Source organism: Marinomonas aquimarina (assembly GCF_900089755.1).
In the GTDB taxonomy this organism is placed as follows: Bacteria; Pseudomonadota; Gammaproteobacteria; order Pseudomonadales; family Marinomonadaceae; genus Marinomonas; species Marinomonas aquimarina.
Genome location: NZ_FLOC01000002.1, coordinates 230,687 through 346,029 on the forward strand (window position 1 = coordinate 230,687; position 115,343 = coordinate 346,029).

Sequence of the window (115,343 nt, forward strand, 5' to 3'; positions counted from 1 at the left end):
TCGATCGTACCTATGTTGAATGGCGGTGGCATGTACGAAACAGGTGCGGGTGGTTCTGCACCGAAGCACGTACAGCAGCTACAAGAAGAAAACTACCTACGCTGGGATTCTCTAGGTGAGTTCCTAGCAACCGCGGTATCTTTCGAAGAACTTGGCATCAAGCAAGGTAACGAGAAAGCCAAAGTCTTAGCAACTTGCCTAGACAAAGCCACTGGTCACCTATTGGATAACAACAAGTCTCCTTCTCGTAAGATCGGCGACCTCGATAACCGTGGCAGCCACTTCTACCTAGCGATGTACTGGGCGCAAGAGTTGGCAGCACAGACAGAAGATGCAGAATTGGCGGCAAAATTCGCACCACTAGCAAAAACTCTGACTGAAAACGAAGCGACAATCGTTGCCGAGCTAAACGCTGTTCAAGGTTCTAGCGCTAACCTAGAAGGTTACTACCACATGAACCTAGAAGAAGTTGCCAAAGTAATGCGCCCAAGCGCAACATTCAATACAGCACTTGAGTCACTATAATCTAGCCTCTTTAAGCTGAATAAAAGCAATCAAAAGCCACTCGATGAAAGTCGAGTGGCTTTTTTATTTCAGCCTTTGCTATGACAAATAAACATTATCTAGCGCACAAAAAAAGGGAGCCAAAATGATGGCTCCCTTTTCGTTGATAATCGACAACGGTTATCGGATATTACATCGCAATCGAACCAAAGCTCGGCTCTGAATGTGCATTGTTCAATGCATGCGTAGAGTGCGGCATGTAAACCAAGTTACCCACTCCTTGCTCAGCCGGCGTAATGTTCCCCATCCAAGCAACTTTACGCTCGTCACGAGGGGAAATACCCAAGTGCTTACGGTAACAGCGGCTAAAGTGTGGCGTAGAAATAAAGCCGCAAGCAGCTGAAATCTCTACAATCGACATACTAGACTGCTTCAACAGCTGACGCGCACGATCCAAACGCAAGCGTAGGTAGTAGCGCGATGGCGAGCAGTCTAAGTATTTGTGGAACATACGTTCAAGTTGACGACGTGATACATCCACAAATGCCGCCAATTCATCCAGATCAATTGGTTCTTCTAAGTTGTTTTCCATCAATTCAATGACATCGACAAGCTTAGGTTTGCAACCACCTTTGTTTAGCTGGCGAAGAGGTACACGCTGCTGATCGAATTCACTACGAATACGATCACAAATAAACATATCAGACACAGCCCCAGACAGTTTCGCACCATGCTCTCGAGCAATGATGGTTAAGAACATATCCAGTGGCGCGCTTCCGCCTGTAGCAGTAAAGCGTCCTTCGTCCATAGAGAACAGACGGTTATTACAGCGCACTTTCGGGAAACTTTCCTGCAAAGCAGTCATACATTCCCAGTGAACGCTACAATTGTAACCATCCAACAAACCTGCATGTGCAAGTACGTACGCTCCTGTACAGATACTTCCTAGCGTAATTCCTTTACGCGCTCTTTGCTGAAGCCAGCTCACTTGCTTTGATGAAAACGCACGTGTGATATCTAAACCACCCGCGACAATAATCATATCAAGCTCTGGGCACTCAGCGATTGACGTATCAGCTGACAAACTCAAACCGTCACTGGCCACCACAGGGTCGCCCGATTCAGAAATCATATGCCAGTTGTACAGCTCTTCTCCGTATAGCTGGTTGGCCATACGTAGGGGTTCTAGAGCGGACGCCAACGCAATCATTGTAAAATTATCTAACAGAAGGAAACCCACACGTGTGATTTTCTTTTTGCTAGTCGCTGTAGTAGGGGAAGATGAGACCATGAAAGTGCCCTCTTATACGTGATATATAGCGCAAAGCAATTAACAGGCCAATTAAGCTATACACACCATTTTTATTATGACGGACCGACAGTAGCTGTTGGGTGAACGCCTCTTCGCTTTTGTTTTGTCCCGGGGATCAAAATTGCCCCAAAACGAAACCCGTATATTAATTGACCTTCACGTTATAAATATCACAGCAACGACAACATTAAAACCTTTTATGACAAAAAACGACAGAGCAATTCTTGACCAAAACGACAAAAAAAGTCGTATTTAGTACCACTAGATCGAGCAAATGTTCTATTTGCGCCATCATCGCCTTGTTTTGGTGCTGTTTTTAATCAGTTATGCACCAGAAAAGACCAATCGTGGCATTTTCCACTAAGACTATTGCCATAATTCTGAAACAGGTGTCGTTTCTGGAAAACGATGGCGAACCTGTGCTTGCAGCAGCTCTGCGGTGGCAATCGCATCCGTCATAGCACTGTGCATATGGTATCGAGGAAGGCCATAACGCAGTCGACTGTCGACCAAGCGTATGGAAGGAAGCTTACCGCCAAACAGGCGTTTTAATTTACTGCGCCAACCACAGCGGTGCTGCTGTGCTTCAATCTGCATGGTATCCACCATGGGAAACCACATTTCTTCCCCCAGCTCTTTAACGACCACACTGTTTAGGAATTCACTTTCAATATAACGATAATGCACCACGACCACTTTACCACTCAGCTCTTGAATGACTTTTTCCAGCACTTCGGAAATCAGCGGTGCATTTAGGATTTCAGAATGGGTAATACCATGAATCACAATGGAGTCGTCTGTGAGCTGGCATTTAGGTCGCACTATCCAGTGCTTTGCCTTAGCTACCTTGATACGTTGCATGGTAAACGGCACTAGACCAATGCTGACAATCTCATCATTCTCAGGATCAAGGCCTGTGGTCTCAAAATCCAGCGCGACAAACTCAGTTTGATCAAGGCTCAAATCCTCAGGAAAGTCCTGAGAAACAAAGAAATCTTTTAGGAGGGGATGTTGGCTATCCTTTGCCTGCTGACGCAGATACTCATGCCAAGAAAACGAATCAACAACACGAGCCATGTGGTGTTCTCACGAAAATGGGTAACGGTATTTAAGAAAGCGCTGACTATTGTTGAGCACATTGAACGCCTCTTTTAAGTTGCGACGCTCAATATCAGACAAGGTATCAGGCTCGATATTATTATCAGGTTCTCGACTTTCTTCGACATCTTCTACTTGGTGTCGAATACGCACCATCGCCAAATACTCCATCGCATACTTTAACTCTTGTCCACGCTTGTCAGGTAATATGCCGGCCTTAATGACATCATCAAGACGATCAATTGAATTACGTGAAGTCGAGCCAACCGCCAACGCATGCACACGAATCAAGTCTGCTAACGGCGCTGTACCACGACGTTTTAAGTTAATGGTGCGACGGTGCTCACCATCCTGCTCCATCACAAATTCTTTGAAGAATCCAAGTGGTGGCGTGCGCAACAAAGCATTGCGCGCAAGACTGGCTAAGAACTTCGGACTATTTTTGGCACGATTGACGACAAAACGGTACAAATCTTCTGCCCACTCAGTCTTGCCATACACACCCTCAAGGTCAAAGAAAACTGAGCTATGCAATAGCGCATCTGGATTAGGATGATCAATCCAGTCGGCAAAGCATTCACGCCATTCGGTGATGGTTTTACGCCAACGAGGATTGGTGGCCATAATGCGACCGGTACATAACGGATAGCCGCATTTGTCTAAGCCTTCCGAGACAAACTCTGATAAAGCTTCAAAATACGCGCTATGCTTAGCCGCATCGTATTCATTCGACAGGATCAAGGCATTATCCTGATCAGTGATCAGCAACTGCTCATCTCGGGCCATGGAGCCCAATGCCAAGAAACAATAGGGCACCGGTGGCGGACCAAGCTTCTCTTCCGCTAACTCTAATAAACGTTGTTTGAAGCTACGCCCAATCACCGACATGGCACTGCCAATCATATGCGCATTAGACTCTTGGTGAACCATGCGCACAAAACACGACTGCACATCTTTCGACACCGCAACCAGCTCTTCGGTAGAGTGCTGACGATGTATCAAACCAACAATAAACAGGCTGTTTTTTGATTCATAGCGGACAATGTCCGAGATGGCGATGACCCCTAACGGCTCACCATGATCAACCACAGGAAGATGATGCAAATTGAAACGCAGCATAGTGAGCATGGCTTCAAAGACATAGGTATCTTTATCGAGAGTCTTAGGCGAATGTGTCATCACATTCGCCACTGACTGGTCTAAATCGATGCCCTGTGAGACAACACGGGTACGTAAGTCACGATCCGTAAGAATGCCTACCAAGGTGTTTCGACAAACACCGTTATCTTCTAACGGGGCTTCTTCATCAACAATTAAGAGTGACGAGACCGACTCATTGGTCATTTTTAAGGCCGCTTGCCGTATGCTCGCGTCCATTGAAATCATCACAGGCTGTCGCACGATCAGCGACGAGACTTTCACACTAGAAAGAGCACTTTCTTCACGCTGCTGCTGAACCGCTTTGTTCATTTTGCGCTTGTCGTCAATTTCGACGTAATAGGCAAATTCTTCAAAGTTATCACACAGTTCGTTAAAGACTGCTTCTGGAATAAAATAAATCAGCGAGTCTTCTAGCGCGCGCGATGGTAGACGAATGCGGTTTTTCATCAGCAAACCTAACTGACCAAAAACATCGCCCACACTCAGACGGTTGTAAAGGTTGCCGTTACGGCGGTAGATCTCAATCGAACCACTGCGAATAAAGCATAGATCATGTATTTCATCACCAAAGCGGTACACATCAGCACCTTGGCGAAAATAAGTGATCTCAACCGATGAAGCCACACGGTGAAGTGTTTTTTCTGGTAGAAAAGAAAAAGGAGGATAGCGCCCTAAGAATTCAGCTATCTCAATTTGTTCTGCTTCCATTAGGGCGCCCTTTAAAATGACTAGTATTCGAATACTACGTCAGATTTAGCCACAGTACAGCATGATAGAACGTAACCATCTGCTACGTCTTCATCAGTGATACCACCGTTGGCTTCCATGTGAGTTTCACCTTCTTTGATGTGAACCTTACAAGTACCACAGATACCCATACCACATGCTTTAGGAATGTGTAGGTTCAGCTTCGCTGCCGCATTGTGTAGCGTTTCACCTGGAGCAACTTGTACACTCATCGTCATACCAGAGCTGATCACTTCAACACGGTGCATGTCTTCAGAGTTCAATGCATCGGCTGCTTCTTGAGCCACTTCTGCATTTTCGATCGCTTCTTCTTCTACATCAGAAGGTGTCGCGCCGAATGCTTCTTCGTGGTAACGAGACATGTCGAAGCCTTTTTCTTGAAGAAGCTTCTTCACCGCACTCATGTAAGGCGTAGGACCACAACAGAAGATTTCACGATCCATGAAGTCAGGTGCGATCATTTCAAGCTTGATAGCATCTAGGTAACCACGGTAACCGTGCCAAGCTTGACCGTTTTCAACGCGCTCAACAATCAGGTTAAGGTTGAAGTTATCAACACGAGATGCCATGTGATCCAATTCACGAGCGTAAATCAGGTCACGTGGTGTACGCGCACTGTGGATAAACACCATGTCTACTTCAGCGTTTGAGTCAAACCACCAGCGTGCCATAGACATTACCGGCGTGATACCAACACCACCAGAAAGTAGCAGTACTTTATCCGCAGGGAAATCGATACAGTTAAAGTTACCTACCGGACCGTGAACCGCAAGCTCGTCACCAACCTTCATGTTGTCATGTAACCAGTTCGACACCAAGCCACCTGGAGCACGCTTCACAGTGATAGAAAAACTGTAAGGTACAGACGGTGAACTTGAAATGGTGTAAGAACGCATTACTTGCTTACCGTCGATCTCTAATTCCAACGTCACGAACTGACCTGGTTTAAAGAAGAACATTACTGGCTGATTAGCCATAAAACAAAATGTGCGCACATCCCATGCTTCTTGGATAACCTTTACACAACGTACGCTGTGACGGCCATTTACCCAAGTCTGAGTGTTTACAGGTGCTAAGTAGTCTGCACCTGGTGCGACAGTTGATGGAGTAGTCATGGTTATTCTCTCTTAGATGGCGTTGACGTTTCACCGATTTGAGCAATTGTCGTTCGACTGCTACTATTTAAGTTGACTTTTTACGACACCAAGTTGCTCATAGAAACCATGAAAATAGCGCTAACTGTCTGATGTAGCAAGAAGAGTCGATTTATGTATGTGATAATGTCGTAATTGGTCATTTCGATAAGTCAAACTTGGGTGAGGATAGCGTCATTATTACAACGACAACGGGAAAGCTAAGACTTACCCAATTATGTTGCTCCGACGAGGGAAACAACATCAACTCGGCTTTTGTTATTGAGGATCACTCAAAATGAATCAAAATGATCTACTAAACATGCGTTACTCTACAGTCCAAGAAGCGCGCACAGAAATGTCTAAGCTACTAGAAGCACGTCCAGCGAACTACTCGCTAGACGCTCCTCTGTACAATGACCCTCTAATGTTCCGCGTGGACGTAGAAGAAGTGTTCCAAAAAGAGTGGTTGTTCGTTGGTATGACCAGCGAAATCCCTAACCGTGGTGACTATTTCACAGTTGAAATCGCACAGAACCCTATTCTAGTTATCCGTGATGCTGACGGTTCTGTTAACGCATTCCATAACACTTGTCGTCACCGTGGTTCACGCGTATGTCTTGAGCACCGCGGCAAAGTAGCTAACCTAGTATGTCCTTACCACCAGTGGACTTACGACCTTAAAGGTAACCTGCTATTCGCTGGTACTGAAATGGGCGATAGCTTCGATAAGTCTCAGCACGGCCTGAAGAAAGCACACTGTAAAACTGCAGGCGGCTTCATCTTTATCTCTCTAGGTAAAGAAGAACCACAAGGCGACTTCGACGAGTTCCTAGCAACTCTAGAAGAGTACATGGCTCCATACGACGTAGAAAACACTAAGTTGGCTGCTGAGTCTAACATGTACGAAAAAGCGAACTGGAAACTTGTTCTTGAGAACAACCGTGAATGTTACCACTGTGCCGGTAGCCACCCAGAGCTACTTAACACTATCCTAGAATGGGATGACACTAACGACCCACGTGCACCACAAGACTTCCTAGATCACTACGCTGATCAAGCAGCTAAATGGGACGCTGAAGGCATTCCACACGAGCACAAGAGCTTCGGCCCAGGTAAGCGTAACCGTATCGTTCGTATGCCACTGAAGAAAGGCACGAAAGTAATGACGATCGACGGTGAAGCGGGTTGTAAGAAAATGCTAGGCAACATCAAGAACCCTGAACTAGGTTCTATGCGTATCCTTCACCTTCCAAACTCTTGGAACCACATGCAGTCTGATCACTTCATCGTGTTCCGTGTACTACCAATCTCTGCTCAAGAGTCTATGGTGACTACTAAGTGGTTCGTACACAAAGACGCTGTTGAAGGTGAGGATTACAACCCAGATCGCCTACGCCAAGTTTGGGATGCTACTAACGACCAAGACCGTGTTCTTGGTGAGCAAAACCAACTAGGTATTAATTCTGTTGGCTACCAGCCAGGTCCATACTCTGAAACTTTCGAGTTCGGTGTTATGAACTTCCTAGAGTGGTACTCTGACACAATTCAGAAAAACCTTAAAAAATAAGGTTTGACCATCTGAGTTAATCACTCATATGAAACACAAAAAGCCAGATTAATGCTGGCTTTTTTTATGGGGTCAAACTGATATTAGAAGTAGTAGTTAAGCGACCCTTTTACGTCACTCCACTCACCACCCGAAACCTTCGTATGACCCGCTTCAAGACGCCACTGCCAATCTTCTGCAAATGCTCGAGCAACACCAAATTGTACTTCTTGGCGCTCACCGTCATGGCGATTCACATCTTCCAAGTACTGGTAACTTAAAGATAGATTGGTTTGCTCAAAAGACGATAGCCACTTTATCTCAGGACCTGTGGCAAGCTGGTAGCCGCCTTTATACTCATCCTTCAAGGATACTCGGCCATTCCAAAACGCCGCTAACAAGCTATTTTCGCCAATGCGCTTAGTCACCCCTGCCCCACCGTGCAAACGAAACACTAAGGCATCCTCCAAAGCAATATCACGCAACAAGCTGGCATTGATGTGCCATGACTTAGGCAGCATCAAGGCGTTGGCTGGCGCCATTGAGTGAATATTCAGGAAGTTAATCTGATCAACCTCTAGCCCATCTTGCTCAGACCAACGCAACGCACCACTGAACATAGAGAGTTCGGCACCCTCTAAATACCCACCTTTAGGGTCCAACACATCATGATAAGAAGGCCGATAATCAAGCACCGTAAAGTTTTCACCTAAACGACGCTCAGCCCCGACACTAACACGTGAAGTACGATGCCCTTGATCATCACGCATACTCGGCGCAACGACCGGATCAAATACATCACTCACATCAAGCTTACTGCGTAGCGACAGCAACTTAATCGAGCGCCCACTCAAGTGCGCCAGGGTAGATTTTTTTCGTGCCGATAAATAACGGCTGTACTCATAGGCAACATCCAATACACGCGCCCGTTCGACAGGCGTTAAAGACTCTACCGGCTTTAGATCAAGCTCTGGCTTCTCCACCAACTCACGGGCAATAGCAATGTGTTCTGAAGAGACCTGAGCCAGCATATTTTCGATTTTATTTAGCGTCGATGGTCGATAGGAAGCCTCCTGCAACACACCTTGACGCTTAATCTCACGGACAGTATCGGCAGGGATGGCCCAAACATCGAATTGCGACGCAAGGTCCAGTCTTGGGCTCGCCGCATCCAACATGGTCAATAACTGGTAAGAACAGTTTTGCGAAAAGAAGTAGTACGGCATCGAGGTACGCTTCATCTCCCAAATATGTCGCACAAACTGATCCACTTCCGCTTGCGTCAGATCCAGCTCATACTCCCAAATGTCTCGATTTTCCAGGAAGTTATATTCTTTTACTTTCTGATAGAAAGGCATAACCGAGACGACCCCAGGGTAACCACCAGAAAGCCCTTTATAACTAAACACCAGCTGATTATCTGCAGGATCAGTATTGGCTGCATAATTCACCGCAAAGTCGAGCAGCGGGGTATCATTGCCTTTTTTCTTTAGCCGAAATAAGGTATGGCCATACATAGAGGATGGACTATTTAAATAGGCCGCAGGAAACACAAGAAACACCTTCTCGGCGTTCAGCTGTGCACGCCACGCCTCAAACTCAGTACAGCTCACTGGCTCAAAATACGTATCAGGCAGCTGCGCCTGCAACCATGCCATGCGCGCCGGATATCGACATTGGGCTGACTCGTTAGGGTCGCCAACCGGCTTACGAGCCATCGCCGCAACGGTCGCCTTAAGCTCACTCACAGCGGAGTACTGACCATCGGGCGCTAAGAAAAAGTTAGAGTCTTCGATTTGACTGCCGGTTTGGCGCATCAAACCAATTTGATCGTAGTGCAGTAGGCTGCGCCACTGTCGTTGCTGCGCAACCTCTTCTAAGACTGGGGAAGCAGTGGCCGATACTGAAATAGATAAGGCCGTGAAGGAAGCACAAGAAAACAAAGCTAGATTACGCATATAAATCCGTTTAAACAAAAAGAGCGGACAAGTCCGCTCTTTATCGGTCACAGTGCAAGCACTTATTAACCTAGGTACTTAGACAGCTCCGGAGACTTCGCCATCACACCTACGATGTCTTCGTAAGCTGTTTGAGAAGTAACTTGAGAAGATGCAAAGATCACATCGAAGTTCGCTTGCATTTCTTGCTTGAAGTAAGCTTTGTCTTGTGATTCAACACCGATAAGATCTGCTAGCGCATTCAATGTCTCGCCTTCACCTTTCGCAGAATCTACTGCTAGCGGCTCAAGGTTATCATTGATGAACAGTGCCACACCGCCAGCTAGAGGCGCATCAGGCACATCACAACCTAGTGTACCAGACGTCATACCAAACGTTTGGTTACCAGAAGTACCATTAGTCGTCGCTGCTAGTACGTGCTCATGCCATTCATTGGCATTTTGAAATACGACCTCAGTACCCAAACCACAACCCGCTGGGCCGTAGGCTGCAAATGAAGAAACAGATGCCGTAGCAAGCATGGCAGACAAGATAATTTTTTTCATAATCTATTCCTAGAATTCCTTTCAATAAAAACGTTAATTAGCATCCAGGCCACTCCATTAGAGCTCACCAAAAGTGCTGCTTAATTATATCGAGTGATTCATATTACTGAAACATGACCAATTGAATTAATTTGGCGCTAATACATTAATCTACAATAAAAAAAGCCGTGTTAACTAAAGTTAACACGGCTTCCTTGTAACGATTACTAATTAAGCTTGGTGCTTAGCTTAGTAAAGCTCAGAACGTAGACCTTTGTAGATGCTTACACACATCAACAGTAGGATCACAGTGAACGGTAGACCTGTTGTTACCGCACCCGCTTGTAGTGAGCTTAGTGCTTCAGAACCACCACCGAACAATAGTACACCTGCAATTAGACCTACCATAGTTGCCCAGAAGATACGCTGTGGCACAGGCGTCTCAACTTTACCACCAGCCGTGATAGAGTCGATTACAAGCGAACCAGAGTCAGAAGATGTGATGAAGAACACCAATACTAGAGTGATCGCAATTAGTGATGTGATAGTCGCCAAAGGAAGGTTCTCTAGCATTTGGAACATAGCGCTAGATACATCACCTAGACCACCAGCCAATTGACCGATCTCACCTTGTACTTGATCTAGTGCGTTACCACCGAATGCAGACATCCAGATGATAGACACGATAGTTGGTACTACAAGTACTGCAGTCATGAACTCACGTACTGTACGACCTTTCGATACACGTGCGATGAACATACCTACGAATGGTGACCAGCTAATCCACCAAGCCCAGTAGAACACAGTCCAGCCTTCGTAGAATTTAGTGTCATCACGACCAATCCAGTTACTTAGAGGAATCAGGTATTCGCCGTAAGCAACCGTAGTCTCAACTAAGTTACCGAAGAAACCGATCAAAGAGCCGAAGATGGCAACAAACAGTACCAATAGGCCAGCCATGATCATGTTGATGTTAGATAGGACTTTTACACCACCATCAAGACCACGCATTACAGATAGTACTGCAATACTGGTTACAACAATGATAATACCGATTTGCGTCGTGATGTTGTTTTCGATGCCAAACAGAACATTAAGACCACCAGCTGCTTGAGAAGCACCTAGACCTAGAGATGTCGCAAGACCGAAGATTGTCGCGATTACCGCAATGATATCGATCACGTGACCAATAGGACCCCAGCAGCGCTCACCCAATAGAGGGTAGAAAGCTGAACGGATTGTCAGTGGCAAACCTTTGTTGAAAGAGAAGAACGCAAGAGCAAGTGCAACGACGCCGTAAATCGCCCATGGGTGTAGACCCCAGTGGAACATTACCGCACCCATTGCCGCGTCACGCGCTTCAGCAGTGTTCGGCTCAACGTTTAGCGGTGTGCCCCACCAATCTGTGTAGTATGCAACTGGCTCAGCGACAGACCAGAACATCAGACCGATACCCATACCTGCAGCGAACAGCATAGAGAACCAAGAGATTGTTGAGAATTCTGGGCGTGAATCCGCACCACCCAAACGAACCTTACCCACAGGTAAAAGAATCAACGCTAGACAGAACAGTACGAAAATGTTGCCGCCCATCATGAATAACCAATCAAATGACTCGATTGACCAACCACGGGCTCCAACCATCCATTCCTTCGCTTGCCCAGGGAAAATCAATGCAAACGCAATAAATGCAATGATTGCCACCGCACTGGTTGTAAACACTGGGTTGTTGACGTCCATCCCAAGGATTTGGACGTTATCCTGTCCTGCCTTGTAGTCGGACGTATAATCCGTCGACTTAGGACGTTTTTTAGTTTTTTGGTCCATACTGTTACTCCACCTAGTTTAAGTCACAACCGCTCACCTAGACTCGCCAGAACCCAGCCTAGGTGAACAGTCATTCTTTCGATCTAAAAATTAAATCAATTGATAGAACTTTGCCCTATCATTTTTCCGGGCGCACATTTCTTGCACCGTCTGATGATAGTACGACGACTATTTGCGCATTTGATGCCCAATAGCGACAGCTATCGAGCATATTCTAACCACATACGACAAATATTGATTTTAAGCATAGCAGAAAAACTAATGCAAAGAGCAAGTTTTATTTTTGTGTTAATTTTTGGCGCACGAACACCAAATTGAGGCAGGAAAAAAGTGTCTTTTGCGCCAAATTAATGCACTAAAAACAATGACTTATATAATGACAGTATATTATTAAAGGCATATTCAAATAAAACTGATATGCCCCTAACAAATATAAGAAAAAGCTTATTCAAATAAATTTTGACGTATTATTTTTGCAATAGCTGCTTAATTACGTCATGCACATCGGGCAAAATGGTCGCTCCTGTCGCTTCCAGTTCTTCACAGGCCGTCTTAACGTTCGCCAAACTCTCTGGATTCTCATCCAACCACGTCAACAGAGCCTCTGAGATGTCAGCTAAGGTTTGACAATCTTTAAGCGGTGCACCGATGCCCAGCATTTTCTCTTTGAAGTCCACTTCATCGATTAGATCGACGATCATCATAAGGAGGTTAACCTCTATTATTCCAACAATTAACACAAAACTCGTTAAGAAATGTAACGCAAAAAAGGGGGAATTAACAATCGCTAATTCCCCCTTTTCTTATTCTAAAGAAGTGTACTTCTTAACGAATAATTTTTTCTTCGATCAGCAAGTCGAAAATTGCCTGCGCTTGTTCTTGCGCAGATTCGTTCTTCATTACCTTACCAGAACCGCCTTGAGGCTTAGCTGTGGCCGCCTTGAAACGATCCGCAGCAGTCTTCGCTTTGACAACTTTTAGACGCTTCGGACGAGCTTTCGCTGGTGCCTCGCTCCAGTTCACACGAACAGAATCTTCTTCCGTTGAGCCAGACTGTGCTTCCATTTTGGCACGTAAGCCTGGACCAAAAGCACTCTGACGAGCCGCTTCTGCTGCGTTATCAATCGATGCAATGAAAGGCAACTTCACCGTCACTTGGCGACGTTGACCACGAGGAAGTGCAAGTAACACCTGCGCTTCACCATCTTTCACTTCAACAATATCAGCAACACGCGCAACAATTGGCCAGCCTAGCTGCTCTGCAAGAAGGTAAGGGGTCATACCAGATGACTCACCACTTTCAGAACGCACACCCGTCAATACGATGTCTGCTTGTTGTGTTTTTAGGTAGCTTGAAATCGCAGGCAATGCATCGGCACTTTCCGCTTGTTCCAAAACAGTCACTTTAGGCAGACCCATACCAGCGTACTGACGCAAGACAGGCTCTTCTGAACTACCAGCGTGAACGACATCTAGATCCGTACCCGCAAGCTTTAAGCCAAGTTCCACAGCACGGCTGTCCTGGTCTGCACGACGAGAACGGCCTGATTGTGGGTGACGACCGACAGAGATTAAAGAAATGACTTTATGCGGCATTGCTATTCTCCTCCGCTTGATCGCTTAGGCTTGTTTGCTTGTGCTCAGCTGCCAGCTTCATCAATTCTGCTAGAATTTCTTCACTGTCACCGATAACACTTAGCGCAGCACGTTTGACCATGTCACAGCCAGCGTCTGTATTGATTGCAATCACTTTGTCCACTTGTCCGATACCCTGCATGTGCTGGATCGCACCAGAGATACCTACGGCAATGTAGACACGAGCAGTAACCCAAGTACCGGTTGCACCAACCTGACGAGAACGTGGCATGAAACCATCATCCACCGCCACACGGCTGGCACCTTCTGTGGCACCTAGTACTTTCGCTGCTTCGTGGAACTGATCCCAGTTATGGATACCGTTACCTGCAGACAAGATAAATTCCGCTTCGGCCATTGGGATCGCATTTGGATCCACAGCCATTAGACCTTTATCTTTGATCGTTGCCGCTGAAACCGCAACATCATCAAGAGTGATTGGTGTCGCTTCATGACGAGTTTCGTCAATCGCGTCAGCACACTCTTCTAGCAGCATCAAGATCTTCGGCGTTTGACGCGTAATGTCTAAGCTTGCAGAAGCACCGCGGCTTACTGTTTGCTCAGCATTGACTTGCCATGCTTGAGTCGCTGGACGCTCACCTAGACGAGCAGACAGACGAGACGCTAGATCACAACCACCGTGGATGCTGTCTGGGAACAACCAGTGCTTCACAGTGTACTGTGCTTCCACTTTAGCCAGTGCTTGAACACGAGCCTCAGGAGCGTAGCCTTCGAAAGCTTCACCTTCGATATGCAGCACGCGGTCAACGCCTGCTGTATCGAAGTTTTCTTCTTTCACTTCACCGAAGCACACAGCAACAACGGCACCGTTGCCACCTTGCTCAGCGATCAGCTTGTGCGCTAGACCTAGGATATCTTTATCGTGGCCAGTCAGACGACCACCGACCATATCCGCAACCACCATGATGTAGTAATCAGGGCTGTCCACTTTATGCAGAGGTAATTGAACCTCTTGCGCCGCAGCTGAACGCTTACCTTTCGGTGCAGAAGAGTTACCTTTAAGACGGTCGATACGTTTAATACCGTTTGGACCGATAAAGCCAACTTTGTGCGGGAACTTACGAATCAAGCCAGATGGGCCGCGCACTTCGCCGCCCTCTTCTTGACTCATGTACTGATCATGCAGTGGGTGCAGACGGTTACGCATAATCCATTCTGCACGTGGGTCACGACGAATGATGTCACTCATTAGTGAACCTCCTCAACCAATTGATCCACTAGGATTTCTGAGATGTCTTTCACTTCTGGACGAGGCTCAACAACACCTTCAAGCATGGCTGTACATTGTTGACAGCCTACTGCAACAAGCTCAGCACCGGTTGCGCTCGCATCTTCCATACGCATGTCTGCGATACGGCGTTCACCTGGGATATCCGTGATTGGTGCGCCACCACCACCGCCACAACAACGTGAGCGGAAGCCAGAGCGTTCCATTTCAGAGATTTCAATACCCAATGAACGTAGTAGATCGCGTGGTGCTTCGTACTCACCATTGTAACGACCAAGGTAACATGGATCGTGGTAAGTCACTTTGCCGCCTTTGAATGCGTCAAGTTTAAGCGCGCCAGACTGAACTAGTTGGTTCAAGAATGTAGTGTGGTGCAAAACTTCAACACCCGCCAATGCACCGTCTTTATCAAAGTCAGCGTATTCATTACGTAGACAGTGATAAGCGTGTGGATCGGTGGTTACGATCTTGTTGAACTTGTACTGACCAAGCGTTGCCAAGTTGCGTTTCGCAAGGCTTTGGAAGGTTGCATCATCACCTAGACGACGTGCAACGTCGCCGCTATCGCGTTCTTCATCACCAAGGATAGCAACATCAACGTCCGCCGCTTTCATTAGTTTCACGAAGGCACGTAGGATACGCTGACTACGCATATCAAAAGCACCGTCAGACACCCAGAATAGAACGTCGACTTCTTTCTTGTCTTTCATGACCGCAAGGTTTTGGTCAGCAGCCCAGTTGGTACGGCTACCAGGAGCGTAACCATTCGGGTTGTCTGTTGCGATAATGTTTTCAAGAACTTCAGAACCTTTGTTTGGCGTTTCGCCTTTTTCCATAGTTAGGAAACGACGCATGTCAACGATGGCATCAACGTGCTCGATCATCATTGGACACTCTTCCACACAGGCACGACACGTAGTACATGACCAAAGTGTTTCTTGGCTTACAAGACCTGCTGTAATGATCTCGTTTGGACCACCTTTGGCGTTACCAACTTCTTTACCTGGGTATGGGCTACCCGCGTAATTGGCATCAGTACCGCCAGCAAGACCTACCACCATGTCTTGGATAAGTTTTTTCGGGTTCAATGGCTGACCAGCGGCAAAGGCAGGACACATTGCCTGACACTTACCACACTGAACACAGGCATCAAAACCTAGTAGCTGGTTCCATTTGAAGTCGCTTGGTTTCGCTACACCTAGCACATCACCTTCTAGGTCAACTGGTTTTAGGCCAGTTGAACGACCTCCACCAAAGCGCTCTGGGCGACGGTGGAAAGCCAAGTGAAGTGTACCGGCGAAGGCGTGCTTCATAGGACCGCCCCAACCCATGCCAAATAGCAATTCACCAAGACCGATGATCACACCAATGCTCAACACAGCGATCAAGGCAACACCGCCAGTACCTTCAGGTAGAACACCTGCAGCAGGCAGCGTCAAAACGATGAACGTTAGAGCAAAAATGATCAGGCTTTTTGGCAAACGCATCCAAGGGCCTTTTGATAGGCGCTCAGGCGGATTAAGACGACGTTTGAATACAAAGAAGGCACCCACAAGCATTAGTAGAAGCGCGGCTAGCAAAGCCCAAGCAACAATTTGTTGCTCCACTTTAAACACGTGCACTACTAAAACCAGCACCATAGATAGGACGAAACCACCACCGGTTGCAACGTGTGTATTCGCCATATACTTATCGCGTTCTACAACATGGTGCAAATCTTTGAAGTAGCGTCCGGGCATCGCTAGTAGACCAGCGATGATATTGACTTTTTCTGGTCGTCCTGCGCGCCATAGACTACTGCGGCGCAACATGCCGACAACACCTATTAGCAGCAGAGCAACAATTAGAATTGAAGGTAACCAGTCGATAACCATCATTCACCCTCGTATTACATGAAAGAGGCGGCGTAGAGCCGCCTCTTGGGTTCGTTTTTTTGGTTTAGTTTTGAATGGCTAAACGATTATAGGTCTTTACATAGACGTAGGGCATCATACATCGCAGCGTGAGTGTTACGCTGAGATACACAGTCACCTAGACGCCACAAGATCATGCCGTCGCCACTTTCAGAAAGAATTGGCTGTGGTTTGATGTCAAATAGTGCTTCAACATCAAGCTGACCTTTGTTACGAGACTCTTCTTTAAGAGCGTAGTATAGCTCTTCATTTGGACGAATGCCGTTTTCAACAACTACTTGGTCGACAACGCGCTCTTCGTGCTGACCTGTGTACTCGTTTTCAAGTACTGCTACTAGGTTGTCACCTTCACGGTAAACTTTCTCTAGTAGGAAGTCAGACGTCATTACTACTTCTTTCTCGTATAGAGAACGGTAGTAAGTTGGGAACGTTGTACCACCGATACCAACACCAGCTTTAATGTCGTCAGTTACGATTTCAACTAGTGAACCTTTAGATGCTAGGTAGTCAGCAGCAGACAAACCTGAGAATTCACAGATTGTGTCGTAGATAAGAACGTTCTTACCTGGCTCAACTTTACCGTTTAGGATGTCCCAGCTAGATACTACTAGGCCTTCCTCTGCACCCCATGCTGGGCTTTGGTCAATGTATGGACGACCACCGGTAGCCATCACACATACATCAGGCTTAAGGTCACGGATCATTTGCGCATCAGCATTTACGCCAGTACGAACTTCTACGCCTAGACGATCAAGTTCCATCACCAACCAACGAGTGATACCCGCGATTTGGTCACGCTGTGGTGCTTTCGCAGCGATTGTGATTTGACCACCAAGCTCGTCGTTACGCTCAAGCAATGTCACTTTGTGGCCACGCTCAGCTGCAACACGTGCCGCTTCCAGACCACCAGGGCCACCACCAACAACAACTACGTTGCGGATAGGTCCTTCAGTCTTCTCGATGATGTGAGGAAGACCCATGTATTCACGAGATGTTGCCGCGTTTTGGATACATAGAACGTCAAGACCTTGGTACTGACGGTCGATACAGTAGTTTGCACCAACACACTGACGGATTTGGTCAACTTGGTCGTTTTTGATTTTCGTGATCAAGTGTGGGTCAGCGATGTGTGCACGCGTCATACCAACAAAATCAACGTAACCAGCTTCGATGATACGCTTAGCTTGGTTAGGATCTTTGATGTTCTGAGCGTGGATAACTGGAACACTTACTACTTCTTTGATGCCTGCAGCCAAGTGTAGGAATGGCTCAGGTGGGTAGCTCATGTTTGGAATTACGTTTGCTAGAGTGTTGTGCGTGTCACAACCAGAACCTACTACACCAAAGTAGTCGATTAGGCCAGTGTCATCGTAGTACTTAGCAATTTGTTTCATGTCGTCGTGGTTTAGACCGTCTGGGTGGAACTCGTCACCCGTGATACGCATACCAACAACGAAGTCTGGACCTACTTCTGCACGAACGGCTTTAGCAACTTCTAGACCGAACTTCATACGACCTTCGAATGAACCACCCCATTCGTCAGTACGTTTGTTTACACGTGGAGACCAGAATTGGTCAATCATGTGTTGGTGTACTGCAGACAGCTCAACACCGTCTAGACCACCTTCTTTGGCACGACGCGCTGCTTGAGCGAAGTCGCCGATTACACGCCAGATTTCTTCCACTTCGATTGTTTTACAAGTCGCGCGGTGAACAGGCTCACGGATACCAGATGGAGACATTAGGTTAGGCCAGTTTTCACCGTCCCAACGTGAACGACGACCCATGTGAGAAATCTGGATCATGATCTTGCCGCCGTGCTTGTGCACTGCGTCAGCAAGATTTTGGAAGTGAGGAATAATGCGATCTGTCGATAGGTTGACAGAGCTCCACCAGCTTTGTGGACTGTCGATGGATACAACACTCGAACCACCACAGATACATAAACCACAACCGCCTTTCGCTTTCTCTTCGTAGTACTTAACATAGCGATCGGTAGTCATACCACCGTCGGTTGCGTAAACCTCTGCGTGAGCCGTACTTACGACACGGTTACGAATGGTTAATTTATTGATATTCAGTGGCTGAAACAGCACATCAAACTGGGACATAGTGGAACCCCGCCTTTTTTAAACGATAGACTGACAAATTTTAATAATAATTAAAGCGGTGTTACTTCGAAGTAACCCACATCACAACCTTCTTCGGCTGCACACTGCGTTTGTTCTGCTTTAGTACGAACAGATAGACCTTGCGCTTCCGCGATTTGATCCATTGCACCAGCAAACCAACCAGTAAACATGTAATCGATTTTACGATTTACTTTTTTACCGTGAATCTTTTCGTAGTGGTAAACGAACGCAGAATTTTCAAGACGTACTTTAGCAGTACCTTTCTCGATATCTAGCTCTTCAGTGATGAAGAAACCCCAACCACGTTGAGATAGACGTTTTAGGTAGTGGTGCCAAACATCAGCGCCAGAGATACCGTGACAAGCTGCCTCTTGCTCACACCAGAAGTAAGCAGATTTGTAGCCTGCTTTGTAAAGAATCTCTGCATAACGCTCTGCGCCGATCTCATCTTCGATACCCATATGGTTGTTTACGAAGAAGTGACGTGGAACGTAAAGCATTGGCAACGCATCCGTTGTCCATACGCCTGTTTCATCATCAACTACGATTGGCATTTCTGGAGCATGTGTACCCATTATTACACCTCAAATCTGTGAAAGCTTGGAACGCTTCGCGTTTCCTAAAAACCCTATTAAAACAAAGTTGAAGCCGATAGACTTTGCAGTTATCGACTTCAACTTCTCGCTATAAGCCGTTTTTCGGCATAAACGTAAAAAATTACTCGCCCCAAACCTCAGCAAGTAGGTTAACCCAGTTCTCACCCATGATCTTAAGAACTTGACGTTCTGTGAAACCATGGCGAAGAAGTGCTTCCGTCAAGTTAGGGAATTCACCTACTGTACGGATACCTTTCGGGTTAATAATCTCACCGAAGCGAGTTAGACGACGTGCATAACCTTTGTCGTGAGTCAAGTATTCGAAGAAATCTTCACCATGACCTTGAGTGAAGTCAGTACCGATACCGATCGCATCTTCACCTACGATGTTGTAAACATATTGGATTGCTTCAACATAGTCATCGACAGTAGCGTTAACGCCTGCACGTAGGAATGGAGTAAACATTGTCACACCAACGAAACCACCGTTATCTGCAATGAACTTTAACTCTTCATCAGAACGGTTACGTGGGTGTTCTTTCAGACCAGATGGCAGACAGTGTGAGTAAGCCACAGGCTTGCTTGATTCGATGATAACTTCTTTCGCTGTATTAGCACCTACATGAGATAGGTCACATAGCACACCAACGCGGTTCATTTCAGCAACGATCTCACGACCGAAACCAGACAGACCACCATCACGCTCGTAACAGCCAGTACCAACTAAGTTCTGCGTGTTGTAACACATCTGTGTAATACCAACACCTAGATCTTTTAAGATTTGTACGTAACCAATTTGATCTTCGTAAGGGTGAGCGTTTTGAAAGCCCATCATGACACCCGTTTTGCCTTCTGCTTTGGCACGGTGAATGTCTTTTGTGGTACGAACTTTAAGAAGTAGATCGCTGTTCTCATCGATCATCTTGTTCATATCAGCAATGTTTTGAACGGCACCTTCAAAATTTTCCCAGAACGACATTGTACAGTTCGCTGCAGTCAGCTTACCTTTAGCCATGTCTTCAAATAACTCGCGATTCCAGTTCGCACAAATCAAGCCATCAATCACAATAGCCTTATCATGTAATTCCGCTGCATTCATCGTTCTTTTTTCCTTTATATCAAATATAGGATTACGTGGAAGAAACACCTTCCGATGAGGTCAGTTTATGACTATGCATAAAACTATTAGTGGCTGGAAACGACTTTAGCCATACCAAAACCGACGTCAATTACGACACCACCCCCATCAGAATGGTATAAATAAGGGGTGCCGATAGGCCCCCTATGAAAGGATAGTCTAAATACCACTAAACACGGTATGAAGACACTATTTTTCTCAATTCAGATGCCTGCTTTTGCACCGTCACACTGGCCTGATTGGTCTGGTTTGCATCGTTACTAGTGGTCATCGCTTCATCACGAATAAAACGAATGCGCCCATCGATGGCCTCAGCCGTCGCCGCTTGCTGCTCCATTGCCGCCGCTATTTCTGTTGCTTTAGCAGACATACTACTGATCGATACCGTGATTTTACTTAACGCTGCACTGGCTTCGTTGGATTGCTCGACGGTTTGCTCCGCCTGCTGTTTACTCGCACTCATCACCACAACGGCTTCGTGGGCCCCTGCTTGCAGCTTGCTAATCATCTGCTGAATTTGTTCGGTCGATTCCTGTGTTCTTTGCGCCAAGGTACGAACTTCGTCCGCCACCACTGCAAAACCACGCCCCTGCTCACCCGCACGAGCCGCTTCAATCGCAGCATTTAAAGCCAGCAAATTTGTCTGATCAGCGATATCACGAATCACATCCAAGATACTCCCTACGTCTCCTGTTTGTGTTTCAAGCGATTGCAATGCATCCGCCGTTTTATCAACGCCCTGTGCCAAACGCGTTATAGATGCGGCATTATCAGCAACAATCGTTGAGACTTCCTGAGCATACTGATCCGACTCTTTGGCAGCACTTGCAGTTTCATCTGCCCCTTCTGCCACATAACGGATGGTACCTTGCATTTCTTCAATCGCACCAGCGATACCAAGCGTTTCATTTTGCAACGCCTCCATACCAGAGCGCGTTCGCTCTGAGGCCGCCAACATTTGCTCGCCAACACTTGCCAACTCCTGCGATTGCCCTTGAACCGTGCCCACCAGGGTATTTAAGCTGGCAATAAAGCGGTTAAAACTTTTCGCAACATCCGCCAATTCATCATCGCCCGTTTCATCCAAACGGAAGGTTAAGTCGCGAGCCCCTTGCGCGATATCATGCAATGAATGCTCAAGCTTACGAATATCCGGCAGCGTTTTTTGACGCAAACCAATCAGCAAACTGACCACTAAGATAGCGGATGCTAGCGCACTCCACATCACCACCGCTTCGGTTTCGTCTATGTTAGCAATGCTATTCGCCGAGTTGTTTTTTAAACGTTGCTCCAACACAACGGACACTTCATCCATGGTACCAGCCAATGCCATCGACGCCTCATCCAAGCCGCCAGCCCCCTTCATTAGCCGATTACCCGCTTCCGTTCCCTCATTAATGTAGGCAAGTGCCATGGTGTACCCGGATTGATACAGCTGATCGAGACTGCGTTGCAGCACGTCTACTTGATTACGGTATTCCGGCAGGTAAACAACCAACTGATCCAGACTTGCCTTGGCACCTTTAAGGCTTGCTTGCGCCTCAGGCAGCGCATCAGAGCCTCGCGTCGCCCCCATATCCGTCAAGAACTGCTGCACTTGAACCGTGTAGTAACGAGCATCTTTCATCACTCCCACAGCATTCGCCAACTTTACTTCTTCGTGTATGGCTTGCTTATTGATGGTCAGGCCATATTCGGTAATGGCATATAAAGCCACCAAGATAAATAAAATAGCGCCGATTACTAACCCGTATAAACGATTAATCGTCATCTTGATTCCTTACTATTTTTTTATATTCAATTCATTCCTCCATGTTATTAAAACCACTACGCAACATAAAAATTTATAATGTAATAATTTGTCCGCTCTATTCGCTGCATTTACAAAGCGTTAACGTAGCACCAGCGTCGGCTTTCGCCTATAATAGCGGCTCCCTGAAAAACCATGTTCGAGGCGTTTACTCAATGCAATTAACCAGCTTAAATGCGATTTCCCCGATCGACGGTCGTTACGGCTCTAAAACGAACGCGCTACGCCGCTCTGTTAGTGAGTACGGCCTACTACGTATGCGTGTTATCGTAGAAGTACGTTGGCTTCAAGCGCTCGCTGCGCACCCGCAAATTTCTGAAGTACCGGCACTAAGTGCTGAAGCAAATGCGATTCTTGATGATTTGGCCGCCAACTTCTCTGAAGCCGACGCGCAATCTATCAAAGACATCGAAAAAACCACCAACCACGACGTAAAAGCGGTTGAGTACTTCATCAAAGGCAAAATTGCAGACAACGCTGAGCTGGCAGCGGTCTCTGAATTCGTACACTTCGCTTGTACGTCTGAAGACATCAACAACCTTTCTCATGCATTGATGCTAAACGAAGCACTGGCTGAAGCCATTCTTCCTGAAATGAAAGCCGTTCTGACTGCGATTGAAGAATTGGCGATCGAACATGCAGACCAATCCATCCTATCTCGTACACACGGCCAAACTGCGTCGCCAAGTACGGTAGGTAAAGAAATGGCCAACGTAGCGGCTCGTCTTGCGCGTCAGATCAAGCAAGTGGAAGCCATTGAGTTCCTAGGCAAAATCAACGGTGCCGTAGGCAACTACAACGCTCACCTTTCTGCTTACCCACAAGTTGACTGGCAAGCTCACGCGGAGAAGTTTGTCACTTCTCTAGGTCTAACGTGGAACCCTTACACCACTCAGATCGAACCACACGACTACATCGCTGAACTTTACGATGCGATTTGCCGTTTCAACACGATCCTAATCGACTTTGACCGTGACGTTTGGGGCTACATCTCTCTAGGTTACTTCAAGCAGAAGACCATCGCTGGCGAAATCGGCTCTTCTACTATGCCCCATAAAGTTAACCCAATTGACTTCGAAAACTCAGAAGGTAACTTGGGCATCGCCAATGCGATCATGGGCCACCTGAGCGCGAAACTGCCAATCTCTCGCTGGCAGCGCGACCTAACTGACTCGACGGTTCTTCGTAACCTAGGTGTGGGTCTTGCACACAGCTTGATTGCTTACCAAGCGTCTTTAAAAGGCATCAGCAAACTAGAAATTAACGCTGTACGTCTAAACGAAGACCTAAATAGCTCTTGGGAAGTATTGGCTGAGCCAATCCAAACCGTGATGCGTCGCTACGGTATCGAAGCACCATACGAGAAGCTAAAAGAGCTAACTCGTGGCCGTACGATCAACCAAGAAATCATGCAAGAGTTTGTTGATAAGCTTGAGCTTCCTGAGCAAGCGAAAGAAGAGCTTAAAGCGCTTACTCCTTCAAACTACATTGGTAACGCCGTAGCCCAAGCGAAAGCTATTCGCGGCTAAGTTAGCAACCAATGCTATTTCTTATACACAAAGAGCCGTTTTATAACGGCTCTTTTTTTTGATGAGAATTTATTATGAATATCGATACGCCCCTAACCATTCTCGCTGGTATGAGTGCAAAAACGTTTTACCAAGAATACTGGCAGAAAAAACCTTTGCTGATTCGCGGTGGCGCAAAAGACATCGAACTGCCAATTAGTGCCGATGAGTTGGCCGGACTTGCCATGGAAGAAGAAGTCGAATCCCGTATCGTTATTGAACAAGGTGAAACACCTTGGCAATTACTACAGGGCCCGTTCGACGAAGCGACGTTTGCTGAGCTTCCAGAACAGGAATGGACACTACTGGTGCAAGCCGTGGATCATTGGGTACCTGAAGTACAAGCCCTGAAAGAACGTTTTAACTTCCTCCCTAGCTGGCGCGTTGATGATGTTATGGTGAGCTACGCAACTGAAGGCGGCAGCGTTGGCCCACATTATGACCAATACGATGTGTTTCTAGTGCAAATGGCCGGCAAACGCCGCTGGCAAGTATTGGCGCCAGAGCAATACCAAGATACTAACCTCGCCGACAGCAAGCTTCATATCCTCGATAACTTTGAAGTCGATCCAGAGCAGGATTACGAACTGGAAGCCGGAGATATTTTGTATTTGCCACCTAATTTTGCACACAATGGCCGTGCTCTGGATAACGAATGCATGACCTTCTCGGTTGGTTTTCGCGCACCATCCGTACAAGCTGCCCTACAAGGCCTGACCGACAAAGCTTGTGAAGAAATCAATGAAAAAAATCGCTTTGCCGCACCTGAGCCACTGGAGCGTGATCACCACGCGCAGATTCAAGCCAGCGACATTGATCACCTTAAGCAAAAGCTTCTTGAACTCATCGACTCTCCGACTTTGCTCGCCAACTGGCTAGGCGAAACCATGAGCGAAACGAAATACCCTGAATACAGTGTCCAGCTAAACGCGCAAGAGCTGGAAGAAACCTTTGCTCAAGCTCAGCACGGCGACACCTTTATTCGCCCCGGCGATGCGCGCCTTTGTTACTACCTAAATGAGGCTGAATCGAGCTGTACACTATACTGTAATGGCAACGCGCTTGAGCTGGATGCGGAATTGGTCGACTTTATTCAAGCCATCTGTGACCAAGAAGAGTTTGATTTCAGCGGTCTAGAAATCAATCAGCACCCACAATTGGCAGAAGCCCTACGCTTTCTTCTACAGCATCAAGCATTAGTCGCACTGCCCCACGAGGACGAATAACGGCATGAAAGTACTGACCTCTGATTGGAACAGCAGTAAAGCGCAACTGAGTTTTGTTCGACGCCAAGTGTTTATTCTGGAACTAGGTATTGATGAACAAGACGAGTGGGACGATAAAGATGAAGACGCGATTCATTTTGTCGCCTTTGGCACGACCGCGGTTCCAGTTGGCGTTTGCCGCTTAACTGAGGATGGCCAAATTAGCCGTTTAGCGGTCTTACCCAATTACCGCCAGCAAGGTAACGGCACTTTGCTATTGCGTAAAGCCATTCAAGTGGCGCGTGAGATGCAGATAAGGCAGGTGTACTTACATGCTATGGTCGATGTGCAGATCTTTTACCAAGCCCATGGTTTTAGCACAGATGGCAGAATCTTTATGCAAGCGGGCAAACCGCATGTAAAGATGGTGCGAGAGATCTAGCTAAGCCGCTAAATAAAGGCAAAAAAATAGGAGCCATTGGCTCCTATTTTTCTTTGTACTAACGATTAAACGATGGCGATTAGCTCAACGTCGAATACTAATACAGAGTGTGGCTTGATCAATGCACCAGCGCCTTGTGCGCCGTAAGCAAGCTCAGAAGGAATTGCGAAACGGTATTTCGCACCTTCTTTCATCAACTGAAGACCTTCAGTCCAACCGGCAATAACGCCAGCTAGAGGGAATTCGATTGGCTCGCCACGAGCGATTGAGCTGTCAAATACTTGACCGTCCACTAGACGACCTTCGTAGTGTACACGAACGTTTGAAGACGCTACTGGCTGGTTACCAGTACCTTCTTCGATTACTTCGTATTGCAGACCAGAAGCCGTTACCTGAACACCTTCACGTGCTTGGTTTTCAGCTAGGAAGGCTTCACCTGCCGCAACCGCTTCTGCTGCTGCCGCTTTAGATTTCGCTTCCATCTTTTCTTGAAGCTCAGCAAATGCCGCTTCAAGTTCTTCACCAGGAACTGCCATTGGCTGTTCGTTCAATGCATCTTTGATTGCTGCGAATAGGTGGTCTAGGGAAAGCTCACCTAGGTCGCTTCCACGAAGTTGATCACCGATCTGGCGACCGATTCCGTAAGCGATTTTCGCTTCGTTTGTGTCAAAAGACAGTTCAGACATGATGTAATCTCTTTAGTGTCGTGTAAATTCGGCGATTAGGATATCACAACCAAACCCCATTGCCGACCTTGGCAATTCAATCTTAATATAGACACCATAAATAGAAACAATTATCATTTAATAAAAATGAGAGGTGACTGTATGAGCCGATTGATCCAAACTTTAATCCTCCCAACCGAGCGCCAAAAGAAATGGCATAGCATCGCTTTTGTGAGCGCCATTTTAGCCATCACTGCACTGGGTTTTCTGGTCGATGGCTACGAAGACAGTATAAATTCCACTAATATACTCTAAGCCATCTGGAAAATTGATTTGCGTCACATCGTCGTAGTATGGAAGGATTAGACTAAGTAATCATCCTGATGAGGAGAATAGCGATGTTACCGAAAATCCGTACTATCTTGTACGCTTGCGATTTAGAGCCTAGAACTAATCAAACCATGGAAATGGTTTTAAACTTGGCCATTACAAACCAAGCCAATATTGTCTTGTTACACGTTCTAGAGCCAATCAGCGCTCAAGCAGCCAACATGATCAATAACTATATTTCTGATACTACGATCAAAGAAATGCGTGAAGAGTCCGATCGTTCAACATTGGAACGCATGCAAACCTACTTGGGCCAGTTTATGGAAGCCCATGCCGACGAAATCAGCCAACTACCGGTCTCACCTAAACTCGAACTAGCGCACGGCATTCCGTCAGAAATGATTGAAAAAGTTGCGGAGAAAACCGGTGCGGACATGATCGTTATGAACAGCCGTACACACAGCAAAATTGGCCAGATGGTGATCGGCTCTACGGCGAACAAAGTGGTTCACCACAGCCGTGTACCTGTGATGGTGGTACCCATTCTTAAGTAAATAGTACTGCCAATAGACTTGGATGCACAAAATACTGTATAAATAACCATATACATAGTTTTCCCTTTGTGCATCCATGATTCTTTATATTGCCGAAAAACCCAGCCTTGCTCGCGCCATTGCCAGCGCACTGCCGACGCCACAGAAAAAACACGATGGCTACATCGAACTCCCCAACGGTGACTGCGTCTCTTGGTGCATTGGTCACCTACTGGAATTGGCTGAACCACAAGACTACAACCCAGCCTTTAAGCAATGGAATTTAGACCACTTACCCATTATTCCAAATGAATGGCAGTGGAACCCTAAAGCCAACACCAAAAAGCAGTTGGGCGTTGTCAAAAAGCTGTTAAAAAATGCCAACCAGATTGTCCACGCAGGCGACCCTGATCGTGAAGGACAACTCTTGGTCGACGAGGTACTGCATTTTGCCAAGGTGCCAAAATACAAACTTGAACAAACCCAGCGCCTACTGATCAGCGACCTCACACCAGCCGCGGTAAAAAAAGCCCTAAATAAGTTACGTTCAAATAAAGAGTTTGCCGCGCTGTCTCGTTCTGCCCTAGCGCGATCAAGAGCGGATTGGCTGTACGGCATCAATCTCACTCGCGCCTACACCGTCAAAGGACGCCAAGCAGGCTATAATGGCGTTCTATCGGTTGGGCGAGTGCAAACCCCAGTCTTAGGCTTGGTCGTCAAACGCGACAAAGAGCGGGAAGAATTTGTGTCGAAAGATTACTTTCAGGTGGTCGCCCATCTAGAAACGGACACTCAGCCCTTCCAAGCCAAATGGCTTCCCAGTGAGGCCTGCGCTCCCTATCAAGATGAGGAAGGGCGTGTTTTAAGCCAAGCTCTGGCAGAAAACGTTGCCCGTCGCATCAGTGACAAACCCGCCACGGTGAAAGAGTTTAACAAGACTCCAAAAAAGCAGAATGCGCCACTGCCCTACAACCTTTCAGCGCTGCAAATCGATGCGGCGAAAGCCTTTGGCATGAATGCGCAAAAGGTATTAGACACCTGCCAAGCACTGTACGAGCGCCATCAGATGATCACCTATCCACGTTCTGATTGCCGCTACTTACCCACCGAGCAATTCTCTCAAGCCAATGGCATTGTCAGTAAACTAAAAGGCCTAGAACTCAACTTTCAAGCCGCTGCACAGCAGGCTGATCCTAGCCTAAAAAGCAAAGCTTGGAACGACAAACAAGTGGGCGCACACCACGCCATCATTCCGACTCAGCAATTAACGGCATTCAACAAGCTCAATAATGACGAAAAGAAAATCTTTGAGCTGGTTGCACGCCAGTACTTGCTGCAATTTATGCCAGCGTATGAGTACCTCGCCACCAAAATACTGGTCGAAATTGAAGGCGGACTGTTCAGTGCCCAGGGTGTCAGTATATTGAAGCAAGGCTGGAAAGCCCTGATGCCGCCCAGCAAGAAAGAAGAGCCCGTGTTGCCACAACTGGTGGTAGGGCAACAGCTTCATTGCCAACGCGGTGAAGTCTTGGCTAAGCAGACCACGCCACCTGACGCCTTTACCGATGCTACCCTGCTAGCGGCCATGACCGGCATTAGCCGTTTTGTCAGCGATAAAGCCATTAAGGCCATTTTGAAAGAAACCGATGGACTGGGTACTGAAGCCACTCGCGCCGGCATTATCGAGCTCCTGTTTAAACGCAGCTTTTTACAACGCGAAGGCAAACAAATCCATGCCACGGCCACTGGCCGTGCCTTGATTGAAGCACTACCGGAAAGTGCCACAGTCCCCGATATGACCGCAAAATGGGAAGCGATGCTCAATGATATTAGCCACAACGCACTCCCTTACCAGCAATTTATGGGGGAGCTTAGTCAAGCCCTTGAACAATTGATCAGCGGCGCACGCCAAGGGTCAATGAGCAACTTCGCCAACCTGCCTAAGGCCCCAGCGAAAACCCACTTTAAACGCAAGCGTCGCAGTAGCCAGAGCAGCTCGCAAACTCGCCCCAAGCGACGTACACCAAGCAAAGGCAAAGCAACCGGCTAGCCCAGCGCTAGCCACACCCCCACCCCCATCATTAAGGTGCCCGCAATACGGTTCATAATGCGCACGTTGCCGCTTTTCATCAGCAAAGAGCGCAAGGTACGGCCACCAGAGGCGTAAATCAGCAAACAACAAAACTCTAGCGTGAGAATGATGGCAATCAAACTCACTAGCTGCTTGGCAAGCGGTAGCTCAGGATGCAAAAAAGGCGGCAATAGCGCGACAAAGAAGGCCCACCCCTTAGGGTTGGCAATCGCCGTAATAAAGCCCTGGGAAATCAGCTCAGCAATGCTCGCTTGGCGTCCCTCAGCTTCAGCTTTGATGGCCATTTTGCCACGTGACAACCACATCTGCACACCAATGTAAGCGAGGTAGGCTCCCCCAACATACTTAAACAGAATAAACACGGTTGGGTAGTTTAACAGCAACGCTGCGACGCCCACCGCCGATAAGGTGGCCACCAGACCCACACCCGTGAGCTCACCGATCATCATCCACAGAGAACGTCGCACACCAATGGTCATCCCCAGCGTCATCGCCAAGGTCATACACATACCAGGTGTAATCGAGACAAAGAAGAAAGTTGGTACAAAAACGGAGAGTAAGCCCAAACTCATAGATGATACCCGCAGATAATGGTCAGAGCTCAAAAGTTGCCAGACATGAAGGCACTAGGCAATGGCAAACTGAGGGAATTAGAAGGAAGCCGTAGCAGAGATTAGAAGTGTTTCTTTTTCTGAAACTCCCCTTGCTCCATAAACTTTTGCCACTCATCGTCAAGCTCACCTTCCGCTTCCGAATCTTCTGCGGATTCTGCTTCAAGCTCAGCTTCACGCTGCTGCAGTTCAAGGTCATCGTTAATTTCTTGAATGGCATCTTGATACTTATTGATCAATTCCGCCGCTTCAGGGTTCTCTTCGATCGGTTTAAGTTGATTGATGGCTTCATTGTATTCGCTAATAGCGTCGTCCATTTTATGGGTCAAAAAGAACTGACGTGCTAAATAGTAATGATGGTCCGCGTTCACCTTATAGCGATACCAATTGATCAGCTCATCGAAATGGGCAAAGGCCTCATCATTAATTTGCTTATTGGATTTAGCGGACAGCAGATAACCATGAAAAGACTCAAATAGGCGCTTAAGCTCCATAATCTGAATTTCGTCTACCACCGGCTTAGCGCGACGTTTTTCATTGCTGCTTTGAAACTGAATCATCTCTTCGTTCAAGAAGCGACGACGACGGGACAAAGGCTCATCTGGCTGCACCGCTAACAGCTCATCACAGATAGCAATCAGGCGTTGGTAAAGCCATAAGCGCATGTCTTTAGGCTGATATTGGGCCGGCATTTCATCTAGGTAACGGCGCACCTGACGCAATTGGTTGTTGAGTAACGCCGCTTTGCGCAGGCGCTCAATCCGAGCTTGCTCTTTCAGTTGTAGGTAAATAGCAAACGCAATAAAGCCACCGATTGCCATCAGCAGTAGCGTTATAATAATTGCCGTCATAGGTTCTTTTCCGAAGCGACTATTCTTTTAATAATAGCTAAGCCATTAATTCCCTTATAGCAGAAGGACTTAGCCTGCTCTAGAACTTTTTCCAAATAATTCGTTTTCAACCCGCTGAATGGTATTGTTCAGTTTATTAATCACCGCTTCAGACTCATTAAAGGAAGCCACCTTCTCCATCTCCGCTAGGGCATGGCGTAGCTTTTCCAATGCGCTCGCCTTCTTATCTAATTCCAGGCTCGCCAGCGCTTCTTTCACCAGCAAATCGTGGTGTGCAAGACTAAAGGAAAAGCGGACCAGGGTCACTTGGTCTTTCGCGGTAGCCTTATCGACAAAGCCATTACTAACCAAGCCTCGCAGCAGTAAAGGGACGCTTTGTAAGCCTTGTTGGACTTGCGACAACTGCACATGAGTCTGCACCTTGTCATTAAGCGAAGCTTGTTGCCCATTCTTGAGCTCGTCTAGCAGCCTAATGTAACCCGGCAGCATATCTTCTAAATCCCTTGCCAATTTATATCGGCCCAACAAGCCAACACTTGAAATTAAATACTCCACTAAGATTTGCTTAGCCATCAATGGCAAGTAGCGATCCGTCAAGCAATTGAGCAAATCAACAATGCGATAACAGCGTCGGCTGAGCTGCTCCAGCTCTTGTCGCTGGCGCTCTTGCCGCTCTTTTTGGAAGCGTAATAACGCCACCAAGGTGACCACAACCACACATGCAATTGTGACCCCAACAATAATTGTCACCAGAAAACCAGTCAAACAAGACGCTCCGCTAATAGAATCAGCAAATTAGATAGCTAAGCATATAAAAAAACCGATCATGATGCATGATCGGTTTTTTAAAAAGCGTCAAACTGAGCTCAATTAAGCGACAGAAAAACCTAAAAGTGTGTAGAAGATGATCGCAGACAAAATCGCTGACGCTGGAACCGTGATGATCCAAGCTGCTGCGATGCGAAGCAGTGCCGAACGTTTAACCAGCTCTTTCTTGGTCGCTTTCTTCAAACTCTTACGCTCCTCCTTAGTGATCGGTGCAGATTGCAATGACTTCACTTCGCGTAGGATCGCACGCTTCTCTTCAACATCAGCCACTTTGAAACGCTCAACGAAGGCATGTGTTTCTTCTGCGCCTAGACCAGAGCTTGTAGAGTGCTTCTCGATTTGTGCCAGTTTCTTCTCGTAAGAAAGCTTCAAGTACTCACGTAGGAAGCCGACACCGAAGATACCACCCACTGCGATGTGAGTAGAACTCACCGGTAGGCCTAGTTGAGAGGCAATAATAACCGTGATCGCTGCCGCCATCGCCACACAGAAAGCACGTGTTTTGTCTAGCTCAGTGATTTCAGAGCCAACCGTACGAATCAGTTTTGGACCAAATAGTGCCAGACCGATCGCAATACCAAGACCACCCACTAGCATTACCCAAAGAGGGATAGAGGCTTTGGCAGAAACACCACCATGTAGCAACGCATCATTGATCGCAGCCAATGGACCAATCGCGTTGGCTACGTCGTTGGCACCGTGAGCAAAACTTAGCAAAGCGGCTGAGACAATCAACGGAATAGTAAACAAGCTGTTTACTGAATCTTTCTCGTTACCTGTCAAGGCATTCGCAGCACGATCAATCAATGGACGAACCACAAAGTAAGCCGTCATCGCCAAACCAAAACCAATGATCAGAGCGGTAATGATGTCTAGCTTCCAAATTTTCTTCAGACCCTTCATGGCCAAGTAGGTTGAGAAAGCCCAAACCATGATGGCAACTAGGATCGGGACAACTTTCTTTGCCGAGCCGATCATGTCGCTCTTATAGGTAATCGACTTCTTAATGTAAATTAAGAAGGTGGCGGCGATAATGCCCCCTAAAGCAGGTGAGATCACCCAACTAGCCACGATCGCGCCCACTTGCCCCCAGTTGGCAATATCCCAGCCACCAGCAGCAATACCAGCGCCCATTACGCCACCCACAATAGAGTGCGTTGTTGATACAGGAGCGCCTAGGTAAGTCGCAAGATTCAACCAAATCGCACCCGCTAACAGTGCCGCCATCATCACCCAGATGAAGGTCTCTACATCGGCAATAGCATTCGGGTTGATAATGCCTTTCTTAATAGTACCGACAACGCTACCACCTGCAATCAAGGCACCGGCTGCCTCAAAGACCGCCGCAATCAAGATCGCACCGACCATAGAAAGTGCTTTTGAGCCCACTGCAGGGCCAACGTTGTTTGCCACATCGTTGGCGCCGATATTCAGCGCCATGTAGGCACCAAAGGCTGCTGCAATGGCCAGAATAGAGACATTTGAAATGCCCTCACCATGGCTGTATGCGTAGTAACCTGCAATCACAACGAATGCGAGCGCAATCAGGATACGAACAATGTCACCACCGCGGGTAGTTTTTGTGTCTGAGCCGTAATTTGCTAGATCCATAAAAAGAGTCTTCTTAGGTAATTAAACAACACTGGTTGGCGACGTGCCTCACCACCCTTTTCCTGGGAGGTGCTTCCAGCGATTCAAATTAATCCATCAAAATTCATCAAATTGAAACGCGCGTCATTCTACACTTAGATCTTTTTTATAAAAACCCAATGCAGCCTGAAACTTGACACAATCTAGTGTTCAATCAGCAAACATTTCATTTGGGTGACATTTATATGACTTTAATGTTTCAACTTTGTTACAGGCACTGTCATATTTCAAAAATATCTTTTAGCACAAAAAAAAGGCTCCCGAAGGAGCCTAAAAAATAGAATTGGGGGGCCAATTCTCAGGGTAAAACTGTACGGCTTAGAAGAAGCCTAGAGGATTGATATCATAGCTCACCAACATGTTCTTAGTTTGTTGATAGTGATCTAGCATCATCTTATGAGTCTCACGACCAACGCCGGATTTCTTGTAGCCACCAAACGCCGCGTGCGCTGGGTACTGGTGATAACAGTTCATCCATACACGACCCGCCTGAATGCCCCGTCCCATGCGATAAGCAAGGTTGGTATCACGGGTCCAGACACCGGCACCTAGACCGAACTCTGTGTCGTTAGCGATCGCCAGCGCTTCCGCCTCATCTTTAAACGTTGTTACAGCGACAACCGGGCCAAAGATTTCCTCTTGGAACACGCGCATGTCGTTGGAGCCTTTCAGTAGCGTCGGCTTGATGTAGTAGCCATCATTAAAGCCGTCAATCACTTCAGAATCACCACCGACCAGCACCTCAGCACCTTCATCACGGCCGATCTGCAGGTAACTCATAATCTTATCGAATTGCTCTTGAGACGCCTGAGCACCGACCATGGTGTCTGTGTCCAGCGGGTTACCACGTTTGATCTGACCGATACGCTCGACCACCAATTTGATGAAGTCATCATAGATGTCTTCTTGAACCAGCAGACGTGATGGACAAGTACACACCTCACCTTGGTTGAAGAACGCTAGCACGGTGCCTTCGACACACTTACTGATGAACTCGTCTTCCGCGTTCATGATGTCTTTGAAGTAGATGTTAGGGGATTTGCCACCTAACTCAACCGTGGATGGAATGATGTTTTCCGCGGCACATTTCATGATGTGTGAGCCAACTGGAGTGGAACCAGTGAAAGCAATTTTTGCAATGCGCGTACTGGTGGCCAACGCTTGACCCGCCTCAGCACCGTAACCGTTAACGATGTTTAACACCCCAGCAGGCAGTAAATCTTTAATGAGGTCTGCCAACACGAGAATAGAAGCTGGCGTTTGTTCCGCTGGCTTTAAGATCACGCAGTTACCGGCGGCCAAGGCTGGCGCCAATTTCCAAGCCGCCATCAGCAACGGGAAGTTCCAAGGAATGATTTGACCAACAACACCTAGCGGCTCATGAAAGTGATAAGCGATGGTATTTTCATCAATTTCACCAATCGACCCTTCTTGAGCACGGACACAGCCAGCAAAGTAACGGAAATGGTCTGCTGCTAGCGGCACGTCTGCGGCGAGCGTTTCACGCACCGCTTTACCGTTGTCCCATGTTTCAGCCACCGCAAGCGCTTCCAGATTGGCCTCGATACGATCGGCAATTTTAAGCAGGATATTTGAACGAGCTTGAACGGATGTTTTCGCCCAAGCGTCTTTTGCTGCGTGAGCAGCGTCTAGGGCAAGATTGATATCTTCTGCGCTAGAACGAGGAATACGACAGAATGGTTTACCATCTACAGGACTTACGTTGTCAAAGTACTGACCTTTTACTGGAGCAACCCATTCGCCACCAATAAAGTTTTCATACTGTTCGTTGAAGCTGACAACACTGCCTTCAGAACCTGGTTTTGCATAGATCATACTGTTCACTCCGTTATTTTTGTTTTTTTAGCAACTTAACTACAGTCCATTCAATGTAGTCTGATGAAAACAACAGTTCTTGCCTGACAGTCTAAAAAAGTTGTCTGCCAGTCCATAAAAGTTGACCATGACCTATAATCTGGGGTAAAGATTAGACAACTCCACTCTGCACCATCATCCAACAAGAATTAAAGAGGTGTGTATGACTCATCACTTAACGAGCTTAGGGGTGCTACGACGCCCAACAGAGCTTGTTGAAAATCGCGTCTGCTTTGCCGGTCCTCAGGCCGAGCTGAGCATCTACGACACCTTCGAGCAAGCGGAGAAAGTCAGCCTAAAATCAGACTCTTTGCTCTACTGTGGCATGGTGACGGGGGCGAAAGTCATGCACACCAAAACCGCGCAAGACATTCCCTTTTTGCCTCATGAGTCCTTTATTCTGGCCCCCAAAGAAGAAGTCTTTATCGACTTCCCTGAGGCACAGTTGGAGCGTCCCACCACTTGCCTAACAGTCGAAATCTCTCAGGAACGTATCGCCCAGATTTGTGACCGTATGAACGACGTCACCAATATGAATGGGTTGGCGCCAATTGACCCGAATAAACCGCTGCACACATTACATACCCAAGGCACCCAACAAGTCATCGATCGCTTAGTCAGCGATTTTGTACAAAACGATCCGGATCGCGATCTACTAGTCGATTTTGGCGTCAGCGAGCTAGTGACACGCATACTGCGTCATCATGGCCGTGAAGCCTTGCTGAAGTTCACACAATTAATGCCCGATGCGAACGGCTTAACCCATGCTTTAAATTACATTGAAGCCAATCTAGCGATGCCATTAGAGATTGATTCGTTAAGCAAGCTGGCCTGCATGAGTCGCAGCCGCTTTTATCAAGAATTCAAGCGCCATCTAGGCTGTACCCCTAATGAATATCAACATCAGCGCCGCATGAATGTGGCACTGGAGTATTTAAAACAACGCCGTTCAGTCACAGAAGTGAGTATGGAACTTGGCTATCAAAGTTTGAGCCACTTTAGCCGTCGCTTTCACCAGCATTTTGGCGTTTCCCCGCGTCAAATCCAAAACCAAGTTAATTAATCCACGCCTCAATCCTAATTAAATGCCGTCCCCTAAGCAGCGGCCTTAGTGTTAGCAAAGGTTAGTTGATAAACTCTACTAACCTTTTCTCATTCTATAAAAGGATTGTCATGACGAGCACCCCTTCCTCATTGTTGCAGCAGCGTAACTTTGTGCATTTCTGGGTGGGCCAAATCGCCTCTTCCTTCGCTTTTCAAATGTTAACCGTCGGCATCGGCTGGCAGGTCTATGATTTAACCGATAGCGCTCTGGCATTGGGTTTAGTGGGCTTATTTCAGTTCATTCCACAACTGCTACTCACCTTGGTGGTCGGCCATGTGGCCGATCGTTACAACCGCCGCCTCATCTGTGTTTGCACACGACTGACGATGGCTTCTACGGTCGCCATTTTGGCCTATGGCAACCTCACAGACACCATTTCGGCGAATATGATCTATGCCTGTGCGGTGATGCTCGGCACAGCTCGTGCATTTGAAATGCCTGCCGGACAGGCGATATTACCCAACCTCATCCCAGCCGATTTATTATCCCGCGCCGTCAGCGCGATCGCCTCTGCCCGTGAAATTTCCGTGATTGCTGGTCCTGCGCTCGGTGGCCTCATCTATTTGCTCGGCGCCCCGACCCTCTACCTAACCAGCATGGCGTTCTTCCTGTTGTCCTGCTGCATTTTGTTTTTTCTGCACTACGATTATGTTGCCAAGGGCAAGCAGCCAGTAGATCTTGATCATCTGCTCGGCGGCTTACGCTTTATCAAAAACAACAAGCTGGTGTTGGGCTCGGTGTCGTTGGACATGTTTGCGGTACTACTAGGGGGCGCCACTGCTCTGCTACCGATTGTCGCTAAGGATATTTTACACACCGGACCTTGGGGGCTTGGCTTGCTACGCTGTGCGCCAGCACTGGGCGCTCTGTTGATGTCGATTTATTTGTCACGCCGGCCGCTGACCCACAGTGTCGGCAAAACCCTCTATGTCGCCGTCGCCGTGTTTGGTATGGCCACCATCGTATTTGGCCTATCTGAGCATTTGATACTCTCGATGGCGGCGCTGTTTGTTCTGGGAGCTTCCGATATGATCAGCGTAGTCATCCGTTCTACCCTAGTGCAGCTGCAAACCCCAGACGACATGCGTGGCCGTGTCAGCGCGGCTAATTCCATTTTTATAGGCAGTTCCAATCAACTGGGGGAATTTGAATCCGGCGCCACTGCAGCACTATTCGGGACGGTACCGGCCATAATATTGGGGGGCTTTGGCACCCTAGCGGTAGTCGGCTTATGGATGGTGCTGTTCCCAAGCTTGCTGCACCGCAACACGTTAGAGAATGAAGAGAAGTAATTAAGAGTTAAGCGGTTGCTTACGTCGCTGGGTGTGTTTCCAGCGTCGAGCGAGCATTTGATAAATTTCAGGCATAAAAAAAGCCGATCTAAATAGATCGGCTTTTTTAAATTTGGTGCGGAAGGAGAGACTCGAACTCTCACGCCGTGAAGCACTGGAACCTAAATCCAGCGTGTCTACCAATTCCACCACTCCCGCAAGGAATGACGCGTATTATAGAGATACGCTGCCTCTGGTCAAGAGGCTTTAGAAAATATTTTTCAGCCAAGCTTCTGAAAGAAACTCTTTGTGAAACAATGATTTATTTCAGGCAATAAAAAAGCCGATCTAAATAGATCGGCTTTTTTAATATGGTGCGGAAGGAGAGACTCGAACTCTCACGCCGTGAAGCACTGGAACCTAAATCCAGCGTGTCTACCAATTCCACCACTCCCGCAAAAGAGTGTTTTACATCCTGTGTAAGATGTCGGTTTAAGCAATTAAACCAATATATTGCTAGCAACCAAAGCCAGAAACGGATAACAATCAACGTCTTGGCAATAAAAAAGCCGATCTCTGATCAGCTTTTTTAAATTTGGTGCGGAAGGAGAGACTCGAACTCTCACGCCGTGAAGCACTGGAACCTAAATCCAGCGTGTCTACCAATTCCACCACTCCCGCAAGGAATGGAGCGTATTATAGAGATCCGCTTTCCATGGTCAAGGGTTTTATTTCAATTTTTTAATGTATCCATGAATATTTTTGCCATCGCCTTTTAGGCACACATTAGTAAACCAGCTAAACCTATCAGGTTTACTGACAAGTCCGATGCCCCGCCTTATAATGCCCGCTCAATTTCTGGAGACCTCTGATATGTGGATTTTATTGGCCATGACTGGCCTGTGGGCATTTTCTTTTAGCTTGATTGGCGTGTATTTAGCCGGGCAAGTGGATTCATGGTTCTCAGTACTGATGCGTATTACCTTAGCCATGCTGGTGTTTCTGCCCTTTATTAAGTTTCGCCAAACACCGAAAGCGCTAGCCCTTAAGCTGATGGCGATTGGCGCCTGCCAACTGGGCATTATGTACGGCTTTTATTACCAATCCTTTTTGCATCTATCGGTCCCTGAGGTACTGCTCTTTACCGTGATGACGCCCATCTATATTGCGTTAATCAATGATATCTTGGAGCGGCGCTTTACCCCAGGCTACATTATCAGTGCCTTAATTGCTGTTGCTGGGGCTGTGGGGATCCGCTATCAAGGCATCGACGAAGGCTTCATTCAAGGCTTCTTATTAGTGCAAGGTGCGAACCTTTGTTTTGGCCTAGGTCAGGTTGCCTATAAACGTTTGATGGCCAATAACCCAACCGATTTACCGCAGTTAACCTTATTTGGCTGGTTCTTTATCGGCGCCTTTATTGTGGTCGTGCCATGTTTCCTAGCCCTTGGCAACATGGACAAATTGCCTACCACAAATCTGCAGTGGGGAATCTTAGTCTATCTAGGGGTGATTGCTTCAGGAGTTGGTTACTTTGCTTGGAACAAGGGCGCCACCATGGTTAATGTTGGTGCGCTAGCCGTTGCCAACAACCTATTAATCCCAGCAGGAATCTTGGTCAATGTAGTGTTTTGGAACCGTGATGCCGACATTATCCGCCTCGCCATTGGCGGCGCGGTGATCCTTTTCGCACTCTACTTAAATGAATGGTTCCTCAAACAAAAAGAGCACACCAATCTGGCAGAAACTCAGGCTTGAGCTTAAAGCCAGTGCAATAAAAATGGGAACCCTTGGGTTCCCATTTTTGTTTTGCATCTGTCAAAGCGGACTTAGTTCGCTAAGAATTCACTGCGAGTCTTATCACTGCGTTTAAATAGACCGCCCAATGCTGTGGTTTGCGTCGAGGAGCTCGCGTCCATCACACCACGTGCTTTCACGCAGTAGTGAGTAGCATTAATGCTCACTGCCACATTGTCCGTCTCAAGCAGAGTTTGCAACGCCACCAAAACCTGCTGGGTTTGACGTTCCTGCACTTGTGGGCGCTGACCAAAGAAGCGCACGATACGGTTGATCTTTGACAAACCGATAATCTTGTTCTTCGGTAGGTAAGCTACTTTCGCCAACCCGTCGATGGTCACGAAATGGTGCTCACAGGTACTGGTGAAAGAAATATCGCTCACCTTAACCATCTCATCCACTTTCATCTTGTTTTCGATGACAGTGATTTTAGGGAATTGACCATAATCCAGACCAGAGAAGATCTCTTTCACATACATTTTTGCAATGCGGTGAGGCGTTTCTGAAAGGCTGTCATCCGTTAGGTCTAAGCCTAAGGTGTACACCACATCCTCAAATGCTGTTTTGATGCGCTGGTACTTTTCCTCAGTCGACAAGCCATTGTCGATCATCGGCGTTTCAAGACCATGCTTAATGAGGGCATCACGAACTCGAGCCGCCTCATCGGAAAGTGCAATATTGCTCACTTTACTGGTTTCTGCCATTGCAGTTGTCATATCAATACCCTGTCTAGCTAATTCGTTCATTCATGATGCCTAGCGCGCCATCGCTTCCGATTAAGCTAAATGACGACCTCCATCCAAAGCCAATGTACGCCCGGTCATGTAACGACTACTGAGGAGGTATTGTACCGCTGCAACCCCTTCCTGTTCACCTGGTTCTAGGCATAATAACGATTTTTTTAATGCTTTCTGCTGATATTCCTTATTATCGCCCTGTTGAAACATCAACAAAGACGGCGCAATCGCATTAACTTTTACCTTTGGTGCCAATTGGCGAGCAAAGGATAAACTCAAATTGGCCAAGCCTGCTTTACTGGCAGCGTACGCAATATGCTTATCACTGCCCTTTTCCGCCACAAAATCGGTCAAGTGAATTATATCGGTCGCTTGACCCAAATCATTAGCAGCACATAATAACAGAGATTGTAACGACATGTTGAGTTGATATGGCGCCGCCACATGAACTTGCCACATTCGTGTCATCAATGCTTGTAAGTCTTCATTATCGGCCTCAGATGACCAGTCCGAGGCATTATGGATAACGCTGCGCAAACCTCGGTATTCCGCTTCAATCGTTTGAATCAGTTTGGTGACAGATTCAGGTTGCGTAAAATCGGCGCGAATACAGTGCACACCTTGTGCCATTAGCTCCTCCACCATGGGGGTAAAACTACGATAGCTGATCACTACGGCTTCGCCTTGGGCCAATAAGTGACGCACCACTGCCAACCCCAAACGGCGACCACCACCCGTAATCAAATGAGGGTATACCCGCGTCTCTTGCATCTAAACCTCCCACCCATCATTAAAAAACCAATACGTTTGCATCCGAAATCATAGAGATTACGTAATCAACACTAGGTTGGTTCATTAAATTAGGCTAACTTTTAATCAGGTCACATTCGCCTATTTATAACTCGATGGAGCGCATAATGAATAAACAACAATTGCCTGTGATCCCACAGGAAGCGTTTGACTGGTATGACGAATACGCCCACGGTGACATCGATCGCCGCACTTTTCTTCGCCGGCTTTCTACGCTTGGCGTTGCTGGAATCACCGCCTCCGCAGTCTCCGCGGCGCTGATGCCCAACTATGCCTTGGCCGAACAAGTATCCTTTAACGACCCCGAAATCAGCGCCCGCTATGTGGAAATTGATGCGCCCAACGGACATGGTAAAGCCCGCGGCTACCTTGTGACGCCAGCAGGCGTCAATCAAGACAACCCTGCTCCAGGGGTCATCGTAGTGCATGAAAACCGTGGCCTGAACCCCTACATCGAGGATGTCGCCAGACGCGTCGCCAAAGATGGCTTCGTGGCCTTCGCGCCAGATGCCCTATTCCCTCTAGGTGGCTACCCTGGCAACGATGACGAAGGGCGTGCAATGCAAAAAAGCTTGGATCGAGACAAGATTCTTGGCGACTTTAGCGATGCTGCCACCTTCCTAAAATCCCATGCCATCACTACGGATAAACTGGGTATTGTCGGCTTCTGTTTTGGCGGCTATGTTTCCAATCAACTCGCCGCGTCTTGGCCAAACATGATCGATGCGGCAGTACCATTTTACGGCACGCCACCCACCCAAGACTTACAAAACCTAAAAGGCCCATTGCTGTTGCACTTTGCCGAACTGGATCAGCGCGTCAACGCCACTTGGCCAGACTACGAAAGTGCCCTAAAAACCATGGGCGTAGACTACCAAGCGCATATGTACGAGCGTGTGAACCACGGTTTTCATAACGACTCCACAGCACGCTATGATGAGCAAAGCGCAGAATTGGCTTGGCAAAGAACCATCGAGTTTTTCAAACAGCACCTTGCTTAAACGACAAAGGCCTTCTATCTAGAAGGCCTTTTTAGTTGAAGGGCACTTACACGGGAGCAGCTACAATATCGTCTTTGCAGAAATAAACGCCATTGCTGGGCAATACATGTTGCCACAGTTGCTGACTTAGCTCTTCAAGCGGTGTTTTAGCCCCTGCAGCGACCCACTCAGCAATGCCCTTGGCGACATTTGGGTAACTCACTCGCACCACTTTAGACCCCTCTAGCCACTCACGAATCACGTCAGAAGATAGCGTTTTGCTGGCTTTGGCAAACCCTAAACTTTCCAAGGCAACGACATTAGAAAGCTGCTCGACTTGCCCATGCAAAGGCTTAACCATAATACGGCGCCCCATATGTAAGGCTTCCGAGTTCAATTCAAAGCCAGCATTACAGAGCACCGATTGGCACTCACGTAAATTCTTTTGGAAGCCCTCACGACTGAAGGGGAAGACTTGTACATTGCCGTATTTTCCAGGCTCAATATCCTTACAGTGCATGCGGAACTGATAGCCTGATACGCCTTCTAAGTATTCCATCACATCTTCACTGTTCTCAAACGGTAGATAGACTAATACTTGATCGTCTTGCGCCACATTTTTATGCTCAGCATGCTGAATGATCGGCGGTAAAATAGGCTCGCCAAAATGGTGCCAATGCACCCCGATCCCCTGGCTCACTGGGGCGAAGCGCGACATGATCCAAGAGCCGATCACATCCCCTTTGTATTTTGGAATATCGTACTGAAAAGCGTATTGATGGCCGACACCAATACAAGGCTTCCCTTGACGCTTTGCCGCCCACGCTGTGACCGGCTCGAAATCCGTTAAGATTAAATCGTATTGCGACACATCAAAGCTGGCGATGTCTTTCAATAGTTGAAACACCTTGGCTTGACGATAGGTGGCCCAAAGACTGATCTGGCCATCTTTGGCAACGAACGACAAACCACTGAAGGTACGATAGTTACCAAAGCACTCCATATCAAAGTAGTCGCTTGCGGCCCGACCGGAGAACACATAATCCACTTCGATCCCTAGACGCGCGAACTCCACACTCATAGCGCGTGCGCGAGTGATGTGGCCATTACCGGTGCCTTGCACCCCATATAAAATCTTCATGCTAACACTCCAAACGACAGCATGGCACAGGTGGTCCCTAACAAGGCTCCCATAGCCGTATCCGTTGGGAAGTGAACACCAAGGAAAATTCGCGACATGGCCACCATGGCAGACCAGCTGTAGAAACTTAAATAAAACTCAGGAAACCATTCACTCAGGCAGTACGCCATAAAAAACGCGCCTGAGGTATGCCCAGAGGGAAAAGAAAACTTATCAGAAGGACGAATAAAGCTGGTGAAGTCATCCAAAATATCGGCTGGCCGATTGCGCTTAAAACTCTTTTTCAGGATCAAATACAGCACACGCTCTAGAGCAAAACCAGCGATGATGATCAAGGCCCAGTTTTGCAAACCGAACGCCCAAAACGCCAATGCCAACAACACATACAAGGGCCCATCTGCCGACATCGAAACAATACGACTGACTCGAGTCATTAACTGGCGATGCTTACGCGCCATCAGCCAGTAAAATGTGCTTACGTCCATGTTGTGAATGCTGTTAAGTATGTTCATAACGCCGCCTCTACACGTCTTCTATTGTTTCAAAATAGAAAATTTGGGTGTCATTTTCGTGGCAGAGGGATGATGCTTTTATGACAAAAAAAGCGCTCCTAAAGAGCGCTTTTTTTAAAGACAGGCAGCGATTACTGCTGGTTCATTTGCTTGAATTTCGCCATTAATTCTACTGGCTTGTTCTTTTTGTTATCGCTGTTTAATGCGTAAACCACAGTCTCGCCATTTGGACCTGCAGCGATATCTGTGTAACGCAGTGGCACTTCGCCTACCACACGTGCTTGATTCATTTCTTCAAGTGATTGGAACACGTAGATACGGCCTTCCATACGTGTTTCACCGTAGAAGCTTTCTGCACCGGCTAAGTTGCCATCGTACATATCAATGCTGGCGATGCCGCTGGTTTTTTTCTTGTCTTCGTTGGTTAGACCAAACACCAGAGTTTCACCTTTTGGACCGTCACCGATACGCACTTTACGGTAAGACGTTTCCCCAATCGCTAGGAAGTCTTCGTAAGTAGCACGATCATCAAATAGATAAATGCGGCCTTCTTCATGCACTTCGTACATATCTTGGTTGTTCAGTTGCGCTTCAGCCGCCGCCATTTCATTATCAGATTTAACTGATGAACCGGCACATGCCGTTAGCAAAACAGTGGACGCAACAAGGCCAGCAATAGATAGTTTTTTCATGGGTTATCTCCTCAATGTAATAACCCAATAACCTAGCAAGCAAAGATTGCAGAAACATTGCAAGAAAAAGACTGCGGCTATAACCAGTTACTTAACATGAAGCCGATGCCAAACGAGCGCGTGTAATTGTCGTAATCTAGTAATGATTGGCCATAGCCTTCAAAGTATTGCGCGTAACCACGCACTTTGCCCCACATAGGGAAACTCACCCCAAGGCGCACCGCACCATGGTTATCGGCAAAATCTAGGTTGTTGCGCAACAGCACATCAAAGGTGACGTCATTGACCACATGCACCACCGTCAGTTCACCATGCCCTAGGTAGTCTTCAATGTCCGCATTGTCATCGTCGGCTTCTGATTCTGGTATGCGATACCAAGGCTTGATCGAGACCACGGTGTTTTGATGCTCAAAAATAAAGTCGGCATAGACGCGATTCCAAGAACGCGACAATGGCTCACCACGACCATTCGATTGGTGCACCACACCATAGTTAATATGGGATAACTTCGCGCCAAAGAAACTCATGTCGAGTTTGGGTTGAGTGGTGATAAAGGCTTCTGGCTCGTAACTGGTATCTCGAAAAGGGGCTGAGATTTTACTGTTATAGGCCTGCCAGTAGGACTCCTGGGTATAAGCAAACCAGAGCTTGGAGTCACGTCCTAACACCCCTTTGGCAACCGGAAATTTAAGGCTCACCTGAAACTTAAATTCAGTATCCTGCAGCTGCTCGGAATCAACATTGTAATAGGAGCCACGATCACCGGATTTGCCTGTGTAATAGATGGGTAAAAAGTAGTTCGGCTTATGGGCGGTCAGCACAAACGGATCACCGGCGCTGCGCTCTTCGTATTGCACACGCTGCTCGATCATGCCATTGGCTTTGCGGGCTCGCTCAGCAATCGGCTCAGGCGCCTCTGGCTCGATGGAGTTCTGCTCTGGTGTTTCAATGTCATCCAATGTGACAGGGGAACTGGCTGCCACCCCAACCTGACTAAAAAGGCCAAGGCCCAACATAAGCACACTTACCTGTTGCCAATTCATGGCCTTCTCCTTCAGCAGTTTAGCCAATAATGGAATAACAAGCGCTACGCTGGAATTACTTTGCGAAGATAGCTTTCGTTTTCCATTTCTACGATCTCCACCGATAGGCTAACTTGTTTCACCGCAAAGCGGCACAAAGCATCAAGGACAGACTGTGAAAGTTCGGATTTCTGTTGCGCACTGCGCCCCCCCAACATGCGCACCGTCACGTGCACAAACGCATCTTGCACCCCATGGGTGATAAAATGCTTACAAGCAAAGGCACGCAGCTTAATGTCTGCGGGTTGGAATAACCCTGATTCAAGGCACGCTTGTTGTACCGCTTCCATCCAGTCCAGTGGGGGCACTTCTTGCTCTAGGTTTTGACTGTATTCGATGATGCAATGGGGCATAGATACTCCCGTTTTAATTCTTGTTAGAGAACAACACCAGATTAATAGCCAAGCAGTGTATCCACCGTGTCGGGCAGCACACTCAAATGACGATAGTTACGAATATTTTGTGCCACGATCTTACTGGCACTTTGCACTGTGGTGGGCGCCGAGATATGTGGCAGCACAGTGATATTAGGATGCGTCCAGAACGGATGCGAACGTGGCAATGGTTCGTATACAAACACATCTAATACCGCATGCTTGATGCGTCCAGTGTTCAGCTCATAAAGCAGCATGTCCTCATCGACAATTTTACCGCGGGCAAAATTAATTAATTGCGCACCCGGCTTGATTTTCGCCAAATTATCGCCTGCTAATAAGCCTTCCGTGGTGGTGGTCAACGGCAACAAACAGACTAAAATATCACTCTGCTTTAGTATTTGCTCAAGACCCTCTTCACCAAACAAGCACTGAACTTGCTCCATGCGCTTCTCGGTCCGACTCCAGCCCTGCACCTTAAAGCCTTGCTCACTGAGTGCTTGCGCAGCCCGCCGACCTAACTCCCCTAGCCCCAAAATGCCCACACTTCGGTCGCTGGCCGCGACATAGGGCAAAGGCTGCCACACAGCCTTGGTTTGCTGACGCGCATAGGCTGGCATGTCGCGATGCAAGAATAAGGTCCAGGCCAGCACAGCTTCGGCCATAACGCGGCTAAGCTCTGGGTCAATCAAGCGTACGATGCTGTAATGTGACGCAACCGGTTGCTGCAGTAACTTCTCTACCCCAGCCCAAACACTGTGTACCCAAACTAGGTTTGGTAATGTTTGTAAATCTGCCGGATCAGGGTTGGCGACAATCGCCACTTCGGAGAGTTTACGCTCGTTCTCAGTTAATTTACGCAGCGGTAAAATGGATTCATCTGGCATGGCTTGAGAAAGCGCTTCGAGCCAAATGAGCTCTTCAGCTTCGTCAAGGGAACTCACAAAGGGAATCGCTGGGGTTAAGATCATCGACTAAATCACCTTAAAAAACATGGTTTGCAGTGCTTCGCAGCACACTCACTCAAAGCAACCTGATCAGGCTCAAACGCTGTGGCTCAGCTGCAGAAATTTCTGCGCAAACTCCGTCGCAGAGCAAGGGCGGCCAAAGTAATAACCTTGATACGAAATGCAACCGAGTGCTTCTAATTGTTCAAAGTGCTCTTGGGTTTCCACCCCCTCGGCTAACACCTTCAGTGACAAGGCATTGGCCATAGCGATCACCGCCATAACGATAGCGTAATCATCTTTATCGTGAATTAAATCACGTACAAACGACTGGTCAATCTTCAGACGATCAATGGGTAGGTCTTTTAAATATTTCAGAGAGGAATAACCCGTACCAAAATCGTCCACCGATAAACTGATGCCTAATTCTCGAATCTGCTCCATGATATCCAAGGCACGATCAAGATCCGACATCAGGGCGGTTTCGGTGATTTCGATGTCCATCATGGTGGCGGGCATACCACTGTTTTGCAGCGCCTGTGAAATGTCTTTTAGCAAGTTCGCATAGGAGAATTGCATCGGGCTGACGTTGATTGAGATACGCCAATCATCTTGCCAAAGGCCCTGTTTTCTCCAGCTCGCCACCTGTTGTGTGGTTTGTTGCAAGACAAAGCGCCCCAGATCATGGATCAAACCTATGTCTTCGGCGATCGGAATAAACTCCATCGGTGGCACAAAGCCGCGCTCACGGTCATTCCAGCGCAATAAGGCTTCCGCACCGATAAGCTCACCATATTGGTTATTCTGTGGTTGGTAGTAAACTTCGAATTCGTTCATTTTCACAGCCCGATAGAGAGACTTCTCCATCTGCAAGCGCGCATCGGACAGGGACTGCATATCTTCTTGGAAAAAGGCAAAGGTATTACGCCCTAGTTCTTTCGCTTTGTATAAGGCGGTATCGGCTTGGCGCATTACCGTTGCGGTGGATTCTTCTGTGCCGTCGAAGAAAGACACGCCCATACTGCCGGTCACATGCAGATCGTGACCCTCGACGTGTTTCACTTCGGCACACTCTTTCAAGATGCGCTGCATAAAGTTTACCACAGCAACATTGTTCTCATTTTTAGAGCCACGCACATTGCTCCATAAGAACACGAACTCATCGCCACCCAAACGAGCGAAGGTAGTATTGGGCGGCACCAGTGGCACCAGTGCATCCACTACTTCAACCAGCAACTGATCCCCCACGTTATGACCGAGGGCATCATTGACTGTTTTAAAGCGGTCCAAATCCAGAATGATCAGTACGCCAAAAGCGTCTTGGCTCATATCGGACATGGCTTTTTGAAGATGATCAGTCATTAAGGCGCGGTTTGGTAAGCGCGTTAACGAATCGTAAAATGACAAGCGATTAATACGCTGCTGCGCTTCTTTACGCTCAGATAAGTCCCGCATCAGGAGCACCACTTCGGACTCCCCTTGCACCATGTATTTACTGATGCGGATTTCAACCGGTACTAAGCCTTGCTTATTCGACAGCGTGGTTTCGGCGCTCATCACGTCATCCACTGCCAGTTCGTGCAATGAGGACTCCAATGACGTCCAAAAGCCAGTGCTTCCTAAGGACGCTAATGGCATATCGGTTAACGACTCAGCACTCATGCTAACCAGCTTTTCTGCCGCTTCGTTAACCACGCGAATCTGATAATTTTGGTCCAACACTATGATGCCATCCGCCGCATGGCTGATCATGGCTTTGGAGTGTTGATGGCTGCGTTCTAAGGCGTCTAAGGCATTGCTCAAGCGCAGCCATAATTCATTAAAGGTGCTTTTTAAGCGTCCTAGTTCATCCTTATGATGGCGTCTATCAAAGGCTGCCGGTACCGAGACAGTCTTATTATTATCCAAGCGTGTTAACGACCAGGTCAGCTGCTTCAATGGTCGTGTCACCATGACATAAAACAGCAATGACAAAATGGATGCTAAGAGGATGTCTTTGATAAGATTCTGGATAAATAGGCGACTGTTGAAGCCGATTACTTGCTCCACTAAATAGCGCCGGTCAAGTTCCAGATCCACCCGCCCCAAAGGCACTTCAATGCCACTAAAGTTCAATTGGCGAGACACTTCAAGGGTGTCTTTCAAGAGGTAATTGGCGAGATCGCTACTCAGTGATGGCGCGATAAAGGGAGCCGTTGCGGAGGCAAATACCTGCCCATTCTCATCACTCACGATGACACTTTGAATGGCCGGGTTGTACAACAAACTCTCTGCTTGTTGTTGTGCGAACACAGTGTCTAAGCGAAATAAAGCTTGCGCTAACGGGCGCTCGACAATGGATAACAGGTCATTGAACTCTTTTTGAATACGGTAAGGTTCTTGCTGAATACTGCGGTAGGCTTGCACGAAGCTGAGCACGACGCTCAAGATCATGGCCAACAACAAGGTGGCAATAGACTGTTTGATGTACAGAGATCGATTAAGCGCTGATACCATTATAATCCTACTGCTCAGTCTCAATGACAACGATAAAGCATCCATCCTATACGAATGCTATGGCAGATCATTGATTGACTATACAGGGTTCAACTACGTATGCAAACTCCTGCAAACATGATCTACCTCAGACCGGCTTACAGAATAAGAAAAACTTATGCAAATTACGCAGAAAGCAGAATAACTCATATTTTTCAGTAAGATATATTGAAAATACATCAGGCCTTGCTACTTTAGTGAGTACCTTAATGGTTAGGGCGCCGTCGCGGCCGCCGTCACCTGCTGCGCATGCCTTTTGCCCAACAGCAAGGTCAACACAAACACCGCCCCTAAGACACACCAAGACCCCATGACCACCGCAGGCCACCCTCCCATCTGCCAAAAAGGATCCAGGTAGAAGCCACCCACACTGGCACCTAAGTAATAAAACACCAAGTACAAAGATGAGGCACTGGCCTTCGCCTGTTGTGCATTTTTACTGACAAAACTGCTGGCCGTGGAGTGACATAAGAAGAAACCAAAGCAATTAATGAATAAACCGAGGACAATCGCCATTAAGGATGACCCTAATGTCACCAATGACCCGAGCATCACGATGCCAGTGCCCAATGACATAATGCGCGGCTGGCTCATATGGCTGGCTAACTTACCCGAGAACGCGGAGCCGACGGTGCCACTTAGATAGGTGAGAAACAGTAAGCTCACAAATTTCGCTGACAAAGAGTAAGGTTCATCCTCCAGCACAAAAGTAATGTAGCTGTATTGGTTGATAAAAATGAAGAAATTAAAGCCGCCAATGAGATAGCACAAAAGGAGCATGGGGTTACGCACATGTAAGGCCACATTGGTAACGATGGTGCGAACTCGAAAGCGTTTCGCTTCAAAGTGCTGTGAATTCGGCAGCAGCACCCAAAACAGTAAGAAGCACAACAGGCTCACCAACGCCATGGTTAAAAACGCTGCGGAGGTTCCCTGCCACTCGCCGACAAAACCACCGATTAAACGTCCACCAATGCCGCCTAGGGTATTGCCGCTAATATATAAGCCCACCGCGATGGCCATTGCATGGGGACGATACTCATCTCCCAAATAAGCCACAGCAATGGCCGGTAACCCCGCTAAGAAAAAGCCTTGCAAAGCCCGCAGAAACAACAAGGAACTGTAGTCCTTAGCAAAACTCAGAGCGAAGGTCGTCAAGGTCACCCCAAGTAAGGTCAGCAGCATGATTTTTTTGCGCCCCAACGCATCCGACAAGGGGCCATAAAACAGCAAGGACAAGCCTAATGTTAAGGTAGTAATGGTAAAGCTACTCGCCGCTTGCAATTCACTGATGGCGAACTCTCGAGCAATCATGGGCAATAAAGGTTGCGTCACATAGACGTTCGCGAACACCATAAATGAGCCAATAATCAACGCTAATGTGCCACGCCAAAAGGCCCAACCACCCATTTCAATCACTTGGAGTCTCCAATCTGAATCTATAATGAGGAGACTATACGCCTAGCCTTTTTATCAATAAAATATATATATCTTATAGATTGGATAAGAAACATTGATTGAAATTAAGCCCCTACGCTACTTTATTGCCGTCGCCAACGCGCTCAGCTTTACCCGCGCCGCCGAGCAACTGCACATCGCCCAACCAGCGATTAGCATGTCGATCAAAAAATTAGAGCAAGAGTTGCAGGTACAACTGTTTCATCGCCATGACCGTAAAATAAGCCTAACCGACGAAGGCCAGGTGCTGTATGAACACGCTAAGCGCTTAATCCAGCAAGCGGACGAGACCGAGTTAGCGATGCAAGAGCTGAGCGGCTTGAGTCGCGGCGAGGTGCGGGTCGGCATCCCAAGCATGTTAGGGTCGTATTATTTCCCGCCCATCTTGATGGCATTCCGTCATCGTTATCCTAACCTCACGCTTCAGGTCATCGAAGGGGGCACTTGGAAACTGCAACAAATGCTCGAAAGCGGTGAAATCGACTTAAGTGTGATCGTCGCGGAAACCCCCAGTGAGCAGCTAGAGACACGCGCCCTGTTAAAGGAGCAAATGTTAGTCACCGTTTCCAAAGAGCACCCTTTTGTCGCCTTAGATAGCATTCCTGTCGAGTTGTTCTTTAACGAAGAACTGGTGATGTTTAAAGAAGGTTATTTTCACCGGCGGGTCATTGACCGCTTGGCGCAGCAGCAAGGCATCAAACCCAACTTCGGTTTTGAAACCAATTTAATCCCGTTAATCAAATCCATCGTCAAGCAGGGGTTTGGCATCTCCACCTTGCTGGGCATGGTGATCGAGGAAGACGATGGTCTGGTGACTCGACCATTTGCGGACCCCGTCTGGCTCGATATTAATATTGCTTGGCGCAAAGACGGCTACTTATCAAAAGCGAATGAAGCCTTTCTTCAGTTTGTGATTAAAGAAACCGAGCGCAACCAGTCTAAATAAGCCGACTTAGCGCTTAGTTGCCTTTGTTGTGGCCATCATCTGGGGTTGAAAAGAGCAGCTCGGATAAGCGGCTGCGAGGCGCCATTTTCTGTTCCAGGCGACGAAAGAAATCCGTACGATGAAAAATCGTTCCGCCAATAAAGCCAAGCACACTGCCTAATACAATATCCACTAAACGATGTTCTAGTAACAGGGTCGCATCCATTCCGCTGGAGGTAATCTCCGCCATGATCACCGTTAACGGTGTGATAAAAATCACTGCAAGGCCGTAATGTTTGACAATTAACATTTCAATAATGATCTGCAAAATACAAATCAAAATAGCCAACACAAGGGCCGGAGGCTGGAAGGAGAAAATCACACTGGCCAACAGCATACCGACCACGGTGCCGACGATACGATGAATATTGCGGTGCCAAACCATACGAAAAGTAGCCCCCTGCAAAATGGCAGCACAGGAAATAGGCACCCAGTAAGGGTTACTGAGCTGTAGCCATAAAGCGAAACCGTAGGACCCAGCGATACAAAGACTTAAAAACAGCGCCTCCAAGACAATCGCGTTGACCCGCTCATCCACTTGCACAGGGGCCGACACGGTTTTATGCGCCCCAGTCAGCAGGCTATAAATGAACGCCATCAATACCGCCCACATACCGCCCATGGCAATTAATCCAACCCGTTCTGGTGTCGCCGCAAGATCAAAGGGCATGGCCATGGCAATACAAGACGCCAAGATAAAGAAAAAGCTCCCAGGCGGGGGTAAACAGTAGTAGCGCGTTATCACTATCACGGCAAAGGCGATGACAAATAAAGCCACTGGGGCCAATCCAGCCACCGAGGCGGACAAGGTCGCCAAGGTCAAACAGGCCATAAAGCCGAAGGTACACAGAATCATGGTCAGCATTCTGGACGCGGTCCGTGTCGGACTCATGTACAAAAATACCATAGAGCCGAGGCTGGCAATCATGGCGTCAGTGAAGGTACCCGTCAGCGCACCTAATACAGCAGGCGCACCAATGGTAATGCCCGCCGCCACCGGCAAGTGCCATGGCCGACTGACATTATTGAGCGTGAACAAGCTTTTTACAGCGGATTTGAAACTCACAATTAAAATGCCTCACCTAGAATAAATTGTCTCGCACCATGCAATCTTCATCACTTTGCCATGATTCCTTGATATCACTGCTTGACCAGTTTGTTAAGTTTTGTACCTTGGAGTTCATTAGCCAGTGTTTATATTATACCACGCTGCTCTTAGGACATGATTAAAAAGGAATAACGCATGAATTTCTCGTTGCAGAGCAAAATCACTTTGCAAAGCATTCTCACGACACTGATCGTCACCATTGCCGTCGCCTGGCTTGCCTTTAGCAAATTTAACAGTGCCACCCAAACCAGCATACAATCGGAATCCGCGTCGCAGGCCGCAGCCATTAATGTCTATCTGAGTAATTGGTACAATGACCGTGAGCAAACAATGTCGACGGTGCGCCGCCATTTGGAAGCTTCGTTAACACAAAACACGGAAAATGAAGCGCAAATCTTGGCGATTCTGCAGCAAGCTCAAGCGAGCTTAGGGTTTGGCATGACCTTCCTAGGTCTGGAAAACGGCCATATGTATCGCCATGACCCAAGCCTCAACAGTGCTGACTATGACCCTCGTGTACGCTCTTGGTACAAGGATGCCAAAGCCACCCGCCAAACCTACGTCACGGCCCCGTATATCTCAGCCTCAACGCAAAAATTGTCCATGACATTTGTCGAACCTGTGATCATTAATGGCCAATTTAAAGGCGCCATTGGCGGCTTGGTTTTCTTAGATGACCTGCTTAGTCGTTTGCTGGAGTTAAAGGTATTGGGCAATGGCGAGTTACTCTTGCTCGGTTCATCCGGTGAAGTCCTAGCGCACCGTAACAAGTCACTGATTCAAACCAACATTACAGAATCGGATTATCCAATCAGTTCCGCCGATGTTCAGCAGGCTTTAAAGGGCACGATTTATAAAGAAATCAGTGTCAACGGTGAGGCCAAATATCTTTATTTACAAGCGCTTGGCAAAACCAATTGGATTGTCGCTCTAGTTATGGATAAAGACACTCTTATGTCACCTATTCATGAGTTTGCCACGTCTGCGTCCCTGTTTGTGCTGGTCTTATTGGCCATTATGGGGTTACTGGTGTTCAAACTTTCTCAATGGCTGTTAAAAGATTTAAGAAACGTCACCTCTCGTCTTCAAGATATTGCCCATGGCGATGGCGACTTAACCGCCCGACTCAGCAACAATAGTAAAGACGAAGTCGCCGAGCTGGTGAATGCGTTCAACCAATTTGTCGAACGCTTGCAGGGTACGATCAATAATATTAAGAGCATTGAAGGCAAGCTTTCGCAACAAGCCAAGTCGATTGATGCCACTTCTAGCCATAGCCATGACCGCCTAATGGCACAGCAAAACAGCATCACCATGGTCGCGACGGCCGTGCATGAGATGGCTCAAGCCACCCAAGAAATCGCCGACAACGCCCTTGAAACCGCACGCAGTGCTGATCATGCTGTTTCCTCTAGCGAATCAGGCCAAGCGCAGATTGATGCCAGTCAGCACAGCATTCAGCAACTGGCGAACGATGTGAGTTCCGTTTCAGAGGTGATTCAGCGAGTCAGCCAGGACGCGGAGAACATCAACTCGATCTTGAACACCATTTCCGATATTGCTGAACAAACCAACTTACTGGCCTTAAATGCTGCCATTGAAGCGGCGCGCGCGGGTGAACAAGGCCGAGGGTTTGCGGTGGTAGCCGATGAAGTACGAGTGCTAAGCCAGCGTACGTACAGTTCAATCGAAGAGATTCAAAAGATGATTGAGACACTACAACACAGCAGTTCCAATGCGGTGACCCACATTCAGCGCAGCCATGCGCAAGCAGAGCAAAGCGTACAGGACATTGATACCGCCCGCAGAAGCTTTGATGAAATTAAACAGTTGATTGGTAGCATTAGCGACCGCGCCACCCAAATTGCCAGCGCCACCGAAGAGCAAACCAGCGTTACCAAAGGCATCAGTGACAATACCACTGAGGTCGATGATGGCGCGCGCGAAATGGTCACCTTTGCCCATGAGAACTCTGACAGTGCCAGCCGACTGACGCAACTCACCAGTGACCTCAAAGAAAATGTACATTACTTTAAAAGCTAATCGGGTCTGATAACACGCAAACAAACATGCCCAGTGAGGTCACTGGGCATGTTAGCAATACGCATCAAACCGTAAAGGGCGCTACGCCAATCAGCAGTTCGTGTAAATAAAACGCCACCAATGCGTACGCGCATAAGCCCACACCGAGCGCGATCACATCGTACTTATAATTAGGGGCCTCAAACTGTTCGCCCTGTGCCTTAAGGCGGCGGCGACTGATCACAAAGTTAAACACCGCCCACACTAGAATTGAACCGAATAACACCACATCCGCACTGGTGCCATTGCTGATTAAATGTGCCAAGGCCCATAGCTTAATCCCCACCACCATCGGTACGCCAACACGCGCTTTGATCTTTGAGTACGGCATGGCCGCCGCGGCAATGTAAATAAAAGCGAACAAAATCAATAAGGCCGCCACATGACGGGTCCACACTGGCGGGAACCATAGCCATTCCGCGCTGTAACGGGCATAACCGTAGCCCATAATAGTGGTTAATAAACCAATAAAAGCCACCGCGGCATGCAGCATTTTCCAGTTGCTTTTTCCGAGCTGTTCCATCATAAATAGACGCCATTCCGGCGCAAATAATCTTACCGAGTGAACCCCGATAAATAACGTTAAACCAACCAATAACAGCGCCATGATTTTCTCCTATCCGAGTTTTGTGAAGGCCGTTAACTTTCTTGCCCAAAAACAGTGCAATGAGACATGAAATGATGCAGTAACCCTCCATATTTCTGAAGCATTTCCTATATTATTCAATCAATTATACAGTCTTTACAATCCATGAATGCGACCGCTGTACATTTCGTTTTCTTTGCAATATCTCGACAGCAAAACCACACACTTGCGGCCATTAATCATTATCATTAATTCCAGTGAAAGAATCTAAAGTAAACCAATTCGGCTTGGTTCATAACCCAATCTCTGTTGCTCAAAGAACTTATTTTTCTATGCTTAAATTTACGACGTTTACATTGCCACTTCTGACGGCTCTGTCTTTGCCACTGCAAGTGAACGCACAAGACACCACTCAGGAGCCAACCAACACCACAGTGGTTGCAGACGCCTCTTCGACTAATGCTGGCTACAGCTTTAGCCGACAAACCGTGATTGATCTAGCTCAGAAACTGTCCCAGTCACCGATGCAGGCCCCCGCCAGAGCACCGGATGCACTGAACAACCTTGACTACGACACGTACCGAAAAATTAACTTTCAACAGAACCAAGCCGTCTGGGGGCAAACACCGACACAGTTCTCTATTCAGTTGTTTGCGCCAGGGTTTCTCTATAAAGATTTGGTCGAAATTGATGCGGTGGAAAATGCGCGCGCCTACCCTATCGAAGCGAACAAAGACTCCTTTGTCACCCCAACCGAAGAAATTGATCAGCTGATTTCCGATCTCGGTAAATTTGCCGGGCTGCGTTTGCACTACCCGATCAACAAAGCGGATTACAAAGATGAGTTCATTGTGTTTCAAGGTGCGAGCTATTTTAGAGCCGTGTCCAAAGGGCAAACCTATGGTGTTTCCGCGCGCGGTCTTGCCATTGATGTAGCACAGCCCACTGGCGAAGAGTTCCCTATGTTCCGCCATTTTTGGATCGAGCGTCCCTCTTCGTCGCAACAGGCCATCGTGGTCCATGCGCTGCTGGATAGCAAAAGCGTCACCGGCGCCTACCGTTTCGGTATTTTCCCAGGCTCGCCAACGCGCATTGATGTGGAAGCTACACTCTTCCCACGCCGTGACATTGCCCACATTGGCTTAGCGCCACTGACCTCCATGTACATGTTTAATGGCAGTTTAGATTACCCAGAAATCGAGGATTATCGCGTAGCGGTACATGATTCCGAAGGCCTACAGATTCAAACCGGCCGCGGGGAAATGTTATGGCGTCCATTGCAAAACCCAGAAACCCTGCAAATCAGTGCCTTTATGGATCAATCGCCACAGGGGTTTGGCTTGATCCAACGCAATCGAGATTTTAGCGACTACCAAGATTTGGAAGCCAATTATCACTCCCGCCCATCGATTTGGGTCAAGCCCCTCAACGACTGGGGTGAAGGCCATGTGGAATTGGTGGAGATTCCGTCCAACTCAGAAGCCAACGATAACATCGTCGCTTACTGGCAACCGACTGAGCCCCTTAAAAAGGATCAGCCCTTTAACTACTCCTATCGCTTAACGATGACCAATGACACCCCCGTTCTATCGGGCAAAGCCCATGTGGTTCGTAGCGCAAAAGGACAAAAGCTGGCCTCCGAGCATGCCCAGGTCGTGATCGACTTTGATAGTATTGAAGTCGAAAACTTAGCCTCGATACAAGTCGATGCCAGCATCAGTCAGGGACAAATTTTAGAAGCCCATGTGACGCCCAATCCCTATGAAAAAGGCGTGCGTGCCTTCGTCACATTTGATCCAGGCAATGCCGATTCTGCGGAGCTACGTGTGCAGTTAAAGCAAGATGAAACGCCGCTCGCAGCAACTTGGTTATACCGATGGTTAGGTGAATAATGAATCAAACAACCCCAAACTCTGGGCGCTACGCTCTGCCTGAGGAAGCTGTGTTGGACATGCCTCGCCATGCCGTCAACGAAGCTCGTCAATCCTCGAAAAAGCAACATCAGCGTTTTTTGCTTAGCACGCTGTTTTCACGCCTATTTGTCCTGCTCGGAACGCTGGGCTTGTCGGCCTATGGCGCTAAGGAAATGTATGAGGTATTGAGCACCAATCATATTACCTGGTTGCAGTGGCTGTTCTTAACCTTGTTCTGTATTAACTTTACTTGGATTTCGTTTGCCTTTACCCAAGCAACGCTAGGCCTGTTGTTTAAGCTGTCGCCATTTAAGCGTAAACGTAAAGAGAGTGAGCCAACCGGCGTCACCGCGATATTATTACCTGTGTACAACGAAGATCCGGCCCGCATCCGCGCCAGTATCGAGGCCATGCATGAAGACTTGTTGCAGAAAGCCCCAGGTAAGTTTGCGTTTTTCATTCTGAGTGACACCAACCGTGCCGAAAACAGTATCAAAGAGAAACACACTTTCTTCCCTATTTTGAATCAAGACAGCGAAGGCTGCCCGATTTACTATCGTCGCCGTTTAAATAACGCAGAGCGCAAAGCCGGTAACGTGGCCGAGTGGGTCACCCGCTTTGGTAACAACTACGAATGTATGATTGTGCTCGACGCCGACAGCTTAATGAGCGCCGAGTGTTTCTTGTCCATGTCCCGTCGTATGGCGGCCGAACCCACGCTTGGCTTGATCCAAACCTTACCGACCATTATTCGCGCCGACACCCTGTACAGCCGCATTCAACAGTTTGCCAACCAGTGTTTTGGTCCAATCTACGCGGCCGGTCTGACCACTTGGCATGGTAACGCTTCCAACTTTTGGGGCCACAATGCCATTATCCGTACTCAAGCATTCGCTGAAGCTTGCGGTCTGCCAATTTTACCCGGCAAAGCCCCTTTTGGTGGTCATGTCATGAGCCATGACTTTATTGAAGCGGCCCTACTGCGCCGCGCAGGCTGGGGGGTACGTTTTGATACCGACTTAGAAGCCTCATACGAAGAGGCGCCGCCATCACTGATCGATGTCATGGTACGTGATCGCCGTTGGTGTCAGGGCAACTTACAGCACAAAGCTTTTGTCAACGCGAAAGGTCTGCACTTCGTCTCACGCATGCATTTGCTGACGGGGATCTTTTCCTACTTTAGCGCAGTGTTTTGGTTTGCCTTGATTGCGGTCGGTTTTGCCCTAGCAGTACAGGCGCATTTTGTCCGCCCAGAATACTTTACCAACTTATCACTGTTTCCTACTTGGCCAGTGTTTGACTTTGAGCGCGCGCGTTCTCTGTTTATCGTCTCCATGGCCTTAGTGTTAGCACCGAAACTTTATGGCTGGTTAAGTGTGTTGCTGCATTGGCGTCAATGCTGGAAGTTCGGCGGCCCCATTATGCTCACATTAGATACTTTGCTGGAAATCTTAGTGTCGGCCTTGTACGCACCGATCCTGATGTTTTCACAGTTCCTAGTGGTGATGGATGTACTCAGGGGCCGCGACAGTGGCTGGAAACCGCAGTCTCGGGACGATGGCGCCAATAAATGGCAAGAAACCACCCGTGCACATATCTACCATACCCTGTTTGGTATCGGCTTGGCACTGAGTGCAAACTACCTTAGTCCGCAGCTGTTCTATTGGTCATTGCCAATTACCTTTGGTCTGGTCTTTTCGATTCCATTATCTTGGTTAAGTGGTGGCGCCAAGCGCGGTAACTTGCTGCGTAAACTGGGCTTTTTAAAGGGGCCTGAAGAGCGCCGACCTTCCGAAATCGTACAGCGCCTTAAGGCAAAAGTGGCGCAATTGGATGCGCAAGCAAACGCAGAGCTTAGTACGCCACTGCACGCCTACATTGATAATGTCGATTTCTACGCTTGGCATCTGGCCCAATTACCGCAACAAGAAAGCCAGCAGTTTGACCGACACAAGGTCTGCGCCGCATGGCAAATTGAGCACAGTGCCTCGATTGAAGAGCTGATGACACATCTAAATGAGCAGGAATATTTGGCCATCATTAAATACCGCTCCCTGTTCCTCAGGTTGAGTAAGTTTTTGCCCCAGTCTGCCAACGACGATCAGGCAAAAGCCTACGCCTAACCCGACTATAAGCCGCTCACAAGAGCGGCTTTTTTTGTGGTTTAAAATGCACTTTAAGGCTTGCAACATGATCCGCCCAGCCAGAAACCATTACGCCGGATTCACGCACTAGTTAATTACTTTACGCTTCTTGCACTCTTCAGCTACTTATTTCATGACATAGATTAATAAAAATAACTTATATAGCGCACACATCTCTCAAAAATTGACCTAGGTTAATTTTTTTTTTGCAAAGAGGCGTATTGTTGCCTCATCTTATTTGCATCCACTAGGAGACATCGATATGAAATCAGTAACTAAAATCGCTCTACTTTCTGCAGCAATCGTAAGTGCACCATTGGCCATGGCTCATGAAGCGGGCGATATGTTTGTTCGTGGTGGTCTAATCAATGTAATGCCAAGTGCTACTGACAACACAGGTGCAGGCCTTAACTTAGATGTAGATGACAATCTGCAAATTGGTCTAACTGCAACTTACATGTACACTGATAACATCGGTATGGAGCTTCTTGCGGCAACTCCTTTTACTCACGACATCACAGCAGGCGGCACTAAAGTTGGTGAAACATCTCATTTGCCACCATCGCTAATGGTGCAGTACTACTTCGGTCAAGCAAACAGCGATGTGCGCCCATACGTGGGTGCGGGTCTAAACTACACAGTTTTCTTTGATGAGAAGCTGTCTACTGACCTTGATGCAAATGGCCAAACAGATAAATTAAGCCTTGATGATTCGTTCGGCCTAGCTGCGCAAGTAGGTGTAGATTTCAATATTACTGACAACCTATTTATCAACGCTTCAGTTTGGTACATGGACATTAATACTGATGTAAATATTGATGGTATCCTGTCTAATGCCGAACTAGAAATCGACCCTGTGTCTGTTATGGCAAGCGTTGGTTACACTTTCTAAGCGAAAGCGTTAACAAACTGTACTCCACTAAGAAGCCCGCTGGATATGGAATGTCCAGCGGGCTTTTTTTGCCCAAAAATAAGCGTCAAGACTCTTTAAACTCCCGCCGGTTTTGCCAACTTTGAGCACACAAACGCAAGCAAGCGCACAGTAAACATGGAGATGCGGCTCTGTGTATTTACTCCAAATCCGTCTCCGACAACACTGAAATGGTTCTCAAGATAACGCTCACAAGGAGTAATACCATGAAAACAGTCATGCCGATTTTAGCCAGCGCAGTTGCCCTAACAGCCTTTGCCTCGGCCGCACAGGCACAAGAGTGGAGCCGTCAAGATAGCGGCTTGTATGTGGGGGCTAACTATGGCTATCTCAAAGTAAATGGTGACGATGGCTTCGATGATAACAACGACGTTTGGCAAGGTTTAGTCGGCTACCGCTTTAACTCATTTCTCGCCGTTGAGGGTGGCTACGCGGACTTTGGTTCCTATGGTGATGGTATCGTCAATGCTGACACTGACGGTTACAGTGCGGCTGTTAAAGGTAGCTTGCCACTCACCGACTCGATTGAGTTCTTTGCTAAAGCTGGTCAGCTTTGGTACGACACCGATTACTCAGTGGCAGGCCTAACCGGCAGCTCTGATAATGAGGCGCTGTTTGCTGGGGCAGGCTTGAACTTTAAGCTGTCCGAACAGCTGCTCTTAAATGCTCAATACACCTGGTACGATGCCGAATTAAGTGTCGATGAAATCGACCAAGACAGCGATTTCGATACCAACTTCAACCAAGCCAGCGTAGGGCTGGAATACCGCTTCTAATGACACCACAAACACCTACTAGCCCACCTTGATATAGTGGGCTATGTGCGGATTAGGCAAGCCCTTCTGAACGATTTAAAGCGCTAATTTGACGATAAAGGTTGGCCCCAGCAATCACACCGATGATCGCAAAAGCTAGCCAAATCCACTCCCTCGGCATTGCTTGCCAAGACAGTAATGCGCCGACCCCGAGGTTGCCTAAGAAGGCCGCAATACCGCCCATGCAAGAATATAAGCCGTAGTAACTACCGAGCTCCGATTTATCACAGAATTTCGGCACATAGGAGCCCAACAACGGCAACACAAGCATTGACCCTAGGCTAAACAGCACGGCATAGATCACGAAATTCAGTCCAGCAAAAGCAGCGAACTCCAGCATAAATAACAGATAAGACGTGCCCATTAGGGCAATGCCCAAGCCCATGGCTTTAGCGCTGCCAATGGTATTCGCCGCCCAACGGCTAATCGGCATTTGCAGCAAGATGCCCATGATCGAAGAGGTCATAAACACCCAGGTGATGACATCGGAGCTGAGCTGTCGAAACGACACCTGATCGGGCAGTGACAAATACAGCTGATGGAAAAATAAGTGGAAGGCGCAGGCACAACAAATAAATTTCACAAACGCACTATTACGTAACATGCTGTGCCATTGCTGCCAGAAACGAGTATCCGAACCAGCTCGCTTATCCTGCTCTAATAATTCTGGCAAATAGCGCCACTGTACTAAGAACAGCAGCATAAAGAGGCTGGCTGCGCCCATGCCCACCCAGAGAAACTCTAGGCTCAATAAGGCAATGCCCAGTAATGGGCCTAAAAACATGCCCGCTTCGCTGGTCCAGTTCTGCATCGCAAAAATCCGGTCCCGTCTCAGCTGGTCAGGCGCTTCATAGGCCAAATAGGCATTGCTTGATGGGGTAAACAAAGCCCCCGCAAAACCGGTCAAAAAGGCCCCCAACAAAAGCAACGGTAGGTTGCCCGCCAGACCTAATAGGGCAAAGCCAGCCACACGCACTAAACAGCCAAGCAGTATCAAGCGCTTATAGCCCAAATAATCACCGAGTGTTCCGCCCACCAGAAACAGGCCCTGCTGACTGAGCACCCGCAGGCCAATCACCAAGCCCACATGCCAGGGGCTGAGTCCTAAGTTACGTTGTAGATGGTCTGCCAGATACGGCAGCAGCATGTAAAAACCGAGATTAAAGGTAAAGCCATTGATGACTAAAACGCGGCTGGCGGCCGACAGCTGGCGCCAGTCGCTCAAGAAGTGGTTTGCATTCATAACAGAGGATTACTTCAGATTATCCAGAATCAAATCGACTCGTTCAGGGTTTAGGGTGATTTTATCGCGTAACTCAGGATAGCGAGTCTCGATCACTTCGCTATTGATCGCCTCACCCACTTGGATCATGCCAACCATTCCCATCATCAAATGTGGCGGACAGTAATACAGATTCACACCTTCGTTATTCAGCGTGATCTGATAGGTCTCATTGAATGTTGACGTCCACGCGTCTTGCCCCTCGGCCGTCACATAAGACTGCACATAATGCCCAGGCTGAGTCGGCACAAACGTCACCGTATCCCCCACTTGCGCCTGAATAAAATCCGGCTCAAATACCATCGGGCCCTTGTCACCAAAACTGAGCATTTGCACCTGCCAATCTTTGGCAGATAGAGACGTCACTGTCGTCAGCGCTAACCACGCCATCACGACCTTATGATACATAGTCTTTTCCTACTACTGACGGGGTCACTGAAGCTTTCATGGTCATAAAAGCATTGGCTCCTCGTCGCTGTGTTCGAATAAAAGGCACACCCAAGCCATCCAATTGCACATCCGCTTTAACGCCGTAGACCTGCTCTACCATCTGCGGCGTAATGACGTCCCGTGGCGCTCCTTGCGCGACCACTTTACCGCCTTTCAAAACCAGCAGATTATCGGCATACTGCGCCGCTAAATTCAGATCGTGCAAGATCATTAAGGATACCCAACCTTTTTGCTTGGTCTGCTGATCCAAATGATCTAGTAAGACCTGCTGGAAGTGTAGATCGAGCGCACTGACCGGTTCATCCAACATCAGGATGTCAGGTTTGCGCATCAAGGCCTGCGCGAACAAAATCATCTGACACTGACCACCGCTCAAGGTTCGCACATCTCGGTTCGCCAGATGCAATAAACCAATTTGCTCTAATGCCTGTAACGCTTCTTCGAGCAAGCTGTCACCGAGCTTGAGAGACAAGGCATTTAGCTGTCCCAGCAACACCACTTCCAACACACTCAGCCCCACATCTAAGCGGATGTCCTGTGGCATGTAACCAAATTGCTTACGCCACTGGGGTAAACTGGCCTTGGTGAGCGTTTGATCATTAAATCGCACCGCACCAGATTGTGGCTGTACATCCCCGAAGAGCATTTTTAAAAGGGTGCTTTTACCGGTGCCGTTGGGGCCAATGATGACATGGGTTTTACCTGCTTCTAAGGAGAAACTCATATCATCCGCCAACACTAGGTCATCGTAGGCCAGTGAGATGTTGTGTGCTTGTAACATAATTAACGCCTCTTACCGATGATCAGCCAAAAGAAGAAAGGAACGCCAATGATAGCGGTCACAATACCGATCGGAAACAAAGCGCCGGGCACGATCACTTTGGATAACACTGACGCACTAGACAGTAAAAAGGCGCCGACAATAAAGGACAACGGCAAGAAGTAACGCTGGTCCTCTCCGACCAGCATGCGTGCAATGTTCGGTGCGACAATACCAATAAAGCCAATGATGCCAACAAAACTGGTCGCGGTAGCGGTCATAATGGCCACCAAAATTAAGGTTTTCAGACGCAAACGAGTGACATTCACCCCCAAGCTTTTGGCTCGCTCCTCACCTAAACGTAAGGCCGTTAGCTTCCAAGCGTCCTTCATTAGAATCAACACACAAACACCTGTCACCAAGGCCGTAATCATGACATTGGTCCAATTCGCCTTGGTTAAGCTACCAAACAACCAGAACAGAATCTGCTGACTCAGTTCAGGAGACGACACAAACTGCACCAACGACAACAGCGATTGGAATAAGAACAGCAAGGCAATACCGGCCAAGATCAATTGCCCAGAGGAGATATGGCGCATCATCGCCAAGCCGAATAACAAGCTGGCCGATAACATACAACAGACAAACGCACCAATGGGCACCGCAATTTGTGAACTGAGTCCTAAAGAACCGACATACAGCATCAAGGCCGCACCAAAGCCCGCCGCAGCCGCCATGCCCAAGGTGTAAGGACTCGCCATCGGATTATTCAGCAGCGTTTGCATCTCCGCACCACCGACGCCAAGGGAGCCCCCCACCACTAACGCCATCAGTGCAATCGGCAAGCGCAGGTTAGTGACAATGACTTCCGTGGTACGCGACACCTCAACGGGGGCCCCAATACTATGCAACAGAGCCTGTATGACATCGTTTAAGCTTAATAGTGACGGTCCTGTCGCGATGTCGAAAATGAATGACAACAGTAGTAGAAAAAGTAGCGTCGCCAAGACTAACCAGCGTCGCTTTTCATGACGTCGTTGGTTTTCTATTGCCTCAGCGATCATAGTAGATGATTGCATGGATGGTCGGGTCTATATCACAAAGAAGCCAAGCTTAACGCGCTGGCAGGAAGTTAATTATTCACTCACACACTTAAAACTAATGAGAATGATTTGCAAAACAATTTTAAATAACTATAGAATGCGTCACAAGGATTTATTGCCCATGATGACGCAACGGAACTGTTTTTTTATCGACTTCACTTAGGAAAACTCTATGCTGCCTAAAATTGCGGCCATTTCGTCTCTTGTTTTTGCTGCTAGCTTCGGCTTCGCTCAAGATATCACCCTGACAGATGTACTGGATCGCCAAGTCACATTTGATGCCCCAGCACAACGTGTCGTGGTCGGCTTCTACCCCGAGGACTATATGGCCATTGGCACCGAGGCCGCTTACGACCGAGTGGTCGGTATGTCCAAATACATCTGGCAAGCTCGCCCTGCCAATTGGCAAATGTACCTAGATCATCGCCCTTCTCTGGATGAGATTCCAGGCATTGGCCGCGTGGATACCAAAACCTTTTCCGTAGAAAAAGTGATCAGTCTTAACCCAGATCTGATCATGCTGGCCGACTGGCAATACAAAGGTCTAGGCGCTGATGTGGAACGTCTCGAGGCGGTAGGAATTCCTGTGGTCGTGGTCGATTACAACGCCCAGACCCTTGAGCGCCATGTCAAAAGTACTGAAATCATCGGCCTAATCACCGGCCAAGAAGAACGCGCAAAAACCATCGCGGATGAGTACACGCACAACCTACAAATGATTCAAACACGTCTTGAGCAAGCCAACTTGCCCAAGCCAACCGTGTATACCGAATACGGTTCTGCGGGCGTCAACGAAGTCGGCTATACCTTCGGTAAGAATATGTGGGGCGCCATTTCCACCATGGCTGGCGGCGATAATATTTCTGCGCCGTATGTGGAGTGGTGGGGCAAACTTAACCCAGAGCAAATTCTGGCCGAAAACCCGGATGTAATTGTGATGACAGGCTATGAAACGAGTGGCAGTGATGACGGTATGGTGATGGGCCAGAACGTCAGCGCCGAGCTTGCACAAGAGCGTTTACAAGGCTTTAAGCAGCGTACCGGTTGGTCCACAATAGATGCTGTACAAAACAACCAAATGTTTGCCGCTTACCACGGCGCGGTGCGTTCTATCCTCGACGGTCCAATGATCCAGTTCTACGCCAAAGCTCTGTACCCAGAGCTATTTAAAGATCTCGACCCAGAAGCCGCCTACCTCGACTTCTACCAAAAATACCTGCCGGTCACCCCGAGCGGTACCTTTGTACTGGGCCATTAAGCTTCAGGGGCTGTGTCATACCTTGGTCAGCCCCTAATCTTCCACCCGCGTCTGGCGCTGTCATCCTTTTGACATCTAAACAGCACGTAATTGAAAACTTCCGACGTTAAGTTATTTCGAAATCTTATAACTTATCGACGGAGATATTCATGTTACGTACGACTTTTCGCCGTACCCTGTTAGCCACTTGCCTCGCTGGCGCCAGCCTAGCCGCACAAGCGGAATCCTTTAACCGTATCGCCAGCTTCCCTGTGGCACAAAACCTTGGTAGCAAGGCGATTGAAACAGAGACCTCTGCTGAAATCATTACTGCCACGGCGGATGGCAACACCTTGATTTACTCTGATAGCCCGCTGGGTGGTATTGGCTTTGTCGACATTAAACAAGCGAATCAACCTAAAGCTCTCGGCTTTCTAGATCTCAATGGTGAACCAACATCTGTGGCTACGGTCGGCAAATGGGTGGTCACTGGGGTGAACACTTCTGAAAGTTACACTCAGCCAAGTGGTTACTTGGCGATTGCCGATATCGCCTCACAAAAAGTGATTAAGCGTTGTGACCTAGGGGGGCAGCCTGATTCGGTAGCGGTCTCAAAAGATGGCCGTTACATTGCGGTAGCGATTGAAAATGAGCGTGACGAAGACTTAAATGATGGCGCTTTACCACAAATGCCAGCAGGCTATGTTGTCATCATTGAGTTTGACCAAGCGACGGGCGCATGTCAGAAAACTCACAATATCTCTCTAGCGGGCCTTGCCGAGATTGCGCCAAGCGATCCAGAGCCAGAGTTCGTCGCTTTTAACGACCACAATGAAGTAGTCATCACACTGCAAGAAAACAACCATATTGTCGTGATCGATGCCGAGCAAGCTAAGGTGATGCATCATTTCTCAGCTGGCACAGTCGACCTCAAGCAGATTGATGTGAAACGAGATGGCGCCTTGACGTTTAACAGCGCTCAAGCAGGCGTCAAACGTGAGCCTGATGCGGTGAAATGGCTAGACAATGAGCGCTTTGTGATTGCCAACGAAGGCGATTACCAAGGCGGTGCCCGTGGCTTTACCATTTTCAATAAACAAGGCGATGTGCTGTTTGAAAGCGGGGCAAGCTTCGAGCACGAAGTGATTCGTGTCGGTCATTACCCAGAAAAACGCTCAGGCAAAAAAGGCGCAGAACCAGAGGGTCTGGAAGTTGGCACATTTAATGGCCAAACCTACATCTTTGTCATGTCAGAACGTGGCTCAGTCGTTGGCGTTTACAAGGACACTGGTGCGGCCCCTGAGTTGCTACAAATGCTACCTTCTGGTATTGCACCAGAATCAGCGATTGCGATTCCAAACCGCAACCTAATTGCTACGGCAAACGAGAAGGACCTACTTGAAGACAAAGCCCCACGCTCTCATGTGATGCTTTATCAATTTGAAGATAAGGCACCTGCATACCCACAAATCCGATCTAACTTGGACGCACAAGACGCACCTATTGGCTGGGGCGCATTGTCTGGTTTGGCTGCAGACCTGAAACAAGCAGATAAACTGTATGCGGTGAGCGATAGCTTCTACTCCAGCCAACCAGCTATTTTCACCATCGACGCCAGCCAAACACCAGCAGAGATCACTGATAAATTGGTGATCACTCGTGACGGCAAGCCTGCTGAAAAACTCGACCTTGAAGGCATCGTGATGGATCCAAACGGTGGTTTCTGGCTCGCTTCGGAAGGCAACGAAAAGAAAGACGTGCCGCACGCGCTTTATCACGTAAAAGCGAACGGTGAAATTGATCAAACCATCGATTTCCCAGCAGAACTACTGAAGAGCCAAGAACGTTTTGGTGCGGAAGGCATCACGCTAGTCGACAATACGCTTTGGGTCGCGATTCAACGCCCTTGGAAAGATGACGCTAAAGATCAAACCAAACTATTGGCTTACGATTTAGCAGCAAACACTTGGAGCGCTACTCACTACCCTCTCGAAAAAGCCGAGTCAGGCTGGATGGGCTTATCTGAAATTACCGCACATGATGGTAGTCTGTATGTGATTGAGCGTGATAACCAACTAGCAGAAGCGGCTAAAGTGAAGCGTCTATACAAGGTAGACTTAGCGAATATCAAAACGGCAGCCCTAGGCGAAAGTCTACCAACCGTTAGCAAGCACTTGGTATACGACTTCCTTCCGGAATTAAAAGCCCAAAACGGTATCGTGGTCGATAAGATCGAAGGCTTTACCATTGATGCCAGCAACACAGGTTATGCGGTAACGGATAACGACGGTGTTGACGACAGTACGGGCGAAACCTTCTTCTTCAAAGTCGGCGAGTTCAAATAAGTCGCATCACTTAAGTGAGCATAAAAAAACGGCGCCATGGGGCGCCGTTTTTGTGTATTGTTAAGCCTATGCTCTAAGCATGACATCGAGTTGATCCACCACTTCTGACCAATCCGCGTCTTCGGCTTTCATTTGCTTCAATGCTGAGGCCTGCGACTCTGTCCAGATCGGCGCGTCCCAGATCTGCACATGGCTCGGAATGGGGGACGAATCAACCACAAATTGTTCGATTCCCCGTTTACTTCCGTCTAACCCCAACTGCTCAAAGAGTGCATTAATTGTATGAATCTGAGTTTCCATAAAAGCCTCCCTAGAGTGTCGATGCGTACAAACCAACTGCCTCTTTAAGCTTAGATGAAAGCTGCCTATTGCGCTATGCCGGCTTCACTCATTACAACTTAAAACGCGATACTACACTCTCTAGTTGATGGGCTTGCTCAGAAATCTCATGACTGGACTGTGAGTTCAAGCGCACTGCTTCACTGGTGTCCATGGTGATTTCGCGAATCGTCACCACGTTACGATTGATTTCATTGGCCGCCGTTGATTGTTGTTCAATCGCTGTAGCCACTGAGCGCGCCATATCAGCAATATCATGCACTTCTTGGGTAATGCGCCCTAGTACTTCCCCAATCACCGCCGACTCTTCACTGCTGCGCAAACCATCTTCAGTACACTCTTTCATAATGCTCACGATGCTTTGGCTACGATTTTGTAACGATTCTATGATCTCAGATATCTCTAGCGTGGCATCTTGAGTACGGCTGGCTAAGGCCCGCACCTCATCTGCTACGACCGCAAAGCCTCGCCCTTGCTCACCAGCACGGGCCGCTTCAATCGCGGCATTAAGGGCCAACAAATTGGTCTGCTCAGCAATGTCTTGTATCACACTTAGCATGCTGCCAATACTCTGACTCTGCTTCGCTAACTCTTCTGCCGAGCCCATCGCGCCCTCCAAGCGAGAAGACAATTTGTGTACGCGACTCACGGCGGAAGACACGCGCGTTTGGCCATCTGTAGCACTTTGTTCGGTCGACTGAGTTTTATCCACCGCCACCGACATGTTGTGCGAAATATCTTCAATGGTGCCCACCAACTGAGCCACAGAGGCGGCCACCATATCAGTTTCGTCACGTTGACGATCCGCATCATTCGCCGTACGTTCTGCGGTTTGCGATAGTTGCAAGGTTTGTTGATTCATCTGCTGAACAGTGTCGTTAACCGAGCCAACCACCGCTTGGAAGCCTTCTAACATCTGATTCATACTACGCGCCACATCGCCAATCTCATCGTTGGCGTTGTACTGAACACGCAAACTCAAATCACGGCTGCTATCGATCTTCAGCATGGCATCTCGTATCAACGCCAGCGGGCGATTGATGGAAGCACTGATACGCCATGCGATCAGGCTGGCAACCAGTGCCACCAGTATAAATACCATTGCCATGGTTATCTCGATCTCACGTAATAGCAGATCGGTTTGACGCGTCATGCTCTGATCCATGGCCTTTAGCATGTCTTCAGTTTGCTGAATCGTACGGCGCATTTCGCCCATTAGGCCTTGATCAGAGCTTAATCCGACAAGTCTTTGCTGGTTGACGTAGGCGCTGAATTTAGTTTGGTAAGTATCGGCTAAGCGGAGCAAGCGAGTCTGCTCTGAGGAAGCAATATTGGCAGACTGAATTTGCTGTTTCAGCTGCTGCAAGGTGCCACGAAAACGCTCAGGGTATTTCGTATCGAGACGTAGCATAAAATCTTTTTCATGACGTCTTAACTGTAACATGGTGACTAAGATGCTTGGCTGATCCAGCTGTTTCAAAGCGCTTTCAATATCATGTACCGCACCCCGTAGCTGTCCCTCTAGACCTTCGTCTTGCGTCAACCCCATGGTTTGCTTAGCTTGCACTAGCTCCTGGAACTTACGGTCATAATCTTGGAACAGCGGTCGTAATCCTGAAAACGTCTGATGATTAATACCGCTATCAATAAACAATTGGTTGAGGGAGTCTTGTTGTTGAGTGATGCGCTGCATGACCTCGTCAAAGCGCTGCACATACTTAATATCTTCACGTGCAAGGAAGTCTTTTTCATGTCGGCGCAATAATAGCATTTCCGACTCTTGGCGCTGAGCCTGTTCCTTGCCTCGAATAAGTTCTTCTAATCTATTTTCAGCAACCAGAAAGGAAACGATGAGTGCAACCATTGCGGCAATGGCAACACAGGTATTGAGCATGAGCTTTTGCTTAATCTGCACGGCGTGACACCTTTACATTAGGAATGACTGTCCCTGCTAACATTTGAAAGTGCTCCTAAGAGCTAAGTGTAGCAAAGACCGTGTATCTCGTTGACGGCACACCATATGAAGCTTTTGTGACAGAAATATTACAAGCATTTTAATCTGTATAACTATAATTTATTGTTACACAATTGCCGGCCTTCGGGGCCACGCTTGGACACTTCTCACTCAGTAATACCCTCAACGTCTCTACACTAGGGTAGACAACTTATCTCGGCATTTCTGCAGCAATAAAGAACCTCTTTCCCCTATTTCCTGCCAGATACATTAAACAAAGAAACTTAATTGAACTAATCACAAGAAGTGTTCAGAACAATCCGCAGTAATTGAAACCTCCATTATTTAGAACTCGATACAATTTAATTAATTTTGTTAAAGACTGATTTTGACTCTAAATGATGAAACAACTGCCCTTATTAGGCGCCACGTTACTCACCCTGTTCAGCGCATCACTGCACGCTGGCAGTGGTATCGCGAGCCTTACGTTAGACAACGACTACTTCATCAATCGGGATGATGGCTACACCAATGGTTTGTACTTTACCCTATATGATCGTAGCGGTATTCCTGCCATGGCGGACGATAGCACCGCACCAGAACACAGCGTTTTAGTCAGCCCTTTGATGTGGAGCATGCCCACTGAGCGACAATATGGCAGCGTGAACGCATTGAAGTTTGGCCAATCAATGTTTACCCCAGCCGACCTGACCTTGACTGAGCCGGATCCCAACGACATTCCCTACTCAGCCATGCTCAGCCTGACCAATTCCTACTTGGTGCTAAACCAAGATCATGCCGATGTGGTGCACAGCACTCTCGGTATCGTGGGACCAGCGGCATTGGGTAAAGAAAGCCAAAAATTGGTACACCAAGTCTTAGGCTCGGACGATCCTCAAGGGTGGGGGTCACAGTTGCATAACGAGCTGGTGTTCCAAGTCGGTCGTGGCCGTATTTGGCGTCATTGGGCCTCAGAGCTGGATAACATGGACCTACTGACGTCCTTGAAAGGCAGTGTCGGCACCATTCGTAGCGCCGCCAGTTCCAGCCTAATTGTACGTTATGGCCGTGACCTAAAGCGTTCCTTTGGCAGCTTCTTACTACTGGATTCGCGTACCACTAACCCAGTGGCGGTCAGCGGCGAGTGGTATGTGTATGCTGGCCTGCAAGCAGAGTATGTGTTTAATGAAATCTTTATGGATGGCAATACCTTCCGTGACAGTGCCTCGGTCAATTACGACCACTCGTTCATCGGCTTGAACTTCGGTGTCGCCTATTCGTGGGGACGCAGTTCATTAACCTTTGCGGTGAATCATTCCGATCTATTACAGCCAAGTAAGGACCGCTACAGCGACGAAACGCGCTACGGCACCTTAACCTACGCTTGGCAGTTTTAATTCAGGCAAAAAAATGGGCTACCTAAGTAGCCCATTTTGTCTTGTAAAAAGATTCAGCATTACAACTCACGCGAGGCAAGGAACTCATCATAGTTACCTTGGAAGTGCTCAACCTTGTGATCTTTAATATGCAAAATCTCTGTTGCCAAAGAGGATACGAACTCACGGTCATGGCTGACGAAAATCAGCGTACCTGGGTACATTTCCAAGGCCATGTTAAGGGATTCGATCGATTCCATATCCAAGTGGTTGGTCGGCTCGTCCATCAATAGCACATTGGTTTCTTCTAGAATCAACTTACCAAAGATCAAGCGGTTCTTCTCACCCCCAGAACACACTTTCGCTTTCTTGTTAAAGTCATCCGCGGAGAACAACATACGACCAAGGGTCGCACGTACGACCTGATCATCGTCGCCGTCTTTACGCCATTGTGTCATCCAGTCAAACAGTGTCATGTCATTGTCGAACATGTCATTGCTGTCTTGTGGGCAGTAACCTAGGGTCGCGTTTTCGGCCCACTTGACGGTACCTTCTTGTGCTTCAAGCTCGCTCATAAGACAACGCAACATGGTGGTTTTACCCACACCATTTTCACCAAGAATCGCTATACGCGCACCCGCTTCAAGCATCAGGTTAGCGCCAGTGAAAAGCTTTTCACCTTCAAAGCCATGACCCAGGTTTTCAAGGATCAATGCCTGACGGTGCAGCTTCTTCTGCTGTGTAAAGCGAATAAATGGGTTTTGACGGCTAGAAGGTTTGATGTCTTCCAGTTTGATTTTTTCCAACTGACGAGCTCGCGAAGTCGCTTGTTTCGCTTTCGATGCATTGGCCGAGAAACGTGCCACGAATTGCTTAAGGTCTGAAATTTGTGCCGATTTCTTCGCGTTGGCCGCCATCATGGTTTCACGGGCCTGAGCCGATGCCAGCATGAAATCATCGTAATTACCAGGGTAAACACGTAGCTCACCGTAATCGATGTCGGCCATGTGCGTACATACAGAGTTTAGGAAGTGACGGTCGTGGGAGATGATCACCATGGTCGACTTGTACTGGTTCAACATGTCTTCCAACCAACGGATCGAGTCGATGTCCAAGTTGTTGGTCGGCTCGTCCAGTAGCAGAATATCTGGCTCAGAAAACAGTGCCTGTGCTAGCAGCACACGCAGTTTCCAACCTGGAGCCACTTCGCTCATTGGGCCGAAGTGTAGGGCTTCATCAATACCGGCACCCAATAGGATTTCACCGGCTTTACTTTCTGCACTGTAGCCATCCATTTCCGCAAAGTCGCCTTCCAGCTCGGCTACTTTAATACCGTCTTCTTCGCTCATTTCTGGCAAGCTGTAAATGCGGTCACGCTCTTGCTTCACTTCCCAAAGCTCTTTGTAACCCATGATTACCGTATCGATAACCGAGTATTCTTCAAACGCGAATTGGTCCTGATTTAGCTTACCCACACGAATGTTTGGGCTTACAGAAACGTTACCTGATGTTGGAATCAAGCTGCCGTCGAGAATCTTCATGAAGGTGGATTTACCACAGCCGTTGGCACCGATTAGGCCGTAACGGTTGCCATCACTGAATTTCACGGAGATGTTTTCAAAAAGAGGTTTGCTACCAAACTGCATGGTAACGTTAGAAGCTACGATCATGGGGTATCCAGAAATTGAGAAAGCCCCAATGAAGGGGCTTAGTGATTGATGGCCGTACTATAAAGCCTGTGTATGAAATGTCTATGGCATTGATGAAAAAGTCATCATTTTTCACCAAGCCAAACCGCCTCACTACTTCAGCGCTTTGTTCACTTTTTCCATCAGAGCCTCAATTTCTTTGTGGCGACCTTGATCGGCTAATGGGCGATCGGCACGTGGTGCGGCCTGCTGCGCCATGACGAGGTATTTTTGCGCTTCACTGTACTGTTTCTCATCGTACAAAAACTCAGCGTAGAAATAGTTACCGTCGATGCCTTGTGGATTTAGCTTGAGCGACTCTTGCAGCAGTTGTTGCGCTTTATCATCGCTGCCAAAGCCAATCGGCCAGCCTGGTACTTTGTGGTACAACACACCAAGACTCGTGTAAGCAGAACCTTGCAAGGCATGCGGATCTTGTTCAAGAGCCTGTTCAAAGCTGGCTTTGGCCGCTTTGGCTAACGACAAAGCACCTAAGCCCCCTTTAGCGCCCGCCGTACTGGATTGAATGATGCCCAGCCAAACACGGTATTCGGTTTTTTCAGGCTGAGCCTGTACCATTTGCTCAGCCTGGCTCAGCAGCTGAGTAAACGCCGCTTCACGCACCTCCTCTGCTACCAAATAATTAATTTCGGCCCATGTTTTTTGTAGCGTATGCAGCCCTTTGTCTGTCTCTTCAGCCCATGCTTGGCTGGCAATTCCAGCACATACTAGTACAGCAGATAGGATCTTTTTCATAGTCGCTTCTCCTGAAAGGTCGGCGCGATAAAGCGCTTAATGATAGGCAGTTTCTTCAGCAAAGCTTTGTCGACTAAGCTTGGGAAAGCACCGTTGATTTTGACAAAAAGACGCTCAGGAAAGCCGATGAAGGCGCGAGATTGTCCCCCTTCAAGCAGCTCAATAAAGTGCTGAGCTACCACACTTGGCATATCCACTTGATTTCCCAGCGCCTCGTTCATGGCATTGGCCAACTCACTGTTGATCGCCGTGGCCGTGGCACGGGGAGCAAGGTAAGACACGCGAATATTGCTGTCTGCTAACTCACGCATTAGTGACTCGGTAAAACCACGCAGACCAAACTTGCTGGCACAGTAAGCACTTTGCCCAGCAAAGCCGATACTGCCAAAGGCCGAACCGATATTCACGATTTGTGTTGGCTTATCTTGTTGTAACAATGGTAACAATGCCTGGGTTAGCAACATTGGCGCGACCAGGTTGGTCTCAATCAGCGACTCGATGGTCGTGCTACTGGTATCCTCTAACATGGACAAATGACTGACCCCGGCATTGTTCACCAGCATGGTTAAGCCCCCAAGTTCCGCCACCTTGGTCACCAACGCCGTGCGCTCTCTGACACAGGATAAATCGGCACAGATAACATCGTGCTCACCCGGTAAACGACCCGCTAACTCATGCAACTTCATGCTATTGCGGCCCACTAAGATCAGGCTAACGCCTTTTTCGGCCAAAGCCGTAGCCAGTGCTTGTCCAATCCCGCCCGAGGCACCGGTCAGCAAGCAACGCTGATTGTCCCAGTTCATAAGCATCTCCTTTATGCCGCTTGCGCTGTCGCATGACTGTCCAGCGAGCGAAAAATATTGGCGTATAAAGTGAAGAACATCTTGGCAGTGTGAATGATCAGATCTTGCTCTTTTGGATCATCAATCTTATTCATCAGGTTCTCGAAGAAGACAATATGCTCTTGGTCCAAGGCACCATGAGAGCGCAGGTAACTAAAGGCGTTATCTGTTAAGCCCAACTTGTCTTGAATATGCTGGGCGGCGTTATCGGCAAGGGCCGTACTGGTACCTTCTAACACAAACACCATGCCGAAGAAGCCCAGTGGATTAACACGATTCACCATATCGTAGGCATAAGACACCATTAATTCCGTCGCGGCGGCTGGTTGGCTGGCGCGGACTGCTTCTTTATCCATGCCACAGGCGGCGATGTCATTTAGAATCCACTCTTGATGGCCCATTTCTTCTTCGATGTATTCACCGACCGCTTCACGTAGCCATTCTTTCGATTCCGGTAAGCGGCTGCCAACGGCCATCAGCAGCGGCACCGTATGTTTCACATGATGGTAGGCCTGTGCTAAGAAAGCGACATAATCCTGTAAGCCTATTTCCCCTTGGAAACAGCGCTGAATGATCGGGGAAGTCACTAAATATTGACGTTCCAATTGGGTTTCATTTTGTAGGCGTTGGTACAATGACATCTTCGATCTCCTAGTAATTTGCGCACTGATTGATTTGATACAGACCCTGAATGCGATCGTCGAAATGCGCCAAAATTTGCTTGCGAATAAGTTTGCCAGTGCTGGTCACCAGCCCTTCAATGTGTTCCAACGGCTCAGATGACAGCAGCCAAGCGCCTATTTGGGCGTAGTCTGGTAACCCGCTATTCACCTTATCAATCACCGCTTGAATGGTGTCATGAGGCATGTCTGGTTGAAGTAACACCAGCAGCGCACCACAAAATGGCTGAGCGTCACCAAACACCATGACCGTTCGAAAACACTGAGTGGCCAAAAGCTCAGCTTCAACCCACTCAGGTGAAATATTGCGACCAAACGAGTTGATCAAGACGTTCTTACGGCGGCCTTCGATAGTGAGAAAGTCATCTTCTAAACGTACCAAATCGCCGCTGGCAAACTCTGTGGGATAAAAGCTCTCCGGCTGATTCATGTAGCCTAGAAACAAGTTGCCAGAAACAATCAACTCGCCGTTTTCTACACGCACTTGGGCGTGTGGCAGCAGCTTGCCAGCACTGCTTGCCTGGTCGGCTTCTGGTGTATTGAGCGATACCACAGAAGCACATTCGGATAAGCCATAGCCTTGGTATACAGGTAGGCCCAATGCTCGCGCTTGCTCAATAAGAGCTGCAGACACTTTACCGCCACCGACCGCAATAAACTGCAGCCATGTCGGTGGTTGCCAACCTTGATTACAGGCTAAGACCATGAAAGACAGCAGCTCAGGAACCAAAATCACACTGTTTGGCTGTTGCTGACTAATCAACGCTAGCATGGCTTGAGGCTCGACTAGACGGCTGCCTTGGAAACCACGCTCAGTTTGGCTAGCAAGATACACGGTACCTCCCACCATTAATGGTGCGTAAATACCAGCAATGTTTTCCAATAAGGTAGCAAGTGGCAGCAGACACAAGTGCTTAACCTGCTCGAGACCAATGCTTGAGGCGAGGGAACGAGCGACTGTTAGCTGCGATTCATTACTTAAACACACGCCTTTCGGGGTACCCGTTGTACCTGAAGTAAAGGTGATTTTATGCGTGCCCAGCGGCAAATGCGGCACAACAGCAGGATCCAAGCGCTGACTGAAGACCTGACTAAATGGTGTTGGATGAGAGGTATCGGCCAAGATCTCAGCCTGAACTTGGCCCACCAGTAACAACTCAATCGCACTGGCTTGCAGTAGATATTGCGTTTGCTGCGCACTAAAGAATACTGGTACCGGCACACAACAAACCTTGGCTTGCTGGCAGGCCAGATCAAACAGCACCCATTCAATACCATTGTCCATAAACAGCGCAACGCGGCTGACATTCTGCTGCTCTAACCAAGCTTGGCGAGCCTGCACCGCTTTCGCCAGCTCAGCGTAAGTCAGCTGATGATGACCATCGTCTAGGGCTATTTGCTGCTGCCATGCAGCGGAAAAGTACCACATTATAGATTCCTCAATGAGGCCAATAACGGATTGGCGCGGTTCTGTACAATCGTCATCAGGCCATGCAACTCTTTACGTTGATAAGCCACCTTGATGGAGGCTTCAATATCCAACACCAGCACTTCTGGCTCGTTGTCGTAGTAATGCCCCCATTCGGCTCGACCTTGCGCAATACAATCAACCGATGCCGGTGCCAGATACCTCATCGGAAAACCCAGTGCCGTCAGTAACTCACGGACTTTCGCAGTACCAGAAAAAACCAAGTGACGGACATCCGTTAAATACAGTCCCATGACCACGGTCATGATCAGCGGCAGCGTAAAACGGGCACTTTGTGAATACAGGTTGCCCATCTCAGCAATTTGATGACGGGAAGCGAAAATACCGATCTTGGCCAACACTTGAGTAATGGAATCGGGTAAGTATTGTTCGATAAATAACGGTACATCGGCACGGCGCACCCCAACGGCAGCGCGCAATTGTTTCGTCTTAATACCGAGCAGTAGCGGGAGAAATGTTTGCAGATTGGCATCATAGCACTTGGCAAAACCAGCTTTGATGAAAGCCTCTAGCTCATCACGTGACGCCGCGTTCTGTGCTGCTGTGACAAATTCAAAGGCTTGTTGCGGCCCTTGAAGTCGGTTGGCCTTAACCGGTTGCTGTACTACCAATGACTCTTGCATCGTCTGTCCCTCCTAATGGATAGAGACAGACTAAGCTTGAAACCTTATGGAAAACTTATGCGTTATTTAACAATGCTTTTATTGCGCAAAGTTTTGTAACTCAATGCCCAGCGTTAGAGTCGTCTTGAGGTGCTTGGATCACCCCATCATGGGACTTTAGTTGGCTAAAAAAGTCACGGTAATGAAGCGGCTTTGAGTAGAAATACCCTTGATACAAGCGACAGCCACGGTCATCTAACAGCTGCTTTTGCACTGAGGTTTCTACACCTTCAGCAATCACTTCAAGGTTAAGCTTTTTCGCCATCAAGAGAATCACATCCACAATCGGGGTTTGGTCCTCTAGCGTTGTGATATTGCTGACAAAGCTGCGATCAATTTTCAGCACATTGATGGGCAGCTGATTGAGGTAGCGTAGAGAAGAGTAGCCGGTGCCAAAATCGTCCACCGAAAATGACACGCCCTGCTCTTGTAAATGCAACATAGTTTCTTTGGCATGCTTAAAGTTATTGATCAGCAGGTTCTCAGTAATCTCAAACTCAATATTAATGCCCTTTAGCTGATAACGCTCAAGGATCGGCAGCACACGCTGAATAAAGTCTGCCTGCATAAAGTGTGCAGGACTGATGTTAATGGACAGGTGGCGGAAGGTTTTTGGCAAGCCCTGTTGCTGCCAATGGCAGAGCAGCCGCAGTGACTCTTCTAGCACCCACTCTTCAATGACACTGATTTGCCCCGACTCTTCGGCCACCGAAATGAATTCCACAGGCGACACCATGCCTCGTTCGGGATGACGCCAGCGCAGTAACACTTCCGCGCCAGAAATTACCCCACCATTGGTCACTTGGGGCTGTAGCCAGAGTTCCAGCTGATTACGTTCAATCGCCTTATGCAGCCCTTCTTCCAATTGCCAGCGACTTTGCGCCTGTCGCTGCATACTGACATCGAAAAAGCGGAAGCCATTGCGACCATCGGCCTTGGTTCGATAGAGCGCTGTATCTGCTCGACGTAAGACTTGGCTACTGGTGTCTTGTGGTTGCGGGAAAGTGGTTAAACCAATACTGGTTGAGCAGTGGATGAGATTTCGGCCAATTTGCACTGGCACCGAGATCATATCGGTGATGCTGGCAGCAATGTCCATTGCCAATTCCGCGGCCGTGTCTTCATCATAATCCAGCTGTGGCAACATAATGACAAATTCATCGCCACCAAAACGCGCAATCGTGGCAGACTCGCTTAAGCCTCCTTTTAAACGCTGTGCCAAGGTCATCAGCAATTGGTCCCCGACTTGATGGCCTAAGGAATCATTAATGGTTTTAAAGCGATCAATATCGAGATACAGCACTGAGCCGAACCCACCGTCCTGATCGACAATCGCAGCATCGAGGCGTTCGATAAACCTGCGCCGGTTAGCGAGTTCCGTGAGTGGGTCGTAATAAGCAAGCAGGGCCACTTGTCGACTGGCATCGTCTTTCTTCTGCCAGATCTGCTCAACACTGTGAACCAGCTCTCCCAGCTCATCTGTCTTACGATAGGGCGTGCTCATGGGCTCTTGATCGGCGGCCTGATCCAGACGCGACACCCACTGTGATATCTGCTGAATTGGCTTCGATAAGGCATTGTAAAACACCACGAACAAAATAATGCTTAACAATAGAGTGTAAATAAGCCCAGATAATGCCAAGGTAATGGCTCGATTCGTTAATCCCGCTGAGACAAAACGCTTATCCAACCAGACAACTAAGCGGCCATTACGACTTTGATTGGATGGAATGATAATCGGCTGTTCGATTTTTTCGCTGAGTCCCAGTACGGCAAAACTTAAATCAAACAAAAGGGACTGCTTTAACGTCTTCGATTTTTCTCTGGATTCAGCGATTTTATCGCCAAAGTCATCGTAAATGCTGGTGGCGGAAAACAGAGAGTCATCCACTAATAAATCTGCAATGGACTGGGTCTGTTCTGTGTCTAAGTTATAGATCGCACTTTCAAGGTTCGGGTTGTAGAGCTGCAGCGAGCGCTCGATGCTTTCTTGCAGGCTATCACGCACATGATTAAGGTCTAGGTAAAATTGGAATAAGGCGGATAAACCACCTAGCAAAAAAGATGTTAATAGAATGATCTTTGCTTGTCGGTAAGCAATCCTCTGCCCTAATTTCAAACCAGTATTCCCTTAACGCTTAATTTGTCTGTAAGTAACGCGAGCGGATCTGATCATATAATCCATTCTCTTTAATCTGCTGTAAGCCATTATTAACGGTCGTCAGTACATGATCCGAGTTGGGGTAATCGCTACTGATACAAACATACAATGATAAACTCAATTCATCATGAAGTGGGGTCACTTTTAAATCTTTCTCGACGCCAAGCTGTTTGACGTAATATTGTGCCGGATAAGACGCCATATAGAGTAAATCGATGTTGCGGTAACGCACTGCCTTAATGGCACCAGACAGGTCTGGGGAAGTTTGATGGGCAATGTTCAAACTCTGTAATTGCTTTTGCATGCCCCAACCATCGACCGTGACGACAGAATAGTCCGACAAGTCCAGTAGCTGAGTAATGTCATCGGTCACCAGTTCTTTACGGCTGACGACCGCTCGACTGACCGCTGAAAGCTCGTCACTAAAGTACATATACTCTTCTCGGCCAGGTCGCTGCGAGCAAGACAAGGTGCCTAAAATCCGACCTTGTTCTATTGACTTAACCACCCGATTCCAGGGCATGGTCTTAAACTCTACAGACACGCCTTGCGACGCAAAGGCAGCACGGGTAACGTCCACATCAATACCACTGATTTGCTGAGTGTCCTCTGACACTATGATATAGGGAGGATAACTCACGACATAGAAAGTGAGCGCTTCTTGCGCGCGTAGGGTTGCAGAGCTAAACAAGCAAAGGCAAGAAGTAACGAGGGGGAACAGCGCTTTTTTCATGAAAGTCATACTAAAGTGGACCGTTTGCAGTAGACATGTAGACGAGCTCAGATTAGTAAAGTTACCACAGCTCATCACTCAAAGGACACGTTTTAGCACATTATTTGAGCAACAAAATGTAAACGCTGACCTCAGGCATTGCTAAGCTCGCCTTCTGCTACCACGCAGTTACGCCCTTGGCGCTTAGCACAATACATACGTTGGTCGGCAATCACGATCAACTCACTGCTACTGGACACTTCCTCATTGATCGCCACCCCAATACTCACTGTAATCGCAATGTCACGCTCATCGAGGCAAAAGGCTTGCTGCGCGACGGTTGCACGAATGCGCTCCGCATGGGCCATCAGCGAAGCCTTATCTCCCGCCAACAAGATACAAAACTCCTCTCCGCCATGACGAAACAACTGATACTGAGGCGACATATTCTGAATGCGCTCGGTTAATTGTCGCAGTAACTCATCCCCCACATCATGGCCATAACTGTCATTCACTTTTTTAAAATGATCAATATCGATCATCATCAAGCCGAATAGAGTATGACTTTTCAAGAAGTTGGCTAAGTATTGTTTAAACGCCAAACGATTTTTCACGCCGGTTAAGGTATCTGTCATCGCAAGATTCACTAGGTCGCCTTCAATGCGACGACGATTGCGCTCATAGACATGAGAGATTCCCATAATACACAGATAGCAAAAGAAGAAATTCAGACGTGTTGAAACCGTATTTTGGTACCCTTCTGCCTCGACTTTGAGGGTTAGAATAATCAGCATTAACACTAAGGTAATCAGGGAAACCGACAGCCCTACTCGGATACCAAGGGTGAGATAACACAAAATCGGCAGGAACATCGGCCAGACAATCAAGGCATTACTGAGCGGGCGGCTCCACACGGCATAGCTAACCAATAAGCAGAACAACAATAAATACACATATTGCTGCCAGGTAATTTTCGGCCATTTTTTTACATGAAAAAAAATATAAATGGAGAAGCCAGTCAGCACGACTTCAGCCACTGCGAGATACAGTGCATTGCTATTAAAAAAGAAATTCCAGATCGCCAGCAAACCAGCCAATATACCAAGGATCAAACATAAGCCTTGCCATACTTTATCGCGTAAGCGCTTGCTTATGGAAATATCTACATCTTGCACATTACCACTCCAAGCAAAGTCTCTCATTGAATGGGCTATCGTTCATTTGCTCCATGTAATAAATCCATAATACTCGCCCTCCCTAATAAAGCAATTTATTAACTAGCGCTTTAGAGACAAGAAAGCCCCAAGTCAAAAACTTGAGGCTTTCTAAATCACGGCTATAAGGAAGCCTTATTGGCTTGATTTAAAACGGCTAACCATGTTTTGCAGTTCATTGGCCAGTTCATTCAGTGAAGCAGCAGTATGGGAAACCTGTGACGCAAGGTCATTGGATTCATTGGCACCGTCATGAATCACCAACACATTGTTGTTGATTTCTTCGGCTACCAGATGCTGTTCCTCTGCCGAGGCACTGATCTGGATCATCATATCCTTGATCGTCAGTACCGAAGCCAAAATCTGCTCAAACACTTGGTAAGTCTGTGCCGCCAGTTCTACCGAGCTGTTTGCTACCGTGACACTGTTTTCCATTTTACCGGCAACGATATTGGTTTGCTGCTGCAAGCGTGTCAGCAATTTATCAATTTCATCGGTGGACTCAGAGGTACGACCCGCCAGTGTACGTACTTCATCCGCCACCACTGCAAATCCACGCCCCTGTTCGCCGGCACGAGCGGCCTCAATGGCGGCGTTCAATGCCAACAGGTTAGTTTGTTCCGCGATGGCTTTGATGGTGTCCAAAATCCCTACGATATTGTTCGACTCTTGCTCGAGGGTCACCATGGATTCATTGGAGCTGTTAATCTCAGATTCCAATTTATGTAAGGAGTCCATGGTTTGCTGAATCAGACGGTTACCTTCTTGAACCTGTTGCTCACTGTGCTCTGCTGATGCGGCTGCGGAGCTGCAGTTAGAAGCCACTTCATTGGCGGTCGCCACCATCTCATTGAACGCTGTCGATAGATGGTCAACCGAATTGGCCTGCTTCATGACAATGCCGCTTAAGTCAGCAGACAAGGTTTCCGAGTTGTGAGCCACCTTACCGATATCATTACAAGAGTTTTTCGTACGACCAACGATACTGTCGATGGATTCGACAAACTGGTTGAAGGCTTTGGCCATTTGACCCGATTCATCCTTCGATGAGTCGTCTAGACGCTGTGTCAGATCTCCTTCACCTTGACTGATATCGGTTAAACGTTCAGCCATAACTTTCACTGGCTTAATCACTACCGACGCTAAGAAAGAGCCAATGGCAATAAAGATCACCACCATAATGATCGAGATAATCACAATATTCGTAATCAGGCTGTTAGCCTGCGCATAGACCACACTGCTGGGAATCAGACCAATAAATTTCCAATCCAAAGCTTTAGAAGTGTAAACACGAGCAAACCACTCTTCACCATCAATGGTCAGTGTTTGAATCTCATCACTTTCCTTCAGGCTAGCATATGGATGCGAGGCATCAGCAATGTCTTTAAAGTTGTTTTCTGGGTCAGCCGGATCCGCCAAAATGGTGTTCGTGTCTTCTACCATCACCACATAGCCTTCACCGCCGAACTTCACCGTCGCCAACAATTCGGTTAACTTTTTCAAGGTGACATCTACGCCAACCACACCCACAGCACCATCTTTGCCTTCGAAACGTTGTAGATAATCAACCAACGGGGCACCAGTAAAACTATCGCGGTACGCCGGAATTCGAGTCGGCTTGGTGGCATTGATAGATTGCTTGTACCAACCTTTTTCCGTTGGGTCATAGTTGGCACCACTGTTACCATGAGGCCACTGTAGATAACCTTTATCCGCAGTACCTACCCAGATATAAGCAAGGTCTGGGTGCGTTTCACCAAAATCTTCGAACAAAGCAAAAGCCGCCTGCTCCTCTGGCGAATTAGACTCTGGCGTCATTTTTTTAACTGGCTGATTGGCGTAGCTTTCAATACTCCCAGGTGTAATATTTTTCACTGCATCAGAACGGGCGAAAAACGCCGTATTTTCAGCAAGGTTATTCAAATACATGGAAAACAATGTATCCACGTAAAAAATTTCCGACTTGCTTTGGTTGCCGAACTTATCAACGGCATCTGTTCGCACACTGCTAATAATGACTAACGACACCAGCAATACGGGCAAAATTACCCCTGCTGCAACCAGTGCAATGATCTTTGCACGAACCGTCATGTTTACCTCACAAAAAGCTTTTAGGGTTGTTCCCCAATTATTAGAATAAATTATCTGACCAATGCACTCTCGATTGCATTTACCCATTTGATCAGACAGTTGCTCTATACATCCTTGTAACTTGTTAAGTTCAAACGGCAATACTCGTGTGCCGTTTGAACTCCATAACTCAATTCTGACCAATTAAACCACAACTAAATTAGCTTTAGCTTAATTAAAGACAGAATTCCCCCCTTTGCAGAATCATCTCGCTAAGGATTGATTTGGATCGCATGAAAAAACTGCTATTTCTGAACTCTCAGTCACACTCGCTCCATAAGTGTATGCAAAGAGCTCTATATTTGCTGAGTTTAGACGATCAAATCACGTTATTTTTATTGCAAAAATGTACTGATATGAAACGACAAGTAACTTTTATACTTCCTTTTAAGGCAATGCTGCCGATGACATAGCACGATCAGAGGCGACCCCCATTAAGGCTATATATGAGTTCAAACAGGTGAGATCCGTAATCCACTTTGCGTTATTACGATGAGATCTTTGCATGAGTCACCTGTTTAAAGTCAGGTAACGCATTTGCACAATGGGGCATCATAAATGCAGAACCATTATCTACGTTTATAGACTTAACCCTTAGTTCTCAACCAATTAGCGATGCATATCGATTACGTATTAGGCACTACTTATAAAAAAAATACGTGCTTAAAGCAACATATTATTGCCTGGTAGCGACAGCGCATGCCAAATAGCGCTACTTATCTGAGCGCTATTTGGTGGCCTGCTGGGCGTATTTAAACGCGGAAGGTATAGGTTAAAATATCCGCCACCTTACGGTCGATCTCAATCCCTGCGGCGGCAATATCCTCTCGCGTTACTTGGTAAAGCAGAGGCTTCATGTCACGTAATTTGACGATGGCTTTCGGGTCCTCTGTTAATAACACCGCCACATACGAAAACGCATCGTAGTAAGCAAAGCCATTATCTTTGAGAGCATTTAAGTAAGAATCCAGTGTTTCCTCACCAAACACTTGCTTGATGGCTGTCACCGCACCATAAATGGCCGTTCCTTCACTTAACGCGGTGGCGTTGGCTTGCGTGTCTTTGCCCAGTGGATATAAGGCACGGACCAATACCTGAATCAGGTCCGCTAGCAACATGACATCATTGGTAAAACTGCGGGCTGGCATCTGAATACGGTAATGGTAGGGCTGCTCGGTTGAATCAAACACCAACTCAGGTTTGGCCACATCCGCGTCGACAACAAAGCCTTGGAATTGCGCTTGTTCAAAAGCAGGACCAAATAGGAACTCCACCGCGGGCAACCACGCCTGACGAATTTTCTCTAATTTCTGAACCTGTGTTAGCTGAGACTCGGACACCTGACTACCCCATTAATTTATGACATTACGTCGTGCTAGCAAGCCGACGTTTCTGGACAGGAACCATACCACAGTGTGACGCTTTGCGACTAGAAGCCCCACCTAAGCGGCAGGGCTGAGAAAGGTTATCGCTGGTGCGCCTGTGCTGTCTTGCTGCAATCCCCTGTAATACGCTGCTTTTCTTGCGCTAGAATGTCATCGGTAAACTGGCCCATAAAGCAACAACAGATGCCTTCCCCAATCATGGTTCGTGGCCCCATTGGGTGGCCAATATGTTGGTACACCCCATGGTGGTGATGGTGTCCATCACCGTGAGAATGGCCGTGCGAGTGCCCATGATGATGGTGACCATGTGCATGATCATGGCTATGGGAGTGGTCGTGGCTGTGGACGTGACCATGTGAATGATCTACGGCTTGGACTGCGCCAAAGGTCATTACATGCTTTTGATCTGACTCTGACAGGCCTTGCGTGTCGTCTTCAGGATCCACGTATTCCGCGTGATGATGGTGTACATCCACTTCCCCCGCAGCCAGACGACGTTTGAAAGAATTCATCAGCGTCTCATCAACACGGTTAGCCAATGAACCATCCATGATTTCCTTGACGCGATTCTCAAACGCATCAATCACGCGCTCATGATCACTCAGGTAATGAGCTTGAATAAATTCGATGCCAGGGTTCTCTTGCGCTACCTTGTCGACATAGCCTTGAATACGCTTAATCAAACGACCGGTAAACAGGAAGTAAGGCGCCACCACGATACGCTTAAAACCAAGCTTGACCAGCTTCTCAAGACCGACACCGACAGAAGGATAGGTCACCCCCGAATAAACCGTGTCGGCCCAGCCAAAGCCCATGTTTTCGTTGACGATACGCGTCAACTTCGCCGCTTCCGCGTTGGCTGCGGTATCCGATGTGCCACGGCCGACCACCACTAACATGGTATCGTACAGTTCATCCGGTGGGTTGTTTGGATCTAAGCCAAGCGATTCGTAAATACGCGCTTGGAAGGCTTCAATCATGTCCTCTTGCAGACCCAGCTCACGGCCATAGTGCACCTCTAAACCGTCATTCTTTTCTTGATAGGTGGTCAACACGGATGGGATATCATTCTTAGCGTGGGTGGCCGCAAACAACATGCCTGGAATGGCGTAAATATCCTTTACGCCCTGTTTAATCAGACTGTTTAGACCCATATGAATGTTCGGTGCCGAAAACTCAAGGAAACCGTATTCAACCGGCAAATCAGGGAAGCGGGCTTTCAGTCCTTCGGCCACCAAGCCAAATTCACGTTCTGCATCCTTGTCGCGGCTACCATGGCCACAAATCATTATGCCTTGCTTTTTTACTGGGGTTGAATGATTCATATCTCTCCTTGGATAAAGTCACGCTATAAGCGTTTATATTAAGGGTCAATCCGCTCGATAGGATTAGCGACCTTGCGTTTCTTGGCGCTGATCCATCTCGAGTAATAAGGATTGGATTTTGTCTTGGTAGTCCCCTGGCTCGGACCACATGCCACGTTGAATGGCTTCGAGTAGTCGTTCGGCCATTTCTAATTGTGCATCGGGATTATTACGCTGCATAAAATCTTGATTCACTGGGTCCAGTAGTAAGCTGTCCGTCACCTGCTGGTATTGATAATCGGCAATCAGGTCAGTTGTGGCATCGTAGGCAAACAGATAATCCACCGTCGCCGTCATCTCAAATGCACCTTTGTAACCGTGCTCTTGCATCGCGCCAATCCATTTCGGGTTCAGTACACGACCACGAATCACACGGTTCAGTTCTTCTTTTAAGGTGCGCACTTTAGGCTGACTCGGATTGGAGTGATCATTGTGATACACGCTGGGGGCTTGGCCGCTAAACTGGGTCACGGCATTGGTCATGCCACCTTGGAATTGATAATAATCATCTGAGTCAAGCAGGTCGTGTTCACGGTTATCCTGGTTTTGTACTACCGCTTGTAATTGACCAAGACGGTTAGCAAACGCTTGCTTCGCTTCGACGCCATCACGCAAGCCACCATCGTAGGCATAGCCGCCCCAATTCAAATAGGCTTCGGCAAGATCCGCTTGGCTATCCCAGCAGCGCTCATCAATTAACCCCTGTAGCCCTGCGCCATAGGCACCTGGCTTACTACCAAACACACGATAGGAAGCTTGTCGTGTTGCTTCTTGTTCGTTTAATCCTTGGCTTAACAGTGCTTGCTTACGGGATTCCACGTTGGCGCGAATGGTATTGCCCTTACCCGGCTCTTCAAATTCAGCAATGGCTTGTACCGCGGCATCATAGAGCCGCATCACATTAGCAAAGGCATCGCGGAAGAAGCCAGACACCCGCAAGGTGACATCCACTCGTGGTCGACCAAGTTGCATACAAGATAACACTTCAAAGTCGGTCACACGGTTGGAGCCTGGGGCCCAGATCGGTCGTACGCCCATTAGGGCGAAAGCTTGAGCAATATCATCCCCGCCGGTACGCATGGTGGCGGTGCCCCACACCGACAAACCCAAGTTAGTGGGGTAATCGCCATGCTCCTGTAGATGGCGCATCACCAAGGCTTCAGCAGACTTTTGCCCAATCGCCCAAGCGGCAGGCGAGGGAATCGCACGATTATCCACCGAGAAGAAATTACGCCCAGTGGGTAAGGTATCCAAGCGACCGCGCGTCGGAGCGCCACTCGGCCCCGGTGGAATAAACTGCCCTGACAAACCTTTTAGCAACGCATCAATTTCATCGTGAGCGCTTTGCTCCAGAGCTTTGGCCAAGGTCTGCTTAGCATGGGCCAATAAGGCGTAAGTGCTGGGCAATTGCCGACTATCAATCGGCTGTTGCTTGATTAGCGAAGTAAGTACTAACTCTTTGGCAAACAGTTCCAAGCGCTCTTTGGTATCCGCATGGGTGCGCCATGCTTGATTAGACACATGCGATAACAGCTCAGGTTTTACACTTTGCCAAACCGCGCGGTTCGCTTCCATTGGATCAAAGTCAGGCTCATCAATACCCAGATCTTTCACCAAGGCATGCAAAATGCCCATACTGGTAACACTTGAACCACGTGGAAGACGCAAAAGTGCGACTAATGTATCGGCTAGCTTGTTCTGTTCTGGCAGCTCGCCAAGGCGATGTAAGCCATGGCGAATCTGCGACTCTTTGATTTCACAGAGGTAAGCATCGAGCCCCTCCAGCACCGAGTCGTCATCGCCTGCCTGCACACCCGCCAGTTCTTCCAGCAAATGGCTACTTTTCACTTTTTCTAGAATCGAGTCACGCAGCCAGGCTTCGCGGCGGGTATCCATGCCTAGGGCTTGATAATACTCGTCGACCAGGGTTTCCAGCTCGGCCATATCGCCGTAGCTTTCGGCTCGAGTCATGGGAGGCATTAAGTGGTCGATGATCACAGCTTGAGTACGGCGCTTGGCCTGCGCGCCCTCCCCTGGGTCATTGACGATAAACGGATAGAAATGCGGCGTGGGCCCCATGGCGATATCCGGCCAGCAACGCTCAGACAAGGCCGTGCCTTTACCTGGTAACCACTCTAAGTTGCCATGCTTGCCCACATGGACAATCGCATCCACTTGATAGACATGACGTAGCCAAAAGTAATAAGCCAAATAGCTGTGGGGCGGAATCAAATCCGGGTCGTGATAGTTGGCCGCCAAATCTAAATTAAAGCCCCGAGCAGGCTGAATGCCAACAAAGGTCTTACCTAAACGAATCCCAGCTAACATCATGCGCCATTCGCCATCGACGGCGCGGCATTTATGATCGTCTTCCGGTGGCCCCCAGCGATCCCAAACCGCGTTTTGCGCGTCGAGCGGCAATTGATAAAAATGTGTTAAATAATCATTGAGACTCAGACTTTGCCAACAACCACGTTGATGCAGGGTATTAGGGTTATTGGTGACCGCGCCCAATAAAGCCTCAATCAAAGCATTGCCCTCTTCAGGTACGTCTTCGATCGGATAACCCGCCTGCTCTAAAGCACGTAATAGATTCACACTGGAAGCCGGCGTATCCAACCCCACCCCATTGCCAATGCGGCCATCTTTGGTGGGGTAATTGGCAAGGATAAAAGCAACACGCTTTTCAGCATTCGGCAAAGCATGCAAACGCGCATAGCGCTTGGCAAGCTGTGCCACAAACGTCGCTCGCTCCGCATGAAGCTCATAACGCAATAAATCAATCTGCGCCTGCTCGTGAAAATGAGACAGGGCTTTAAAGCTCACCGCCCGGGTGATCACACGACCATCCATTTCCGGTAAAACGATCTGCATCGCCACATCACGACTGCGAAGGCCTTGGCTTTGTGCTTGCCAGTCTTCTTCGGTGCTGCCCGATAAAATCAGCTGCAATACGGGTAACGGATGTTCAAACGCCGATTGAAAATCGGTGGGCTCAGACGCCAGATCAGGACTGCCAGCTCGGTTTGCCGAAAAGCCGGTGCAGTTCACAATCAGCGTCGCTTGTGAACGCTCAATCAGGGTATTCACCAACTCGAGACTGAGTGGATCTTTCAAGGATGTTAAAGCGACTTCTAGCGCTACGACGCCCTGCTCAAGCAAGATATTCGACAGGTCCGAAAACACCTGAGTGTTGCCACTTTGAAAATGAGAGCGGTAATAGAGCACCAAGCCAACCGGATGGCCTTGCTGCAACGCGGCTTGATAATGACGCTGCCAAGACTGCAGATCGCTCGCTTTACCGTCGAGCACCATCAGCGCGTTGGGGATGGCAATCGGCTCCAGCCAATTATCTTCGCCTATGAAATAGTGATGATCTAAGAAACGAAACAGATTCTCGGCATTGGCTTCCCCTCCTTCACGCAAATAACGCCAGACACGTTGCACGCTAGTTTGATCTGCCGAGGACGCCTGCATAATGTCAGGATCGGCACTGTCATCCCCAGGCACAATGATTAGATGACGATTGCGTTTGGCTTTCGCCCAAGCCTGCAGACGTTCAAAGCCATAGGGCCAGTAATGCTGGCCGCCTAGCAAAGACAGCACCACCACTTGAGCACGGCCTTTTTGTGTGGGCTTATCTAAAACAGCGTCTTCGTAGAGATCATAGGCAGCCGGTTTGACCAATTGCATCCAGTTGGCCAAACGTACACGTGGAGAGTCGTCCCCTTGCCAAGCATCTAATGCTCGGCCTAGGGCACTTAACAGCGAGTCGGCAGCCGCCAACACAATGATGTCAGCAGGGCTTTGCCCCAAATCGATGATGCCTTCATCGTCAACAAAGCCACCCGGTTTGGCTGCCAATAAATGCACAGTATTACTCGCTTAGGCGGTCAGGGCCGCGTTCAGTTGGTCTTCAATCTGTTCTTTGCTGATGCCTTTGCCGATGAACACAAGCTGTGTTTGGCGCAGCTCATCCGGCTGCCACAGGCGATCAAAGTAGCGCTCAAGACGCGTGCCCACCACTTGGAAGACTTGGCGCATTGGCTTGCCATTGACCGCAGCAAAGCCTTTTACTCGGTAAATATTGTGCGCTTCCACCAAATCCTCTAATGAGTTTTGCAATGAGTCCGCGTCCACTTCGCCAAGTTTTACCACAAACGACTCAAAGTGATCGTGGGCGTGATCATGCTCATGACCGTGGGCGTGATGGTGGTCATGGTGATTGTGTACGTGCTCGATACGCGCTTCGGTGGCGGCTTCAAGGCCTAGCAATACATCTAACGCCGCTTCACCGTTTTCAACGTAAGCAATCTTAACGCTGGACTCTACTTCCTCTTCGATCACTTGCTTCACACGATCACGTTGTGATTGATCCAGTAAATCGTTTTTGCTCACCACTACTAAGTCAGCAGCGCTTAACTGATCATCAAGCAGTTCTTGAAGTGAAGGGTCGTGATCCAAGGACTCATCAGCAAGTCGCTGTGCTTGAACCTTTTCTTCATCATGGGCGTAACGACCCGCTGCGACAGCTGGACCATCCACGACAGTGATGACTGCATCCACAGTACAATGCTCTTTAATACCCGGCCAGTTGAAAGCTTGAACCAACGGCTTTGGCAATGCCAAGCCACTGGTTTCAATAAGGATATGGTCAATGTCATCACGACGTGCAACGAGCTGTTGCATTACAGGTAGGAACTCTTCTTCTACCGTGCAGCAAATACAGCCATTGGCCAGTTCATAAAAACCATCTTCGCCACGCTGCGTAGCGCTGTCGTCTTCACAATCCAGTGGACAAGAACGCAGCAAGTCGGTGTCGATATCCAATTCACCAAATTCATTGACGATCACGGCAATACGTTTGCCCGCCGCTTGCTTCAGTACATTTGATAGTAAAGTGGTTTTACCGCTGCCCAAAAAGCCGGTGACAACGGTGGTTGGAATCTTGTTAAGTTGCATAATCAATCCTTACACTGCATCGTTTTTACGATGAATCTTGCGGTAAATATGGGCCTGTGATTTGTCGTATAAATACGAATCAGCAAAGTCTTCGCTGTCGAGTACATGTCCCACCAAAATTAAGCTGGTACGGGTAAACTTCTTCGCGCGTACTTGCTCGACGATGTCTTTTAACGTCCCCGTCACATAGTCCTGATCTGGCCAACTGGTGCGATAGCACACCGCAACAGGGCAATCCTCGCCATAATAAGGGATCAGCTCTTCAACAATCTTGTGTATACGCGTCACCCCAAGGTGAATCGCTAAGGTGGCTCCGCTCTTGGCAAGGGTGGGTAAACGCTCACGCTCAGGAAACGGTGTCTTACCCTCGTAACGAGTCATAATCACCGTTTGTGAAACACCAGACAGGGTCAGTTCTTTTTTAAGCATGGCCGCAGACGCTGCGACCGCACTGACGCCAGGGATCACTTCATAGTCGATGGCTAAGGCATCGAGGCGACGCATTTGTTCCCCTGTTGCACCATACAAGGCTGGGTCACCACACTGTAAGCGCGCCACATTTTTGCCTGCGGCGGCGGCTTGGCGAATAATTTCAGTGGTTTCATCCAGATTCAATGTGGCGCTGTCGTAAATGACTTCCGCTTGATCACGCACCTGGTCAATCACTTCCACCGGAATCAAGGATCCTGCGTACAAAATCACCGGACAGCGTTGCATGGTTTTCAACGCTTTGACTGTAATCAAATCTGGGTCGCCGGGGCCGGCGCCAATAAAGTAGACCGTCATGGCTTAAGTCCTTTTACTTTTCTATTACTCTTAATGGCTTATAGCTTTTTCGAATAGCCCCGTGGCGTATAAATCCAGTGTTTCTCGCCGTTAACAATATGGCGCGATTCACTGTTGCCAACACTGACCATGGTAAACATATCGACGTCTTTGGCATCCAATTCAGCAAGTGTGGTAAAGGTGATAGATTCTTCTGGACGGGTTAACTGACGACCGATCATCACGGGGGTCGTTGCAGGACGGTATTGCAACAACACATCTCGGGCGTGGTTTAGCTGCCAGTCACGTTTACGAGATACAGGGTTGTAGAAAGAGATGACAAAGTCGCCTGCGCCTGCCGCGTGGATACGCTTATCGATGGTTTCCCAAGGGGTTAGCAAATCACTCAAGGATACGGTACAGAAATCATGGCCTAACATAGCGCCAACCCGACTCGCTCCCGCTTGCATAGCGGAAATCCCTGGAATCACTTCCACCTCTACATCCAACCATTCAGGGTGGTTTTCTTTGCCTTGCAGCTGTTGGTCGAGTAATTCAAATACTAGGGTCGCCATGGCATAAATGCCGATATCACCACTGGAGATCAAGGCTGTGGTTTTACCTTGAGCAGCCAGATCCAGTGCCAAACGGGCACGGCCGATTTCCTCACCTAATGGCAGGTCATGAAAAGTTTTACCTTCACTTAGCTCACCTAACAGTTCTAAGTAATAACCGTACGCTACCCAATCGCTGCAAGCCGCTAACGCTTTGGTAGCATTCGGCGCGACCAATCCTAGGTCACCAGGGCCCATGCCCATGACAAATAATTTGCTCATTTTCGACTACTCAAACAATTTTGCTGAATTGTACCGCTTCTCATAGCCGCTAAGCATGAAAAGGATGGTAAAGAAAATGAAGGATTCTCAGGCGTCCGAGTTACGGCTGCTCTAAACGCAGACAGTCCAGTGTGCGATCGCCACTGTAAACCAACATAGCGGTTTTGCCCCGATCCCAAAAACTGAGGATGTCGCCGTAGTAATAGGAGCCACTGTCCGAGGGCTCCAATGTCAGAATATAGCTGTAATGATTGATGATGACGTGTGCTTGACCTGGATCGAATGCGACAAAGACTTGCAAGCCAGCACAAGCGTATTCATGGAGATTTTTGGCCACATAAGGATGCGCATAATAAGCGTAAGTAGGATAGCTAAGGAGCAACCCCAGCATACAAAGCAGTCGTTTCATCTGATTCCGTTCATTCAAGACAGGCAAGCAAGGGCGCTATTCTAATCAAGCACCGCAAACTTGTCTCGCCCTAAATACTGACTAAATGATCAGCTTTAAATTTTATTCATTTGCTGTTGCAGCTCAGACATATGCTCTTCAGTCATCTGGTTAACCCAATGAATCACCTGTTCACTGCCTTCCTCTGCTAAGCGCATAGCGTCCACTATCTCATTGCGTAACGACGCTTTGACCTCCCAGTCACTGGTCATTTTTTCAAGTGCCAGATGCACTGACTGATGGACCTGCTGGTGCGGCTGCTCTAGTTGCTTGAAGGCTGCCGATTTGGCCACAGAAGAATGACGCGCTTCGCCGTAATACCATTTCCCCATACGGCAAGAATGATGGTCTACCTGAGCCGCTTGATATTCATTGTCTTCAGGTGACGCGTGCAAGGCGACGTAACCATTTTGCTTATAAATCACGTGATCAAGCTTGATTAAGGAGTGATAAATGACCGTCGCAACACCGTCTACACTCAACGCCGACATGCGTGAAGAGCGTGCCAGCTGATTAAACTGCTGCTCAAAGCCCCCCACCAAGTCCTGCATATCGGCACTGAGCATTTTCGACTCCTCGGTAATTCGACTGACCTCGCTGACTTGTTGGCTAAGGGTGGACAGTACTTGGTCCACCGATTCTGCCGTCTCTTTGGTGCGATTCGCCAGTAGCTTCACTTCATCGGCCACCACTGCAAATCCCCGTCCAGCCTCACCAGCACGAGCGGCTTCAATGGAAGCGTTCAAAGCTAACAAATTGGTTTGTTCGGCGATGTCCTTAATCGTCACCAAGGAAGCCGTGACCTTGTTGGAATCGCGACTCAGCGCTGCCACAACGTCGGCCACTTTCATTATGGTGGCACTTACCGTATTGATCGAATGACGGATCTGCTCGACGGCCCCCAAGCTCTGCTCAGCACTATTAGCGTTCTCTGAGGCTTGTGCGCCGATACGCCCAACTTCTTCGTCGACGCGCATTAAATCGGACTGCGCTTCACGCAGGTTACCAATTAGATTTTCCGTATTCAGTTCATGCAGTTTCGAAGACAACTCGTTACGGTTAATCAGCGATACATTGGCGTGCATCGCTTCTACCGATTTTTGTACGGCACTGATGGAGCGTTTCATATTTCCTGGTAGGCCGACTCCTAACGGGCTGCGATGAAAGTCGCCTTTGGTAACGTATGCAAAGCTGGTATCCAATTCTTTGAAATAGGTTTCGATCCGATCGAGCAGATCGTTCAGCTCCCATGCAACTATTCCCAGCTCCCCCAACCCTTTGGTACTGGTAATGCGGTGATGCAATTCGCCTTTACGACAGGCTGAGATGGTAAAGGAAAGACGCCCAAGGGTGTCCACCAAGCGCAGGCCTTGCCAGACCATGATGGCAAACGCCAAGGCAATCAGGATTGAAGCACTGACGTTAAAAACCAAACTTTGCCAGACAAAATGATTACCCAGCATGGCCAATAGCAAGGTTAGGACAAAGGCGCCTAGGCCAATAAATTGAGTGCGCAAAAAAGGAATGCTGCGACTGATGTGGCTTTTCTGCATTGAACTATTTCCCCTGCTGATACAACTTGATCATGGCTTCGTTAAACGATGGCGCTAAAGCATCCACTTGCTCCAATAACCAAGCCATGGAGCGGTTCACACCGTCGTTACCAGGATGGCGCGCCTCTATGTCGCGCATGTTTCGATAGAGCTCTTCACAGGTTGGCAGGGCTGAGCGTGGTGGTTTGCGGCGCACAGAGAAATACCCTTGCGCTTCACCATGTTCGTCTAAGTCCGCAGTGACATTAGCAAACACCCAATAATAGCTGCCGTCTAAGCAGCGGTTTTTGACGAAGGCAAAGAACTCTTCCCCGTTTTGCAGCATTTTCCACATCAGTCGAAAAGCGCCACGAGGCATGTCTGAGTGGCGAATTAAATTATGCGGTTCTCCGAGCAACATTTGTTCAGAGTAACCTGAGACTTGCATAAAGCTTCGATTGGCGTAGGTGATTTTCCCTTTTTTGTCAGTCTTACTAACTATTAAATCGTCGTCCTTGAGTACTACTTCTTTTTCCAAATTCTGCGTTTGGTCGGCACACATGGTATTACTTCCTTAACTTGCCTGAGCGGAAACGATTTTCGTGGCCGAGTCTACGCCCCTGAAAAGTTCAAACGGTGTCCTAGATCAAGGGAAGAAATAACCAGCGATTATGATTGGTAAAGAATTGTTCGTTTTTGTACAACAATTTGACCGTTTTATCTTTGACAGGTAACCCCGATTGCTAATACAGTAACGCCGTCGCTTAGGCGACTTCGTTCTCGGGGCGGGGTGTAATTCCCCACCGGCGGTAATGAGAGGTTCTCAAAGCCCGCGAGCGCTTTCTTGAAGACCTATGTTTAGGGGAAGAGAAAGGTCAGCAGATCTGGTGTGACTCCAGAGCCGACGGTTATAGTCCGGATGATAGAGGACGGCGTAGACAAGATACATCTATACAGACTTTGAACTCTTCAAAGCGGTTTGGCTTGCCTCCCGTTCGCCCTGATTCAGCATTTTTTGTGGAAGACATACTTATGAATCAGAGCTCAACGAATTCTCAAACATTTAACCCATCAACTAAACGTGTAGCATTCCTTCACGCGTCTTGGCACAGTGATATTGTCCTACAGTGCTGGGAAGGCTTTAAAGAAGTATTGTTGTCGCACGGTTACAACGAAGACAATCTAGAATTGATCGCGGTACCAGGCGCATACGAAATCCCGCTACAGGCTAAATTGCTAGCAAAAACAGGTAACTACCACGCTATCGCAGCAAGTGGTCTAGTGGTAGACGGCGGTATCTACCGTCATGATTTCGTTGCCCAAGCCGTTTGTAATGGCCTAATGCAAGTACAACTTGAAACCGAAGTACCAGTACTAACAGCCGTGCTAACTCCACACAACTTCCATGAGCACGATGAGCACTCTAGCTACTTCAAGCGCCATTTCGTGAAGAAGGGCCAAGAACTGGCCGAAGCAGCAAACCGCACTATGCTGCTAACTGAACTAGCAAAAAGCTAATCAGTCATAAATTAAAAAGGCAGCTCTCGCTGCCTTTTTTGGTTTGAACAGCTTCATTACCAGACCAGGTTCACCCCCGCGACAAAGCCACTGCCCAAGCGTTCTTCCTCAAAGTCGTCAGAAATAATACTCTCATGGTAATAGTGGCCATAGACTCCTAGGTTACGTATTAAGCGCCAATCGACTCCCACCTTTAATCCTAGCTCAGTGAAAACATCGTTATCCCAATCTACGGATAAAAACGTCGGTCGAACATCACCACCGATAAACCAGGTCACATCACTCATGATGGGCATAAATAAGGTTGCCTTAGCGCTTAATCCGGTTCGTTTGTAGGCCCCACGCTCCGTTTGGCTTAGGCCCATGGTGATATCCGCGCCACGGGGATCCTCGCTTGAGCCCTCGACGCTAAAACCACGAAAGCCAATCATTTTAATATCGGTTTCTAGCCCATGGTCGAGCTCGACTTGCTCGTAGTATAAGCCGCCAAAACCTGGACGATTATTTTCTGGCTTAATGCCAATGCCCACACCAAATTGCGTGTAATCGGCCCCTGCACTGGCTTCCAGTAACAGCGTGCCTACCTCATTCTCGACGGTGTTGGTGGCCGCGCTGGCCATGGAAGCACACAACGTCAGCCCTAACATTCCCAATATTCGCTTCATATCGCCTCTCTCCTGTTCATCCCTTTGCAAGCTTTGCTCTTCCTGAGCCAATGGTTTGCTATAGAGTAGGGAGATTTTAGTTATGAAACAAATAAAAAAGCCCTGCTTTGCTGATCTCACACAAGCAGGGCTTTGCTGGTCTAACCCAATTAACGCAACGAAGCTTTAAACTCTAAGCGGCGCGCGTGCAACAATGGCTCGGTGTAGCCATTGGGCTGCTCTTTACCTTTGAAAACGAGGTCACAGGCCGCTTGAAACGCCACGCCGTCATAATTTGGTGCCATAGGAATGTACGCGGGATCCTTGGCATTTTGCTGATCTACTACCGCAGCCATGCGCTTCAATGAGGCCATTACCTGCTCAGCACTGCAAATGCCATGCGCTAACCAATTGGCTAGATGCTGCGAAGAGATCCGTAAAGTGGCGCGATCTTCCATTAGGCCAATATTGTTAATATCCGGTACTTTGGAACAGCCCACGCCTTGGTCAATCCAGCGCACCACATAACCGAGGATGCCTTGGGCGTTGTTATCCAGCTCAAACTGAATCTGTTCATCACTCAGTGTGGTCGGATCCTCAAGCAAGGGAATGGATAAAATATCCGCTAAACTGGCCCGTTCACGCTGAGCCAATTGTGCTTGGCGCTCACGCACATTGACCGTGTGATAGTGCGTGGCATGCAGAGTCGCGCCATTCGGTGACGGCACCCATGCGGTACTGGCACCAGACATCGGATGGCTAATTTTCTGCTCTAACATGGCCGCCATTTCATCGGGCATGGCCCACATCCCCTTACCGATTTGCGCTTTGCCCGGTAAGCCACATTCAATGCCAATATCTACGTTCCAATCCTCGTACGCCTTGATCCAGGCTTCTTGCTTCATGGCGGTTTTTGGCACAAATGGGCCAGCGAGCATTGAGGTATGAATTTCATCGCCGGTGCGGTCCAAGAAGCCGGTATTGATAAACACCACCCGTTCTTGTGCTTGGCGGATACACTCTTTTAAGTTCACCGTGGTACGGCGTTCTTCGTCCATAATGCCAACCTTGATAGTGTTACGGTCAAGGCCCAAAGCTTGTTCGATACGCTCAAACAGTTCTACGGTAAAGGCTACTTCTTCTGGACCATGCATTTTAGGTTTTACGATATTCACGCTACCAGCACGGCTGTTGCGGCGCTCAGTGTTGCCCTGCAAATCGTGCATCGCCGCCAATACGGTAATCATGCCATCCATAATTCCTTCTGGAACTTCCTTGCCATGAGCGTCCAAAATTGCCGGATTGGTCATCAGGTGACCGACATTACGTATAAACAGCAAACTGCGGCCATGCAGAGAAAAGCGATTGCCTGATTTATCAAGGTACACTCGATCTGGGTTCATGGCGCGGGTGATGGTTCTGCCACCTTTATCAAAGGATTCTTGTAAGGTGCCTTGCATCAGCCCCAGCCAATTGCGATACACCTCGACTTTGTCATCGGCATCCACGGCGGCAATGGAGTCTTCACAGTCCATAATGGTCGATACCGCCGCTTCCAGCAGAATGTCTTGAATGCCGGCTTGATCATGTTGGCCGATAAAGCCCGCTGGATCGATTTGAATCTCTAAATGCAGCTCGTTGTTCTGCAGCAAAATGGCACTTGGTGCATCGGGCTTTCCTTGGTAGCCAACGCATTTTTCAGTGTCTTTTAGCTGCACCACCTCGCCATTTTTCATAGTGACCGCTAACTCCCCATCAACTATTTGGTACTGCAACGCTTGGGCATGGGAGCCCGCTACCAAAGGCGCTGCTTGATCCAATAACTGACGACCAAAAGCAATCACGCGAGTGCCACGCACAGGGTTGTAGGCGCCACAACGCTCAGCCCCCTCTTCTTCTGGGATGGCATCAGTGCCATACAAGGCGTCATATAAACTGCCCCAACGAGCATTCGCCGCATTCAACGCAAAGCGCGCATTTTTTACTGGCACAACCAGCTGTGGTCCCGCCTGCACGGCAATCTCGCTATCCACATTTTTCGTCGAAATTTTGAAATCTGCGCCTTCTGGTAACAGATAACCGATTTCGGATAAGAAGTGTCGATAAGCTTCTGGATCATGGGCTTGCCCAGAACGCGCACGGTGGTAGTCATCAATCTGTTGTTGAATTTCATCCCGCTTAGCCAATAAAGCAGCGTTTTTAGGTGCCAAGTCCGTGACGATTTCTTCGAAGCGCTGCCAGAAGACCACAGGGTCCAGGCCAGTACCCGGCGCGATCTGCTCATTTACTAATTGAAAAAGGCTTGTTGCGATCTGCAGACCACCCTGCTGAACTCGTTCTATCATAGTTGTTTCCTCCACGGACTGGCTTAGCGGCCAATATTTTTATTGATGACACTTAAGGCAGGGATCGAAGCCTTCAAACATTCACAAAATGAATACAGAAATATCTTTTTGTGAATAAAAACCACTGAAAGCCTATTACCACTTGGTAATTTTATGACTTAAAGCCGAATTTAAGCGCCTGTGAATTCACTATGGCTGGATTACACTCAAAAATCACATTCACAAAAGATATGATCACGATAACAAATATAGATTATGTAAATCTCAAAAAACATTACAGACTGAAATGGTGATCTAGAAATGCACGACCGCCAGCAAGCGGTGAAGCGACCTAACCATGAAAGAGGAATCTGCAATGTCACATTACAAAAACGATATCGACGCAACTGCTACCCTAATCGCTCAACATGGCACACCGTGGGTAGCCATTAACCCTGAATACACTGCCCGTATGCGAGCTCAGAACCGCTTCAAAACCGGCTTAGACATTGCCCGTTACACCGCGAAAATTATGCGTGCTGACATGGAACGCTATGACCGTGACCCAAGCCAATACACCCAATCTTTAGGTTGCTGGCACGGTTTTATTGGTCAACAAAAAATGATCTCGATTAAAAAGCACTTTAACTCAACCGATCGTCGCTACTTATACCTGTCTGGCTGGATGATCGCTGCGCTGCGCTCAGAATTTGGTCCACTGCCAGACCAATCCATGCATGAAAAAACCTCTGTACCGGCATTGATCGAGGAGCTGTACAGCTTCTTGCGCCAAGCCGATGCCCGAGAAATGGGTGGTTTATTCCGCGAGATGGATAACGCTCGTGAGGCGAGCGATGAAGTCAAAGCGGCCTCATTACAGAAGCAGATTGAAGAGTACCAAACCCATATCGTGCCAATCATTGCTGACATTGATGCGGGCTTTGGTAATGAAGAAGCGACCTACCTCTTAGCGAAAAAAATGATCGAAGCGGGCGCTTGCTGTATTCAGATTGAGAACCAAGTATCGGATGAAAAGCAATGTGGGCACCAAGACGGTAAAGTGACCGTGCCGCACGAGGACTTTCTCGCCAAAATCCGCGCCGTGCGCTACGCCTTCCTAGAGTTGGGAGTTGATGATGGTGTGATTGTGGCCCGTACCGATTCGTTGGGAGCAGGCTTAACCAAACAAATCGCCGTATCCACTGCTCCAGGGGATTTAGGCGCGCAGTACAATGCTTTCTTAGATGTGGAAGAAATCGATATCAACAACGCCAATGAGAGCGATGTATTAATGGTTCGTGATGGCAAACTGGTACGTCCAAAACGCCTCGCGAGCAATCTGTTCCAATTCCGTAAAGGCTCAGGCGAAGACCGCGTGGTGCTGGACTGTATTACTTCACTGCAAAACGGCGCAGATCTACTGTGGATCGAAACCGAGAAGCCCCATGTTGGTCAGATCAAAGGTATGGTGGATCGTATTCGTGAAGCCGTGCCCAATGCCAAGCTGGTGTACAACAACTCACCGTCTTTCAACTGGACGTTGAGCTTCCGTCAGCAGGTGTTCGATGCTTGGCAAGAGCAGGGCCATGATGTATCAGCTTACGACCGCGCTCAATTGATGAGTGTTGACTATGACAACAGTGATTTGGCGCAAGAGGCGGATAACCGCATCCGTAACTTCCAAGCGGATGCCGCCCGCGAGGCCGGTATCTTCCACCATTTGATTACTTTGCCGACCTACCACACCGCCGCCTTGTCGACGGACAACCTAGCCAAAGAGTACTTCGGTGCCGAAGGCATGTTGGGTTACGTGAAGAAGGTACAACGAGAAGAGATCCGCCAGCAGATTGCCTGTGTCAAACACCAAAACATGGCCGGTTCAGATATGGGTGACGATCACAAAGAGTACTTCTCAGGCGATGCCGCACTGAAAGCCTCTGGCAAGGATAACACCATGAACCAGTTTGCTTAACCCACCGTTACGCGGTAGATCAACACTCCACAAGAGTGATCTATTCCCCCCGCGTTGGGCCGCTTATGCGGCCCTTTTTTGACACTCTCATTTGACCCTTTAGTAATCCACATTACACTGAACGTTAGTACTGTCATAGATTGTTCATTATTTATGCGACAGAATGGTCGCGGGAACTAATTAAGATAATAAACAACCAAGTGATTAAAGAAGATGATGGGGTAAACAAAAATGAGCGATATCTACGTTTTTTTTTTCAAGCAGAAGACGGCATACGAGATGACCTTGGAACCTTTCTGTGACAAAGTTTTATTAATCGTTAACGTCGCATCAAAATGTGGCTTAACGCCCCAGTATGAAGGACTTGAATCCTTATACGAACACACCAGAGATCTTGGGTTTGAAATCCTAGGTTTCCCAGCAAATGACTTTGCAGGCCAAGAACCTGGCACTGATGCAGAAATCAAAGCCTTCTGTAGCGAAAACTATAACGTCAGTTTTCCTATGTTCAGCAAAATTGTGGTGACTGGAGAGAACAAGCACCCGCTTTATAAGTTCTTGATCGAAGAGGCCCCCATTGCGGTCAACCGTGCTGAAATGGAGGAAAAACTCAAAGGCTACAATATCGAGCCGACAGCAGAGCCTGAGGTTGTTTGGAATTTTGAAAAATTTGTCATTAGCCGCTCTGGCCAAGTACTAGGACGCTTTGCGCCCAACACACCACTAGACGATGTGAATCTAGTGAGCACCATTCGTGTGGCTTTAGCAAACGGCTAACCCCCCCCTAATCGATTGGCCAAGGTAACAGTGACTATCCGCTGTCACCTTGGCCTGCTTTTTTAAGCGGAACGGAGAGCAAAAGTAAGTGCTCACTGCTGACATTAGTCATATCTATGCCCCCCTAGGGAAAGATTATGACAAGCCGCTAGCCGTACAAAGCTTCTGCTGCATAGCGTAACTGCAATATTGAGCGTTGCTGCTTAGTCAGTCCTTTAACGACCAATGCGTAGGAATGATCGACCATTCGAGATAGCTCACCAAAGGGCAATGAGCCATCTAGATACACACTGTTCCAGTGCTTCTTATTCATATGATAGCCAGGCTGCACCGCGCTAAAAATACTGCGGAGCTCTAAGGCATGGTCAGGATCACATTTCAAATTCACACGTGTCATCCCTTTTACTTCGCTCACCAAAGCGAACATCTTGCCGCACACCTTATAGACCAAAGCATCGGGGCCAAATGGGTATTCAGCAACCGCTTCTGGCTTGGCGGCGATGTAGTCAATCAATTCCTGTTTGCCACTCATCTAGCCTCCCAATTTGCGCATCAGCGCAGCCCCCTCACCATAGCTCGCCGAGACTGTGCGTTCAGCCAGTTTAAAACCAAAACGCTGCCAAAATGGCACGCTACCCTGTACAGAGACCAAGCGCCATTCATGCCAACCCAGTCGCTGACTACGATCCAGTAAATGCTGCACCAACTGGGGTCCGACACCTTGCCCCTGATACACTGGCGAAACCGCTAAATCGTGCAGAAACACATACTCTTCAGCAACCCCTTCAGGCAGCGCTTCCCCTAAATCAGGCAAGCGCTCCCCTGCCCAAGTATGGGCCAAAAGATAGCCTGCGATAGACTCAGGCTTCACTTCATCATAAAAGACAAAGCAGAGCTCGGGAGAGCGCTGCCATTTGCCCTGCATCACCGCTAACGGCTCTGGCGCCACATCATGGTATACCTGTGATTGGATCACCATAATTTGCGGCCAGTCTTGCTCAGATATCGTTCTAATCATACTCCTCGCCTTACGATCAATTGCTGTGCCCTAGTCCATCACATACTGACACGATAGTAGGCGCACAGGTAGAAGAGTCGCATAAGAAATGCCCCTCTTCTAAGCCAGGAACTATATTAGAAAAGCGAGAAACATAGAGTTAGATCAATATATTTAATTGATTAGAAGCAATACACTCAGTGAGATTGTAAGTTTTTACACATTCTTCACAGGTAAGGGGCAAGCTGTCTATGCATCAGTACATATCCGTTCGTTGGAAAATTTTATTGCCGATGGCTGGCATCCTGATTTTCATCATTGCCGCACTCAACCTCTATTCCTCCTATCAGCAAAAACACCAACTACTGGATTTAACAGAACACCAGTTATTGGACATCGCTAATGGCTATATGGACAGCATGAATGCGCTGATGTTTACCGGCGCCATGGCCAGTCGTGAAATGCTACGTGATAAAATCTCACAACGAGAAGGCATTGCTGGCGTCCGTATGCTTCGTGGCGATGCGGTCAGCAGCATTTATGGCCCAGGTTTTGAACACGAACAGCCGCAAGACGATTTAGATCGACGCGCCTTAGCCGGTGAAACCATTATTGACGTGGCCAATGTCAACGGGGAACGTCATATCACCCTATTACTGCCTTTTGAAGCCTCTAGCGACCGTCATGGCACCAACTGTTTAACCTGTCACCCAGTTGCCGAAGGCACCATTTTAGGCGCAGCACGTATCACCTATTCCATGGCGCAGCGTGACCAAGATATTGAAAGCGCGATCATTAAAAACTCCACCATCAATTTTATCGCCATCGCTCTGGGGTTAATGGTGATTTACTTCATTATGTTGAAAGTGCTGATTCAGCCTTTGAATCGCCTGAAAGACACCATGGCCGTGATTGGCGAAAATGCCGACCTTCGCCCACGTATTCAATTAGGTGCCCATGACGAGTTCCGTAAAGTCGGGGAAGCAACAAACAATATGCTGGATCGCTTCCAGCCAACCATCCACAGCCTCACCCAGACAATGGACAACTTAAGTTCCTCTGCGGATCAGCTGGCGTCGGTCACCAGAGAGACCAGTGAAGGCGTTGATAAGCAGAAAAACGAAAGCGAGCTTTTAGCACAATCGATCCAAGAGCTGTCTAACGCCGCAGAAGAAGTGGCGCAAAATGCCGCCAACGCTGAAGTCGCAGCCAGTGACACCAAACACCTTGCCGATGATGGTAAAAACATGGTGCTGCATGTGGCGCAAACCAACTCAGAGCTGGCTCAAAAAGTGGAGTCAGCTACAGATGTGGTGAAAAAACTTGCCGAAGGCGCTCAAGGCATTGGTCGCGTATCACAAGAAATCAGCGACATCGCAGAGCAAACGAACCTGTTGGCGCTTAATGCCGCCATTGAAGCAGCCCGCGCAGGGGAGCAAGGACGGGGCTTTGCCGTGGTTGCAGATGAGGTACGCAGCTTAGCGAACCGCACACAGCTGTCGACTGAAGAAATTCGCAATATCATCGAAAGCCTATCCACTATTTCGAAACAAGCGGTTAATGCGATGGAAAGCAGTAAAGCGCAGGCTAACAACAGTGTCGAAGACGCGAGCAAAGCCGCCGACGCGTTAGAAGACATCGCCCAAAGTGTCGATCAGATCCGTGAAATGAACACCATGATTGCGGCAGCCGCCTCGGAACAAAGTGCCGTGGTAAATGAGATCAACAACAACATTCACGCCATCAGTGCCATCTCTGAACAAACTGGCGCAGGGTCCCATAAAACCCTGATTCAAAGTGAAGAGATTGCCAAGATTTCACAATCTCTGGACCAAACCATTAATCAATTTAAGTCTTAACGCACATCACATCAGGCTGCCACATCGCTTCGGCGGTGTGTGCAGCATTGATTGACCGACAACACCCACAGCCCCCCTACTAGCCAGCCTGCCATCACATCGGTTGGCCAATGCACGCCTAGCATGATGCGACTCACGCCCACCAGCAGAGAACTCAGTACAGCAAATACAATCAATGTTCGACGCGCCCCGATGTGTTGCCATGGTCGCGACATCACCAGAGCTGCGGTCAAAAAACATACCATCGACATGGTGGCATGACCCGAAGGAAAACTTGGGGTATAGACTTCGATCAAATGTGGGACCAGCTCAGGCCGTGGCCGAGCAAAAATGTATTTAGCCCCCATGCTTAGGCCTACCCCACCCAGAGACAAGAGCAAAACCTCTAAGCCATCCCGAACACGGCGGCGCATAATCAACACTAACGCTAGGACAGCCATGGCAAACAACAACACCCAATTACTGCCAAGCGCAGTAATATCCCGTGTCACCACAGCCAGCCATACCGGGCCACGTAACATTAACGAGGCCTCCCGAAACCACAATAAAACCGCTCGATCAAAAACACTGACTGGGGCTAAAGCAAGCCAAGTTAGCCCCGTCAGCGCTAGCACTGACATTAAGTAAGCAATACGGATTCTCAAAATACCTCCCTTTCGCGGACCGATCTTTTTGTAATAATAAGCAACTATACCCGCCGCAGTTAAAACTGGCGGCGTTTACACCGAGTTTCCACCTTCTCTCGACGCGTTATCACACGCGTCGATTTCGTTCTATCAAGGGATTTGTCATGCAAGCATACCAATGGGGCGTGTTCGCTCTAGCGTTAGGTGCCTTCGGAATCGGCACCACCGAGTTTTTTCCTATGGGCTTATTGCCTACCATTGCCGAGGGCGTCCAAGTCTCTATCCCCAGTGCCGGCTTGTTAATCAGCGCTTATGCGGTCGGTGTTATGTTTGGCGCGCCACTGGTGACCTTGTACCTGACACGCTTTAGCCACAAGGCCTCCTTGATTGCCTTGATGGCTGTGTTCTTCGCTGGCAACCTGCTGTCAGCCATTGCCGTGGATTACACTACCTTACTAATTTCCCGAGTGGTCACCAGTATGTCGCACGGGGCGTTCTTTGGTATTGGCGCACTGGTGGCAATGAAACTTGCCCCTGTTGGCAAACAAGGCTCAGCCGTCGCCTCAATGTTCTTAGGCCTAACCATTGCCAATATCATTGGGGTACCAATAGCCACTTGGCTGGGACAGGCAATTCATTGGCGCATCGCGTTTGCTGCCACGTCGGCGCTCGGCTTGGTGGCCATGATTGGTTTGTTGCGCACCTTGCCAAGCATGGAGAAACCCAACCGACCGAATGTCAGACAAGAGCTGCAAGCGATTCTGCAACCGGCAGCGCTGCGGACCTTTTTAACCACGGTATTATGTGCCGGCTCAATGTTTACCCTCTATACCTATGTCACGCCGATTCTACAAACCCTCGCGGCGGTGGCAGACGCACACATTGCTTACCTGCTGATGATCGCAGGCATTGGCTTTACCATTGGTAATTTTGTCAGCGGTAAGTTAGCGGACCGATCACCGGACTTATCGCTGACCGTGTCGTTGCTAGGACAGGTCTCTATTCTGTCCGCATTTAGCTTTGTAAGCGTCAATCTTGTCAGCGCAGCCATCACGATTTTCCTATGGGGTGTGGTGAACTTTATGATTGGGCCGCCACTGCAGATGAAGGTCATGACCATTGCCGACAAAGCACCTGGCTTAGCCTCATCTATCAATATCGGCGCGTTTAATCTCGGCAATGCTCTAGGGGCAGCATTGGGTGGTGCGGTGATCACGGTTGGCTTAGGCTACGAGTGGATCCCTGCGTCGGCAGCGATCTTATCCCTTGCAGCGTTAATGTTATTGGCCATCAACCGCAAGCTGGTTGCTCAAAGCGTCTAGTCTGTCTTTAAAGGAAGGTTAACCATGGAACAGCTTGTCTCTATGATGCTCGATGCGGGCAAGTCTGGTTTAGACATGGCACTGTATATCTTGCTGCCCATTATGGTCATCATGTTAGCCTTTATGAAGCTGCTCGATGCCAAAGGCGTGCTTACTTGGCTGTGTAACAAGGTGGCGCCCATTTCACATTTGTTTGGCATCCCTGGATTGGGCGTCTTTGCGGCCTTAAAGCTGACCTTTGTCAGCTTTGCCGCGCCCATGGCCTCGTTGTCTATTATGGACAGCAAGCGCTTGAATAAGCGCCATATTGCCGCGACGCTGGCGCTGATCTTTACCATGTCTCAAGGCAATGCTACCTTCCCGATGCTCGCCCTCGGCCTCAACCTTCCTGTGCTACTGCTCAGCTCGCTTATTGGCGGGCTGTTATCTGCTGCGTTTACCTATTATCTGATGAGCAAAAACTTGCCCACAGATGAGTTTAAAGACGAAGCAGACAACCTCCCCCAGGCCGTCGACAAGCAAGCCAAGACGGTAATGCAAATCTTGTCTGAAGGTGGCATGGAAGGCATGAAGATCGCACTCAACATGATTCCGATGCTGATTCTGGCGTTATTTCTCGTCAATGTGCTTGAAGCGCTGCATGTGATTGACCTACTCACGATGCTATTAGGCCCTGCTTTGGCCTTGATTCATCTACCAGAAACCGCAGTATTGCCATTGGTGACCAAGTACGTCGCAGGGGGCACCGCTTACATGGGCATTATGTTTGACCTAGTGCAGCAGGGGGTCATCAGTGCACGTGAAATGAATATGATGGCTGGTTTCGCCACCAACCCCTTTGATGTGGCTGGCGTTGCCTTGTTTGCCGCCACCGGCCAACGCATCGCGTCAGTGGTGCGCTACGCCTGCTATGGCTGCCTCGTCGGCATTATGGTGCGCGGTGTGATTCACGTACTCGTGTTCTATTAGCCGCTAATAACCGCTCCCTCCTCGTTAAGACCGTTTGTGCATACTTGATAAATATTGAGAAAGCCAAGTCCATGCGATTGATTAGCCTGCTAGGCTTTTCTAAGATACCTAGCAGGCTAACTAATTGAGAGATAACATGGATCAGAATATCGGCTGGAATCTAGCGCGCGCCGCCAATAATTGGCGTCATGTGGTCGACCGCCACATGTCAGACATTGGTTTTACCCAATCTAAGTGGATCGCCATGATGCATTTAAACCGTTTAGGGCAAGGCTGTACGCAAAGCGATCTGGCAAGCAATATTGGCATCGAGCAACCTTCTCTTATAAGAACACTCAATCAGCTTGAAGCATCCGGTTTCATCGAGCGACGCGAATCACCGAATGACGCACGCTGTAAAACCTTATGGTTCACTGAAGAAGGACAACAACAACTCAATGTCATGCAAAGCATAGCGGAACAAGGACGCTCGGAATTGCTATGCGGCCTATCACCAGAACAACGTGCCCTCCTTGATGAGGCGCTACTCACCATCATTGCAAACGCTCAACAATTGAGTGTCAAAGAGTAACTATGACCCCTGATGTACATTTTAATCGCTGGATGAAACGCGCGATCGTCCTGTTTTTCATTATTTTCGCCTACTTGATCGTAGCCGACATGACCATTCCTATGACCAGTTATGCAACCGTTCAGCGCCCAGTGCTCAGCATTGCCCCACAAGTCTCTGGTCAGGTTGTCACCGTCGCTGTGCGCAACAACCAAGTCGTGCAACAAGGAGATTTGCTGTTCAAAATTGAAGACACAGATTACCGTTTGGCGGAGCGCCAAGCCGAGCTGGCCCTTGAGCAAGCTTACCAGCGTAATGCCACATTACGCGCCAACATCGCCGAAGCCGATGCTGAGTTGGTGTCTGCCAAAGTCGCGTTACAGGAGAATGAACGCGAGTATCAACGCTTAACCAAACTGCGCGGACAAGATTTGGTCAGTGAACAGCAACTGGACCAAGCCCAAACACAGATGCAGGCCAGCCGCGCTAATTTAAACGCCATCGAAGCCCGTAAAAGTGCCATTGTGATCGAGCTGGGCAAAGACGAAGACAACAATATTGAGGTCAACAATGCCCGCAATGCACTGGCTAATGCGCGCTTAGATTTGGCCCGTACCGAAGTGCGCGCGCCACAAGATGGCGTGATTTCAAATATGCAGTTGGTCCCAGGTATGGTGACGCAAAGTGGCCAGGCATTGCTTTCGTTAGTGGTCACTGGACATGATCGCATTACCGCAGACTTCCGCGAGAAAAGCATTACCAATGTCCAACCAGGTACCGCAGCATTGATTGTTTACGATGCTTTTCCTGGGCAACTGTTTGAGGGCATTTTAGACAGTCGTGATTTCGGTATTTCTCAAGGACAAAATATGGCCAACGGTGTGCTGGCCACGCCAGATGACAGTGACCGCTGGGTGAGGGACGCACAGCGTATTCGCATCTATGTGAAACAACAGGGCGACTTACCTGAGTCTCTGGTCAGCGGCTCCAAAGCCACCGTGATGGTGGAATCCTCTGACGCTTCTGTATTCCGCTTTATCGGCCACCTGCAAATGCGCATTGTGAGCTTATTGCACTATGTTTATTGAGATGAAGGCCAATGAAAAACGACGCCTGCTACGTATAGCGTTTGGCACGACCATCGGCTTCGCGGTGTGCAAGTTGATGGACTGGCCTTATGGCGTGTTTTTCACCGTGTTTCCGATGCTGTTATTGGGCATGGTGCCGACCTTTAATCGTACCTTAGCAATCGAGTTCATTGTCGGTGCTTTTATCAGTGCCGCTGAAATGTGGCTACTACAAGCTTTCTTTAAGCCCTACCCAACCGCCATGTGGCTGGCTGTATTGTTTATTTTCGGCTACCACTTTCGCTTTATGCTGACGACGCGTTATTTTCTGATGTGGGCTTCAGGGTTGATCACTCTATCGACGCTGCTGAATTTTGGCAGCTATGATGCGAGTCAGGCGACAGATATGGTGGTCACAACCGTGTTAGCGGCCTCTATATCAGTAGCGAGTGCTTACTTACTGTATTGGTTACTACCGGATTTAGAGCCTTTTTCAGGCACACCTCCGCCAGCCCCCAGTGCCGCACAAATTAATCACAGAACCTTGCTTGGCGCGCTCTTGGCAACGGCCTCTTTTACTGTGTTTCAGGTATTTGACCTGCAAGACTCACTCTCCGCACAAGTGGCGACCATGCTGATCTTGTTCCCGATGACCTATCAAGGTTCCATTGCCAGTGCTAAGAAGCGCTCCAAGGGAGTGGCCTATGGCTGTGGCCTTGCATTAATTATGCAGGTGTTGATGTACACCCTGATTGGCAACTTCTTCTTGGTTTGCATCTCACTGTTTATCACGGTCATGATCACCGCCTACTTCCACCTAGTGGAACGCTCAGGGTCAGGCATTGGTTTTGGTGCATTGACCACTATCGGTATTTTGTACGGTCAATATCTCACGCCCCATAACGATATTTTTTACAGTGCCGTGTATCGTTTCAGCTCTGTTGTGGTAGCCATGCTGTTGGTTCTAATGCTGGCTTATATTCTGGATTATGTACTGAACCAATTCAAAATGACGCGTAACTTTGGTTAAAATACGTCAAATTGCCCATTCAGCCGAATCCATGGATTCGGCTTTTTTGTCTCGTTAGCTAATTGCTAAAGTTAACATTCTGCTACAAAAACCCTATCGACGCTCTGCTCACCATTCTCTAATTTGGTTACTTGTTTGATTAATAATCTTTAGATGTGTAATTTATTTTAAAAATAATAATTAGAAATCTAAACAATATGATGAGTCACACAAGGAATCAGTTATCATGAAAAAAGTACTTTTAACCACCGCTGGGGCATTGTTTGCCTGTACCTCATTCGCCGCTGATTGCGGCAAAGTCACCATTGCAGAAATGAACTGGAACTCCGCCAGCCTTATGGCCAACGTCGACCGCTTTATCTTAGAACATGGTTACGACTGTGACGCGGAATTAGTCCCAGGGGATACCATGCCCACAGGTGCTTCCATGATTGAGAAAGAAGAGCCGGATATTGCACCGGAGTTCTGGACCAATTCGATGAAAGAAGCCCTTGACCGTGGCGTGGAAGAAGGCCGTTTGAAAATCGCGAGTAAGTCTCTTTCAGATGGTGGCGAAGAAGGATTTTGGGTACCCAAATACATGGTTGAAGAATACCCAGAACTTGCCACCATCGAAGGAGTGCTTGAGCATGCCGACCTGTTTACTCACCCTGAAGACCCTTCTGTGTCGGGTTTCTACGGTTGCCCCGCTGGTTGGAACTGTCAAATCACAGCAGGCAATCTGTTCCAGGCCCTGCAAATGGATGACGCAGGCTTTGAGCTGATTGACCCAGGCTCCGGCGCAGGTTTATCAGGTTCTATTGCGCGCGCGTATGAGCGCCAAGCACCATGGATTGGCTACTACTGGGCTCCTACGGCCATACTGGGCAAGTATGAGATGGTCAAAGTAGACTTCGGCTCCGGTGTTGATGAGGAACAATTCCGCCAGTGTATTACCAGTGAATCTTGCTTAGACCCTCAAGTCACCATGTACCCACCTTCTCCGGTATACACCATGACCACAGCGCAATTTGCGGATCGTGCACCACAGGCCTTTGAATACATGCAATCCCGTTCATTCACAAACGCTCAAATGAACGGCTTGTTGGCATGGATGGAGGAAAACCAAGCCGATGGCCAATACGCGGCCGAAAACTTCATGTTTGAGCATGAAGACATCTGGTCTCAATGGGTGAGCGCTGACGTGAAGCAGAAAATCGTTAGCGCACTTGACGAGCTCTAAGCTCAATAAAATAGGGGGGCCAAGGCTCCCCTATTTTACTTGTCCTGCACTTTCCTTCCGCTACAGTGAGATATGATTTATGGCAGACGCATCCTGGCTAACCGAGTTTCCAGATATGAGCCGTCGCGAGCTACTTGCGATTCGCAAATCTTTAGACGGTGCTTACCGTGACTTTTCCCGTGAGTACGGTGACACAATAGAAACTCTCTTTGACCCGCTTTTAAGCTTTTTGGTTTGGTTCGAAAACCTTCTTATTCAAACACCTTGGTGGATTATCTTAGTTGTCATCACCGCCATTGTGCATCTAGCAACACGCTCTTGGAAACTGAGTACAGGGGTGGTGGTGTCCATGCTCTTGATTGGCTACTTCGGCATGTGGGAAGACACCATGCGGACCCTGAGTATCATCACCGTCTGTACCTTGATGTCGATTGCACTAGGCATCCCGATCGGCATATTAATGTCCCGTTCGGACCGGGCTCAGTCGATCGTCACCCCGTTGCTGGATGTGATGCAAACCATGCCCGCCTTTGTCTACCTGATCCCTGTGGTGATGTTGCTTGGCATTGGTAAAATTCCTGGGGTGATCGCCGTGGTTATTTATGCCATTCCACCGGTAATCCGTCTCACCAACCTTGGCATTCGTTTGGTCAGCAAAGAAATTCTTGAGGCAGCCACCGCCTATGGCGCGACTCCGTCACAGCGTTTGTTTGGTGTGCAATTGCCGCTGGCCATGCCCACTATTATGGCCGGCATTAACCAAACCATTATGATGGCACTGGCGATGGTGGTGATTGCGTCCATGATTGGTGTCAAAGGCCTCGGTCAGCCGGTACTGAAATCCATCACCAACCAGTACTTCACCTTAGGCCTAATGAACGGCTTGGCGATTGTTGCGCTGGCCATCATGTTTGACCGCGTTTCACAAAGTTATGCAAAGCGCACTCAAAGACATCTAGAGGGACAAGATCATGGCTAATCAAGAAAATACGCTTATTGAAATTGAAGGCCTATATCAAATCTTTGGGCCACAGGCAGATAAAGTTCTGCCTAAAGTTCAAGCTGGTGCCAGTAAAGATGAAGTGCTCGCAGAAACCGGCCACACAGTGGGCTTACAAGATATTAATTTGTCCATTGAGAAAGGCGAAATCTTTGTCATCATGGGACTATCAGGGTCAGGAAAATCCACCCTCATACGTCACTTTAACCGTTTAATTGACCCCACTGCCGGTAAAATTAAGGTCAATGGTCATGACATCATGCAGTTGCCAATGAAAGAACTGACCGAGTTCCGTCGTCATAAGATGTCGATGGTGTTCCAGCACTTTGGCTTACTGCCCCACAGAACAGTGGTAGAAAACGTCGGCTACGGTCTTTCAATCAAAGGTCTTAAAAAGGCAGAATGGGAAGACAAAGCCAAGAGTTGGTTAGAGACAGTTGGCTTAGCGGGCTACGAAGAGCAATACCCGTCGCAGCTTTCAGGTGGTCAGCAACAGCGTGTCGGCTTGGCGCGAGCACTCTGTACCGATGCGGAAATCCTATTAATGGATGAAGCCTTCTCCGCCCTCGACCCTTTGATTCGCTACGACATGCAAAGCCAGCTAATCGAACTGCAGGAAAACCTTCACAAGACCATTATCTTCATTACCCATGACTTGGACGAAGCCCTGCGCCTGGGCGATCGAATAGCGGTACTAAAAGATGGCAAACTGGTGCAGGTCGGTAAGCCGGTCGACATCATTCTCAACCCTGCCGACGATTATGTGCGTGCTTTTGCAAAGGACGTTAACCGTGCGCGAGCTTTGTTTGTTAAGAATGTTATGACCGCCGAAACGCCTATATGCGAAGCAGAAGCCGATTTGGCGACACTGATCGAGCAATATGGCATCGCTTACCGTGTCGTCAGCGAGGGGGAATTTGAAGCCTGCTGTGAATGCACGAGCGCTGGACAGGGGCATTGGTACAAAGTCCCCAGCCTAAAACGCGGACAACTACTTCAGGAGATTCTGCCAACCATGCTGGGAAGCAAACTAGCGCTGCCTGTGATCGATAAACAGCAGCAACTTTGTGGCTTCCTAAACCATCAAGAATTGGCCAAAATGCTGCAGCTTCCGAGCCAGCTCGAAGCCGCTTAACCTCTACTCCTGAGCCATCTTAGCCTTATTCCTGAGATGGTTCAGGAAAATAAATTGGTGTTTGCCCTTCTTCCCAGGCAGGATATTTCAGCATCACCGTTTTGAAATCATCACTCTGCAAAAAAGCCGTTAACCAGCGCTTTAGATGCGGATAAGGACTTGTTTCAAACCACTGACTGTTGACCCCAGCGAATTGGCGTATAAATGGAAATACTGCCATGTCGGCAAGCGTCATCTGTGCCCCTAACAAGTATGGAGAGTGGGCCAAACGCGTCTCTAAGCGCTGTAAGAAGCGCTCGCCTTTCTGGCGATAGTAGGACTCAGGGAACTCGGGATGTCGATCGGCGTATTTATAACGATCCAGCCATGGCTTAAAGCAATGATCGTTAAAGCCTATCCATGCTCGAATCTTGGCCTGTTGTTGCGCTTGCGCTGGCCATAATTGCTCAGCCATCGTTTGATCCTTTGCATGTTCAATGGCCCAGAACATAATGTCCATGCTCTCAGGGAAACGCTGCGCCCCCACTAACAGTTGCGGGACCGTAGAGCGACCACCAAGATTGAGCAGTGCCTCAGGTTTGTTTTTTAACACAACTTCGCGCAGTTCTACTTGTGTGCCCAGTTTAACCAGCGCATAACGGGCACGCATGGCATAGGGACAACGGCGAAAACTGTATAAAATCGCTAGCAAAACTTTCTCCAAATCAACAAGTTATAAATATCACTAGTATAAAATAGTGCCACCAAATAAATAGCAAACCATTAGTTTCTGATAGCACCACCATTAATACGACTAATGGATGCCCATTTACGACACCCTGTCTATTGAATAGACAACAATGTTCATAGAATGCGTAAATAACAAAATCATTAATCATTACAAAAGGATTCACAATGAAGAAAATCACCAAGTTTTTT

The 115,343-nt window shown here is 48.2% G+C and carries 97 protein-coding genes, 3 tRNA genes, 1 pseudogene and 1 riboswitch (2 of these 102 running past the window's edge); of the genes and pseudogenes, 33 read left to right on the forward strand and 68 right to left on the reverse strand.

Features of this window, described 5'->3' with window-relative positions; translation table 11 throughout:
* Positions 1-525, forward strand: the 3' end of a protein-coding gene (locus tag MAQ5080_RS03120; protein WP_067204992.1) for an NADP-dependent isocitrate dehydrogenase. The gene continues 1,695 nt to the left of window position 1, outside the view; only the last 525 of its 2,220 coding nucleotides appear in the window; its start codon lies off the left edge, out of view; the stop codon is at positions 523-525.
* A gap of 169 nt (positions 526-694) precedes the next feature.
* On the opposite strand, the gene gbdR is transcribed toward MAQ5080_RS03120, so the two are convergent.
* The 4 genes from gbdR to gbcB form a co-directional block, all read right to left on the reverse strand.
* A complete protein-coding gene (gbdR, locus tag MAQ5080_RS03125; RefSeq protein ID WP_067204988.1) occupies positions 695-1,795 on the reverse strand; it encodes a choline metabolism transcriptional regulator GbdR in 1,101 nt (366 codons plus the stop codon).
* Positions 1,796-2,182: 387 nt separating this feature from the next.
* The gene (locus MAQ5080_RS03130; RefSeq protein WP_067204986.1) at positions 2,183-2,893 is read right to left on the reverse strand and encodes a 3'-5' exonuclease; all 711 of its coding nucleotides are present in this window, start codon (positions 2,891-2,893) and stop codon (positions 2,183-2,185) included.
* Between the two features lie 9 nt (positions 2,894-2,902).
* Positions 2,903-4,783 (reverse strand): DUF294 nucleotidyltransferase-like domain-containing protein, encoded by a 1,881-nt coding sequence (locus MAQ5080_RS03135; protein WP_067204983.1) that lies wholly within the window; start codon positions 4,781-4,783, stop codon positions 2,903-2,905.
* A gap of 20 nt (positions 4,784-4,803) precedes the next feature.
* Positions 4,804-5,937, reverse strand: coding sequence for a glycine betaine monooxygenase reductase subunit (gbcB, locus tag MAQ5080_RS03140; RefSeq protein WP_067204980.1), 1,134 nt, complete (start codon positions 5,935-5,937; stop codon positions 4,804-4,806).
* Between the two features lie 316 nt (positions 5,938-6,253).
* Between gbcB and gbca the strand changes: the two genes are divergently transcribed.
* Positions 6,254-7,525 (forward strand): glycine betaine monooxygenase oxygenase subunit, encoded by a 1,272-nt coding sequence (gene gbca / locus MAQ5080_RS03145; RefSeq protein WP_067204977.1) that lies wholly within the window; start codon positions 6,254-6,256, stop codon positions 7,523-7,525.
* Between the two features lie 83 nt (positions 7,526-7,608).
* Here the strand turns inward: gbca and MAQ5080_RS03150 are convergent, their stop codons facing one another.
* From MAQ5080_RS03150 to MAQ5080_RS03200, 11 genes are all read right to left on the reverse strand, one after another.
* On the reverse strand, positions 7,609-9,462 hold the full coding sequence (locus MAQ5080_RS03150) for an Lnb N-terminal periplasmic domain-containing protein (RefSeq protein WP_067204974.1): 1,854 nt from the start codon (positions 9,460-9,462) through the stop codon (positions 7,609-7,611).
* 65 nt (positions 9,463-9,527) lie between these two features.
* Entirely contained in the window at positions 9,528-10,007 is a 480-nt protein-coding gene (locus MAQ5080_RS03155; protein ID WP_067204972.1) for a DUF3015 domain-containing protein, read from the reverse strand.
* Positions 10,008-10,235: 228 nt separating this feature from the next.
* Positions 10,236-11,813, reverse strand: coding sequence for a BCCT family transporter (locus tag MAQ5080_RS03160; protein WP_067204969.1), 1,578 nt, complete (start codon positions 11,811-11,813; stop codon positions 10,236-10,238).
* Positions 11,814-12,280: 467 nt separating this feature from the next.
* Positions 12,281-12,517, reverse strand: a complete 237-nt coding sequence (locus MAQ5080_RS03165; protein WP_067204966.1) for a hypothetical protein — start codon at positions 12,515-12,517, stop codon at positions 12,281-12,283.
* Between the two features lie 121 nt (positions 12,518-12,638).
* Positions 12,639-13,409 carry an electron transfer flavoprotein subunit beta gene (etfB, locus tag MAQ5080_RS03170; RefSeq protein WP_067204962.1) on the reverse strand — a complete coding sequence of 257 codons (771 nt, stop codon included), beginning with the start codon at positions 13,407-13,409 and terminating at the stop codon, positions 12,639-12,641.
* The gene (etfA, locus tag MAQ5080_RS03175; protein ID WP_067204959.1) at positions 13,399-14,658 is read right to left on the reverse strand and encodes an electron transfer flavoprotein subunit alpha; all 1,260 of its coding nucleotides are present in this window, start codon (positions 14,656-14,658) and stop codon (positions 13,399-13,401) included. Before etfA ends, etfB begins: the two co-directional genes overlap by 11 nt.
* The gene (locus tag MAQ5080_RS03180) at positions 14,658-16,571 is read right to left on the reverse strand and encodes a (Fe-S)-binding protein (RefSeq protein WP_067205557.1); all 1,914 of its coding nucleotides are present in this window, start codon (positions 16,569-16,571) and stop codon (positions 14,658-14,660) included. The genes etfA and MAQ5080_RS03180 overlap by 1 nt, the downstream gene beginning before the upstream one ends.
* A gap of 86 nt (positions 16,572-16,657) precedes the next feature.
* Positions 16,658-18,721: a dimethylglycine demethylation protein DgcA gene (dgcA, locus tag MAQ5080_RS03185; RefSeq protein WP_067204956.1), complete on the reverse strand. Its 2,064-nt coding sequence runs from the start codon at positions 18,719-18,721 to the stop codon at positions 16,658-16,660.
* Between the two features lie 50 nt (positions 18,722-18,771).
* Positions 18,772-19,317: a DUF5943 domain-containing protein gene (locus tag MAQ5080_RS03190; protein WP_067204953.1), complete on the reverse strand. Its 546-nt coding sequence runs from the start codon at positions 19,315-19,317 to the stop codon at positions 18,772-18,774.
* A gap of 142 nt (positions 19,318-19,459) precedes the next feature.
* The gene (locus MAQ5080_RS03195) at positions 19,460-20,437 is read right to left on the reverse strand and encodes a dipeptidase (protein ID WP_067204950.1); all 978 of its coding nucleotides are present in this window, start codon (positions 20,435-20,437) and stop codon (positions 19,460-19,462) included.
* A gap of 208 nt (positions 20,438-20,645) precedes the next feature.
* Complete coding sequence (locus MAQ5080_RS03200; protein ID WP_067204947.1) at positions 20,646-22,247, reverse strand: methyl-accepting chemotaxis protein; 1,602 nt, start codon at positions 22,245-22,247, stop codon at positions 20,646-20,648.
* Positions 22,248-22,441: 194 nt separating this feature from the next.
* Here MAQ5080_RS03200 and purB point away from each other — a divergent pair, with 194 nt between their 5' ends.
* The 3 genes from purB to MAQ5080_RS03215 all read left to right on the forward strand — a co-directional run bounded on the left by purB (position 22,442) and on the right by MAQ5080_RS03215 (position 25,501).
* Positions 22,442-23,815: an adenylosuccinate lyase gene (purB, locus tag MAQ5080_RS03205; RefSeq protein ID WP_067204944.1), complete on the forward strand. Its 1,374-nt coding sequence runs from the start codon at positions 22,442-22,444 to the stop codon at positions 23,813-23,815.
* Between the two features lie 74 nt (positions 23,816-23,889).
* Positions 23,890-25,080: a cupin domain-containing protein gene (locus MAQ5080_RS03210; RefSeq protein WP_067204942.1), complete on the forward strand. Its 1,191-nt coding sequence runs from the start codon at positions 23,890-23,892 to the stop codon at positions 25,078-25,080.
* 4 nt (positions 25,081-25,084) lie between these two features.
* Positions 25,085-25,501, forward strand: coding sequence for a GNAT family N-acetyltransferase (locus MAQ5080_RS03215; RefSeq protein ID WP_067204939.1), 417 nt, complete (start codon positions 25,085-25,087; stop codon positions 25,499-25,501).
* A gap of 65 nt (positions 25,502-25,566) precedes the next feature.
* Here MAQ5080_RS03215 and bamJ read toward each other — a convergent pair whose 3' ends face one another.
* Positions 25,567-26,187 (reverse strand): BamJ family beta-barrel-assembly machinery protein, encoded by a 621-nt coding sequence (gene bamJ / locus MAQ5080_RS03220; RefSeq protein ID WP_067204935.1) that lies wholly within the window; start codon positions 26,185-26,187, stop codon positions 25,567-25,569.
* A 377-nt stretch (positions 26,188-26,564) separates the two neighbouring features.
* Between bamJ and MAQ5080_RS03225 the strand changes: the two genes are divergently transcribed.
* On the forward strand, positions 26,565-27,050 hold the full coding sequence (locus tag MAQ5080_RS03225) for a universal stress protein (RefSeq protein ID WP_067204932.1): 486 nt from the start codon (positions 26,565-26,567) through the stop codon (positions 27,048-27,050).
* 76 nt (positions 27,051-27,126) lie between these two features.
* Complete coding sequence (locus MAQ5080_RS03230) at positions 27,127-29,079, forward strand: DNA topoisomerase III (RefSeq protein WP_067204928.1); 1,953 nt, start codon at positions 27,127-27,129, stop codon at positions 29,077-29,079.
* Here MAQ5080_RS03230 and MAQ5080_RS03235 read toward each other — a convergent pair.
* The 5 genes from MAQ5080_RS03235 to exaC form a co-directional block, all read right to left on the reverse strand.
* Positions 29,076-29,693 (reverse strand): LysE family translocator, encoded by a 618-nt coding sequence (locus MAQ5080_RS03235; RefSeq protein ID WP_067204925.1) that lies wholly within the window; start codon positions 29,691-29,693, stop codon positions 29,076-29,078. The genes MAQ5080_RS03230 and MAQ5080_RS03235 overlap by 4 nt on opposite strands.
* A gap of 101 nt (positions 29,694-29,794) precedes the next feature.
* A complete protein-coding gene (locus tag MAQ5080_RS03240; RefSeq protein ID WP_067204922.1) occupies positions 29,795-30,583 on the reverse strand; it encodes a hypothetical protein in 789 nt (262 codons plus the stop codon).
* A 69-nt stretch (positions 30,584-30,652) separates the two neighbouring features.
* Positions 30,653-31,348 (reverse strand): hypothetical protein, encoded by a 696-nt coding sequence (locus tag MAQ5080_RS03245; RefSeq protein ID WP_067204919.1) that lies wholly within the window; start codon positions 31,346-31,348, stop codon positions 30,653-30,655.
* 105 nt (positions 31,349-31,453) lie between these two features.
* Positions 31,454-33,022 (reverse strand): inorganic phosphate transporter, encoded by a 1,569-nt coding sequence (locus MAQ5080_RS03250; protein ID WP_067204916.1) that lies wholly within the window; start codon positions 33,020-33,022, stop codon positions 31,454-31,456.
* A gap of 357 nt (positions 33,023-33,379) precedes the next feature.
* Positions 33,380-34,897, reverse strand: a complete 1,518-nt coding sequence (gene exaC / locus MAQ5080_RS03255) for an acetaldehyde dehydrogenase ExaC (RefSeq protein ID WP_067204912.1) — start codon at positions 34,895-34,897, stop codon at positions 33,380-33,382.
* Positions 34,898-35,099: 202 nt separating this feature from the next.
* On the opposite strand from exaC, the gene MAQ5080_RS03260 reads away from it, so the two are divergent.
* Complete coding sequence (locus MAQ5080_RS03260) at positions 35,100-35,999, forward strand: helix-turn-helix domain-containing protein (protein ID WP_067204909.1); 900 nt, start codon at positions 35,100-35,102, stop codon at positions 35,997-35,999.
* A gap of 110 nt (positions 36,000-36,109) precedes the next feature.
* Positions 36,110-37,333, forward strand: coding sequence for an MFS transporter (locus tag MAQ5080_RS03265; RefSeq protein WP_067204906.1), 1,224 nt, complete (start codon positions 36,110-36,112; stop codon positions 37,331-37,333).
* Between the two features lie 113 nt (positions 37,334-37,446).
* Here MAQ5080_RS03265 and MAQ5080_RS03270 read toward each other — a convergent pair.
* The 3 genes from MAQ5080_RS03270 to MAQ5080_RS03280 all read right to left on the reverse strand — a co-directional run bounded on the left by MAQ5080_RS03270 (position 37,447) and on the right by MAQ5080_RS03280 (position 37,993).
* Positions 37,447-37,531 (reverse strand) — tRNA-Leu (locus MAQ5080_RS03270).
* Positions 37,532-37,684: 153 nt separating this feature from the next.
* A tRNA-Leu gene (locus tag MAQ5080_RS03275) sits at positions 37,685-37,769 on the reverse strand.
* A 139-nt stretch (positions 37,770-37,908) separates the two neighbouring features.
* Positions 37,909-37,993, reverse strand: a tRNA-Leu gene (locus MAQ5080_RS03280).
* A gap of 192 nt (positions 37,994-38,185) precedes the next feature.
* On the opposite strand from MAQ5080_RS03280, the gene MAQ5080_RS03285 reads away from it, so the two are divergent.
* Positions 38,186-39,070, forward strand: coding sequence for a carboxylate/amino acid/amine transporter (locus tag MAQ5080_RS03285; RefSeq protein ID WP_067211704.1), 885 nt, complete (start codon positions 38,186-38,188; stop codon positions 39,068-39,070).
* Positions 39,071-39,141: 71 nt separating this feature from the next.
* Here MAQ5080_RS03285 and folE read toward each other — a convergent pair whose 3' ends face one another.
* Together folE and folM are read right to left on the reverse strand one after the other, a co-directional pair.
* Entirely contained in the window at positions 39,142-39,825 is a 684-nt protein-coding gene (folE, locus tag MAQ5080_RS03290; protein WP_067211907.1) for a GTP cyclohydrolase I FolE, read from the reverse strand.
* Positions 39,826-39,885: 60 nt separating this feature from the next.
* The gene (gene folM, locus MAQ5080_RS03295; protein ID WP_067211707.1) at positions 39,886-40,617 is read right to left on the reverse strand and encodes a dihydromonapterin reductase; all 732 of its coding nucleotides are present in this window, start codon (positions 40,615-40,617) and stop codon (positions 39,886-39,888) included.
* Positions 40,618-40,763: 146 nt separating this feature from the next.
* On the opposite strand from folM, the gene MAQ5080_RS03300 reads away from it, so the two are divergent.
* Entirely contained in the window at positions 40,764-41,657 is an 894-nt protein-coding gene (locus MAQ5080_RS03300) for a dienelactone hydrolase family protein (RefSeq protein WP_067211710.1), read from the forward strand.
* Between the two features lie 46 nt (positions 41,658-41,703).
* Here the strand turns inward: MAQ5080_RS03300 and MAQ5080_RS03305 are convergent, their stop codons facing one another.
* From MAQ5080_RS03305 to MAQ5080_RS03340, 8 genes are all read right to left on the reverse strand, one after another.
* Complete coding sequence (locus MAQ5080_RS03305) at positions 41,704-42,777, reverse strand: MJ1255/VC2487 family glycosyltransferase (RefSeq protein WP_067211714.1); 1,074 nt, start codon at positions 42,775-42,777, stop codon at positions 41,704-41,706.
* Positions 42,774-43,289 (reverse strand): phosphatase PAP2 family protein, encoded by a 516-nt coding sequence (locus tag MAQ5080_RS03310; RefSeq protein ID WP_067211715.1) that lies wholly within the window; start codon positions 43,287-43,289, stop codon positions 42,774-42,776. Before MAQ5080_RS03310 ends, MAQ5080_RS03305 begins: the two co-directional genes overlap by 4 nt.
* 131 nt (positions 43,290-43,420) lie before the next feature.
* Positions 43,421-43,981: a hypothetical protein gene (locus MAQ5080_RS03315; protein ID WP_067211719.1), complete on the reverse strand. Its 561-nt coding sequence runs from the start codon at positions 43,979-43,981 to the stop codon at positions 43,421-43,423.
* Positions 43,982-44,058: 77 nt separating this feature from the next.
* Positions 44,059-45,024 carry a phospholipase A gene (locus tag MAQ5080_RS03320; RefSeq protein WP_067211721.1) on the reverse strand — a complete coding sequence of 322 codons (966 nt, stop codon included), beginning with the start codon at positions 45,022-45,024 and terminating at the stop codon, positions 44,059-44,061.
* 44 nt (positions 45,025-45,068) lie between these two features.
* Complete coding sequence (locus MAQ5080_RS03325) at positions 45,069-45,416, reverse strand: 5-carboxymethyl-2-hydroxymuconate Delta-isomerase (RefSeq protein ID WP_067211724.1); 348 nt, start codon at positions 45,414-45,416, stop codon at positions 45,069-45,071.
* A 41-nt stretch (positions 45,417-45,457) separates the two neighbouring features.
* Complete coding sequence (locus MAQ5080_RS03330) at positions 45,458-46,408, reverse strand: 2-hydroxyacid dehydrogenase (protein ID WP_067211727.1); 951 nt, start codon at positions 46,406-46,408, stop codon at positions 45,458-45,460.
* A 72-nt stretch (positions 46,409-46,480) separates the two neighbouring features.
* Positions 46,481-48,880, reverse strand: a complete 2,400-nt coding sequence (locus MAQ5080_RS03335) for a putative bifunctional diguanylate cyclase/phosphodiesterase (protein WP_067211731.1) — start codon at positions 48,878-48,880, stop codon at positions 46,481-46,483.
* A 252-nt stretch (positions 48,881-49,132) separates the two neighbouring features.
* On the reverse strand, positions 49,133-50,338 hold the full coding sequence (locus MAQ5080_RS03340; RefSeq protein WP_067211733.1) for an MFS transporter: 1,206 nt from the start codon (positions 50,336-50,338) through the stop codon (positions 49,133-49,135).
* A gap of 97 nt (positions 50,339-50,435) precedes the next feature.
* On the opposite strand from MAQ5080_RS03340, the gene MAQ5080_RS03345 reads away from it, so the two are divergent.
* Positions 50,436-51,323 carry a LysR family transcriptional regulator gene (locus tag MAQ5080_RS03345; RefSeq protein WP_067211911.1) on the forward strand — a complete coding sequence of 296 codons (888 nt, stop codon included), beginning with the start codon at positions 50,436-50,438 and terminating at the stop codon, positions 51,321-51,323.
* Between the two features lie 13 nt (positions 51,324-51,336).
* On the opposite strand, the gene MAQ5080_RS03350 is transcribed toward MAQ5080_RS03345, so the two are convergent.
* The gene (locus tag MAQ5080_RS03350; protein WP_231870850.1) at positions 51,337-52,428 is read right to left on the reverse strand and encodes an FUSC family protein; all 1,092 of its coding nucleotides are present in this window, start codon (positions 52,426-52,428) and stop codon (positions 51,337-51,339) included.
* Between the two features lie 177 nt (positions 52,429-52,605).
* Here MAQ5080_RS03350 and MAQ5080_RS03355 point away from each other — a divergent pair, with 177 nt between their 5' ends.
* Positions 52,606-54,513, forward strand: a complete 1,908-nt coding sequence (locus MAQ5080_RS03355; RefSeq protein ID WP_067211735.1) for a methyl-accepting chemotaxis protein — start codon at positions 52,606-52,608, stop codon at positions 54,511-54,513.
* 64 nt (positions 54,514-54,577) lie between these two features.
* On the opposite strand, the gene MAQ5080_RS03360 is transcribed toward MAQ5080_RS03355, so the two are convergent.
* Positions 54,578-55,159: an NnrU family protein gene (locus MAQ5080_RS03360; RefSeq protein ID WP_067211736.1), complete on the reverse strand. Its 582-nt coding sequence runs from the start codon at positions 55,157-55,159 to the stop codon at positions 54,578-54,580.
* Between the two features lie 311 nt (positions 55,160-55,470).
* Between MAQ5080_RS03360 and MAQ5080_RS03365 the strand changes: the two genes are divergently transcribed.
* The 4 genes from MAQ5080_RS03365 to MAQ5080_RS03380 all read left to right on the forward strand — a co-directional run bounded on the left by MAQ5080_RS03365 (position 55,471) and on the right by MAQ5080_RS03380 (position 60,902).
* Entirely contained in the window at positions 55,471-57,030 is a 1,560-nt protein-coding gene (locus MAQ5080_RS03365; protein ID WP_067211738.1) for a glucan biosynthesis protein G, read from the forward strand.
* Complete coding sequence (gene mdoH, locus MAQ5080_RS03370; RefSeq protein ID WP_067332935.1) at positions 57,030-59,174, forward strand: glucans biosynthesis glucosyltransferase MdoH; 2,145 nt, start codon at positions 57,030-57,032, stop codon at positions 59,172-59,174. Before MAQ5080_RS03365 ends, mdoH begins: the two co-directional genes overlap by 1 nt.
* 283 nt (positions 59,175-59,457) lie before the next feature.
* A complete protein-coding gene (locus tag MAQ5080_RS03375) occupies positions 59,458-60,087 on the forward strand; it encodes an OmpW family outer membrane protein (protein ID WP_067211745.1) in 630 nt (209 codons plus the stop codon).
* Positions 60,088-60,332: 245 nt separating this feature from the next.
* Complete coding sequence (locus MAQ5080_RS03380; RefSeq protein ID WP_067211749.1) at positions 60,333-60,902, forward strand: porin family protein; 570 nt, start codon at positions 60,333-60,335, stop codon at positions 60,900-60,902.
* Positions 60,903-60,954: 52 nt separating this feature from the next.
* Here the strand turns inward: MAQ5080_RS03380 and MAQ5080_RS03385 are convergent, their stop codons facing one another.
* Genes MAQ5080_RS03385 through MAQ5080_RS03400 form a run of 4 tightly spaced genes read right to left on the reverse strand, consistent with a single transcriptional unit; the run spans position 60,955 to position 64,512 of the window.
* Positions 60,955-62,184 (reverse strand): MFS transporter, encoded by a 1,230-nt coding sequence (locus MAQ5080_RS03385; RefSeq protein ID WP_067211752.1) that lies wholly within the window; start codon positions 62,182-62,184, stop codon positions 60,955-60,957.
* Positions 62,185-62,193: 9 nt separating this feature from the next.
* Positions 62,194-62,631, reverse strand: coding sequence for a plastocyanin/azurin family copper-binding protein (locus tag MAQ5080_RS03390; RefSeq protein WP_067211755.1), 438 nt, complete (start codon positions 62,629-62,631; stop codon positions 62,194-62,196).
* On the reverse strand, positions 62,621-63,454 hold the full coding sequence (locus MAQ5080_RS03395; RefSeq protein WP_082861126.1) for an ABC transporter ATP-binding protein: 834 nt from the start codon (positions 63,452-63,454) through the stop codon (positions 62,621-62,623). The genes MAQ5080_RS03390 and MAQ5080_RS03395 overlap by 11 nt, the downstream gene beginning before the upstream one ends.
* A gap of 2 nt (positions 63,455-63,456) precedes the next feature.
* Positions 63,457-64,512 carry a FecCD family ABC transporter permease gene (locus MAQ5080_RS03400; RefSeq protein WP_067211759.1) on the reverse strand — a complete coding sequence of 352 codons (1,056 nt, stop codon included), beginning with the start codon at positions 64,510-64,512 and terminating at the stop codon, positions 63,457-63,459.
* 196 nt (positions 64,513-64,708) lie between these two features.
* Here MAQ5080_RS03400 and MAQ5080_RS03405 point away from each other — a divergent pair, with 196 nt between their 5' ends.
* Both MAQ5080_RS03405 and MAQ5080_RS03410 read left to right on the forward strand, forming a co-directional pair.
* Complete coding sequence (locus tag MAQ5080_RS03405; RefSeq protein ID WP_067211762.1) at positions 64,709-65,794, forward strand: ABC transporter substrate-binding protein; 1,086 nt, start codon at positions 64,709-64,711, stop codon at positions 65,792-65,794.
* 149 nt (positions 65,795-65,943) lie between these two features.
* Entirely contained in the window at positions 65,944-68,118 is a 2,175-nt protein-coding gene (locus tag MAQ5080_RS03410; RefSeq protein WP_067211765.1) for an esterase-like activity of phytase family protein, read from the forward strand.
* A gap of 66 nt (positions 68,119-68,184) precedes the next feature.
* On the opposite strand, the gene MAQ5080_RS03415 is transcribed toward MAQ5080_RS03410, so the two are convergent.
* Positions 68,185-68,418 carry a DUF2789 domain-containing protein gene (locus tag MAQ5080_RS03415; RefSeq protein ID WP_067211769.1) on the reverse strand — a complete coding sequence of 78 codons (234 nt, stop codon included), beginning with the start codon at positions 68,416-68,418 and terminating at the stop codon, positions 68,185-68,187.
* Positions 68,419-68,509: 91 nt separating this feature from the next.
* On the reverse strand, positions 68,510-70,372 hold the full coding sequence (locus MAQ5080_RS03420) for a methyl-accepting chemotaxis protein (protein WP_067211773.1): 1,863 nt from the start codon (positions 70,370-70,372) through the stop codon (positions 68,510-68,512).
* A 437-nt stretch (positions 70,373-70,809) separates the two neighbouring features.
* Here MAQ5080_RS03420 and MAQ5080_RS03425 point away from each other — a divergent pair, with 437 nt between their 5' ends.
* On the forward strand, positions 70,810-71,808 hold the full coding sequence (locus MAQ5080_RS03425; RefSeq protein WP_082861127.1) for a lipid A deacylase LpxR family protein: 999 nt from the start codon (positions 70,810-70,812) through the stop codon (positions 71,806-71,808).
* Positions 71,809-71,867: 59 nt separating this feature from the next.
* On the opposite strand, the gene MAQ5080_RS03430 is transcribed toward MAQ5080_RS03425, so the two are convergent.
* The 20 genes and pseudogenes from MAQ5080_RS03430 to MAQ5080_RS03520 form a co-directional block, all read right to left on the reverse strand.
* The gene (locus MAQ5080_RS03430) at positions 71,868-73,457 is read right to left on the reverse strand and encodes an ABC-F family ATPase (RefSeq protein ID WP_067211777.1); all 1,590 of its coding nucleotides are present in this window, start codon (positions 73,455-73,457) and stop codon (positions 71,868-71,870) included.
* Between the two features lie 132 nt (positions 73,458-73,589).
* Positions 73,590-74,231 (reverse strand): tetratricopeptide repeat protein, encoded by a 642-nt coding sequence (locus MAQ5080_RS03435; RefSeq protein WP_067211780.1) that lies wholly within the window; start codon positions 74,229-74,231, stop codon positions 73,590-73,592.
* Complete coding sequence (locus MAQ5080_RS03440) at positions 74,228-75,034, reverse strand: SDR family oxidoreductase (RefSeq protein ID WP_156496590.1); 807 nt, start codon at positions 75,032-75,034, stop codon at positions 74,228-74,230. Before MAQ5080_RS03440 ends, MAQ5080_RS03435 begins: the two co-directional genes overlap by 4 nt.
* A gap of 11 nt (positions 75,035-75,045) precedes the next feature.
* Positions 75,046-75,714, reverse strand: a complete 669-nt coding sequence (locus tag MAQ5080_RS03445) for an iron-containing redox enzyme family protein (protein ID WP_067211786.1) — start codon at positions 75,712-75,714, stop codon at positions 75,046-75,048.
* 10 nt (positions 75,715-75,724) lie between these two features.
* Positions 75,725-77,182: an AMP-binding protein gene (locus MAQ5080_RS03450; protein WP_067211790.1), complete on the reverse strand. Its 1,458-nt coding sequence runs from the start codon at positions 77,180-77,182 to the stop codon at positions 75,725-75,727.
* Positions 77,182-77,865 carry a thermostable hemolysin gene (locus tag MAQ5080_RS03455; protein ID WP_067211793.1) on the reverse strand — a complete coding sequence of 228 codons (684 nt, stop codon included), beginning with the start codon at positions 77,863-77,865 and terminating at the stop codon, positions 77,182-77,184. Before MAQ5080_RS03455 ends, MAQ5080_RS03450 begins: the two co-directional genes overlap by 1 nt.
* Positions 77,866-77,965: 100 nt before the next feature.
* Complete coding sequence (locus tag MAQ5080_RS03460) at positions 77,966-80,023, reverse strand: putative bifunctional diguanylate cyclase/phosphodiesterase (RefSeq protein WP_067211796.1); 2,058 nt, start codon at positions 80,021-80,023, stop codon at positions 77,966-77,968.
* A gap of 19 nt (positions 80,024-80,042) precedes the next feature.
* Positions 80,043-80,798 (reverse strand): substrate-binding periplasmic protein, encoded by a 756-nt coding sequence (locus MAQ5080_RS03465; RefSeq protein ID WP_067211799.1) that lies wholly within the window; start codon positions 80,796-80,798, stop codon positions 80,043-80,045.
* Between the two features lie 131 nt (positions 80,799-80,929).
* Positions 80,930-81,952: a GGDEF domain-containing protein gene (locus tag MAQ5080_RS03470; RefSeq protein WP_197464634.1), complete on the reverse strand. Its 1,023-nt coding sequence runs from the start codon at positions 81,950-81,952 to the stop codon at positions 80,930-80,932.
* Positions 81,953-82,126: 174 nt separating this feature from the next.
* Positions 82,127-84,082, reverse strand: a complete 1,956-nt coding sequence (locus tag MAQ5080_RS03475; protein WP_067211807.1) for a methyl-accepting chemotaxis protein — start codon at positions 84,080-84,082, stop codon at positions 82,127-82,129.
* Positions 84,083-84,873: 791 nt separating this feature from the next.
* Positions 84,874-85,461 (reverse strand): hypothetical protein, encoded by a 588-nt coding sequence (locus MAQ5080_RS03480; protein WP_067211809.1) that lies wholly within the window; start codon positions 85,459-85,461, stop codon positions 84,874-84,876.
* A 125-nt stretch (positions 85,462-85,586) separates the two neighbouring features.
* A complete protein-coding gene (locus MAQ5080_RS03485; RefSeq protein ID WP_067211813.1) occupies positions 85,587-86,831 on the reverse strand; it encodes a sirohydrochlorin chelatase in 1,245 nt (414 codons plus the stop codon).
* A gap of 63 nt (positions 86,832-86,894) precedes the next feature.
* Positions 86,895-90,743 carry a cobaltochelatase subunit CobN gene (cobN, locus tag MAQ5080_RS03490; RefSeq protein ID WP_067211816.1) on the reverse strand — a complete coding sequence of 1,283 codons (3,849 nt, stop codon included), beginning with the start codon at positions 90,741-90,743 and terminating at the stop codon, positions 86,895-86,897.
* A gap of 12 nt (positions 90,744-90,755) precedes the next feature.
* Complete coding sequence (gene cobW / locus MAQ5080_RS03495) at positions 90,756-91,832, reverse strand: cobalamin biosynthesis protein CobW (protein ID WP_067211820.1); 1,077 nt, start codon at positions 91,830-91,832, stop codon at positions 90,756-90,758.
* 9 nt (positions 91,833-91,841) lie between these two features.
* Complete coding sequence (cobM, locus tag MAQ5080_RS03500; RefSeq protein ID WP_067211823.1) at positions 91,842-92,618, reverse strand: precorrin-4 C(11)-methyltransferase; 777 nt, start codon at positions 92,616-92,618, stop codon at positions 91,842-91,844.
* Between the two features lie 38 nt (positions 92,619-92,656).
* The gene (cobJ, locus tag MAQ5080_RS03505; protein ID WP_067211828.1) at positions 92,657-93,433 is read right to left on the reverse strand and encodes a precorrin-3B C(17)-methyltransferase; all 777 of its coding nucleotides are present in this window, start codon (positions 93,431-93,433) and stop codon (positions 92,657-92,659) included.
* A 100-nt stretch (positions 93,434-93,533) separates the two neighbouring features.
* Positions 93,534-93,770 (reverse strand): MliC family protein, encoded by a 237-nt coding sequence (locus MAQ5080_RS03510; RefSeq protein ID WP_197464635.1) that lies wholly within the window; start codon positions 93,768-93,770, stop codon positions 93,534-93,536.
* A gap of 167 nt (positions 93,771-93,937) precedes the next feature.
* The gene (locus MAQ5080_RS17755; protein WP_414853280.1) at positions 93,938-94,447 is read right to left on the reverse strand and encodes a CZB domain-containing protein; all 510 of its coding nucleotides are present in this window, start codon (positions 94,445-94,447) and stop codon (positions 93,938-93,940) included.
* Positions 94,424-95,434, reverse strand: a pseudogene (locus MAQ5080_RS03515) (methyl-accepting chemotaxis protein); the annotation flags it as partial. The gene MAQ5080_RS17755 and the pseudogene MAQ5080_RS03515, both read right to left, overlap by 24 nt.
* Positions 95,435-95,438: 4 nt before the next feature.
* Entirely contained in the window at positions 95,439-95,975 is a 537-nt protein-coding gene (locus tag MAQ5080_RS03520; protein WP_067211838.1) for a PAS domain-containing protein, read from the reverse strand.
* Positions 95,976-96,185: 210 nt separating this feature from the next.
* Positions 96,186-96,348, forward strand: a riboswitch (FMN riboswitch).
* A 97-nt stretch (positions 96,349-96,445) separates the two neighbouring features.
* On the opposite strand from MAQ5080_RS03520, the gene MAQ5080_RS03525 reads away from it, so the two are divergent.
* On the forward strand, positions 96,446-96,931 hold the full coding sequence (locus MAQ5080_RS03525) for a 6,7-dimethyl-8-ribityllumazine synthase (protein WP_067211842.1): 486 nt from the start codon (positions 96,446-96,448) through the stop codon (positions 96,929-96,931).
* A gap of 56 nt (positions 96,932-96,987) precedes the next feature.
* Here the strand turns inward: MAQ5080_RS03525 and MAQ5080_RS03530 are convergent, their stop codons facing one another.
* Positions 96,988-97,596 (reverse strand): hypothetical protein, encoded by a 609-nt coding sequence (locus MAQ5080_RS03530; RefSeq protein ID WP_156496592.1) that lies wholly within the window; start codon positions 97,594-97,596, stop codon positions 96,988-96,990.
* Between the two features lie 149 nt (positions 97,597-97,745).
* A complete protein-coding gene (locus tag MAQ5080_RS03535; protein ID WP_067211848.1) occupies positions 97,746-99,920 on the reverse strand; it encodes a malate synthase G in 2,175 nt (724 codons plus the stop codon).
* Positions 99,921-100,275: 355 nt separating this feature from the next.
* Here MAQ5080_RS03535 and MAQ5080_RS03540 point away from each other — a divergent pair, with 355 nt between their 5' ends.
* Both MAQ5080_RS03540 and MAQ5080_RS03545 read left to right on the forward strand, forming a co-directional pair.
* Positions 100,276-101,871, forward strand: a complete 1,596-nt coding sequence (locus tag MAQ5080_RS03540) for an isocitrate lyase (RefSeq protein ID WP_067211852.1) — start codon at positions 100,276-100,278, stop codon at positions 101,869-101,871.
* A 231-nt stretch (positions 101,872-102,102) separates the two neighbouring features.
* Positions 102,103-102,648 carry a glutathione peroxidase gene (locus MAQ5080_RS03545; protein WP_067332937.1) on the forward strand — a complete coding sequence of 182 codons (546 nt, stop codon included), beginning with the start codon at positions 102,103-102,105 and terminating at the stop codon, positions 102,646-102,648.
* A 148-nt stretch (positions 102,649-102,796) separates the two neighbouring features.
* On the opposite strand, the gene MAQ5080_RS03550 is transcribed toward MAQ5080_RS03545, so the two are convergent.
* Together MAQ5080_RS03550 and MAQ5080_RS03555 are read right to left on the reverse strand one after the other, a co-directional pair.
* Positions 102,797-103,180, reverse strand: a complete 384-nt coding sequence (locus MAQ5080_RS03550; protein ID WP_067211858.1) for an MmcQ/YjbR family DNA-binding protein — start codon at positions 103,178-103,180, stop codon at positions 102,797-102,799.
* The gene (locus tag MAQ5080_RS03555; RefSeq protein WP_067211862.1) at positions 103,181-103,666 is read right to left on the reverse strand and encodes a GNAT family N-acetyltransferase; all 486 of its coding nucleotides are present in this window, start codon (positions 103,664-103,666) and stop codon (positions 103,181-103,183) included.
* A 230-nt stretch (positions 103,667-103,896) separates the two neighbouring features.
* Between MAQ5080_RS03555 and MAQ5080_RS03560 the strand changes: the two genes are divergently transcribed.
* Positions 103,897-105,504, forward strand: coding sequence for a methyl-accepting chemotaxis protein (locus MAQ5080_RS03560; protein ID WP_067211865.1), 1,608 nt, complete (start codon positions 103,897-103,899; stop codon positions 105,502-105,504).
* Positions 105,505-105,515: 11 nt separating this feature from the next.
* Here the strand turns inward: MAQ5080_RS03560 and MAQ5080_RS03565 are convergent, their stop codons facing one another.
* Positions 105,516-106,148, reverse strand: a complete 633-nt coding sequence (locus tag MAQ5080_RS03565) for a phosphatase PAP2 family protein (protein ID WP_156496593.1) — start codon at positions 106,146-106,148, stop codon at positions 105,516-105,518.
* Positions 106,149-106,294: 146 nt separating this feature from the next.
* On the opposite strand from MAQ5080_RS03565, the gene MAQ5080_RS03570 reads away from it, so the two are divergent.
* From MAQ5080_RS03570 to MAQ5080_RS03605, 8 genes are all read left to right on the forward strand, one after another.
* Complete coding sequence (locus MAQ5080_RS03570) at positions 106,295-107,452, forward strand: MFS transporter (RefSeq protein WP_067211871.1); 1,158 nt, start codon at positions 106,295-106,297, stop codon at positions 107,450-107,452.
* Between the two features lie 24 nt (positions 107,453-107,476).
* Positions 107,477-108,421, forward strand: coding sequence for a nucleoside recognition family protein (locus MAQ5080_RS03575; protein ID WP_067211874.1), 945 nt, complete (start codon positions 107,477-107,479; stop codon positions 108,419-108,421).
* 136 nt (positions 108,422-108,557) lie between these two features.
* On the forward strand, positions 108,558-108,992 hold the full coding sequence (locus MAQ5080_RS03580; protein ID WP_067211877.1) for a MarR family transcriptional regulator: 435 nt from the start codon (positions 108,558-108,560) through the stop codon (positions 108,990-108,992).
* Positions 108,993-108,994: 2 nt separating this feature from the next.
* Positions 108,995-110,059, forward strand: a complete 1,065-nt coding sequence (locus tag MAQ5080_RS03585) for an HlyD family secretion protein (protein ID WP_067211881.1) — start codon at positions 108,995-108,997, stop codon at positions 110,057-110,059.
* On the forward strand, positions 110,049-111,068 hold the full coding sequence (locus MAQ5080_RS03590; protein WP_067211884.1) for a DUF2955 domain-containing protein: 1,020 nt from the start codon (positions 110,049-110,051) through the stop codon (positions 111,066-111,068). Before MAQ5080_RS03585 ends, MAQ5080_RS03590 begins: the two co-directional genes overlap by 11 nt.
* 226 nt (positions 111,069-111,294) lie before the next feature.
* Complete coding sequence (locus MAQ5080_RS03595; RefSeq protein WP_067211887.1) at positions 111,295-112,290, forward strand: ABC transporter substrate-binding protein; 996 nt, start codon at positions 111,295-111,297, stop codon at positions 112,288-112,290.
* Positions 112,291-112,369: 79 nt separating this feature from the next.
* Complete coding sequence (locus MAQ5080_RS03600) at positions 112,370-113,269, forward strand: ABC transporter permease (protein ID WP_067211890.1); 900 nt, start codon at positions 112,370-112,372, stop codon at positions 113,267-113,269.
* On the forward strand, positions 113,262-114,425 hold the full coding sequence (locus MAQ5080_RS03605; RefSeq protein ID WP_067211894.1) for a quaternary amine ABC transporter ATP-binding protein: 1,164 nt from the start codon (positions 113,262-113,264) through the stop codon (positions 114,423-114,425). Before MAQ5080_RS03600 ends, MAQ5080_RS03605 begins: the two co-directional genes overlap by 8 nt.
* A 25-nt stretch (positions 114,426-114,450) precedes the next feature.
* Here the strand turns inward: MAQ5080_RS03605 and MAQ5080_RS03610 are convergent, their stop codons facing one another.
* The gene (locus tag MAQ5080_RS03610) at positions 114,451-115,116 is read right to left on the reverse strand and encodes a glutathione S-transferase (protein ID WP_082861129.1); all 666 of its coding nucleotides are present in this window, start codon (positions 115,114-115,116) and stop codon (positions 114,451-114,453) included.
* A 203-nt stretch (positions 115,117-115,319) separates the two neighbouring features.
* Here MAQ5080_RS03610 and MAQ5080_RS03615 point away from each other — a divergent pair, with 203 nt between their 5' ends.
* A protein-coding gene (locus tag MAQ5080_RS03615) for a substrate-binding periplasmic protein (RefSeq protein ID WP_067211897.1) crosses the window boundary here: on the forward strand, positions 115,320-115,343 show its beginning. 714 nt of this gene lie beyond the right edge of the window; only the first 24 of its 738 coding nucleotides appear in the window; its start codon is at positions 115,320-115,322; the stop codon falls past the right edge of the window.

What these genes read in the sequence shown, in the direction of transcription:
- gbdR (WP_067204988.1), bottom strand. Translation starts at nt 1,795, where the DNA reads ATGGTCTCATCTTCCCCTACTACAGCGACTAGCAAAAAGAAAATCACA.
- MAQ5080_RS03130 (WP_067204986.1), bottom strand. Translation starts at nt 2,893, where the DNA reads ATGGCTCGTGTTGTTGATTCGTTTTCTTGGCATGAGTATCTGCGTCAG.
- MAQ5080_RS03135 (WP_067204983.1), bottom strand. Translation starts at nt 4,783, where the DNA reads ATGGAAGCAGAACAAATTGAGATAGCTGAATTCTTAGGGCGCTATCCT.
- gbcB (WP_067204980.1), bottom strand. Translation starts at nt 5,937, where the DNA reads ATGACTACTCCATCAACTGTCGCACCAGGTGCAGACTACTTAGCACCT.
- gbca (WP_067204977.1), top strand. Translation starts at nt 6,254, where the DNA reads ATGAATCAAAATGATCTACTAAACATGCGTTACTCTACAGTCCAAGAA.
- MAQ5080_RS03150 (WP_067204974.1), bottom strand. Translation starts at nt 9,462, where the DNA reads ATGCGTAATCTAGCTTTGTTTTCTTGTGCTTCCTTCACGGCCTTATCT.
- MAQ5080_RS03155 (WP_067204972.1), bottom strand. Translation starts at nt 10,007, where the DNA reads ATGAAAAAAATTATCTTGTCTGCCATGCTTGCTACGGCATCTGTTTCT.
- MAQ5080_RS03160 (WP_067204969.1), bottom strand. Translation starts at nt 11,813, where the DNA reads ATGGACCAAAAAACTAAAAAACGTCCTAAGTCGACGGATTATACGTCC.
- MAQ5080_RS03165 (WP_067204966.1), bottom strand. Translation starts at nt 12,517, where the DNA reads ATGATGATCGTCGATCTAATCGATGAAGTGGACTTCAAAGAGAAAATG.
- etfB (WP_067204962.1), bottom strand. Translation starts at nt 13,409, where the DNA reads ATGCCGCATAAAGTCATTTCTTTAATCTCTGTCGGTCGTCACCCACAA.
- etfA (WP_067204959.1), bottom strand. Translation starts at nt 14,658, where the DNA reads ATGAGTGACATCATTCGTCGTGACCCACGTGCAGAATGGATTATGCGT.
- MAQ5080_RS03180 (WP_067205557.1), bottom strand. Translation starts at nt 16,571, where the DNA reads ATGGTTATCGACTGGTTACCTTCAATTCTAATTGTTGCTCTGCTGCTA.
- dgcA (WP_067204956.1), bottom strand. Translation starts at nt 18,721, where the DNA reads ATGTCCCAGTTTGATGTGCTGTTTCAGCCACTGAATATCAATAAATTA.
- MAQ5080_RS03190 (WP_067204953.1), bottom strand. Translation starts at nt 19,317, where the DNA reads ATGGGTACACATGCTCCAGAAATGCCAATCGTAGTTGATGATGAAACA.
- MAQ5080_RS03195 (WP_067204950.1), bottom strand. Translation starts at nt 20,437, where the DNA reads ATGAATGCAGCGGAATTACATGATAAGGCTATTGTGATTGATGGCTTG.
- MAQ5080_RS03200 (WP_067204947.1), bottom strand. Translation starts at nt 22,247, where the DNA reads ATGACGATTAATCGTTTATACGGGTTAGTAATCGGCGCTATTTTATTT.
- purB (WP_067204944.1), top strand. Translation starts at nt 22,442, where the DNA reads ATGCAATTAACCAGCTTAAATGCGATTTCCCCGATCGACGGTCGTTAC.
- MAQ5080_RS03210 (WP_067204942.1), top strand. Translation starts at nt 23,890, where the DNA reads ATGAATATCGATACGCCCCTAACCATTCTCGCTGGTATGAGTGCAAAA.
- MAQ5080_RS03215 (WP_067204939.1), top strand. Translation starts at nt 25,085, where the DNA reads ATGAAAGTACTGACCTCTGATTGGAACAGCAGTAAAGCGCAACTGAGT.
- bamJ (WP_067204935.1), bottom strand. Translation starts at nt 26,187, where the DNA reads ATGTCTGAACTGTCTTTTGACACAAACGAAGCGAAAATCGCTTACGGA.
- MAQ5080_RS03225 (WP_067204932.1), top strand. Translation starts at nt 26,565, where the DNA reads ATGTTACCGAAAATCCGTACTATCTTGTACGCTTGCGATTTAGAGCCT.
- MAQ5080_RS03230 (WP_067204928.1), top strand. Translation starts at nt 27,127, where the DNA reads ATGATTCTTTATATTGCCGAAAAACCCAGCCTTGCTCGCGCCATTGCC.
- MAQ5080_RS03235 (WP_067204925.1), bottom strand. Translation starts at nt 29,693, where the DNA reads ATGAGTTTGGGCTTACTCTCCGTTTTTGTACCAACTTTCTTCTTTGTC.
- MAQ5080_RS03240 (WP_067204922.1), bottom strand. Translation starts at nt 30,583, where the DNA reads ATGACGGCAATTATTATAACGCTACTGCTGATGGCAATCGGTGGCTTT.
- MAQ5080_RS03250 (WP_067204916.1), bottom strand. Translation starts at nt 33,022, where the DNA reads ATGGATCTAGCAAATTACGGCTCAGACACAAAAACTACCCGCGGTGGT.
- exaC (WP_067204912.1), bottom strand. Translation starts at nt 34,897, where the DNA reads ATGATCTATGCAAAACCAGGTTCTGAAGGCAGTGTTGTCAGCTTCAAC.
- MAQ5080_RS03260 (WP_067204909.1), top strand. Translation starts at nt 35,100, where the DNA reads ATGACTCATCACTTAACGAGCTTAGGGGTGCTACGACGCCCAACAGAG.
- MAQ5080_RS03265 (WP_067204906.1), top strand. Translation starts at nt 36,110, where the DNA reads ATGACGAGCACCCCTTCCTCATTGTTGCAGCAGCGTAACTTTGTGCAT.
- MAQ5080_RS03285 (WP_067211704.1), top strand. Translation starts at nt 38,186, where the DNA reads ATGTGGATTTTATTGGCCATGACTGGCCTGTGGGCATTTTCTTTTAGC.
- folE (WP_067211907.1), bottom strand. Translation starts at nt 39,825, where the DNA reads ATGACAACTGCAATGGCAGAAACCAGTAAAGTGAGCAATATTGCACTT.
- folM (WP_067211707.1), bottom strand. Translation starts at nt 40,617, where the DNA reads ATGCAAGAGACGCGGGTATACCCTCATTTGATTACGGGTGGTGGTCGC.
- MAQ5080_RS03300 (WP_067211710.1), top strand. Translation starts at nt 40,764, where the DNA reads ATGAATAAACAACAATTGCCTGTGATCCCACAGGAAGCGTTTGACTGG.
- MAQ5080_RS03305 (WP_067211714.1), bottom strand. Translation starts at nt 42,777, where the DNA reads ATGAAGATTTTATATGGGGTGCAAGGCACCGGTAATGGCCACATCACT.
- MAQ5080_RS03310 (WP_067211715.1), bottom strand. Translation starts at nt 43,289, where the DNA reads ATGAACATACTTAACAGCATTCACAACATGGACGTAAGCACATTTTAC.
- MAQ5080_RS03315 (WP_067211719.1), bottom strand. Translation starts at nt 43,981, where the DNA reads ATGAAAAAACTATCTATTGCTGGCCTTGTTGCGTCCACTGTTTTGCTA.
- MAQ5080_RS03320 (WP_067211721.1), bottom strand. Translation starts at nt 45,024, where the DNA reads ATGAATTGGCAACAGGTAAGTGTGCTTATGTTGGGCCTTGGCCTTTTT.
- MAQ5080_RS03325 (WP_067211724.1), bottom strand. Translation starts at nt 45,416, where the DNA reads ATGCCCCATTGCATCATCGAATACAGTCAAAACCTAGAGCAAGAAGTG.
- MAQ5080_RS03330 (WP_067211727.1), bottom strand. Translation starts at nt 46,408, where the DNA reads ATGATCTTAACCCCAGCGATTCCCTTTGTGAGTTCCCTTGACGAAGCT.
- MAQ5080_RS03335 (WP_067211731.1), bottom strand. Translation starts at nt 48,880, where the DNA reads ATGGTATCAGCGCTTAATCGATCTCTGTACATCAAACAGTCTATTGCC.
- MAQ5080_RS03355 (WP_067211735.1), top strand. Translation starts at nt 52,606, where the DNA reads ATGAATTTCTCGTTGCAGAGCAAAATCACTTTGCAAAGCATTCTCACG.
- MAQ5080_RS03360 (WP_067211736.1), bottom strand. Translation starts at nt 55,159, where the DNA reads ATGGCGCTGTTATTGGTTGGTTTAACGTTATTTATCGGGGTTCACTCG.
- MAQ5080_RS03365 (WP_067211738.1), top strand. Translation starts at nt 55,471, where the DNA reads ATGCTTAAATTTACGACGTTTACATTGCCACTTCTGACGGCTCTGTCT.
- mdoH (WP_067332935.1), top strand. Translation starts at nt 57,030, where the DNA reads ATGAATCAAACAACCCCAAACTCTGGGCGCTACGCTCTGCCTGAGGAA.
- MAQ5080_RS03375 (WP_067211745.1), top strand. Translation starts at nt 59,458, where the DNA reads ATGAAATCAGTAACTAAAATCGCTCTACTTTCTGCAGCAATCGTAAGT.
- MAQ5080_RS03380 (WP_067211749.1), top strand. Translation starts at nt 60,333, where the DNA reads ATGAAAACAGTCATGCCGATTTTAGCCAGCGCAGTTGCCCTAACAGCC.
- MAQ5080_RS03385 (WP_067211752.1), bottom strand. Translation starts at nt 62,184, where the DNA reads ATGAATGCAAACCACTTCTTGAGCGACTGGCGCCAGCTGTCGGCCGCC.
- MAQ5080_RS03390 (WP_067211755.1), bottom strand. Translation starts at nt 62,631, where the DNA reads ATGTATCATAAGGTCGTGATGGCGTGGTTAGCGCTGACGACAGTGACG.
- MAQ5080_RS03395 (WP_082861126.1), bottom strand. Translation starts at nt 63,454, where the DNA reads ATGTTACAAGCACACAACATCTCACTGGCCTACGATGACCTAGTGTTG.
- MAQ5080_RS03400 (WP_067211759.1), bottom strand. Translation starts at nt 64,512, where the DNA reads ATGCAATCATCTACTATGATCGCTGAGGCAATAGAAAACCAACGACGT.
- MAQ5080_RS03405 (WP_067211762.1), top strand. Translation starts at nt 64,709, where the DNA reads ATGCTGCCTAAAATTGCGGCCATTTCGTCTCTTGTTTTTGCTGCTAGC.
- MAQ5080_RS03410 (WP_067211765.1), top strand. Translation starts at nt 65,944, where the DNA reads ATGTTACGTACGACTTTTCGCCGTACCCTGTTAGCCACTTGCCTCGCT.
- MAQ5080_RS03415 (WP_067211769.1), bottom strand. Translation starts at nt 68,418, where the DNA reads ATGGAAACTCAGATTCATACAATTAATGCACTCTTTGAGCAGTTGGGG.
- MAQ5080_RS03425 (WP_082861127.1), top strand. Translation starts at nt 70,810, where the DNA reads ATGATGAAACAACTGCCCTTATTAGGCGCCACGTTACTCACCCTGTTC.
- MAQ5080_RS03430 (WP_067211777.1), bottom strand. Translation starts at nt 73,457, where the DNA reads ATGATCGTAGCTTCTAACGTTACCATGCAGTTTGGTAGCAAACCTCTT.
- MAQ5080_RS03435 (WP_067211780.1), bottom strand. Translation starts at nt 74,231, where the DNA reads ATGAAAAAGATCCTATCTGCTGTACTAGTATGTGCTGGAATTGCCAGC.
- MAQ5080_RS03440 (WP_156496590.1), bottom strand. Translation starts at nt 75,034, where the DNA reads ATGAACTGGGACAATCAGCGTTGCTTGCTGACCGGTGCCTCGGGCGGG.
- MAQ5080_RS03445 (WP_067211786.1), bottom strand. Translation starts at nt 75,714, where the DNA reads ATGTCATTGTACCAACGCCTACAAAATGAAACCCAATTGGAACGTCAA.
- MAQ5080_RS03450 (WP_067211790.1), bottom strand. Translation starts at nt 77,182, where the DNA reads ATGTGGTACTTTTCCGCTGCATGGCAGCAGCAAATAGCCCTAGACGAT.
- MAQ5080_RS03455 (WP_067211793.1), bottom strand. Translation starts at nt 77,865, where the DNA reads ATGCAAGAGTCATTGGTAGTACAGCAACCGGTTAAGGCCAACCGACTT.
- MAQ5080_RS03465 (WP_067211799.1), bottom strand. Translation starts at nt 80,798, where the DNA reads ATGAAAAAAGCGCTGTTCCCCCTCGTTACTTCTTGCCTTTGCTTGTTT.
- MAQ5080_RS03475 (WP_067211807.1), bottom strand. Translation starts at nt 84,082, where the DNA reads ATGACGGTTCGTGCAAAGATCATTGCACTGGTTGCAGCAGGGGTAATT.
- MAQ5080_RS03485 (WP_067211813.1), bottom strand. Translation starts at nt 86,831, where the DNA reads ATGAATCATTCAACCCCAGTAAAAAAGCAAGGCATAATGATTTGTGGC.
- cobW (WP_067211820.1), bottom strand. Translation starts at nt 91,832, where the DNA reads ATGCAACTTAACAAGATTCCAACCACCGTTGTCACCGGCTTTTTGGGC.
- cobM (WP_067211823.1), bottom strand. Translation starts at nt 92,618, where the DNA reads ATGACGGTCTACTTTATTGGCGCCGGCCCCGGCGACCCAGATTTGATT.
- cobJ (WP_067211828.1), bottom strand. Translation starts at nt 93,433, where the DNA reads ATGAGCAAATTATTTGTCATGGGCATGGGCCCTGGTGACCTAGGATTG.
- MAQ5080_RS17755 (WP_414853280.1), bottom strand. Translation starts at nt 94,447, where the DNA reads ATGCTCAGTGCCGATATGCAGGACTTGGTGGGGGGCTTTGAGCAGCAG.
- MAQ5080_RS03520 (WP_067211838.1), bottom strand. Translation starts at nt 95,975, where the DNA reads ATGTGTGCCGACCAAACGCAGAATTTGGAAAAAGAAGTAGTACTCAAG.
- MAQ5080_RS03525 (WP_067211842.1), top strand. Translation starts at nt 96,446, where the DNA reads ATGAATCAGAGCTCAACGAATTCTCAAACATTTAACCCATCAACTAAA.
- MAQ5080_RS03530 (WP_156496592.1), bottom strand. Translation starts at nt 97,596, where the DNA reads ATGAAGCGAATATTGGGAATGTTAGGGCTGACGTTGTGTGCTTCCATG.
- MAQ5080_RS03535 (WP_067211848.1), bottom strand. Translation starts at nt 99,920, where the DNA reads ATGATAGAACGAGTTCAGCAGGGTGGTCTGCAGATCGCAACAAGCCTT.
- MAQ5080_RS03540 (WP_067211852.1), top strand. Translation starts at nt 100,276, where the DNA reads ATGTCACATTACAAAAACGATATCGACGCAACTGCTACCCTAATCGCT.
- MAQ5080_RS03545 (WP_067332937.1), top strand. Translation starts at nt 102,103, where the DNA reads ATGAGCGATATCTACGTTTTTTTTTTCAAGCAGAAGACGGCATACGAG.
- MAQ5080_RS03550 (WP_067211858.1), bottom strand. Translation starts at nt 103,180, where the DNA reads ATGAGTGGCAAACAGGAATTGATTGACTACATCGCCGCCAAGCCAGAA.
- MAQ5080_RS03555 (WP_067211862.1), bottom strand. Translation starts at nt 103,666, where the DNA reads ATGATTAGAACGATATCTGAGCAAGACTGGCCGCAAATTATGGTGATC.
- MAQ5080_RS03560 (WP_067211865.1), top strand. Translation starts at nt 103,897, where the DNA reads ATGCATCAGTACATATCCGTTCGTTGGAAAATTTTATTGCCGATGGCT.
- MAQ5080_RS03570 (WP_067211871.1), top strand. Translation starts at nt 106,295, where the DNA reads ATGCAAGCATACCAATGGGGCGTGTTCGCTCTAGCGTTAGGTGCCTTC.
- MAQ5080_RS03575 (WP_067211874.1), top strand. Translation starts at nt 107,477, where the DNA reads ATGGAACAGCTTGTCTCTATGATGCTCGATGCGGGCAAGTCTGGTTTA.
- MAQ5080_RS03580 (WP_067211877.1), top strand. Translation starts at nt 108,558, where the DNA reads ATGGATCAGAATATCGGCTGGAATCTAGCGCGCGCCGCCAATAATTGG.
- MAQ5080_RS03585 (WP_067211881.1), top strand. Translation starts at nt 108,995, where the DNA reads ATGACCCCTGATGTACATTTTAATCGCTGGATGAAACGCGCGATCGTC.
- MAQ5080_RS03590 (WP_067211884.1), top strand. Translation starts at nt 110,049, where the DNA reads ATGTTTATTGAGATGAAGGCCAATGAAAAACGACGCCTGCTACGTATA.
- MAQ5080_RS03595 (WP_067211887.1), top strand. Translation starts at nt 111,295, where the DNA reads ATGAAAAAAGTACTTTTAACCACCGCTGGGGCATTGTTTGCCTGTACC.
- MAQ5080_RS03600 (WP_067211890.1), top strand. Translation starts at nt 112,370, where the DNA reads ATGGCAGACGCATCCTGGCTAACCGAGTTTCCAGATATGAGCCGTCGC.
- MAQ5080_RS03605 (WP_067211894.1), top strand. Translation starts at nt 113,262, where the DNA reads ATGGCTAATCAAGAAAATACGCTTATTGAAATTGAAGGCCTATATCAA.